This is a genomic window from Flavobacterium sp. NPDC079362 (assembly GCF_050267765.1).
Taxonomy (GTDB): domain Bacteria; phylum Bacteroidota; class Bacteroidia; order Flavobacteriales; family Flavobacteriaceae; genus Flavobacterium; species Flavobacterium azizsancarii.
Map to the genome: position 1 here is coordinate 1 of NZ_JBNNFM010000006.1, position 115,343 is coordinate 115,343.

Consider the following 115,343-nt stretch of genomic DNA (forward strand, 5'->3'; position numbering starts at 1 on the left):
TGTATCGTAAATTAAGAACCGCCTTGGTACGGATCCGTATGCCGGGTGGTGTGGAAGGTCGCCTAGGGAATTAATCCCTAGGCTCCTATCCGATTTATTTCTTCTTTCTCAATGAAATAATTGTTTGCAGAATGACTGAAATCATTACAAAAAACAATCCAAGATAAAATGAGGTACTCATTTCTTTTCCTTCATTAAAAAATAGAAAAGCTAAAATAATAGCATAAATTGGTTCCAGATTAAAAGTAAGGTTGGTTGTAAAAGCAGGTATCTTTTTTAATGCTTCTGCAAATAAAACATAAAGCCCCACGGTACAAAATAAAGAAAGTAATATCAGATAAAAGAAGTCACTTCCGCTTGGAATTAAACTTTTAGCAGGAAAGTAAATGAGGTATAATGGCATTAAGATTCCCAGGCAGATCGTGCCGCCAATCATTTGGTAATAATTGATGATTTTGCTATCATAAGTTTTTACCAATCTTTCGTTAAAGATCGTATAAAGTGCAGCAAATGCCGAAGAGATGCATCCCAGCAAAATTCCTGTTTGATAAGAACTGTCAAAATGAAAGATAAGACTTATCCCAAACAGTGTTATTATACTAAAGATCAATTGAGAAAAAACAAGTTTGTTTTTATTGAGCAGCGGTTCAAAAATTGCTGTAAAAAAACTGGTTAAGCAATAACAAACGACACCAATAGAAATGTTGGAATATTTGATACTGGCATAAAAAAAGACCCAATGTATGGCTATAAAAACACCAATTTTGACAATATTTAGTTTTTCGCGTATGTTGATTTGAGCTAATGTTCTCGTCAGTTTTATAAGGAAAAATAAAATTATTGCAGAAAAAAAGGTTCTGTACCAGACTAAAAGTCCTTCATTAAGAGAAATGAGCTTACCGAAAATGCCGGTAAAACCCGAAAGTAATACAGCTAAGTGTAACTTTAGATAGGATTTATTCATGAAAATGGTCTGTCCGATATCGGACAAGATTTAATTAATTACTAGTTAAATATGAAGTACGCAAAAAACAGTTGATGTAATATCAACTTGCAACTTCATCTAATTTTAGAAAGAAATTAAACTCTTGGCGGAGGAAGACAACCTTTTCTATTCATTGTTTTTGTTTTTTCAAATTTATGAAAATTTGATTAGTACTTAACGTTTGGCAGCGATTTTTTCTCTGCGATAATTATTAATGCAATATTGTTGCGATAATTTGAATAATTGCTAACTTTGACACAAGTTGTATGAACAACGCGCAGAAATAAATAAAAAATAACATGGCAGAATTCTGGGAAGATAATTTTGTAGAGAAACAAGAAATGTGGGGGCTTGATCCGGCAAAATCAGCGATATTGGCGAAGAATTTGTTTGTTGAAAATTCAGTTAAGAATGTTTTGATTCCTGGAATTGGCTATGGCAGAAATGCACAAGTTTTTAGGGAAAATGGAATAACGGTAACGGGAATCGAAATATCAAGAACAGCTATTGAACTTGCAAGGAAGCATTACGGAGCTGATTTGAAAATTTTCCACGGTTCTGTAACGGATATGCCATTTGATAATGATCAATATGATGGCATATTTTGTTATGCTTTAATACATTTATTGAATAGTGATGAAAGAAAAAAACTGATTCAGGATTGCTATAATCAATTATCGGAAGATGGTTTTATGGTTTTTACAGTTATTACCAAAGAAGCTCAGACTTATGGCAAAGGTAAATTTATTAGCAAAGATCGATACGAAATATTCGATGGTGTAAAAATGTTTTTTTATGATAAAGAATCAGTTCGCGAAGAATTTGGTAAATTTGGATTGTTTGAGATTATGGAGCTTGATGAGAGTTTTCCGTTTTTTATGATTAAATGTAAAAAGATATAATTGTAGGAAAATATGTTTATATTGCAGAAAAATTAGATGAAATGGAAAGTATTGTAATCAGAAGAGCGAAGAAAGAGGAGCTGGAATGGATAAATTCTAAATATTCTCAAATTGATTTTGTTCATTCTAATTTTGAAAAGGAAATTATTGCTATTTCGGAACATAAAGGTGAAAGATGTAGTTTAGGCAGAATTGTAATTATTGACCAAAATAATTGCGAGCTAGGAGGAATGTTTCGTCAATTCGGTATTCGTTGATGAATTGAGTAAAGTTTTTATTCAAATTGTCATTAATAAACTGAGATAGTAATTGAGGGCGAATATTTAATTCTTTTGCAAAAATTGATAAAGTGAGGTCAGGATTAGTGTAAATTTTTCTAGTTTCAAAAAGTATATTGATTTGTTCCTGAATTTCCTTTACTAACTTTTCATCTATCTTGTTTACGTATTTTTCTTTGTTAATCACTGAAATTGATGATTTGTTTTTTGCATAATAAATAAGAAGCAAGGAAATGTAAAAACTGAAGGAAAAAGTCAAAGCGCCTGAAATATATGAAGTATATTTAGCTAAAGAATACGAAAGCCATATTGCAAAAACGCCGAAAATAACTGAGAGTATCCAAGTTTCATGATAGCTAATTTGGTTGCGATTAGTGGCTAGTTTCTTAAAAATTTGTTTGGCCTCATAGATGGATAATACAATAAAAAAGAACCATTGAATATTTATAAAGTAATAAATTATTCCTCTCCATATTGCAGGGTGCTCTTTATGTGGAAAAAGAAAACCAAAAACGATTATAGTTGTAATTAATAAAGTAAGACTGTATTTTGCAAAAGAGTAATTAAGATTTTGCAGTATTGATCTAACATAAAAATATAGTAAAGGACCAATTAAAAAACAAGCAGACAAGCCTATTTGTAAATACGTTTTTGACAACAGCGGATTAAAATTGTAGAATACTGATTTTCCTATTCTTATACTTAATGACAATAATAAAAGTCCAAGAAATAAATCAGATTTAGTTTTGTTGCGTTTGAATGATAAAAAATAAGAACTCAAAACAACACTATTAAAAACACCCAGAGCACTTAAAAAATAATAATATTTAGTTGTTAATATTCATCAATTATAAAATATAATTTCTTTTTAGGATTGTTTGCAGTTAACTTAAAGATACCCGCTAAAAATGGTCAGGTAAGTTTTTTACAATACTACATAAAAATATCAATATGGTAAGTACGTTTTTATGTATGTAGAATATTATTTTTTCAAGCAAAAGAAGAATGAATTTATAATTCCAGTAAAATAGAAGTTTTTAGTAGTGAATTTAGAGTAGCGAATAAATATAGATTTCTTCTTATTCAGATTTTCTAAATTTCAACTTTTGCACCTGGTCCGATAATTTTAGAAAAAAATAAAGACATAAAAAAACTCCTTAATTTCTTAAGAAGTTTCTTGGTGGGCGATGAGGGGTTCGAACCCCCGACCCCCTCGGTGTAAACGAGGTGCTCTGAACCAGCTGAGCTAATCGCCCTATTTTACTAGGTTGCTATCGTTTGTGATTGCGAGTGCAAATATAAGCCACTTTTTCAGTTCTGCAAAGAAAACAAGCTAAAAATTTAAAGTTTTTTTAAAGTTTTTTCTATCTCGTTGTAATTGAATTTATTATAAAGGAATTTTTTTTGTCCTTTTTAGAATAATTTCAAGTTCTATTAGTTCAAAGGCAATTCGGCAACGACAAAAGTGCTTCCGCCAACATAAATAAAATCGTTTTGAGTTGCATTTTGTCTGGCAGCATCGAAAGCTTCTGACACAGAATTGTATTTCTCACCTAATAAACCATATTTTTTAGCCGCTTCTTTTAGAATTTCAGTATCTAAACCTCTTGACGAATCAGGTCTGCAAAAATAGTATTGTGCTTTTTTAGGAAAAAGCGGCAAGATAGAATCCAGGTCTTTGTCATTGACAACTCCCAGAACAATATGTAGAGTATCAAAAGTTTCTTTCTGAATCTGGTTCATTACAACCGCTAATCCGTGTTTATTATGTGCCGTATCACAAATAATTTTTGGGTTTTCGCCCAATTGCTGCCATCTTCCTTGTAAGCCGGTATTTTTTACAACATTCAATAAACCAGATTTTAGACTTTCGACTGAAACCTTAAATTCATTTTGAGAATTCAAAACTGCGATAGTTTGCTGAACCGTTTTTTTATTATGAAATTGATAATCCCCAATCAAATCAGAAGGAAAAACTTCTGAAATCAAATCCGATGCAAAATAAACAGGCGCATTGTTTTCTTGAGCTTTGGCTAAAAATACAGGCTGAGTTTCATCCGTATATTCACCAATTACAACAGGAACATTAGGTTTTATAATACCTGCTTTTTCGCCTGCAATAAGTGCGGGAGTATTACCTAAAAACTGAGTATGATCTAAATCGATGTTGGTAATAACAGCAACCAAAGGTGTAATAATATTTGTAGCATCTAATCTTCCGCCAAGACCAACTTCTATAATGGCAATATCTACTTTTTCAGCTGCAAAATAATCAAACGCAAGACCTACAGACATTTCGAAAAAACTCATGTCATTGGCCTCAAAAAAGTCTTTGTGTTTGGCGACAAATTCACACACAAAATCTTCTGAAATTTCTTGGCCATTGATTTTAATTCTTTCCCTGAAATCCTTTAAGTGGGGCGAAGTATACAACCCCACTTTATATCCCGCCTCTTGCAAAACCGAAGCCAACATATGCGAAGTTGATCCTTTGCCATTAGTTCCCGCAACATGAATGCATTTTAACTGGTTTTGCGGATTATCAAGATGTGCTGCCAATAGTTTAATATTGGTCAAATCTTCTTTATATGCCGAGGCGCCTTGAAGTTGATACATCGGGAGTTGATTGAACATCCAATTGGTAGTTTCCTGATAGTTCATGTATTTTATATAAAATAGTTGTTGATTGAAATAATTTTCGATTTTTTTAGTTTTATATTACAGCGAAAATTATCTTTATTGCAAATTTCAAATATTTTTTAGAATTAATTATTAAAAACAAGAATTAATATATGTTTAGTTTTATTCAATTACAAACAGATACAATTGCAAATGCCGCATCTAACGTAGTTATCGAAAAAATCGCACCAAATACTGAGATCTCGGTTTTAGGATTTATCTTAAAAGGAGGTTTTTTTCTGATCCCCATCGCTATATTATTATTCTACACTTTTTACGTTATTATAGAACGTTATCTATATATTAGTAAAGCTTCGAAAATTGATGCAAGATTAATGCAGGATGTAGGAGATAAACTGAACGACGGAAATATCGAATTGGCCAGAACTATTGTAGAAAGAAGCAATACTGCTGCCGCAAATATTCTGAAAGAAGGTGTTTTAGTGATCGGAAGACCAATTGCTGAGATTGAATCAAATATGGACCGTGCTGCCGATATTGAAATTGGTGAAATGGAACGACGCTTAGGTCACTTAGGTCTTATTGCCGGTATTGCGCCAACTCTGGGTTTTATTGGGACAATTTCCGGGGTAATTAAGATTTTTTACAGTATCTCAGTTACAGAGAATATTAGTATTGGAAACATTTCCGGAGGCTTATACGAAAAAATGATTAGTTCAGGATCAGGGCTTATTGTAGGTATTATCGCTTATAGTGCGTACCATTTACTAAACGGAAAAATTGATGATTTTGCTTTAAAAATTCAGAAACAAATATTAGAATTTGTCAATATAATTCAAAGATCATAAGGTATGTCTATTAAGAGAAAAAGAAGATTTCATGCCGAAGTGGCAACTTCATCCTTGAGTGATATTATGTTTTTCCTGCTGTTGTTTTTTCTTATTATCTCAACGCTTGCAAACCCTAATGTTATCAAAATGACTTTGCCTAAAGCGAAATCAAATGAAAAAACGAATAAACAACTGATCAGTTTGTCCGTTACCGAAGATAAAAAATTCTACATCGACAAAGAACCAGTTGACTTCGAAAATCTTGAAACTAGTTTAATGTCAAAAATAGGAGCAGACAAAGAGCAAACCGTTGTAGTTAGAATTCCGTTTAATTTGCAGGTACAGGATTTAGTTGATGTACTACAAATAGGAGTGAAGAATAACTTAAAGTTTGTGATTGCTACCAGTCCCAAGTAAAATGATCATTAGGGCGTGACCACAATAAAAAAATGGGCTAATCAGCATAACGTTGATTCGCTCATTTTTTTATTGCGGTCGGGCTATCCGGTCCGCCGCGGCGGATTCCTCCTATCCCTCACGCAAAAAGAAAGAGTATAGAATAAAGAGTATAGAATAAAGAGTATAGAATAAAGAGTATAGAATAAAGAGTATAGAATAAAGAGTATAGAGGAAAGAGTATAGAGGAAAGAGTATAGAAGAAAGAGTATAGAGGAAAGAGTATAGAGGAAAGAGTATAGAATAAAGAGTATAGAAGAAAGAGTAAAGAGAAGGGATTAAAGAAAAAGTAGCCATAGAGTATGTCATTTCGACCGGAGGGAGAAATCACACAAGAAACTCCGCAAAGAAAAGGTCAATCTTTGTCGATGAGTGCGATTTCTCCCTGCGGTTTAAATGACAAACTACACGAATAAAACATAAAAAAAAAGGCTTTCTGAAAATCATCAGAAAGCCTTTTTTTATGATTATCACAATTAGTGTGAATCAGTAAATTTGTGTTTTTAATCCAGGCTAAAATTATAAATAATCTTACCAACTTGTTTAGCAGGTGCATCAGCATCAGCGTCCCATTTGGTATTCATGGCCGCAATTTTTGCCTGATCCAGCAAACATCTTGCAGTGTTTGTCGTTCCTTTTATTCCAGGGGTTGCGCTGATTGTTTTTCCGTTTTGATCTACTGTAACTTCAACAACTACTTTTCCGGCTTCTTCACAAGTATATTTTGGTGCAGGTTTAGATAATGCTTTTCGTGTTCCTAGAGAGTATCCTGATCCGCCGCCAGAACCTCCGCCGCTTCCGGCTCCGTATCCGCTTCCTGTGCCAATGCCATTTCCGGTTCCGTTTCCGCCACCAGTTCCGCCACCGGAACCTCCGGTGCCATAATATCCGTTCGAGCTTAGACTTCCGCCTGCTTTTCCTTTATTTCCTGCTGCCTTATCATCTCCATCACCGCCTTTGTTAGATCCTTTTAAGATGCTTGATAAAGCATCGTTTGTAGAGTTCGAAACTTTAGGCTTTTCAGGAACAGGTTTAGCCTCAGGTTTTACGACAGGTGTTGCTTTTTTAGGTTTTTCTTTCGTCGGAATAACAACATCGTTATTATCGTCTGCTGTATTTTCCTGAGTTATAATAGCTTCGTCCGGAGTCGATTTTGCAGGAGCTTGTTTAGTTTCGTTTTTCACATTCAAAACTTCGCTTTTATAGTTTGCTCCAGAGCCTAAATCGCTGTCTCCAAAGTTTACCGTTACGCCACCACCGCCACCGCCAGAAGCAAGTGCAGCATTGTTTTCCGGATTATATGGAGGCCAAAAACGGATAAAAAATAAAAGCAATAATAAGACAGCATATATTGCTGTAGATATTAATAAAGATTTCTTTTTATCTGAAGAATCTGTAAAAGTCATTTTGATTCTGAGTTTTGTAATAGTATTTAATAAAAACGTTTAAAAGTAGTAAAAATTGTTTAGAAACAAAGAGGTAATTTAACCGCAAAGCCCGCAAAGAGTTTACGCAAGGGGCGCTAATTTATTTGTCGCAAAGCCGCGAAGTCGTAAAGTTTTCCTTTTTTAAGTTTTTCTTTGCGACTTCACGGCTTTTCGTGATTAAAAAAAAGCTTTGCGAACCTTGCGTAAACCCTTGCTTCCTTTGCGGTTAAACAAAAAAACGAGCCAAATAATTTAGCTCGTTTTAGAATAAAAGTATAAAGAAAATTATACTAATTGTTTCAATGCAATCTCAAAAGCTGTTGCACTGATATTTGTTTTTGATGGATTTAAAGCGTGAGCTTTTACAATCGCATTTTTTATAGTTTCTGACGTATCATTAAAAATAGCCTCATCGGTCATTTGAACTTTTTTCTCCATAAAATAAGCAAAAACCCTTGCCATTCCGCAATTTGAAATAAAATCCGGAATCAAACTTACCTTATGATCTACTTCTTCCATGATCGAACCAAAGAAAATTTCCTTGTCAGCAAAAGGAACATTCGCACCACAAGAAATTACTTCTAGTCCGTTTGCGATTAAACTATCGATTTGAGTTTGTTGTACCAATCTTGAAGCCGCACAAGGTGTGAAAATTTCAGCACCAATAGTCCATATTTTTGAGTTGATTTCTTCAAAAGGAATCATGTTATCGGCAACTAATTTGTTTCCGTCCTTATTAAGGAATAAAGTTTTAATTTCTTCAAAAGAAAAACCTTCTTCCTTGATTAATCCACCATCACGATCGATAATCCCGATCACTTTTGCACCCATTTCGGCTAAGTAAAAAGCAGCTGCAGAACCTACGTTTCCAAAACCTTGTACGATAGCTTTTTTACCTTTGATGTCACCGCCGTATGTTGCATAAAAATGACGAACCGCTTCGGCAACGCCATAACCGGTAATCATATCGGCAACAGTATATTTTCTGGTTACATCAGGAGAGAATTTAGGGTTTTCGATTACCTTGATAACACCTTGGCGTAACTGACCAATTCTATTGATTTTGTCTGCTTCAGTTGGTTTAAAGTGTCCGTTGAAAACACCTTCCTGCGGATGCCATACACCACATTCTTCTGTCATTGGAATAACTTCGTGAATTTCATCAACATTCAAATCCCCACCAGTTCCGTAGTAACTTTTTAATAATGGCGAAACCGCTTTGTACCAACGTTGTAAAACTCCTTTTTTACGAGGATCATTCGGATCAAAATTAATTCCGGATTTTGCACCTCCAATTGCAGGTCCCGAAACTGAAAATTTTACTTCCATAGTTTTGGCCAATGATAAAACTTCATTCATATCCAAGCCTTTTCTCATTCTTGTTCCTCCACCTGCAGCTCCTCCACGAAGTGAATTAATAACAGTCCAACCTTCAGCTTCTGTCTCAGAATCTTTCCAGTTAAAAACAATTTCAGGTGGTTTATTTTCAAATTGCTGTAATAAATCTTTCATTTTAATGAGATATGTTTAGTTTGTGTAAAAGTATGAAATAGAATAATGCGAATAATGTATTTCAGCTCAATTTTTATTAAACAAAAAAAGAAAGCCGAAAACAGTGCGTTTTCGGCTTTAAATATATTTTTTAAGACTGAGAATTTATATCCCCAGTAAATGTTTTTTCAAAGTTTCATCTACCGGTTTGTTGGAAAGCCAGATTCCGAATAATGCTTTTTTGAAATCAAATCCGGGAATTTTTCCTTTTAAAACTTCATTTTTATAAACATTGATAGTTTGATCAAGTGGATTGTATCCTAAAATAAACACATCTTTTTCTGTAATAGGATCGCTCAAAAATGTTTTAAACTCTTCTATTCTGGGTCTTAATTCCTGGAGATTGCTTCCTGCTGATTTTTCGAAACCACTATTCATTGCTTTGGTTAATTTATTTGATGAAACCATCGATGATGTGATTTCAATTCTAATCGCCATTTCGGTATCGCTATCAATAATAAATTCCGGATCCTGACTTAATTGAGATAAATATAATGCCTGCACATAAACTTCAAGCCACATTTTAGATCTTCCTCCGGCTCCGTTAAGCTGTAAAGTTTTGTTTTGAAATTCAATTTTTCTTGGAACTGTAACTCCGTTTACATCCAATTGGGTTTGGGCAAAAGTAGTAGAAAATTGCAAGCTTAAAAGTAGAGTGAGTAAAAGTGTAATTTTTTTCATGTTCTGTTAATTTTGTAATTTTTAGGTAAAAATAATAGTAAATTATCAATTTATCTTTCAAATTAAACATGTTTTTTTACTCTGTGCCTTGTTTTTTTAGAACGTATTGTATTAACAATCAATTTAGTAAGAGTTGGTTTACGTAGTTTTACCTGTTTTGCGATTTATTTACTTCTTTTTAGGCTACAGACCTGCTGTACTTTAAGTTTTGAGTCACTTTTACCTGTATTTATATTCTTAAATTTTACAGAAAACATTGCAAACTTATCGTCACTATTGCTAAATTTCATAATAATTACGAAAACGATATCGCAATTGTTGCTGATCCCTTAAAATTATATGCATGCATTGTTAATTTCACATTTAAAAATTATCTTTGAGAGCCTTTTTCAAGGAAATAAAAACAATTCAAAAAACAAAAACAACCATCGTCTAAACAGGAATATTCTGAAATTTGGTTTAGAGGAATAATTAAATAATATAACTATGGATTTCAATCTTACCGAAGAACATTTAATGATTCAACAAGCCGCGAGAGATTTTGCTCAAAACGAATTGTTACCAGGTGTTATTGAACGTGACGAAAAACAAATTTTTCCGACTGAGCAAGTAAAAAAAATGGGACAATTAGGTTTCATGGGAATGATGGTTGATCCTAAATACGGAGGTAGTGGTTTAGATGCGATTTCGTACGTAATTGCTATGGAAGAAATTTCTAAAGTAGATGCATCTGCTTCTGTAGTGATGTCTGTAAACAACTCATTAGTTTGTTGGGGTTTACAGGAATTTGGAACTGAAGAACAAAAACAAAAATATTTACCGGGTTTAGCCTCCGGTGAAATTCACGGAGCATTTTGCTTAAGTGAGCCGGAAGCAGGTAGTGATGCAACTTCTCAAAAAACTACTGCGGTAGACATGGGAGATCACTATATTGTAAACGGAACAAAAAACTGGATTACCAACGGAAATACAGCGTCAGTTTATTTGGTGATTGCTCAAACGCATCCGGAATTAAAGCATAAAGGAATCAATGCTTTGATCATGACCAAAGATATGCCGGGTTTTGCTATTGGACCAAAAGAGCAAAAAATGGGAATTCGTGGTTCTGATACGCACTCTTTAATGTTTAGTGATGTAAAGGTTCCTAAAGAAAACAGAATTGGAGAAGATGGTTTCGGATTCAAGTTTGCAATGAAAACACTTGCAGGCGGACGTATCGGGATTGCATCTCAGGCTTTAGGAATTGCTTCCGGAGCTTATGAGTTAGCTTTAAAATATTCAAAAGAGCGTAAATCTTTTGGAACTGAAATCTGTAACCATCAGGCGATTGCTTTTAAATTGGCTGATATGGCAGTAAATATCGAAGCAGCGCGTCATTTGTGTATGAAAGCGGCCTGGGATAAAGACCAACATAAAAACTATGATGTAAGTGGTGCAATGGCAAAATTGTTTGCTTCACAAGTAGCAATGGACACCTCTATTGAAGCGGTTCAGATTCATGGAGGAAATGGTTATGTAAAAGAATATCATGTAGAACGTTTTATGCGTGATGCAAAAATTACTCAGATCTACGAAGGAACTTCTGAAATTCAGAAAATAGTAATTTCCAGATCAGTTATTGCAGGATAAATTTCCTTACAAAATATATTTTTTAAACCCTTTCAGGCCTTTAGCTTTGAAAGGGTTTATTGTTTAGAGGCTAAAATTGCTACATTTACATATAGAAAATTTACTTTATGTACGAAGATTTAAAATACTGGTACTTGCGGGATCATAAATTGTTCAGAACTTTGAGTTATTCTCAGATCAAACAATTGTGCATTATTACAGGTTTTAAAAAAGCTTCGAAAGGTGAGATTATTTATTTCTCTACTTCAGATGTGCCTCGTATATTTTTACTTAAAAAAGGCAATATCAAGATTGTTGCAATTGATGATGATGGAAACGAAACCATAAAAGATATTATCCAGAAGGGAGATTTGTTTGGCGAACTAACTTTAGAATCTGACAATAAAAATGAAGAGTACGCAAAAGTACTTTCAGATGATGTTGCAATCTGTAGTTTTCTAATGTCTGATTTTGAAGATTTATTGCTTAGAAACCCAACTTTGGCGCTTTCGTATACCAAGTTTGTGGGTTTAAAAATGAAACGCATCAAAAACAGTTATGCTAACTTAATCTCTAAAGATGCCAAAACCAGACTCTGTCAATTTCTAAAAGATTGGGCAGAGCAAGAAGGTGTTCGAGATGGAAATGCAGTTACCATAGAAAACTATTTGACCCAAAATGATATTGCTCAAATTATTTGCACCTCAAGACAAACCGCTACGCAATTGTTGAATGAAATGGAAACTAAAAATCTTTTAAGCTATAACAGAAAAGAAATCATGATTCCGGATATTACCAAAATTTAATTATTTTGAGCTAAGTGTAACTTAGCCGACATTTTGCTTTTTCATAGTGCAATAATTTTACATCATCAAAAAGATGTAAAATATTAAATTATGAAAAAATTACTTTTTATTGTTTTAGCAGCAATAACTTCCGTTGCTAATTCTCAGAACGCGATTGCTAAATCTGCGACTGATATCGCTCCTTTATTGATAGGAGAGAAGATTCCAAGCCTTACTTTAAAATCATCTGAAAACACAGCTGTAAATATTTCAGATTTACTTAAAAAGAAAAAGACAGTTCTTGTTTTTTATCGTGGTGGCTGGTGTCCGTATTGTAATGCCCATTTGCAAGCTTTGGCCGAAGCCGAAAAAGAAATCCTTGATCTGGGATATCAAATTATTGGCATAAGTCCTGATGCTCCCGAGAACTTAAAAATTACAGGAGAAAAGGATAAGGTAAACTATACCTTGCTTTCTGACTCAAAAGGAGAATTAATAAAAGCTTTAGGTATTGCTTTTGAAGCCCCTGAAAACTATAAATCCGTAATTAACGTACATTCTAATGGAGTCAATACGAGTTTGTTACCTGTTCCTTCAGTTTTTGTAGTAAACCCTGAAAGTGAGATTTTATTCGAATATATTTCTCCTGATTTTAAGCATCGTATTACAAACGAATTACTTGTTTCTGTATTAAAAACCTTCAAATAAAATAAGATGAAAATGCTAGTATTATTTGTATTGATTTTGATTTCAGCTATTTCATTTGCCCAGAACGATGCAAAACGACTTGATCAATACAATCTGGAAAATAAAGTTGCAATTCAGTGTTATGACCCGGTTGGGTATTTTAACAAAGGAAAAGCAATTAAAGGAAAAAAAGATTTATCTACATCTTATCAAGGCGTGGTTTATAAATTTTCATCAAGCCAAAATAAAGAGACATTCTTAAAAAATCCTTCAAAATATGAACCTCAATACGGAGGATGGTGCGCTTATGCAATGGGAAGTGCAGGAGAAAAAGTCGAGATAAATCCGGAGACTTTCAAGATTATCGACGGTAAACTTTATCTGTTTTACAATGCTTATTTCAATAACACGCTAAAAAGCTGGAACAAAGACGAAACTAATTTGAAGTCTAAAGCGGATAATAACTGGAAAAAAACATATAAATAAAGGTGCCATGAAAACTGAAAAAATAGCATGGGTTTTAAGAATCACAGCTGCAGCAATTTTATTACAAACACTATTTTTTAAATTCAGCGGAGCACCGGAAAGTATTTATATTTTTTCGACTCTCGGGATAGAACCTTACGGAAGAATTGGTTCCGGAGTAGCCGAGCTTATTGCAGCGATTTTAATTTTGATTCCCAGAACAACCTGGATCGGTGCTTTGGGCGGATCCGGAATAATGACCGGAGCTATTTTATCGCATTTGTTTGTGTTAGGAATTCAGGTCAAAAATGACGGAGGACTTTTATTCTCCCTGGCGGTTATTACCTTATTATGCTGCTTAGGATTGCTTTACTTCAATAAAAATAAATTATTTAATCTTCTAAAATTCAAATAGCCATGTTACTAAAATCAATACGTTACAGTTTAGATGAATTAATTTATCTTCTGGATCAGTTGTCTGATAAAGAGTATTCGAAATCTTGCGAAGCTTTAAGCGGTGCAACGATTGGAGAGCACACAAGACATATTCTTGAAATGTTTCAATGTCTTGAAAACGGTTATGAAAATGGTATTTTAAATTATGATAATCGAGAAAGAAACATACAAATTCAAACAGAAACCGAGTTTGCAAAACAATGCATAATTCAAGTAAAAACGGGATTAAAAAGCGAAAACAAAACTATTTATTTAGAACAAATAATAGACGGACTTGCCATCAGGATTCAAAGTAGTTACTATAGAGAATTATTGTATAATCTGGAGCATTGCATTCATCATCAGGCTTTGATAAAAGTGGCCGTTTTGCAATTTGGCAATATTTCGATTAATGAGAATTTTGGCGTAGCGCGCTCTACAATAGAATATAGAAAACAATGTGTACAGTAAGTTATATCAATACTAATGCAGTTGTAATTATGACTTCAAACCGGGATGAAAAAGTAATTCGTCCGGCGGCAATTGCACCAAGAAATTATTATCTAAACGGTAAAAATATTACCTATCCCAAAGATCCAAAAGCAGGAGGAACCTGGTTTGCGATAGACGAGTTTGGAAATGCTCTGGTTCTTTTGAATGGTGGAATTGTAAAGCACAATCCGCAGTTTTCTTATCGAAAAAGTCGTGGGTTAATTGCTTTAGACATTATTTCGGATCCTTCGCCAAAAGATTTTTGGCAACAGATTAATTTAGATAACATTGAGCCTTTTACATTGGTTTTGTATCAAAAATTAAAATTGTATGAATTGATTTGGGATGGTTCCGAAAAAAGAACAACACAATTAGATGAAAGTAAAAACCATATTTGGTCATCAGTTACTTTATATTCAGAAAAAGTTCGAAAAGAAAGGGCTTCCTGGTTTGTTGATTTTTTGCAGGATCGAAATGAAGTTTCAGCTTTAGAAATGTTGAGTTTTCATCAGAACACCAAACAGGAAGATACTGAAAACGGTTTGGTTATTAATCGCGAAAATACATTAAAAACGTTAAGTGTCACACAGGTTATAATTGAACAAAATAAAGGAACAATGCAGTATTATGATTTGGTAAAGGCGCAAGATTTTTCGACCTCTTTTATTAGTATTTAAATAAAATTAAGATGAAACTACTTTTTCATAAAATCACCAATTGGGAGTATTGGCCGTTTCAGGTTTTGTATGTTCCTATTTATTTTCTTTGGGCGTATTATGCCTGCAAAGCGAGATCTGTTTTTTTCTTTAATGCATCTAATCCAAAAATTAAAAACGGAGGATTTCTTATGGAAAGTAAAAAACAGATTTATGATTTGCTTCCTAAAAAACATTATCCCAAAACTATTTTAATTAAAGAGAATACAGGTTTAAAAAAGATAGTAAATAGTATAATCGAAAATAATATTTATTTTCCCTTAATCGCAAAGCCGGATATTGGTTTACGTGGTTCCGGTGTGAAAAAAATTAAAACTGTTTCTGAATTAAAAGAGTACGCTAAAAAAGCAAACTTTGATTTTTTGATACAAGATCTAATACCGTTCAAAAAAGAAGTTGGTGTTTTTTATGTGCGTCATCCACTTGAGAAAGAAGGGAAAATCACAGGAATTGTTTCTAAAGAATTTCTAAATGTTATTGGTGACGGAATCTCGACTATTGAAGATTTAATCTATAAAACTCCCCGATTTCAGTTTCAGCTTGAGTCTTTAAAAGAAGAATACGGAGATCAATTGTATCAGATCTTAAGAAAAGGCGAAGTGGTAAATTTAGTTCCGTTTGGGAACCATGCCCGCGGTGCAAAATTTCTGGATGGCAGCGATTTGATAACACCAAAATTAACTGCAATGATCAATGAAATTGCAACTCAGATCCCTGAATTTTACTTTGGGCGTTTTGATATCATGTACAATTCTTTTGAAGAATTAGAACGTGGAGAAAATTTTCAAATCGTAGAACTTAACGGAGCCGCAAGTGAACCCACACATATTTATGATCCTAAACATTCTGTGTGGTTTGCCTGGAAAGAGTTGGCACGACACATTACTTATATGTATGAAATTAGTGTTCAAAATCATAAAATGGGCGTTCCGTATTTAAATTATAAAGTTGGAATGCGTGAATACAGATTGCATTTGGTTCAAAATAGTAAAATCGTCAATTTTTAAAAATGAAAAGAATAAAAAATATCTCTGTGGGATTTCTGGTAAGCTTTCTGGGATCAATTCCTCTAGGATATTTAAACTTAGTGGGGTTGGAAATCTATGCAAAATCAGGGCTTCATAATTTAATCTTCTTTTTATTTGGAGTTGTTTTTGTTGAAACTTTTGTAATCTACTTCACTTTGATTTTTGCTAAACGGCTGATACAAAGTAAGCGATTAATGAAGATAATTGATTTTTTTTCCATTGTTTTTATGTTTGGTTTGGCACTCTTTTTTTATTTTAATTTCAGGCAAACCACAAAATCAAATAATTATTTACAAGAGTATTTCATGTATTCGCCATTTGTAATTGGTGTGGTTTTAAATTGTTTTAATTTTTTGCAACTCCCTTTCTGGACCAGTTGGAATCTATATTTACTTAACGGAAAGTATATTGCAATAGAAAGAAAGTTAAAATATTATTATATTGCAGGAACTTTGATAGGTGTTTTTTTAGGGATGTTCAGTCTGATTGTTCTTTTGCAGACTCTTTTTCAAAAAACAAATCATTTTTCAAAGTATTTAATGCCTGTTTTTATTCCGTTAGTTTTTATTATTTTAGGAAGTTTTCAGGTATTTAAAGTATATAAAAAGTATTTTAAACCATCAGCTTTAGCCATTTAAGATCTGAAGTTGGACTAAAATTTCATTTATGAAAAAAATTCTCTTTCTACTTCCTTTTGTTTTGTTAGCTTGTAAATCGAATCCGTTAGCAGTTACTGAAAAAGATTCAAAAGCAATTTCAAAACCACTCGAAATCACCTATAAAGTAAATGAAACGGAGGTTTCGGATTTCTTGAAGTATCTTTCTTCAGATGAATTAGAAGGGCGTGAAACCGGAACGAAAGGAATTGAAAAAGCAGCGGTGTTTTTGGAGGATTTCTTTAAAAATAACAAAGTGAAGCCATATTTTACTTCGTATCGCGATACGTTGACTAATTTTAAATCGCCGGCATATAATATTGTTGGAGTTTTAGAGGGAACTGATCCTGTGCTGAAAAAAGAATTTGTGGTTTTAAGTGCGCATTACGATCATATTGGTGTGGAGAAAAAACAGCAGGCTGATATTATTAATAATGGCGCAAATGATGATGCATCCGGAGTTACGGCTGTTGCGCAAATAGCAAAATATTTTAGTGAGACTAAAGCAAATAAAAGAAGTATTCTTTTTGTGTTTTTTGCCGGAGAAGAAAAAGGTCTTTTAGGATCTAAAAGTTTGGTGCAAAAACTAAAAAAACAAAATTTCAATTTATATACACAGTTAAATATCGAAATGATTGGTGTGCCAATGAAACGTGATTATCTTGCCTATATTACAGGTTTTGACAAATCGAATATGGCTGAAAAAATAAATGAATATACAGGTAAAAAGACTATTGGGTTCTTGCCAAAAGAAGCAGAATATCAACTATTTTTCAGATCTGATAATTATCCGTTTTTTGAAGTTTTTGGAAAACCATGCCAATCTGTAAGTACTTTTGATTTTGAGAATTTTGATTTTTATCATCATGTTTCGGATGAATTTAAACTGATGGACATTCCGCATATGACTTCTTTTATTCAGGAATTTTTACCGGCTGTAACAAAAATTGCTGTTTCGCCAACACAAGAAATTACAATGAATAAATAATTTATCATTTTATTTGATTTGCTTATTTTTGCTTTATGAAAAATATTATTGTTACGGGAACCAGTAGGGGAATTGGTTACGAATTGGCTTTGCAATTTGCTAATGCCGGAAATCAGGTTTTAGCCATTTCCAGAAAAATACCTCAAACTCTTTTAGAGCATCCAAACGTCACTTGCCTTTCGGTTGATTTATCAGATGAAGCTGCTTTGACGGAAGTCGCTAATTTTTTATCTTCAACCTGGAAAAAAGTGGATGCTGTAGTGCATAATGCCGGTGCTTTATTATTAAAACCTTTTGCCGAAACCACTCAGGCTGATTTTGAAAGTATTTATAAAGTGAATGTTTTTGCTGTAGCAAATCTTACCAGAATTTGTTTGCCCTATCTTCAAAAAGGAAGTCATGTGGTAACGATCAGTTCAATTGGAGGCGTAAGAGGAAGTCTTAAATTTGCAGGATTGGCAGCTTATAGTTCAAGTAAAGGTGCTGTAATTACGTTAACCGAGTTATTAGCTGAAGAATACAAGGAGCAAGGAATTTCGTTTAATGTTTTAGCCCTTGGCTCAGTCCAAACAGAAATGTTACGAGAAGCTTTCCCGGGTTATCAGGCACCTATTTCTGCTGAAGGAATGGCTAATTATATTTATGATTTTACGCTTAACGGAAATAAATACTTTAATGGGAAGGTGTTGGAAGTTTCGTCAACAAATCCTTAGATTTTTTAAATTTCAAAAAATAAATTCCAAATTCCAATTTTAAAACTTTTGACATCTAACATATAACTTTTAACGTAAAAGAAATTGATCGAAACTTTAGCCAGATATATACCGGAACATGCCGTAAAGCCTGTCTTTGAATTGATTGTTGACAATCAGGTTCATCTTAAAATCGTCAATGAACGCCAAACGCGTCATGGAGATTATAGGAGAGGGCCGAGTGGTAAACATGAAATCACGGTGAACGCCAGTTTAAATAAATATCGTTTTTTGATTACGCTGATTCATGAGATTTCACATTTAGTGGCTTTTGAAAAATATGGACGTAATATAAAGCCACACGGAATTGAGTGGAAACTTACTTTTCAGCGCACGATGGTTCCTTATATTCGTCCGGAGATTTTCCCCGGGCAATTATTACCCTTGTTAGCGAGGCATTTTAAGAGCCCGTCTGCGAGTAGTGATACCGATACTACTTTGTCTTTGGCTTTAAAGCAATACGATGCGAAAAACGATAAAAACTATGTTTTTGAAATTCCTTACGGAAGCGTATTCAGAATTAAAAACGGAAAAGTATTCAAGAAATTAGCTGTTAGAACCAAACGATTCGAATGTATCGAAATAAGCTCTGGAAGAACTTATCTTTTTAATCCTAATGCTGAAGTGGAATTGATTAATTCGAATTAAAAAATAATGAAAATTCCAATAAAAAAATTCCAAATTCCAATTGCTCATCAGCTTTGGAATTTGGAATTTTTTTATTGAGTTTTATCCAGTTTTGGAATTTAAAAAAGGTTTTAACCTTTTAAATAAGCTTCTCTTACTTTTTTAAACAGGTTCGAAGAGTAAACAAACTTCACAATATCTTTATTGTCTGTTCTAAAAATTTCTTCTTTAGTTCCCTGCCACGCTTTTACTCCTTTTTTTAAGAAAACAATATTCTCGCCAATTTCCATTACCGAGTTCATATCGTGCGTATTGATTACGGTTGTGATATTGTATTCTTCTGTAATTTCCTTAATCAAGTTATCAATCAAAGTTGAGGTGTTCGGGTCTAAACCTGAGTTAGGTTCATCGCAAAACAAATATTTTGGATTATTTACAATCGCACGGGCAATCGCCACACGTTTTTGCATACCTCCGGAGATTTCAGAAGGTAGTTTTTTATGAGCATCAACAAGATTTACTCTTTCTAAGACGAAATCAACACGTTCTTTAATCTTAGCATTGTTGTCGTTAGTGAACATTTTTAATGGGAACGCTACATTTTCTTCAACAGTCATCGAATCAAATAAAGCACTTCCCTGAAAAACCATTCCAATTTCAGTTCTTAATTCTCTTTTTTCGTCCGGATTTAATTCAGAATACACTCTTCCGTCAAATTCAATTGTTCCTGAATCAGGGGTGTGAATCCCTAATAACGTTTTTAATAAAACCGTTTTTCCTGATCCACTTTGTCCAATAATCAAGTTGGTTTTTCCAGTTTCAAAAACCGTCGAAACGCCTTTTAAAACTTTACTGTCACCAAATGATTTTTCTATGTTTTTTACTTCGATCATTATCCTAATAATAATTGAGTTAATATATAATTAAAAAGAATAATACAAACAGATGTCCATACAAAGGATACCGTACTTGCTTTACCCACTTCTAATGCGCCACCTTTCATGTAATATCCGTGAAAAGATGGAATTGTAGCTAATAACATTGCAAAAATTAAAGTCTTAATGAACGCATATGTAATGTGAAAAGGGATAAATTCCATTTGAGCACCCTGAATAAAATCTTCACTAGTCGAAAATCCTCCATATGCACAAGCAAGCCATCCGCCAAAAATACCCAGGAACATACTAATTCCAATTACAAAAGGATACATTAAAAGGGCTACTATTTTTGGAAAAACAAGATAGTTTAATGAATTAACACCCATAACTTCAAGAGCATCAATTTGCTCTGTAACACGCATTGTACCAATACTGGAAGTGATGTAAGATCCCATTTTTCCGGCCATAATCACCGAAATAAAAGTAGGGGCAAACTCCAGAATTACAGATTGACGTGTAGCAAAACCAATTAAATATTTTGGAATTAAAGGATTAGTTAGATTTAGTGCAGTTTGAATGGCCACAACTCCTCCAATAAAAAAGGAGATAAAGCAAACAATGCCAAGAGAGTCGATTATTAAATCATCTATTTCTTTGAAAATCAATTTTTTCATAACAGGCCATTTGGTCTGTTTGTTAAAAATTTCTTTCAGCATTAAAAAATATCTTCCTATTTGAGATATATAACGAATTAGCATCATAAGTTTTGAAATATTGGCTAAGTTAAAAAGAAGTTATGAGTTTTGGGTTATGAGTGAAGCGATTTCGGTACTTTTCCGGATCAAATTAACTTTTGTTTCATTTTCTTAAATCTATAGTTTCTAATAAATTTAGCTTGTTCTGTGGTGACTAACAGTGGTGTTTTAGCTTTTTTAGCTTTCCAGAAACCTCTAATATAGTCAAAAAATAAAAAAGGTTTTTTCTTCATCATCGCCAGTTTTGCTGATGCAATTGCGGTAATCCAAAAACCGTATCCTAATGTGTAAAAAGCTTCTCCTTGTTTATAACGTGCTGTTTTATTGTAGTTTGCGCCTGTTGGTTTAAGGTGTTTTACGTGTAAAGAAGGATTAGTAACTATTTTCCAATCATAATATTTGCAAAGTAATTCATCTACGGTATCCCAACCCATAGCAGGTTTTAAGCCTCCAATTTGCTTAAAAGTTGCTGCACGATACGCTTTCAGTGCTCCGCGAATATGATCTTTATCGGTTAGGTTTTCTAAGATCCACTCGCCATTTTTTTCGATGTAACAAAATCCGCCTGCCATTCCAATTTTCGGGTCCGATTGAAAATGTTTGATGATAGTTTCAAAATAATTAGCTGGAAAAATTAAATCACCGTCTATTTTTACAATAATGTCATAATCGGAATCCAGTGTTTCAAAACCTTTCTGAAAAGCTTGAATTACTTTGCTTCCTGGCATATGAATGGCATCTGAAGTTTTGTTTACAACAGAAATAAACGGATGTTCCATTGCGAATCCCAAAACAATTTCTTCTGTTTTATCAGTCGAATTATCATTTACAACAACAACTTTTGATGGTAAAATAGTTTGAGAAACTAGAGATTGCAGCGTGAGACCAATAAGATCTTGTTCGTTGTGCGCAGGAATGACAATGTAATATTTCATAAATTTTAAATTAAATACCAATTTTCTAAAATTCCAAATTCCAATCTTACCGTTAAGGTTAAAATTGGAATTTGGAATTTGAATATTGGAATTTCTTTATTGTTTTATTTTCTCAGCCACAACAATATAATATCTGGGTGTAAAATATCTTAATAATGGTCTGAAACCAAACTTTTTTACCGGATGTGTAAATTTTTGACGATCCGTTATTTTCCAGCCTGCTTTTTCTAAAAGCCAATCTAACTGCCAATCTTCAAATTCATGATAATGTCTGTCCCACATATCCGTTTTAGAACGATATGCCGGAGAAAACCACAAACGTAACGGAATTGAAATCAGCAATTTGTCACATTTTACGTTTTGCAAAATTGTGTATGGATTTAGCAGGTGTTCGAAAATTTCAAATGCAGTAAAAACAGTATAGTCTTGGGTTTGTAAAGCAGTCTGATCGTTGTCCAGATCTTCGCCTTTTGTGTTTTTTACGGTAAAGCCATTTTCTTCCATTATCTTAGAGAATGGATTTGGTACACCAAAATCAAAAATAACTTCAGATGTTTTAACGTGTTTTTGTAAAAACTCTAAAGTAAGTTTGAATCTTTTATTCGGAAACGTTTTTTCGTACATAGTCGTTGCGAAGAACGAAACAATCTTTCGTTCTTGATTTATAATTAGGTCGCAAATATACTAAAAAGTCCGCATTTTAAAATGCGGACTTTTTTTTAAGTTTTCAGTCTCAGTTTACAGTCACAGTATTCAGAAGCTGAAAACTGTGACTGCGACTGTATACTAATTTTAGTATCTATAAACAAATGCATTAACATTCATTCCTGCTCCAACAGAAGCAAAAATAACAACATCGCCTTTGTTGATTTCATGATTTTCTAATTTGCCCTGAATTAATAAGTCATATAGAGTAGGAACTGTTGCAACACTTGAGTTTCCTAAATCATGAATACTCATTGGCATAATGTTTTCAGGTGGCGTTTTATCGTACAGTTTATAAAAACGGGCGATAATTGCTTCGTCCATTTTTTCATTAGCCTGGTGAATCAGGATTTTCTTTACGTCATCAATTGCGATTCCGCTTTTATCAAGACAGCTTTTCATTGCGCAAGGAACCTGGCTTAATGCAAATTCGTAAATCTTACGGCCATACATTTTAATGTATTTGATATCCGGATCTAAATCTGGATTGTATGATTTTCCAAAGTATAGATAATTAGCTTCATCATTTGCATAAGTAGCACTTTCGTAAGATAATAATCCAGCTTCGTCATCAGAAGCTTCTAAAATTGAAGCACCGGCACCATCAGAGTAAATCATTGAATCGCGATCGTGATCATCAACAACTCTTGATAAAGTTTCGGCCCCAATGACCAAAACGCGTTTTGCCATGCCTGATTTTATAAATGCATTGGCTTGCAAAACACCTTCTATCCAGCCCGGACATCCAAAAAGAATATCATAAGCGACACACTTAGGATTTTTAATGTCTAATTTGTTTTTTACGCGAGTAGCTAAACTTGGTAAAATATCAGATTGATTCGTTCCGGATTTTACATCGCCAAAATTGTGGGCGAAAATAATATAATCTAATGTTTCACGATCGATGTTAGCATTTGCAAGTGCTCTTTCGGCAGCGAAAAAAGCTAAATCAGATGAGGTATGTTGGTCTTCGGCATAACGGCGATTTTCGATTCCGGTAATACCTTTAAATTTTTTAATAACAACTTCGTTAGGATAAGCAAAAGGAGTTCCGTCTTCATTTAAAAAAACATGATCACCAAAGTCAGTGTTGCTTACTTCTTTATTTGGAATATAACTTCCTATACCTATTATTTTTATTTTCATTATTCCTTAATTAGCCAATAAATTTATGGCTAAATTATAAATAAATTTATGATAACTATCATAAAAAATACTATGCATGCATATAATTATGAAATAATAATTATTTGTGGGATTTATTGTTAATTTTCTAACGAATTTTAGGTTTTACCGAGATTTCAAACGTTTGAGTTTTGTTTTTTGATTTATTTTTTTTTGAAAAAATTGTAAAGTTTTTTTGTGTTTTGTTACAAATAAAACCGAAGTTTCAAAAAGTGTTAAAAAACAGAAAACTTTATAATTGTTTCAAGTTTCACGTTACGCTTGAACCTGAAACCTGAAACTTGAAAGAAAAAAACAAACCCGACAAGTTTTAAGACCTGTCGGGTTTGAATATTTATTAAAGAAAACTTATTTCTTAGTTCTCCATATAAGCTTCGATAGGAGCACAGCTGCAAACTAAGTTTCTGTCACCATAAGCATCATCTACACGACGAACTGATGGCCAGAATTTATTTTCAGCAATATACTCCAATGGATAAGCGGCTTTTTCTCTAGTATAAGGGAAACTCCAAGTATCTGTAGTTAACATTGCTAATGTGTGCGGTGCATTTTTTAATACATTGTTTTTATCATCTGCTGTTGCAGCTTCGATCTCTTTTCTGATTGAAATAAGAGCGTCACAAAAACGATCTAACTCTGCTAAATCTTCAGATTCAGTAGGTTCAATCATTAAAGTTCCTGCTACCGGGAAAGAAACCGTTGGAGCGTGGAAACCGTAATCCATCAAACGCTTCGCGATATCACCAACTTCAATTCCGTTTTCTTTAAACGAACGACAATCTAAAATCATTTCGTGAGCCGCTCTTCCGCATTCTCCTGTATAAAGAATTGGGTAGTGCCCTTCGAAACGGGATTTCATGTAGTTAGCATTCAGGATAGCATGTTCTGTAGCACTTTTTAATCCTTCGGCGCCCATCATTGTGATGTAACCGTAAGAAATTAAGCATACCAAAGCAGATCCGTAAGGTGCAGATGAAATTGCTGTAATAGCCTGCTCACCACCTACTTTTAAGATTGGGTTTGTTGGTAAAAAAGGAACCAGTTTTTCGTTTACACAAATTGGTCCAACACCAGGTCCGCCACCACCATGAGGAATAGCGAAAGTTTTGTGTAAGTTTAAGTGACAAACGTCAGCGCCAATTGTAGCAGGATTTGTTAATCCAACTTGCGCGTTCATGTTTGCACCATCCATATATACTAATCCGCCATTGTCGTGGATTAATTTAGTGATTTCAATAATCGAAGATTCAAAAACTCCGTGAGTAGAAGGATACGTTACCATTAAACAAGATAAATCATCTTTATGTTCAATCGCTTTTTCTCTTAAATCTTCTACGTCAATGTTTCCTTCAGGAGTAGTTTTAGTAACGATAATTTTCATTCCTGCCATAGCTGCAGAAGCAGGATTGGTTCCGTGAGCAGATGAAGGAATTAAACATACATTACGGTGACTTTCGTTTCTCGATAAATGGTAAGCACGAATAGCCATTAAACCGGCATATTCTCCCTGAGCTCCTGAGTTAGGCTGTAATGTAGTTCCGGCAAATCCCGTAATTACATTTAATTGCTGCTCTAATTTTTTAAGCATCGTGATATAACCTTCCGCTTGTTCTACTGGTGCAAAAGGGTGAATGCTGTTCCAGTTTGGCATTGATAAAGGCAACATTTCTGAAGCTGCGTTTAATTTCATTGTACAAGAACCTAATGAAATCATCGAATGATTCAACGATAAATCTTTACGCTCTAATTTTTTGATGTAACGCATGATCTGACTTTCTGAATGATGATTGTTGAATACATCATGCGTTAAGAAAGAAGATGTTCTTTCTAATGAAGCAGGTAATTGGCTTGTAGCAGCTAATTCAGCAACAGTAAAAGTTTCTTTTCCTAAAGCTTCAGCAAAAATGGCAATAATTTGGTTGATGTCAGTAATTGAAGTTGTTTCGTTGAACGAAATAGAAATCGTATCGGCATTAACATAGTAGAAGTTTACTTCGTTTTTCTCTGCTATAGCTTTTACTTTTTGAGCATCTGCTTTTACTAAAATAGTATCAAAGTAAGCCGTATTGGTTTGAAAAACGCCTAGTTTATTTAAAGCTTCAGAAGCAGTAACTGCCGATGCGTGAACTTTACCTGCAATATATTGTAATCCTTTTGGTCCGTGGTAAACTGCATACATTCCGGCCATAACCGCTAATAAAACCTGAGCGGTACAAATATTTGAAGTTGCTTTTTCACGTTTAATGTGCTGCTCACGAGTTCCTAACGCCATACGTAAAGCGCGATTACCGTTTACATCAATCGAAACTCCAATAATACGACCTGGCATAGATCGTTTATATTCATCTTTGGTAGCAAAAAAAGCAGCGTGAGGACCACCATAACCCATTGGTACACCAAAACGTTGTGAAGTTCCAACAACTACTGCCGCTCCCATTTCTCCCGGAGAAGTTAAGGCAACTAGTGATAAAATATCAGCAGCAAAAGCTACTTTAATTTCGTTTTCTTTTGCTTTAGCAACAAAAGCACTGTAATCGTTTACCTGACCATATTTTCCCGGATATTGTAAAATGGCTCCGAAGAACTCATTCGAAAAATCAAAGGTTTCATGGTTTCCAACAACTAACTCAATCCCGATAGGAGTTGAACGTGTTTGCAGGATTGATAAAGTTTGAGGTAAAATTTCTTCAGAAACGAAGAATTTATTGATGTTGTTTTTCTTTTGGTCACGTGTACGAACGTCAAATAATAACGCCATAGCTTCGGCAGCAGCAGTTCCTTCATCAAGCAAAGAAGCGTTTGCAATTTCCATTCCTGTCAGTTCAATAACAGTAGTCTGGAAATTTAAAATAGCTTCAAGACGACCTTGAGCAATTTCTGCCTGATAAGGTGTATACGCCGTATACCATCCGGGATTTTCGAAGATGTTTCTTTGAATTGGAGCCGGAACGATTGTGGGATGATACCCCAAACCAATATAGGATTTGAATACTTTATTTTTCTTTCCTAATTCCTGAATATGATTTGCAAATTCGTATTCCGTCATTGCAGGATCCAACTTCAAAGGTGCTTTTAAACGAATGTCATCCGGAAGGGTTTCGTAAACAAGTTGTTCGATCGATTCAACTCCAATAGTTTGTAACATGTGTTGAAGATCTGTTTCTCTTGGGCCAATGTGTCTTAAAGCAAAAGCATCTGTTTTCATTTGTAGCTATCTAATTTTTTAAGGGCAATGCAATTCGCGATGTATCTTCTTTGACGTAATCAGGTGTTACACAAGGTTTATTACATTTTATAGTAAATGTGTTGTTTTTTTGTCGCGCAAAATTAAGTATTATTAATAATTTAATAGGTATTTTTAACTTCAATTTTTATGAGATTTACAACTAAAGAGTTGATTTGTTAATAATTGATTAGATTTAAGAAATGAAACTACTAAAACAGATATTCGATTTTTACCTCAATAGCAGTATTCATGTGGCTTTATCTTGTTATGCATTGGTACGAATTACATTTCATGTGTTTCATATTCAATATGATGAACCCATGGCGTTGTTCGTTTTTTTTGGAACAATTGTGGGATATAATTTTGTTAAATATGATGCATTGGTTCGGGTTAAGAGGAAACCAGTGGGAAATCAATTGAAAATTATCGCCATTTTAAGTTTAGTTTCACTCGTTTTAGTAGGCTATTATTTTTTTCATCTCAAACGAATTACACAGATTGTTTCCGTTATAATTTTTGCCATAACCGCACTTTATACTTTGCCTTTTTTTCCTAATCGAAAGAATGCCAGAAATTGGGCTGGTGTAAAAATATATATCGTAGCACTTTGTTGGGTAGGAGCGACATTGGTTTTGCCTTATATCAATGCTGAAATTCCGTTTATACCTGACTTTTTTATCAAATGTATTCAACGATTTGTATTGGTTTTTGTACTAATTCTTGTTTTCGAGATTTTAGATTTGGCTAATGATGATCCGCATTTAAAGACTGTTCCTCAGACAATAGGAGTTAAGCGTACTAAAATTTTGGGATTTTCACTTTTAGTTCCTTTTTGGATTGTTGGGATATTGACTTTTAGTTTTCATGAACTTATTATAAATCTTATAATGGTGGTCATGTTAATGTTGTTTATTTTGTTTGCGAATCCCAATCGGTCAAAATATTATACTTCTTTTTGGGTCGAAAGCGTTCCGATATTTTGGTGGTTGATGATTGTATTTTTATAAAAATAAGCTTAATTATTTAGGCGTGTCATCTAGGTTAAGCTTTTTTAGAATTATGAATATTAGGATCAAGAGTTTAAATGTGCCGTTTGGCACTAAATATCGGTAGTAATTAAAATAGATTAGAAATACATTGGCGTGCCGTAGGTACGCAACAAAACGATAATTATTGCGTACCTACGGCACGCTACATTTATTCCGATTCCTATTAACTACTACCGATATTTAGTGCCTAACGGCACAAATTGTATGCTTTCAAATCTTAATGGGCATAAATAATAGGATTGTCGATTTTATGCTGTTTCAGACATCTGAAATCAAAATTCGTTAGTCAAAAACAGTAAATATTTTATCTTTTTTTCCTTAATTTAATGACATTGACCTCAATCCCTCACGCAAACCGTAAAATGAGAGATTTTATTCAAAAGAAAGTGAATGAAACAGTTTAATTATTGAATTGCCTCCAGCTTTAGCTGGGGAGAAAATGTTATAGAATATTTCCGGCTTTAGCCAAATGATAAAGTTTGGCTAAAGCCAGATTAGATAATCATCCTTATCTCTATTCAAAAAAAAAAGATATTTTAAAATCTGCCGAATCTGCCGAATCTGCTAAATCTGCGCGAAAAAATCCATCATATTTTCTGTCAACTTAAAAAAAAACTATTTTGTCTTTTGTTCTGCCAGTGCTTTATTCAAATCAGCTTTTGCCTCATCGAGTTTCTTTCTTTTCTTAGCAATTTTTTCTTTGCTTTCATTGTCTTTGATCGCTTTGTTCAGATCGTCTGTTTTTTCCTTAACCTTTTGTTGTTTTTCTTTTACTTTTTTGTTAAGATCAGTACTAACTGTTTCTGTCGTACAATTCTTTTTAGTTTTAGCTATGGCATCTTCAACGCCTTTAATCTGACTTTGACTGCCGGCTTTTTTTGCTGCAACTAATTTTGTGTTCAACTCACATAATTTTCTTTCGCAACCTTTTAAAGTAGCACAAGTACTTTGTGCAAATCCTATGAAAGAAATAGTAAAAAATGCTATCGATAAAATTTTAGTTTTTAAAGTCATAAGTTTATTTTTAGTGATTTACAATTGTTACAATATTTAAATAAAAGTAAGAAAAATATTTTAAGTCTGTTTTTCAGATACTTCTTTAAGTATTTTATTTCTTTCTAAAAGGAATTTAGTTAAATGTCTTTTTAAAAATAAAACATCAAACACTTTTCCAAATATTCCAAACGGAGTTTCATATTGCAATTTATCTTTCATGGTAGTAAGACCATTTTCTTCTTCAAAAAAATGTTCGTGCCTGAAGGATTGGAATTTGCCGCGCTCCATTTCATCTACAAAATAATCAAAAAAAGTCATTGCGGTGATTCGGCTTTTATGTGTGAGATAAAATCCGAAATGTTTTCCTCGCCAGGTTACCGTTTCGTCTAAATTTATTAATCCGGATGTTATTCCGGCAATTGCTTTTTCATTAGTTTTACTGGCAGATTGTTGGTGAATATCTATATTTCTTGAAGCGTCGAAAACGGTTTGTTTTGACGCTTTTATTTTTGTGGTAAGTTGAATTCTAGTCATGATTAGGGAGTTTATTTCAAATCCCGGAGGGATGTTATATTTATAGAATTATAATTATACAGTGTTTGAACCCCATTGGGGTGATATAAAATCATAATAAAAAATATGTCGCTCCGCCGGAGCTAATGAAAGAATGTATGGTATGTTTTCTATAAATATGTCGCTCCTCTGGAGCTTAATAGTAGGGTCTATTATTAATTTCTATAAATATCTCAATCCGCAGGAGCTTTGCAAAAGAATTTATTATGCATTTTCCTCTTCCTCTTTAAAATTCAACTTAAAAAAATAATCCAATCTGAATTTTGTGCTTTCATTTGTGTAATAAATCTTTAAAGGCCTCATCAATATTTCCAAACTTAAATGTAAATCCATTTTCTAAAAGCCTTTTGGGAATTACGTTTCTACTTTTCAACACTAATTCAGTTTCTGTTCGAATAAAGAAAGATCCGATTTCTAATAAAAATTTATTCACCGGAATCCCGAATGGGCAACCAACTGCTTTTCGAAGTTTTTTCATAAAATCATTATTACGAGCGGGTTTCGGAGAAACGACATTAATAACTCCTGTGATTTCTTTATCAATAACAAGACCAACTGCATTGGCAAAATCATCTTCATGAATCCAGCTTATAAACTGATTTCCTTTGCCTTGTTTTCCTCCAAAACCTATTTTTGCCAAAGTCTTTAAAGGAATAAAAGCGCCGCCATTTTTACCTAAAACGATCGAAGTTCGTAAGGCCGTTTTTAAAGTATTTGGAGTTTCGGTTTTAAAAAATGCTTTTTCCCAAGATAAAGCGACATTTATAGAAAAGTCATTCCCTATTTCACCATTAATTTCATCCATTTGTTTGTCTAAAGAAAAACGATATATGGTTGATGTTGATGAATTAAGCCAATGTTTTGGAGGATTCTGACAATTTAAAATCGCTTTATTTAAAACTTTAGTACTTTCAATTCTGGATAAAAGAATCTCTTTTTTGTTTTCTTTAGTATAACGGCAATCGACAGATTTTCCTGCCAGATTAATCAAAACGGTACTATTTTCCAATTCATTTTCCCAGCCTGAAAAAGTCTTTGCATTCCAGTTTACGTATTTTATTCCGTCAATTGTTTGAGATTTTCCTCGCGTAAGAATTACAATTTCGTCAAACTTATCTTTGAAATGATGGATTAAAGTTTGTCCTAAAAACCCTGTTCCGGCTGCGATTATGAGTTTCATGGTTTTGTTTTTTTGATTTTGTGAGTATTGAAACCTAACAGGTTTTTAAAGCCTGTTAGGTTTAGGCTGAAAATTAGGCGTTAAAAACCAATCGTTCTTCTTCCTGAGCTTCTTTTGCTTTTCTTTTCCCTCTAAAGAAGAAATATAAATTGAAGAATAGCATGATGCCAAGATAAATAGAAAAACCTCCAATTTTGTAACTCAGTCTTTCAATTAATTCCTGATAACTATTTTGCCCGATTTGCATTTTTAGGATCATTAGCGCAAAACCAATATTTAATAGATAAAATCCGGTTTCAAAAAGCTTATTTGTTGCTTCTGCAATATCTTCACGGCCTTTAAAAATGTCCAGCATAAATATTTTTCCGTTTTTGAAAAGAGTTTTAGAAACATAATAAGTAAGAAATAGGGCAATTGGTAAATAAACGCTGTAACCGATTAAGATTTTTGTAGTTTCCATGATATTTAATTTAAGGTGTTATTTAATTAATTTATGAATGTACTTGGTTAGAATTATAATGTTGAGGTAATGTAAAATAGAAATGATGAATATTATTATAGCTGTTTTGATTCCAATGGTTTCAATAAGTTGAGTTGATGACAGTATCTTTTGCCAGGAAATCAGAGTCATTGCACAATACCCAATATTTAAAAGATAGTAGCCTAAAAGTAAAACCTGATTGATTTTTTGACATATATCAGCATGATTGGGAATTAGTTCTGAGACATAAATATTTCCGTTTTTATAGCAGATTTTTCCAACTTTTAGAATGATCAAAATTGTAATGCTGAGGTAAATAAAATACCCTATAATATTTAGATTCATAATTGCCGATTTATAAATTAGTGATTGCGAATTTATTATGCCATTTCCTCTAATGCTTTTACAGATTCTAGTTTTCTTTTATTCTTGACTGTAATTTTTGAACCTTTTGCCAGAAAAACTGAAGTTGGTTTTATGTTTTGAAGAAATTCAAAATCACTTCCGTAAGTTTTATTAAAATCAATATCAACGTTATGATTTAAAACTTCTAACTGTTCCCATCTTGGATGCTGAACTTCATATTCGAAAGTTTTACCGGCATCAATTTTAGTATAACCAAAATAATGTTCTGTAATGAATTCAGCTTCAGAATCAACTTTAATTTCTAGTGGAGTTTTTTTTGTTTCTAATTGAATAGTATTCCACTTTTTATCATTTTTCCATTGATATATAAAAATGTTTGTGTTTTCATTTTCAATGATTTCATGTCGCATTTTCTGAGTTTCATAATGTTCCTGATACAAAGTATTTGCAATAAAAGTGATGGCACTTTTAGGAACAATTTCTTTGATGAAAACAACGCCGCGTTTCCATTCGCCATTTTCAAAACGTTTTACGTAGAATCTTAAATTCACTTCTTCAAAATCTACATGAAAAGGAACTTTAATTCCTAATACTTTTGTGTTTTTGAACATAAAACCAACCAGACTCACATAACATTTGTTGTTCCAGGTATCTATTTCAGTTCCGGCGGGAACATATTTTTCTAATATTCCGGCATCAACTTCATAATTGAAAAGTGCCAGGTTTTTCCATTCTGCTTTTAAGAAATTCATTGTTGTGCTTTTTTATAAGTTATAGTAGAGAAGTAGATTGCAAGAATTATTGGAATTGGAAACAAGATGAAGTAAATAAACTCAAAATGGAGTATTAGACCATTAACAAACCATAAAAGGAAAAAGAAAATGACGCCACTTATATAATGTTGAAGATCTTTATCTTCAGGTTCATCCAGCAGCATTTTGATCCCAAAAATTAATTGAAATAAACCGGTAACTATGGTTGATAAAACACCACAAAAAGCGAATTCTGCTCCATTATTAGGTATCACTGCTGCGATTAAAACTAGTAATATTGGCATACCAACAAAAAAATAATTAAGGTAATTTATGGCTTTCATAGTTATAGATTGTTTTAAACTTTCAGAAAAAAATGAAAGTTTTAATTAAATTTTTTTAGTTTGAAGATCTACTTCATGATTTTCATGACCAAACGTCCCAACCAGTTATCATTAAATTCAGTCATTTTGTCTAACATATTATCTGCTTTTAATACGAAATCATACAATTTAGAGGTCTGATCTACAAAGTGTTTTTCTTCTGCCGAATCTTTTGCTTCGATTGTAGAAACTTCTTTTAAGATTTTAAGAGCGGGTTTAATTTCTCTCTTACTTCTTTCTTTTGCAATTTTTACAGCCAACTCATCTAAATCTTTTTCGGCAGTAAAAAACTCTCTTCTTTCTCCGGCTTTGTATTCTTTATATACAATTCCCCAATCCATTAAAGCTTTTAGATTCATGCTCGTATTTCCACGGGAAATTTGCAATTCGTCCATAATGTCTTCCATCGAAACAGGTTCGTTCGAGATCATTAATAAAGCATGAATCTGTGCCATGGTTTTATTAATTCCCCATTGAGAACCTAATGCTCCCCAGGTTTGTACGAACTTATTTTTTGCTTCTTTGAATTCCATGAAACAAATGTAAGTAAAAGTTTTTAAACTTTCAAAAATAAATGAAAGTTTATTTTGAGTAAAAAAAGAACTGACAAAAATGGTTTCAAAAAATGATATTCTTACTTTCTTAAAACGATCGATATACCACTATTAAAAAAGGAGTCAGAATCGGATTTTGTCAGCTTGAAATCAAATGTGTATTTGCCATCTTTTGGAGCAGTAAATTTTTTGTTTTCAAGTTCAAATTCAAAATCTTTCTTGTGTATTATGGTGTCTTTTTCTTCAAAAGTCTTTTCAGTAATGATTTCAGAACTTGCCTTAGCATTTATTATGTGATTTGTTCCAGAAGAAAATCTAGTAATACTGTCAAATTCAACCGTTTTTTTGTTTTCTTGAATAAGATATTTAATAGTGTATTCAGGATATGGGGAATTGCTATTTATTTTCGTCCAGAATACAATGGTTTCTCCTTTTTTCAAACTAATCTCGCCTGAAGAGGTAATTTCATCTTTAGCTACGGGTACTTCAATTAAATCTTCGCCAGCAGAATGGCAACCGTAAAATGTTAGTAGGGCTATTAATGCAATGATTTTTAGTATAATTTTCATATTTATTTTTTTATGGCAGGAATTTCTAATGTCTTATTTTTTGAATAATAATTGAACATTTTAATGTAAAAGTCTCTTGTAAGATCTGAGATCTCATTTGTAGTCAAGTAAAAAATTTTCCCGTCATATTGTACTTTACAAATTAATTTTTCGAAAACACGATTATTATATCCTGAATCTGTAATTTTTAAATCTGTGACATTATCTATTTGGGAATAGCTATATTTATTTGCTAGTGAATATCTGTAACTAAAAAAAATCTTTTCAAAGTCTTTGCTGATTTTCTCCGGTATTTCGAAACTTTCTATTGTGTTTGTTTTTACAGCATTTAGAAAATTAAGATAAGTACGTTCTATCGCGTCATTTGCTCTGTAAAAGGTTACATAGTCGTAGTTTCCTTCTGATCTTGGCGAAACGTATTGATTAGGCTCTAAGAAAGCTTGTATTTCCTTATCTAATTTGTTAAAAATAGAACTGAACAAATTAATTTCAGCTTTAGGAGAATTCAAAACATATTCTTCCCAGGAGTTGAATGGAACTTTTATGAAATCCTTTTTTAATAAATTTTTACCATTTTTAAGCATGTGAAGAGCAAGATTTTCTTTTTCAGGAAATTTTGCAAAGTGATCGATTTCTCCATTGTAAATAATATAGCTTTTTGCGGCAGCATCGTACTCATAATGTATGACAGTAAAATTTTCGCCGTAAATAATACTATTAGAATCTTCAAAGTAAATATAATTTTCTTTTACAAGCTGTTTCTTGATTTCCGGGATGCTAATCAGGTTAGGGTTTTCTTCCTTGATGACATAAACGCTTTGTGAGCAAAGCCTTTCACGGGGAAACAAAGCGGTGGTTAACTCAATTGCTACTACATCTTTTCGATTTGCAAAATCTATTTTTCCAAACACCAAATCAATATTGCCTTCTTCATAGACTGTAACTTGATACATATAATTGTCCGGAATAGAAATGTTGTATTTACCTGCTTCAGATAAAGGAGTCAGGTTTACTTTTGAATTGAAAATCTTTTGAGCTTCTTGTTTGTTGATTTTTGTTTCTTGTGCAATTAATTCTGTATTGTCTTTATTTTCTTCGACATTATATCTTTTGCAACTTGATATTGATAAAAGCAATACCAGTAAATATATTATTTTGATATTTTTCATAAGGAGCATTTATTTGTTAATTAAACTTATCAATATTTACCGCTAAGTCTTCTTCGTTTTCAATGTCTGAGTACTCAACATAAAATGATTTATGCAAGACATAATAAAGAACATAATAAAGAATAAAAACGCCAAAGCTAGAGAGCCATAGAAAGGAGAAAATCTTGTCTTTGAAAAAAACGAGATAACCATCGGTAAAATCAAAAAAGAATTTTATGTGTTTAAAATATAAAAACAGAACTACTGCAAAAGGAACAATTTTGGTCATGATCTTATAATAGGCAACCAAAAGTATTGCTAGTATAAAAACGGGAATTTTTATGAGATCATTTATGGTTTTTACTTCATTTGTAAAATATTCATATACCAGAAAAGCGGTTAGTAAAAGGCAATAAATAGCTAAGTGAAGTTTTTTGTTTTTCTTTAGATTAAGAAAATATTGAGTTGCGTTTTCTGTTTTTTTTTGTTAGAAGTAAAACAAAAAAAGTAAAAATATTTAATATAGGAGCAAGTGCAAAAACATTTATAACTCCAAAATATTTTTTTAAGGAATAACCTCGAAACTGGATTAGATTGCCTAAAAATCTTCCTGAGTAGAGTAATAAAAAATAGCTTGATATTAACTTGCAGATTTCAGCAAAATCAAATTTTGAAGAAAAAATCGAAATTGTAAGTATTGATTGAGCCAGATCTAAAACTGTCAGAATCAAAATAAAAAAGCTGATTATAAATCCCCACTTGAAGAAATTTTTATCAATAAATTGCTCGTCTATAGGCTTGCGGATACTTTTAATTCCTCCAAATCTATTGGTAATGTAGAAGAAACCAATCAGACCAAATAAAATTTTAAACGTATTGATAAACTCAATAATCGTTATCAATATATCCTGCATATAAGGTTCGCTGAAATTTAAAAATGCAAAATTTCCAAATGTATCCCTGGCTTCTATATCAATAACAATGAGTAAAACTATAGAAATTAGTACCGGAAAGAACCATTTTGTTTTTTTTGAAATATTAAAGTTTTCCAGTGCAAAATAGTATTTAACAAAATAAAAAAAAGGAATTATAAGCGTCAAAAAACTGATGATTTTGTTGATATAGATGCTTTCATACCAAGTGAAATTATAAAGGTAGTGTGTGAAATTATAATCTAAAAAAAATGAAATGTCATTTTTGAAAAAATATGGCAGACTCAATAATTGCAGGATGATACCGGTTTTTATTTTATTGTTTTTATAAAAATACCATGAAAGAATTAATGTGTTGAAAAACCAAAAAAGTACACGCCAAAGCTGTGTAAATATAAAAGTGTTCGGTGTAAAAACTTCGATGTAATAGAGAATCATACTTAGAGAGAAAAGTATAATTCCGAAAACCCAAATTTTATTAATCACATTATTTTGAGTTTCGCTAAAAATTGATTTCATAATAGTGGTTTTAAGTAAAAGCGTACAAACATATTATTTTTAAAACGATATCAAAGTTTTTATTTAACATTTATATTCTTCATAATTATTAGCAATAGGTGTTTTTACGTGTCTGATTTTCTTGTAGCATTCTTTTATCTTGTTCATAACTAGTAATTTCCGTTTTATAACATTTTATTCATAATGCCTATGTATTTGATATAGTTTTGAAATAGAAATAAATTTTAATGTATTATTTAAGATGTTTTTTTAGATGTTAAATAACACAGTGAAGAAATCAAACATGTGGAGCAGAAACCACCTAAAAAAACGAGGCGTTCCCGAAAAGCCTTATGAGTAGGAAACCTAAATCAAAAAGTTATGTCAGATTTATTAGCAGGTGCTTATTTAGCGAAAGGCACAATTGGAAATGTTGGAATACCAGGTGCTCCAATAGCAACATTTAGTTTAGTAGTAGTACCATCACAAAATTCAGTGTCTGGTACGGTAGTAGTTACTCAGGCAATACAAGGTCCCGATAGCCATATTGTTGTTCAGGTTAAAGGAAGAATTCATTCGACCGGATTTGGAGAATTTACTAAAGTAGTTAGTCTGCACGGGCAATACATTCACTCTGTTCCTCCGCCGGCAATTGGTTCTTTTTTAGCTGATTTTGACGCTAACTTAGCGATCAATGATTCCTGGAATGGAACTGGAGGTTTTTCATACTACAAACATCAGATTGAAAAAGTGCCTGTAGCAGCAATAAAAAATCTAAAAGAAGAGTTAGTTTAGAAATTAATTTCTCCCCAAAAACAAATTCAACAGGATAATAAAAATTTCCTGACTCAATTAGAGTTTTGACTTAAAAAGATCGTCTGGTTAGGCGGTCTTTTTTGTTGGAAATATTCGTTACCTAAATAATTAAAAACTATAAAAAAGAAATAAACCATTTTTCAATTTACAAATCATCAATAAAGTGTGAAAATTTGATTCTTTGAGTTTATTGTTGAATAAAGTGTGAAATTTTAAGAATAATTCAAAGAGTTGTTTTTAGGAATTGTAAAGTTATGTTAATTTAGGAAATGAAATTTTGTATTAGATAATGGAAATATATTTTTGTAAAAATCACTTTTTATGGAATTATACTATACTTTTTCGGTACTAATTGTACTGGCCTCTTTCTTCGCTTATTTAAATTTAAGATTTTTAAAACTCCCGGGAACTATTGGGATCATGATTATTGCAATGTTGGTTTCAGTAGGTATTCGTCTGTTGGGTGATTCTTATTTTCCAGATACAACCAAACATTTTTTTGAATTGATTAAAGAATTTGACTTCAACGAAATCTTAATGGGAGCGATGTTAAATTTTCTTTTGTTCGCAGGTGCTCTGCATGTTAATATGTCTGATCTTAAAGAGCAAAAAGTTCCTATTATGATTTATTCTACGGTTAGTGTGGTGTTGTCAGCATTAATCATTTCTGTACTTCTTTATTATATAGCACCAATGATGGGAATAAAGATTCCTTATATATTCTGCTTGGTTTTTGGTACATTAATTTCTCCAACCGATCCTATTGTGGTGTTGGGTGTTTTGAAACAGGCAAAAGTTCCTAAAAGAATTGAAACCAAAATTGTTGGTGAATCCTTGTTTAATGATGGGGTTGCAGTAGTAATGTTTGCTGTTGTTTTAAAAATGGCTACAGATCCAACATTTGATATGACTTTTGGTTCTATCGCCTTGTTATTTGCAGAAGAAGGATTAGGCGGACTTTTATTAGGAGCTGTTTTAGGATATACTGCATCAAGGGTTATGAAGAAAATTGACGATTATAAAGTTTCTGTTCTAATAACGCTTTCTATCGTTATGGGAGGATTTCTGATTGCACAGAGTTTACATGTTTCAAGTCCGTTGGCAATGGTAGTTGCAGGATTGATTATAGGTAATTATGGCAAAAAAGTAGCGATGAGTGAAGTAACAAAAGATTATTTAGGTAAATTCTGGGAACTTATCGATGAGATATTAAATGCTATTTTATTCTTGTTTATCGGCTTTGAGTTGTTATTATTGCCAGATTTAAACAAACAATTGCTAACTGGTTTTGTGGCTATTTTTATAGTGTTGTTTGCAAGAATTGCGTCTATAGTTTTACCTTGGAAATTCTTCGATATATTTAAGATTTTCGGTATAAAATCTGCCTATAGCAAAGGTTCTTTGATGGTGTTGGTTTGGGGAGGAATTCGAGGAGGAGTTTCTATTGCATTAGTGCTTTCTATGCCAGAAGGAGAATATAAAAACCTGTTGCTGGAAGTAACTTATATTGTCGTACTATTTTCAATTGTGGTACAAGGACTGACCGTTGGGAAATTAGCGAAAAAGGTTTTAGAGAAAGAGTAGAAAATAGAATAAAAAGAATAGAATAAAGAGTGAAAAATGAAGATTTTTTATCTTTAAAATTATTTGACCGGAAGAAAAAAAGCCTGCAAAAATATTTTTGCAGGCTTTTTTTATCGTTTGTCTTCTTTAGAATAGTTAGAAGGACCGTTGATATCAATGGGAGTTCCTAAAAAACGAGGTTCTCTATTTCTTAAAACATCAAAGAACGATTTAAAAATAGAACCATATTCTCTAAAAGTAACATATTGGTATCCCAAATACTCACCCTTATTAGCAGAGTATCCGGCAGATTTTATTCCAAGTTTTTGCCCGATATAAATGGCTCGGTTTAAATGGTATTCCTGAGAGATTAATGTCGCTTTTTTGATGTTGAAAATATGTTTGGCGCGATACATGGTTGAATAGGTGTCGAATCCGGCATAATCAATAAAAATCTTTGTAGTATCAACTCCGTGTTTATAACAATAGTTTTTCATTACCGTTAGTTCATCATATTCATCACGGCCGTTATCTCCCGAAAGTAAAATTTTATTAATACGGTTTGCTTTGTATAAAGAAATACCAGCATCCAAACGGTCTTTTAAATATTTGCTTGGCTGATCTCCATTTATTCCGGCACCAAAAATAATTCCCACATCGTTTTTAGGGAATTTTTTCAGGGAATAATATATGTTTTTTTTGGTAGAAGACTTCACGTAATAGTTTACTGAAATAATTGCTAGTAATCCAAAAAGTGAAAGGCAAAGGAATATTTTAAGATATTTTTTCAAGATAGTGTAGGATTAATCTTTTATGTCAACTGCGTTTATTGTCTGAATTTTTCCATCAGCATAAACAACAATTTTTCCATTGATTTTCTTTTTATTTTCAATCATTTTCTTTGATGAAACTTTAAGACCTTCAATTATTTTATGTTGTAATTCTTTTATTTTATCTTTTGTCATGTTGTAAATTATTTATCTTATTAAATAAAGTTTCATCTATAATTATTGGTTCTTCATTAATTTCTTTTTCTAAGATAAGAACAGGTAACTTGTTTGAATTATCAAATAACATCACATTGTTACATTCGTTTAAATAAATTTTGAAAAAATTTTTAATTCCTCTGATATATCTTCTTTCAATCACATCCTCAGGAATATTATGACCACCTTCACTTACTCTTATTAGGACCCTTTGTTTTGCAAGTTCAATAGAGTTTAACCAAAAGAAAACCAATGTTACAAAATAACCCTGACTTTGAGCTTTTTTTACAATCGAAATATAACTTTTTGCAGAAAGAGTTGTTTCAAAAGCAAAATCAGCTTCTTTCTGTAATAATTCATCAATACGATGAAGCATTATTCTACCAGCTTCAAAACTTACTTTTTCAGGTTGAAAAGGTGATAGCCCTTTAGCAATTTCATCGGCATTTACGAACTCTTTACAGTCTAAAATTTCGGGTAGAATTGTATATGAAGCTGTTGTTTTACCAGCTCCATTACAACCTGCAATAATATATAGATTTTTATCTTTCAATAGATTTAAATATTAAACAAAGGTATCAAATAATTAAAGAAGTCCAGCTCTTTTCAATAAAGCCTCCGGTTTAGGTTCCTGGCCTCTAAAACGTTTGTATAAAATCATAGGATGTTCTGTTCCTCCTTTTGAAAGTACATTGTCTTTGAATTTTGTTGCCACTTCGTGATTGAAAATTCCCTTTTCCTGAAAATATTCAAAAGCATCAGCGTCCAGAACTTCAGCCCATTTGTAACTGTAATATCCGGAAGAATATCCGCCTTGAAAAATATGAGAAAAAGCCGTACTCATTGCATTTTCTTTTACATCAGGATACAATTGCGTATTGGCAAATTGTTCTGTTTCGAAAGTTTTTAGATCCGTAATATTTGTTGGATCTTGTCCGTGCCACGCCATATCTAATAATCCAAAACTCAACTGGCGCAAAGTGGCCAAACCTTCCTGGAAACTCGCACTTTCTTTAATTTTCTGAACATACTCAATTGGGATAATTTCTCCGGTTTCGTAATGATTCGCAAACAAAGCCAAAGCTTCAGGCTCGTAACACCAGTTTTCCATAATCTGACTTGGTAATTCTACGAAATCCCAAAATACTGAAGTTCCTGATAAACTTGGGTAAACCGTATTGGCTAACATACCGTGTAATCCGTGACCAAATTCGTGAAACAAAGTAGTTACTTCATTAAAAGTCAATAACGATGGTTTCGTTTCTGTTGGTTTGGTAAAATTACAAACGTTCGAAATGTGTGGTCTTTCGTTAACGCCGTCTTTTTTATATTGATGTTTGAATGAAGTCATCCAGGCGCCGTTTCTTTTTCCTTTTCTTGGGAAAAAATCTGCGTAGAAAACTGAAACTAGATTGTTCTCAGAATCTGTTACTTCATAAGTTGTTACTTCATCGTGGTATTTTTCGATATCAAAAACTTCAGTAAACGTTAATCCGTATAATTTTTTGGCCACTGTAAAAGCGCCATTTAATACTTTTTCTAATTGAAAATAAGGTTTCAGTTTTTCATCGTCTAAATTAAAAAGCTGTTGTTTTAGTTTTTCAGAATAATATGCACCATCCCATTTTTCTAATTGTTCGATTCCGTCTAGTTCTTTTGCGAAAGCAGTTAATTGGGCAAATTCTTTTTGAGCTGCCGGTTTTGCTTTTGCTAATAAATCATTCAGGAAAGAGAAAACTTTCTCCGGGCTTTCGGCCATTCTTTCTTCTAACACAAAATTTGCATGGGTTTTATATCCTAACAAGTTGGCTCTTTCGAAACGTAATTTGGCAATTTTCAAGACATTTTCCTGATTGTCGAATTCATTATTCTGAAACGATCTTGCTCCAAAAGCGATTGCCATCTTTTTACGCAATTCGCGATTATCGGCATAAGTCAAAAACGGAAGATAACTTGGATGATCTAAAGTAAAAATCCAACCTTCTTTTTCCTGGTTTTTAGCCAATAACCTTGCAGCTTCGATGGTTCCTTCCGGCAAACCTGCTAAATCTTTCTCGTCAGTCAAATGCAATTCGAAGGCATTGGTTTCTGCCAAAATATTCTCTTCAAATTGTAACTTTATCTTCGATAATTCCTTGTCTATTTCGCGTAATTTATCTTTTTTGTCTTCTGGTAAATTGGCACCATTTCGAGAGAAGCTTTTGTATTTTCTATCTAAAAGAGTAGTCTGCTCCGGATTTAGATTTAATGTTTCTTTTTGATCGTAAACAGTTTTTATTTTAGCAAATAAAGCAGCGTTTAGCGTAATATCATTCCCGAATTCTGATAATAAAGGCGAAACTTCCTGAGCGATCTTTTGCATTTCGTCACTTGTTTCTGCTGAATTCAAATTGAAGAAAACACTTGACAGACGATCTAAAACATCTCCTGAAAAATCCATAGCTACAACGGTATTTTCAAAAGTTGGTGCTTCAGGATTGTTTGCGATAGCATCGATTTCAGCTTTAGCCAAAGTAATTCCCTCCTGAAAAGCAGGAAGATAATCTTCGATTTTAATTTGAGAAAAAGGAGCAGTATTATGTTTGGTTGTGAATTTTGAAAGTAAAACGTTCATTATGATGTAATTTATTTTTATTAATTGAAGTCGATATTTTCGAATCCCAAAGATAGCAATTTATAAAAATCCAACGACCTAAACAAGGTTGGTTCTCAGTATTAAAACCTTCTTAAAATGTGTTATAGATATGTTATTTATTGGTGCAGGAGATTTAATAATCTTAAATTGTGAAAAACAGGATTACAACTGAAAGAAAACTAATCAAAAATAATTGTAAAATAAAAATAGGATGAACTACCAAGTTATAATAAAACGTATTGATACTGTGAATGAAGTTGAAGGATATTGGTCTGATGAAGATTTTGTTCAATTATTAGAAAAATTCAATTATCCTGACGGAGCAACAGCAGACAAATCGAGTTTACCGGAATTACTGGAAATGGCTATTTCTGATTATGAGCCTAATGAAGCTGCAGAAATCGTTTTGAAATATAAATTTGCTGATCGATTAGGCGATGGGCAAATAGAGCAAATAGCACACAATATGTTAATTGATAAGGTTTGCGAGGAATATCCTGAAATAGATATGCAGGGAACTTTGTTTCATATCAATCAATTGCTTTTTAAAGCATACAACGGAAAATTTCCAAACGCAAAAGCGTCTATCGTTCATTTTTCAATGACGCCAACAAATGGTGAGGTACAGAAGCTGTCAGCTGAAAACGTGCTAAAATTATTGAACAATGGCTTATCTGACAGAAATCTTATTAAGAGATTGTTTGAAAATCAGATTTCAGGAAATATTCCATTTCCTGAAGCCGAAGGAATTGTTTGGGAATTAACAACAAAAGATAATATAAATTATGATCTGGTTACTTCAGAAAACTGGATAAATAACGATGATATTACGGATTCTGAATTTGAAGCTGTTCTGGAGGATATCGAAGAGGAAGCGTAATTTTAAAAAGCTATAAAAACAAGAAAGGCTTCTGTAATGGGAAGCCTTTCTTGTTTTGTATTCTATTCAGTTGCAGCTTATACTGAAAACTGCGACTGAAAACTGAAAACTATTTCAAACTTTCTGCCGCTTTGTTGACCGCTGCTTTCAACTCTTCTTTATAAGAAATAATAGTATCTAGTACTTTTTTGTCATGGCTTCCGATGATTTGTGCGGCTAAAATACCCGCATTTTTCGCTCCGTTTAAAGCTACAGTGGCAACCGGAACTCCGCCTGGCATTTGCAGAATCGATAAAACTGAATCCCAGCCATCTATAGAATTACTTGATTTTACAGGAACTCCAATTACAGGAAGCGGTGACATCGACGCGACCATTCCAGGTAAATGTGCAGCGCCTCCGGCTCCGGCAATAATTACAGAAATACCGCGAGTATGTGCATTTTTACTGAAATCGAATAATTTTTCAGGTGTTCTGTGTGCCGAAACGATATCAACTTCGGTTTCGATATTAAATTGTTTTAGTATGTCGATGGCATCCTGCATGACTGGCATGTCTGAGATACTTCCCATTATAATGGCTACTTTGCTCATAGGTTTTTGTTTGTTTTTGTTTCAAGTTTGAGGTTTCAGGTTTTTGGTGAGACTGAAAACTGCGACTGTTTATTTTGTTTCAGGTTTTAAATTGTAACTGTGATTGCGACTGAAAACTATATACTAATCACTCTAATTGTATTCTTAACATCCTCAGCAATTCGTCTTGCTTCGGTCATGTCTTCATTAACAATCGTAACGTGACCCATTTTTCTAAACGGACGTGTTTGTTTTTTACCGTAAATATGTGGTGTAACACCGTTCCAGCCTAAAATGGTTTCGATATTTTCGTAAACAACATCTCCCGAGAATCCTTCGGCGCCTACTAAATTTACCATAACTCCGGCTGCTTTACTATCTGTATTTCCTAACGGAAGATCAAGAATAGCGCGTAAATGATTTTCGAATTGTGAGGTATAACTGGCTTCGATAGAATAATGACCAGAATTGTGTGGGCGAGGAGCGACTTCGTTTACCAAGATTTCATCTTCATGGGTTTGAAACATTTCAACGGCAAGAAGACCAACATGATTAAATTTTTCCGAAACATTCAAGGCAATAGCTCTGGCTTTTTCGGCAACTTTTTCATCGATTCTGGCTGGGCAAATTACGTATTCTACCTGATTGGCTTCAGGATGAAATTCCATTTCGACAACCGGATAAGTTTTAATCTCTCCTGAAGGGTTTCTTACTACAATAACGGCCAATTCATTCTTGAACGGAACCATTGTTTCAGCGATACATTCTACGTTTGGTAAATCATCCATGTCTGAAATCTGACGAATAACTTTTACGCCATTTCCGTCATAACCAAATTCGGTACATTTCCATACAAACGGAATGGTGATTTCATTATCTCCAACAGATTTTTGCAAATGTGCAGGACTGTCAAATCTTAAATAAGCGGCTGTTGGAATCTTACTTTCTGTATAAAAATCTTTCTGAACTCCTTTATTCTGAATTCCCTTTAGGGTTTTTGGAGAAGGATATACTTTTAGACCTTCTTTTTCAAGCTGCGTTAAAGCTTCAAGATTGACCAATTCGATTTCGAAAGTCAGAACGTCGACTTGTTTCCCAAAATTATAAACTGTTTCATAATCCATCAAATCGCCTTTGAAGAATTTATTGCATGCAATTTTACTGGGAGCTTCGTCGCTTGGATCTAAAACATAAGTTTGTATGTCAAATTTTCGAGTGTCAGACAATAGCATTTTGCCTAATTGTCCGCCACCTAATATTCCCAATTTAAAATCAGAAGAAAAATAGTTCATTGTAGATGTGTTTTTGCAAAGATACTTGATAAAATAGAAATGCCAATTTATTGTCTATTGAATTGCTATTTTTTCATATAAGTAAGGTTGAAAAAAAGGATTGATTCAAATGTTAAAATTTTTAAAATAACTAGTTTTAAAATTTTGTTTTGTGGATATGAATTGCGTAGGTTTGACCAGAATTTTAACATCCATACATTTTAATAAGGTACATGACCACAAACGATTGGGCAAAACATATTCAAAAGTTTCTTTTTCTGTTAAAAGATGACTTTTTCGAATTACCATACCTGTCTAATTCTCCTCAGGTGATGTTAGACAGTCTTATAAAAATCCCTATAATAAAACATAATGCTCTGAAGCAAGTAATTTCTTCAGACAATGCTTTTTGGAAAGGTAAAATGCGTTACAGAAAAATAGAGGAGGGTTTCTGGATTTTAGAAACGAACATTCATCTAAAAGAAAATGTTCTTGCAAAAGCAACTTATACAAAAGACCATCTAAGAGACTATTATATTTTATCGTTTTCAGTTTTTGAATATAAATTTCCTTTTAAGGATTCTGAACCTATTACTTTACTAAGTACATGTTGGACTTTTTATAAACCGGATACTGAAGTCGCTACTTATTTTTATAAAGGAACTGAGGGCAAATTTTTTAATATCGCCATAAATAAGGAATGGGTAGATCAAAATATTAAGTCTGGTAAATTCTGTGGGAAAGGAGTGTTGGAAAGTTTTTTTAATGCTCAAAAAGGATTTTATACCTGGCTGGATATTGCTCCAAATGCACATGCTTTATCTAAAAAAATATCAAAAATATTAGAAGCTGAAGATGATATTCAGTTTAATACTTTGGAGTTAAAAAAAAACTGCGTGAAATTGATTACGGAATTTTTCAATAACTCTTTTGAAGACAGTCGTATTACAGATAATATTTCGTTGAGTAATTTAGATTACTATAATGTAGCCAAAGCAGAGAAAATGATTCTGCACAATCTCCAGTCTTCTTTTTTAGGTATAGATCAAATCGCGTATGAGGTAAATACATCGCCAACAAAATTAAAGACTAATTTTAAAATTGTATTTGGCTTCTCGATGCTGCAATACCATAAAGAAAAAAATATGCTTCTTGCCAAACAATTACTTCAAAACTCTGAAGTCGAAATTCAGATTATTGCGGCAATTACAGGTTATGAAAGTGCCAGTAAATTTACTGCTGCCTTTAAGAAACGATTTGCTTTATTACCTTCTGTTTTTAGGGAGAATTAAATTGAAGCAGCATAGTATGAATATAGGTAGGTGGATTGATTTTATAAAAGGAAATAGTACCTTTTATAAAGATGGTTTTTTCGAATTGCCTTATTTGTACAATTCTCCTCAGATAGTCGTGCAAAGTATCGTGAACTCTCCTTCTGCTAAACATGTCGAAGAAGAACAGGCTGTTTATATCAATAATCCTTTTTCTAATGGAGTTATGCGATATCGTGAAATCGAAGAAGGTTTCTGGATTGTTGCTACAAGTATCACTTTTAAGAAAAATGTTATGCTTAAAGCTATTTATGATCGGGAATTTCCACTTGACTATTATATGCTTACATATTCGGTTTTTGAAAGCAACGTAAAACTTCAAAATACATTTGCCAATAAAAGTCCTTTTTTAAGTAAATATTGGGGTTTCAAAAGACCGGGAACAGAACTTGGTGCTTATTTTTATAAAGGTTCTGTGTGCGAATTTTATTTGTACGGATTTAGTAAAGAATGGGCAGAACGCAATTTTTCTTTTGAAAGCTTACCGGTAGAGAATCAGATTAAAAAGGTTCTTACCTCTGATGAAGGTTTTATTACTTATCAGGATATTGTGCCTAATGCAGCGGAATTATCTAAAGAAATTTTGATTAATTTAGAAAAGAACAATCACGATTTGTTGAGTAAAGCAATTTTAAAAACGCAGACTTTTCAATTGATTTCTACCTTTTTTAAAAATGCTTACATAGAGCAACCTATTGGTAATTATACTCCAAAAGAAACTCCTGATTATAAAAAAATAGCTGAAGCCGAAAAGTTGCTTTTGGATACAGTAACAAATCCTTTTTTAGGAGTAGACTATATTGCCAAAAAGGTAGATATGTCTCCAACAAAACTCAAACTAACTTTTAAATTGGTTCACGGTATTTCGATGATGCAATACCATAAAGAGAAAAAATTACTTCTCGCCATGCAGCTGCTTCAAAATACCGATATGCAGATAAAAAATATTGCCTTGGCAACCGGTTATAAAAGTTCCAGCAAGTTTACGGCGAATTTCAAAAAACGTTTTGGAAAAATGCCTTCTGAAATTCGATTGTAATCAGTGTAAAATTCTTTCTTTTCAGCTGTTTAAGTTTTCTTTTTTGTGTTTTTTTTATGTTTTTATTAACACCGTGTTTATACCTGTTTTTGTTTTTAACTTGTTGTTTTTTAGTTTTTTAATCGTGTTGTTCTTCAAGTTTTAAACATTGTTTTTTGCATAGTAAATTGTATTGGTCGTTTCGGGCTATAGATGTGTCCGAATGGGCTATTCGACGTTTGGATTTCGATATAATTTTGTTTGGTAATTCTAAACCAGCCAAATGATAACAAAACTACTTTACTTCGCGAATGTGTTTCGCAATTTTCAAAAAACTCTTTATTGCCAATTTGCATATTAAATGATGCGAATAATTATTTCAGCAGTTTTTAATTTTCCTTTTAGTACATAATTTATCTCCTGATGAATAAAGATTCCATTGTTTTTAACAATTTGGAATAAATAAATATTGCTGTTTATCAAAAGTTTGAAATAAAGTGATAATAATTAATTAACCAAACAATTAATGAAAAAAAAGACAACTTATTGGTCAAAGATTTCTATAGAACATTTACCGATAAAAAAATATTTGATACTTACGATGTTAGCGCTGCTATTTCCGTTAATATCTTTTTCGCAAACCGTTTATACATTTACGGCTGCTGGGGCGTCCGGAATTGCAGGACCTACTCAATCACAAATAAATACGTCCTATGCTTCAACTAATTTAAACGGAAGTGTAACAGTGACCGGAGGAATTCAGTCCTGGATCGTACCGGTGACGGGTAATTACCGTATCAATGCTTCCGGCGCAAGAGGAGGGAATTCATCCGCCAATACTTATGTTGGTGGATTTGGTGCCAACATGACCGGGGAGTTTACATTAACAGCAGGGGATGTAATTAAAGTATTGGTGGGACAAGCTGGTATTACTGGCGGCAGCGACGATGGCTATTATCTTGGCGGCGGCGGCGGTGGTGGCTCTTATATTACTTTAAATTCTGCACTTCTTATGGCAGCCGGCGGCGGCGGCGGTGCGGGTGTAGGCGAGAGTAATTTGAACGGATTTAATGGTAATCCAGCATTATCAGGAACAAGTGGGAACACGGCCAATGGGACTAATGGTAGGCCCAACGGTACTCCAGGGAGTGGCGGAAATGGCGGAACAGCCTCCGCTTATTATGGCGGTGGCGGTGGCGCAGGCTGGTTATCAAACGGTGGTAATATGACAAGTGGAATGACTTGTTTAGGAGGATTGAGTTTTTCAAATAATGGTACTGGAGGGACAGGCGGGACCTTTAACTCTAATGCCGGTGGAAACGGTGGCTTTGGCGGCGGCGGCGGCGGCGGCTTTGGCGGTGCTGGCGGTGGCGGCTATTCCGGTGGCGCAGCGGGAACACATGGCGCAGCAAACAATGCTACGGCCGGCGGCGGCGGCGGTTCATACAACTCTGGAAGAAATCAAACCAATGTTGCTGGTGTTAATTCAGGAAATGGATCTGTTATAATAACAAATCTATACTCCGCATCTATATCTCAAACTGCAAATGTTGTATGCAGTGGTGATTTAACAGGGGCACTTTCTGTTGCTGTAAATGGAGGTACTGTTCCTTATACATATGCGTGGTCACCAAATGTTAGTACCAGTGCAACTGCGTCTAATCTTGGGAAAGGAACTTATAGTGTAATAGTAACCGATGGAAATAGTTTAACAACGACTGCATCTTTTACCATTGTTCCTTCAGATAATACGGCTCCAGTTATTACTACAAACGGAGATAAAAATGTAAATACAAGCCCAGGCGTTTGTGATGCAACTGTAACAGTTTCTGCAACAGCTACGGATAATTGTAGTGTTGGAACTCCAGTGGGATTACGAAGTGATGCAAAATTACTTTCAGATGCTTATCCTTTGGGAACCACAACAATCACTTGGAATGTAACAGATACTAATGGAAATGCTGCAGTTGCGGTAAATCAAACAGTAACCGTAGTAGATAATGTAAAGCCAACTGCAATCTCGAAAAACATTACAGTGCAATTGAACGCAAGTGGAAGTGTAACTGTAAATGCGAGTCAGCTAAGTAATGGAAGTACCGATAATTGCGGAATTAATAATTACAAATTCTCTGCCGGAAGTGTAGGCACAGTTTGTAATGTTGCCGGTGAAGGAACTTTTTTAAGACTTAATGCACCTGCGGGAAGTGTTTTTAAAAATATAGTTTATGCTAATTATGGAAACTCTACAGGAACTTGTGGGAATTTTGTTAATGGTAGTTGTAGTGCATCAAATAGTTTAAGTTTAGTAACAGCTGCTTTCCTTAATAACAATAGCGGAATTATTTATTCTAGCAATGATACTTTTGGAGACCCTTGCAATGGAACACAAAAGCGACTAGCCGTAGAAGCTAACTATGCTCCGGCAACGGCAGAAACGACTTCAATAACATACTCTTGTGCTGATGTAGGCGTAAAAAATGTTGTATTATTTGTTACTGATAATAGTGGAAATGTTTCGTTAGTAAATGCAACAATAACAATTCAGGACAATATTGTCCCTGTAATCACTTCGAACGGAAATAAAAGTGTAAATGCAGATTCAGGAGTTTGTGGGGCTAACATAACAGTTTCGGCATCTGCAACAGATAATTGTTCAGTAGGAACTCCAACGGGAGTAAGAAGTGATGCGAAAGCACTTACGGCTATTTATCCTGTAGGAACAACAACAATTACGTGGAACGTAAGTGATGTTAACGGAAATGCAGCAACTGCAGTAACTCAAACTGTAACAGTCACAGATAATCAAATTCCTGTAATTGCTTCAAATGGAAATAAAACTATAAATGTTAGTGCAAATAGTTGTGGCGCAACCGTTGCTGTTTCAGCAACAGCAACGGATAATTGTACAGTTGGAACTCCAAGTGGAGTCAGAAGTGATGCAAAATTGCTTACGGCTCCTTATCCGGTAGGAACTACAACAATTACGTGGAACGTAAGTGATGTTAACGGAAATGCAGCAACTGCAGTAACTCAAACTGTAACAGTCACAGATAATCAAATCCCAGTAATTGCTTCAAACGGAGACCAAACAGTAAATTCTGATTTAGGTATTTGTGGCGCAGTTGTTTCAGTTTCAGCAACGGCTACTGATAATTGTACAGTTGCAACTCCAACAGGAGTACGAAGCGATGCAAAATTGCTTACAGATGTTTATCCTGTAGGAGCAACAACCATAACATGGGATGTAAACGATGCTAATGGAAATGCTGCAGTTACAGTAACTCAAACCGTAACCGTAACAGATAATGAAATTCCAGTAATTGCTTTAAACGGAGATCATAATGTAAATACAGATTCAGGAGTTTGTGGTGCAAACGTAACCGTTTCTGCAACAGCTACAGATAATTGTACAGTTGGAACTCTAACAGGAGTAAGAAGCGATGCCCAATTGCTTATAGATGTTTATCCAATAGGAGTTACAACCATAACGTGGAATGTAAGTGATGCAAGCGGAAATGCAGCAGTTGCTGTAACTCAAACCGTAACCGTAACAGATAATGAAATTCCTGTAATTGCTTCAAACGGAGACCAAACAGTAAATTCTGATTTAGGTATTTGTGGCGCAGTTGTTTCAGTTTCAGCAACGGCTACTGATAATTGTACAGTTGGAACTCCAAGTGGAGTAAGAAGTGATGCAAAATTGCTTACAGATGTTTATCCTGTAGGAGCAACAACCATAACATGGGATGTAAACGATGCTAATGGAAATGCAGCAGTTGCTGTAACTCAAACCGTAACCGTAACCGATAATGAAATTCCAGTAATTGCTTCAAACGGAGATCAAACAGTAAATTCTGATTCAGGAGTTTGTGGTGCAAACGTAACCGTTTCTGCAACAGCTACAGATAATTGTTCAGTAGGAACTCCAACGGGAGTAAGAAGTGATGCGAAAGCACTTACAGCTCTTTATCCTGTAGGAACAACAACAATAACTTGGGATGTAAACGATGCTAATGGAAATGCTGCAGTTACAGTAACTCAAACTGTAACAGTAACAGATAATGAAATTCCAGTAATTGCTTCAAACGGAGATCAAACAGTAAATTCTGATTCAGGTATTTGTGGCGCAGTTGTTTCAGTTTCAGCAACGGCTACTGATAATTGTACAGTTGGAACTCCAACAGGAATAAGAAGTGATGCAAAATTATTGACAGATGTTTATCCTTTAGGAGCAACAACCATAACATGGGATGTAAACGATGCTAATGGAAATGCTGCAGTTACAGTAACTCAAACTGTAACAGTAACAGATAATGAAATTCCTGTAATTGCTTCAAACGGAGATCAAACAGTAAATTCTGATTCAGGTATTTGTGGCGCAGTTGTTTCAGTTTCAGCAACGGCTACTGATAATTGTACAGTTGCAAATCCAACAGGAGTACGAAGCGATGCAAAATTGCTTACAGATGTTTATCCTGTAGGAACTACAACAATCACTTGGAATGTAGTAGATGTGAATAGAAATGCTGCTGCTGAAGTTATTCAAACAGTAGCAGTTGTAGATAACCAAATTCCGGTAATTGCTTCAAATGGTGATCAAAACGTAAATGTTGATGCCGCTACTTGTGGTGCAAACATAACGGTTTCGGCAACAGCAACGGATAATTGTACAGTTGGAACACCAACAGGAGTAAGAAATGATGGAAAATTACTTTCAGATGTTTATCCAGTTGGAAGTACAGAAATCAAATGGAATGTAAAAGACGTAAATAGTAATGATGCTGTTGAGGTAATTCAAACCGTAACAGTAATCGATAACCAAATTCCGGTAATTACTGCAAATGGAAATCAAAATGTAAATGCCGACACAGATGTCTGTGGTGCAAACGTAACAGTTTCGGCAACGGCTACAGATAATTGCACAGTTGGAACTCCAATAGGAGTGAGAAATGACGCAAAATTACTTACAGATGTTTATCCTGTAGGAATTACAGAAATCAAATGGAATGTAAAAGATGTTAACGGAAATGATGCAGTTGAGGTAATTCAAACAGTAGCAGTTGTAGATAATATTGTACCAACAGTAATTACAAAAAACATAACAGTGCAACTTGATGCAACAGGAAATGCTATAATTCACGCTTCTGAAGTTGATAATAATTCATCTGATAATTGTACAATCGATACAATCGAAATTGATAAAACATCATTTACTTGTACTAATATTGGATCAAATATTGTAAAACTTACGGTAACAGATAAGAACGGGAATTTTGATACTAAGGAGGCAACTGTAATAGTTGAAGACAATATCAAACCAATCGTAATTACAAAAAATATCACCATTCTTCTTGATGCTTCTGGTGTTGCTACAATCCAGGCTTCTGATGTTGATGATAATTCAACTGATAATTGCGAAATCGCAGTAAGAGAGTTAGATAAGACAGAATTTACTTGTGCTAATATCGGACCTAATACGGTTAAACTAAAAGTTACAGACAAAAACGGAAACTTTGATGTTAAAGAAGCTATTATAACTGTAGAAAACAAAATTGTACCAAAAGTATTAACAAAGAATATTACACGACAACTTACTACATTAGGAAATGTATCTATTGTTGCATCTGATATTGATAATGGATCAATATATGCTTGTGGAACTCCAACTTTGGTAGTTTTTCCAAATGTCTTTACCTGTGCTAATATTGGGATCAATAATGTCACGTTGACTGCTACAGATGCCTACGGTAATGTTTCAGTAAAAGCGGCAACAGTAACCATTGAAGATAAAGTTGCGGCGACTGTACTTACTAAAGATGTAACCGTTCAGCTGGATGCTTCCGGGAATGCGTCAATCACCGCAGCCCAAATCGATAACGGAAGTTTTGATTTTTGCGGAATTGCTTCACTTACAGTTAGTCCAAATAGTTTTAGTTGTAATGCTATCGGAGAAAATGAAGTAACGCTTACGGTTACCGATGTGCACGGAAATATTTCTACAGAAATCGCAATCGTGACGGTTCAGGATCATGTTCTCCCAACAGCTAAAACTAAAGATCTCACAGTAGAACTTGATGCGTCAGGCAATGCATCAATTACAGTAAATCAAATCAATAACGGAAGTTCTGATAATTGTGGTGTGGTATCAGTAAGTCTTGATAAGCTTTCTTTTGATTGTACCAATGTTGGTATCAACACGGTTCTTCTGACTGTAAAAGACAAAGCTGGAAATACGGCAACAGCTACTGCGAAAGTTACAGTTGTAAATAAATTTGGAGATAATGATAATGACGGAATTTTAGACAATTGTGACGATGATGATGACAATGATGGAATCAAAGATTGGTTAGACAACTGTCCAATTACTGCTAATCCTTATCAGGAAGATCGCAATAATAATGGTATTGGTGATGCCTGCGATAAAGACCAGATGAATATTTCTGAAGCTTTTACTCCAAACGGAGATGGTATCAATGATACATGGGTTATTTCGAATATCGAAAATCATCCTAATTCAATTGTACGTGTTTTTAATCGTTGGGGAACAGAAGTGTTTGTTGCTAAAAATTACCAAAATGATTGGGATGGACATTACAAAGGAAGTTCCAGTTCTCTGCCAGAGTCAAGTTCATATTACTATCAAATTGATTTAGATGGTGATGGTACTATCGAAAGACAAGGATGGATCTACATTAACAGGTAATTGAAATAAAATAAAATTTTAGAAATGAAAATAATTAAAAATATATTGGCGGGAGCATTACTACTTTTTAGTAGTATGCTTTTTGCCCAGCAAGAAAGCCTTTTTACAACGTATCGTTACCATATGAATGTTGTAAATCCAGCTTATGCAGGTGTTGATGGAGAAACTGTTTTAATGAGCACAATTCGCCAGCAATGGACAGGGATTAAAGATGCACCGCAAACGCAAGCAGTCTCTTTTGGTACATCGGTAGGGAATCATTTGGGATTAGGGGTTTCTATGGTTTATGATAAAACTTTTATCGAAAAACAAACACAATTAGGAATTGACTTTTCATACAAAATTCAGGTTGGGGCTCTTACTGATTTGTATTTAGGAATAAAAGCGGGAGGTAATTTCTACAATGTAAATACCTCTGGACTTGAGACTTATTCGCCTCAATCAGATCCATCTTTGATTACAATAAATCATTTTAATCCAAACGTAGGTATTGGAGCTTTATTGAAAAATGATAAATTTTTTGTATCCCTTTCTGTTCCAAGAATGTTAAATACGGAGCGTGCAAAAAACAAAGACGGTTATACTTCTGTTGCAACAGACAGAGCACATGTTTATTTGAGTAGTGGTTATGATTATGATTTTAATACAGCTACAGAATTGGTGCTAAAACCATCATTTATGATGCGTTATGTAAATGGTTCACCACTTTCAGTAGATGTTAATTTGATGCTTCAGATAGAGAAATTTTTGGAAATAGGGGCAAGTTACAGAGTTGATAACGCTTATGCCGCAATAGCAGGTTTAACAATTAGTGACCATCTGACAATTGGTTATGCTTACGAAACCAGTACGGGTAAAGTAATGGCAAGTGCTAAACAATCAAACGAGTTTTTTCTTCGCTTTAAATTTTAATAAAAGGAAAATACAATAATTGAAACAACGTTTTTTTTATTTTTTTGAGTAGTAAAAAAGAGGACATCTATCTGCAGATGTCCTCTTTTGATTTTATATAAATCATTTAAGGCCTTTCTATTTTTCTTAAAACTTCTTTTGCGACAGCTTTATAAGCTGCAGAATGATCTGCATAATCTTTGTTCAGGATAATTTGCAATTCGGGATGAATCCAATCGTAGTGATTTCCTAATATATATAAAGTTCTGATCGAATAGGCTTTTGTCGCCACTTTTACATCATTAATTAGCCAGTCAAAAGAAGCTTCAATACAATCTTGCAGGTTTTCTTCTGAAAGTAAAATGCTGTTTTCGTTTTTCTTATAATGTGATTTTACCAGAAGCTGAACCACTTTTGCAATTGGCCTGATAGAACTTTCATCTTTTAAAACCTTCAGACTAGAACAGAAAAAATTAAGATAAGGTTGCAGCCAGATTAATTCTTCGTAAGATATAAATTCTAAAATCCAGCATGCTTTATGATTGTTTTTATCTAAGGGAGAAAAACAAATTTGAACCAATTCATCAAATAAATGTTGATTTTCTAAAATGTACTGAGCTCCCATTAGCCGGTTTTCTCGGTAAGCATTTACATAATCCAGTTTTAGATGAAGTTCGGACGACATTTTTTTACATTTAATACACATCTAAAATAAATAATTTAATGCAATAGTTCCGTAATAATTTATTGGAAGTCCGGGATAATAATATCTTGGACTTGCGTTTCCAACCGCAACGGCATTAGGCAAAATCATAGAGGCATATTTTTCGTCAGTGACATTATTAATGCCAAAAGCCAGGTTTGTGTTTAGATTAGGAAGAATTTGAAAACGATAACCTGTTTTTAAATTAATAATACGATAAGAATCTGAATAAAGAGAATTAGCATCATTTAAGGGGATTTTATCTGTAAACTGAAAATCAGCAGAAAAATATAAACCCAAAACCATATTTAAAATTATTCCTGCATTTACTTTATTTGCGGCGACCCCGATTAATTTATTTCCTGAATAATCATTTCCGTTATCGACAAAATCGTTAAACTCATATTTCCCCAGGGAAGCAGTGATGTAAGAGTTTAAATTGAAAAACCGATTAATAGGCCAATTGTGTTTTGCTAAAATTTCGATTCCTTCATGAAATGTTTTACCGGCATTTATACCTTCATACTGGTCATCACCAATTCTTTTTGCCACTAATAAATCTTTTATTTCCATTCGATAAACAGCAAATTCTGTATAGAGATTTTTATTGAAGAAATAGAATTTTCCACCCGCTTCAAAATTATAACCGCTTTCAGGTTTTATATCCGGATTAATATTGCCTGAACTTGTAAGTGTTTCTTCGGTGGCCGGCAATGAAAATCCCCGACTTATCGAAAAGTACAAAGTTTTTTGCTCATTGGGTTTAAAGAGAAAAGACAATTGTGGCGAAAAGATTCCGTCATAACTGTATTTTTCAGTTGAAGAAGTATTGTTAGGAAGAGAATTCGTTAGCTCAAAATGAGTTTCATTATAATTCAATCCGGCTTGTAATTCGAATTTATCCGAAAGCAAAGTTCTGATTTGAGAAAAAATATTATAAAAATGTCTTTTTTGGTCTGTTTCAGTAAGTTGATTGCCTTGTAAACTTCCTTGACCATTATTGGTTTTGTATAGATTTTCAAAAGTGTTTCCGTTATAATTATCTGTGAAATATTCAATTCCGGCAATAAATTGATTCTCGATTTTACTAATTTTAAAATCTCCCGAAAATTGCGTTCTTCCGCCAGTTCCAAAAGTATATTGACGTAAAATATCAAAAGGACGAGGTTCATTACTATCCTTATAATTAATAAAAACCGAAGTTGAATTGCGCAGATGATCATTAATTTTAAAATCATAAGCCAATCCACCTAAAGTCGATTTGTATTCCTTATATCCTTTTGAAGCTACCCATGTTGGAGCACCTAGTTTTGGATTATTATCAAAAACTTCTTTACTAATCGAACTTGGAATGAAAGCTTTCAAATATGTGTAATTCGAAAAATAGGTCAACTTGCTATTTTTCTTTTTAAATAATTCTCCGGCGAGCGTTATACCTTCCCGATTATACGAACTGTTTTCTCGCCATCCGTCCGTTTTAAGATTATGATAACTGATATTCAAACTAGAACTTTTCTCATTCAGGCTGTAATTCAAGCTGTTTTTGAGTAATCCAAACGAACCAAAGACACTGCTGACACCGGCATTTTCTCCATTTGACTTTGAAAGTTGAGGTGAGATCAAAATTGCACCGCCCAAACCGGCTCCGTAAATACTAGAAAGCGGACCTTTGATAACTTCAATTTGTCCGATGTTTTCCAGATCAATATCATCAATAACCGTTTCGCTATTTCCGGAAGTCAGGGGAATACTGCCATAAAAAGCCCTGATTTTATTAGTTCCATAAGGAGATCTTGCGCCAATACCCCGAATCGAAATTCGGGTTGTAGTAAAATTAGAAGATTGCATAAAAACTCCTGGAATTGTATTGATGACTGTGCTAATATCTGTGGCATTATTTTGCAAAAGGTCTTTTTTAGATAAAATTCCAATAGAAGCAGGAGTGTTTTGCAATCGATCATTAACATGAAGTGAACTAATGACAACTTCATCCAGTTTTTGGGTTTTTAAAGAATCAATAGTTTTGTTTTCTCTTTTTTGTGCCTCGATGTTATGGAAACATAAAAACACAAGAAGAAGAAGAAAACAATATTTTTTTAAAATCATAAAAGAGTTTGTTGAGCAGTTTCTGGATGAAAAAAAAATTAACCGCAAAGAACGTTAAGATTTATACCCTATGTTAACTTTATAAAACACAAAGTTCGCAAAGCTAGTTCGATACAAAGCTTTGCGAACTTTTCATTTTATAAAACTACAAAAAAACTTAGCGTTCTTTACGGTAAAATTAATTATGTTTCTAAGAAACCTAATTTGGAATTTATTTTTTAGCCGTTACCTTCCAAATTGTATTTCCGCTATCATCATTAACCAAAAGAGACCCGTCTTGCATAACAGTTACCGCAACCGGACGTCCGTAAACTTCAGCTTTGTCAGCATTAGAAATAAAACCAGTTAAGAAATCTTCCGGTTTCCCGGAAGGTTTTCCGTTTGAAAAAGGAACGAAAACAACTTTATATCCTGATATTTTAGCACGATTCCAGGAACCATGTTGTCCTACGAAAGCCCCGTTTCTATATTTTTCAGGAAAAGCAGTTTTGTTATAAAATGCCAATCCCAAAGATGCTGTATGAGCGCCAACCGGAACGTCAGGAACAATAGATTTGGCCGCAAGATCTTTGCGCTCACCTTTCATTCTTGGATCAAGATTGTTTCCGTAATAAGAATATGGCCAGCCATAAAAAGCATCTCGTTTTACACTTGTAATATAATCAGGAACTAAGTCATCACCCAATTCATCACGTTCGTTAACCGCAGTCCAAAGTTCCTTATTTACAGGATTCCAATCCATTCCAACAGGATTTCTAAGACCGGCAGCATAGATTTTTTCACCGGTTCCGTCAGGATTAATTTCTAAGATATCAGCACGGCGCACCTCTTTGTCCATTCCGTTTTCACCAACATTACTTCCGGAACCTACCGAAACGTAAATTTTTGTTCCCTCAGGATTAGCAATTATATTTCTTGTCCAGTGATTGTTGTAGCCTCCGGCAGGAAGTTCAAGAATTTTGGTTCCTTTTGTTTCTAATTTTAAAGGAGCATTTTTATAAGGATAACGATATAAGCCGTCAGTATTGGCAACATAAAAAAAGTCTTTAAGAACTAACATTCCAAATGGTCTGTTGAGGTCTTTTAGAAAAACTTCACGAGTTTCAAATTTTCCGTCCTTGTCTTTATCGCGAAGAATTATAATTTGATTTTTACTTGTTCTCGTGCCGCTTTCCACAACAAAAATATCGTTGTTTGGTGCAATGTAGGTCCAACGTGGATTCTCAAAACCATCAGCAAATTTCGTAACTGTAAAACCTTCCGGTGCAATTGGTGTTTTGCCTTCCGGCCAGCCAATCACTTTGCTATTATTCGTTTTCGATTCGGTTGCGTACGGTGGAGGTAAAGTGAGGTCGCCAATAGCAGTTTTTACAATAATATCAGGTTGTTTTGCCAGAGCTTCTTTTTCTTCTTTTTTTACCTGCCCGTTGCAGGCTGTCATTATTGCCAATAGGGATATCGAAAATATTTGTGCAGTAGTTCTCATTTCGGTTTAGGGTTAAATGTTTATAGAACAACAATTTAGTAAAATTAAAAATAGTTGCAAGAAAATATTTGTAAATATTATGTGATATTTAACATTCTTAAAAAAATATGTGTCCAGCTTATTTTGATACTTACAGTTTGGTTGTAATTCTGTATCTTTGCGCATTATTTTAAACATAAAAATAATGATACAACTTCACGATAAACAATTTGTTCCGTTTATTTCGGCCAAAGAAATTGATTTTGCTTTAACTAAAATAGTTGCTCAGGTAGAAGATGATTTTGGAGACGATACCCCAATTTTTATTGGTGTCTTAAATGGTGCATTCATGGTTGTTGCCGATTTTCTGAAAAAATACAAAAGTCCTTGCGAGGTTTCATTTATAAAAATGGCATCTTATGAAGGAACTGAAACTACTAATGCTGTAAAAGAATTAATAGGGATTAATCAGGATTTGACAGGTAGAACCGTGATTATCATCGAAGATATTATCGATACCGGAAATACAATCGAAGAATTGAAACGCATATTTAAAGAACAAAATGTAAAACATTTTAAAATTGCAACTTTGTTTTTTAAACCGGATGCCTATAAAAAAGATATTAAAATAGATTATATCGGAATCAGGATTCCAAATAAATTTATCGTTGGTTACGGTTTGGACTACGATGGTTTGGGACGAAATTTAGCCGAAGTATATAAATTGGCAGAATAATTACAAACACACACAACTATATATTCATTTAAAACTTCTTGTAAAAACAGAAGTAACAACACTCACTCATATTATGATTAACATTGTTTTATTTGGAAAGCCGGGAGCAGGAAAAGGAACTCAGGCAGAATTTTTAAAAGAAAAATACAAATTAACACACCTTTCAACAGGAGATATTTTTCGTTTTAATTTAAAAAATGATACAGATTTAGGTAAAAAAGCAAGGGTTTTTATGGACAATGGAGAATTGGTTCCTTGCGAAGTTACAACTGCAATGTTAATAGATGAGGTAAATAAAAACCCTAATACACAAGGATTTTTGTTTGATGGTTATCCAAGAACTTTAGATCAGGCAGAAGCCCTGGATAAATTCTTGCCAACTATTGGGACAAGTGTTACGGCTACAATCGCATTAGAAGCTGATGATGAAATTCTTGTAGCGCGTTTGTTAGAAAGAGGAAAAACAAGTGGAAGAGTAGACGATCAGGACGAAGAAAAAATTCGTGTAAGATATCAGGAATACAATGAGAAAACTGCTCCGCTAATTGGATATTACAAAGAACAAAATAAGTTTCATGCTGTAAATGGTATCGGAACTATCGAAGAAATTACAGAACGATTAACGTCAGTTATAGATAATTTGTAGAAGCTTTTCCAGCTGCCGTTTCAAGTCCAAAACTAAAAAAACTATTTTTCTATCCTAAGGTTTCGGGATAAAACAAAACTTCTTCTGATGCTTTTAGGAGTCAATTGTTTTAAGAAATGAAAAATTAGTTTTTTTAGCTCCGGACTTTTTTCTTCTCCCAATGGGATTGGTATGAAATATTAAGAACAAATTGCATTAACGAACTATTAAATAACGAATAACCCTCAAATTGGAAATACTAATAATATTTTTTCTAATACTATTAAATGGAGTTTTCTCTATGTCTGAAATTGCACTTATTTCAGCAAGAAAAAACAGACTTGAAACTGCTGCAAAAAAAGGAAATAAAAGTGCCAAAATTGCACTTGATTTGGCTAATTCGCCAAATAAGTTTTTGTCTACGGTACAGATCGGAATTACTTTGATCGGGATTTTGACAGGTATTTACAGTGGGGATAAAATCACAATAGATGTAGAGGCATTTGTTAACGGATTTGCGATTTTCAGACCCTATGCACATTCAGTTGCAGTTGGGATTGTCGTAGTAGTTTTGACATTTTTCTCATTAGTTTTAGGAGAGCTATTACCAAAACGAATTGGTTTGAATTATCCAGAATCGATTGCAAAAATGGTAGCATTGCCAATGAAGATTGTTTCGATTATTACAGCGCCGTTTATATGGCTGCTTACCACTTCGACTGATTTTTTATTGAATGTTTTGCAAATCAAACCTTCGGCTGACGGTAAAGTAACCGAGGAAGAAATTAAAGCCATAATAAAAGAAGGAACTGAAGGCGGAGAAGTTCAGGAAATTGAACAAGATATCGTAGAGCGTGTTTTTCATATTGGAGACAGAAAAGTAAGTTCGTTAATGACACACCGCAAATCGGTAGATATGTTGCCTTTTAATGCAGACAAAGCAAAAATAAAAGAATTGGTTTTAATGGATTTACATACCATTTACCCGGTTTACAGAGATAATTATGACGATATAGTAGGGATTGTAACCTTAAAAAATATATTTGCGAATATCGAAAATGATCATTTCGATCTAGGAGCAATAATGATAGATGCTCCCTATTTAATGGAGCAGACAACAGCTTATAAAGCACTTGAAAATTTTAAAAGAACAGGCGTTCATTACGCCTTAGTATCTGATGAGTATGGTGTTTTTCAAGGGATAATTACATTAAATGACATTCTCGAAGCTCTGGTTGGAGATGCATCTGATTTTTATAAAGATGAATTTAAATTAGTAGAACGAGAAGATGGTTCGTGGTTGGTTGACGGACATTATTCATTACATGATTTTCTAACGTATTTTGAGTTAGACGAATTAACAAATGATTACGAAGTTAACACAGTAAGCGGAATGATTATGACTGAGCTTTCTCATATTCCGAAAGAAGGCGAAAAATTAATCTGGCAAAAATTTGTGTTAGAAGTCATCGATATGGATGGCGTAAAGATTGATAAAGTGCTGGTAAAAGCACTAAAAGAGTAAAAATAAAATAGTTTTCAGTTTCTGTTTTTAGTTGCAGTATGCATTAAAAACTGATACTGCGGCTGAGAATAAAAATTTGTTTCAGGTTTTATTCTGTTTCAGGTTTCAAGTTAAGTGTGTTGCGCCAACTTGAAATCTCAAACTTTAAACTTTAAACTATACATAAACAAAAAAAGAAAATGACAGAAGGAAATTTTGTAGATTATGTTAAGATATATGTTTCTTCCGGAAAGGGAGGAAAAGGATCTACGCATTTACATAGAGAGAAATTTATTGAAAAAGGAGGCCCGGACGGAGGTGATGGTGGTCGAGGCGGACACGTATATTTAGTTGGAAATAAAGGGCTTTGGACACTTTTTCATTTAAAATTTGCTCGTCATATTAAAGCTGGTCACGGTGGTGATGGAGGAGGAGATCGTAGTACAGGTGCTGATGGAGATGATAAATTTATCGAAGTGCCTTTAGGTACTGTTGTAAAAGATAAAGAAACCGGAGAAACCTTATTCGAAATTACCGAAGATGGTGAAAAACAGATTCTTTCAAGAGGTGGAAAGGGTGGATTAGGAAACTGGCATTTTAGAAGTTCAACGAATCAGACACCAAGATATGCTCAACCTGGTTTACCGGGTGTAGAGATGGATGTGATTCTTGAATTGAAAGTTTTGGCAGACGTTGGTTTAGTAGGTTTTCCTAATGCAGGAAAATCAACTTTATTATCTGTGTTGACTTCTGCAAAACCAAAAATTGCTGATTATCCTTTTACAACTCTAAAACCAAACTTAGGAATTGTAGCTTACAGAGATTTTCAATCTTTTGTAATCGCTGATATTCCTGGTATTATTGAAGGAGCTGCTGAAGGAAAAGGTTTAGGACATTATTTCCTGCGTCATATTGAGCGTAACTCAACATTGTTGTTTTTAGTTCCTGTTGATACGCCGGACATTAAAGGAGAATATGATATATTGGTAAATGAACTTACTAAATACAATCCTGAAATGCTTGATAAAGAACGTTTATTAGTAATCTCAAAATGTGATATGCTCGATGACGAACTAAAAGCAGAACTGAAAGTTGAATTGGATGTCGCTTTCAAGGATATTCCTTATATGTTTATTTCGTCTGTTGCTCAACAAGGATTAACGGAGCTCAAGGATAAGCTTTGGAAAATGTTAAATGAATAATAAAATACTAGTTGTATACCAAAAGGTGTTCTTTAAATAGAGCACCTTTTTTTTGTTTTTCAAAATGTTAAATTCGTAATGAAATGCTAAAAATTCGGGATCATATTTATTTTTGATTATGATTAGAATGGTATAATTATGAAAATGAGTTATATTCGCAGAACTTAAACAAAATAACATGAAAAAAATAGTTTTATTCTTAACCATGTGCTTAATGGCTTTTCCTGTAAAAGCTGATGAAGGAATGTGGTTTTTGATGTTTATCGAAAGATTGAACCATAGAGATATGGAAAAAATGGGCTTACAATTAACGTCCGAAGAAATTTACAGCATTAATCATCATAGTTTAAAAGATGCGATTGTACAATTTAATGGAGGTTGTACGGCAGAAATTGTTTCTAAAAATGGTTTAGTTTTAACAAATCACCACTGTGGATATGATGCTATTGCAGAACTTTCTTCGGCAGAACGAAATTATCTGAAAGATGGTTTCTGGGCAAAAGAGAAAAGTGCTGAGATGAAACCAAAATCATTATATGTTCGTTTCTTCGTTCGTATGGATGATGTTTCTAAAAGAATTTTATCTAAAGTAAATGATAAAATGACTGAGACTGAAAGAAACAAAATCATTCAGCAAGAAATAAGCCTGATCGAAAAAGAAAATAATGAAGGTGGAAAATATACTGTCTCCGTTCGTCCTTTCTTTCAGGGAAATGAATATTATTATTTCGTTTATCAGGATTATACCGACGTTCGTTTAGTGGGAACACCGCCGGAAAGTGTTGGTAAATTTGGTGGAGACACTGATAACTGGGAATGGCCACGTCAAACCGGTGATTTTTCTATGTTTAGAGTATATGCTGATAAAGACGGAAATCCAGCAGCTTATTCTAAAGACAATGTGCCTTTGCAGCCTAAACATTACTTGCCTGTAAGTATTAAAGGTGTAAAAGAAAATGATTTTGCTATGATTTTAGGATATCCGGGTAGAACAAACCGTTGGATGCCAGCTGGCGGAATCGAACAAAACATTAAATATGCATATCCTGCATGGGTTGAAGGTGCTAAAGCCGGAATGGATGTAATGAAAAAGTACATGGACAAAGATGCAACAGTTCGTTTGCAATATGCGTCTAAATATGCTTCGACAGCAAACTATTGGAAAAACCGTCAGGGTATGATTGATGCTTTAACAAAAGCAGGAACAGTTGATGTTAAGACGGCACAAGAAGATAAATTCTATGAGTGGGCAACTAAACCGGCCAATAAAGAGAAGTACGAAAATGTAATTCCAACTATTAATGATTATTACAGATCAACAAATCTAAAAGCGACTCACGATAATTACTTAATGCAACTTTTGCGTACTTCAGGTTATGCTGCAGGACCGGCAAATTTAGGAAATGCATTGATAGCTTATTATAATGAGAATGATGCTAAAAAAGCTGAGATGCTTCCTAAGATTAACACATTGATCGATAATATTTACGGTGAATTTTATGCCCCGCTTGAAAAAGATATATTCGCAGCACAATTGAATTTATATACTTCAAAAGGTGCAGAATATGGTTTAGGTACGCAAATTACCAAAATGAAATCAGAGAATAATGGTAATTTTGCTGCTGATGTAGCAAAGGCAACTGAGATCAGTTACTTTACGACTAAAGAAAAAGTATTAGCATTTATGGCTGATCCAAAACCATTGGCAATTGTACACGATCCTTTGTATATTATTTCTAATGATTTAATGACAAAATACCGTTCTAAAACTGATGATCAGTCAAAAGCTGATGACGGATTTGCAACTGCTTACCGCGAATTGGTTGAAGGTTTAAGAGAGTCAAAATTAAATACGATTCAATATCCGGATGCAAACTCTACTTTGAGACTGACTTACGGAAAAGTTCGTGCTTTGCCTGCTGACCCTCGCAACGATGCGAAAATAAACAATTATACAACCATGGAAAGTATGGTAAAAAAGTATAAAGCAGGAGATCAGGAATTTGATTTGCCAAAACGTTTGTTAGAATTAAATAAGAAAAAAGATTACGGGCAATATGCTGACAAAGAAGGATATATGCCGGTAAATTTCCTTACAGACAATGATATTACAGGAGGGAATTCTGGTTCACCGGTTCTAAACGGAAAAGGAGAATTAATAGGTATTGCTTTTGACGGAAACATCGAAGCTATGGCCGGAGATGTTATTTTTGATCCTAAATTACAAAGAACGATTAACGTAGATATTCGTTACGTACTTTGGATTATTGACAAATACGCAGGAGCTAAGAATATTATTGATGAGTTGACTATTGTAAAATAATCTCAATTTATTTATAAAAGTAAACCCGATAGATTTTAGATCTCTCGGGTTTTTTTGTGCCTAAAAAATAGGATATTCTCAACGTATGTGATTTCTCCTTGCGTCGAAATGAACAAAACGAAACGAAATAATGGTTCATTTTTGAATTTTATATACTGTTTTTAATTCACCTTTACCCGAATTCCTTTTGTATGACTTGCAAATTCTGGCGCATACATACTTTCAATAGTTGTAATTCCGTTTGAGAATTCACCACTGTTGTTTACCCTAATGACATATTCGATAACATAAGTTCCTTTGTTGACAGTATCAAAAAAGAAATGAGTTGCGGCATCTTTGGTACTCATATAATAACCCAGTCGATCTTTGTATTGATATTCTGAAAGTACATTGACAGGTTCAAAACACGAAGCTCTCATATCTTTCAGATGAACAAACTCCATATCTTCTTTAGATTTTATAATTAATCTTACCGTAACTAAATCTCCAATTTTCAAAGGATTTTTAGTTGTTATTCTTTCTAATTCATTCCCTTTTAAAGTATTCATTTTAAGATATAATTCTTTTGAAACCGATAAAACTGCTCCCGAATTGGTTTTGATTTTATCCAAATCTTCAAAATACTGCCAATAAACTCCACCAAAACCAGGAACTTTCGATTTATTCTGAATGCTCACAGAGGCCATTTCTTTTTTGATTTCATCCGCTTTCCAGTTCAGTTTAATATAACCTGTTTCAGCTTCTTTTTCGTTTTCGGCTAACTTTTTGGTTAGGATTTTTTCGTTTCCAATTTTAATGATAGTATTGTCTTTTACGGATAACCAATCATTTCCTTGCATCAATAAAGCATAAATAGCTTCAGTCGTAGATTTTGTGGTTGGCCAGTTTTTGCTTTGCTTGTTTTTTAATAACCAGACTTTCATTGCCTCTACAGATTTTGTGTCGTGATTCACTTCGGCGAAAGCCTCAATCAATAAAGCCTGAGTTTCTATAGGCGCTTGATACCAATACCAGCCTGCTTTGTTGGCAATCCAGTACATGCCCCAATCTTCGTTGTTTGAAGAGGTTTCTTTTAGGCTTTCTATTATTTTTTTAGCCGTTTCAATTTCTCCAAAACGGTTTAAAGTCAAAGCAGCCAATCCTTTTTCGTAAAGAGAATACTTTAACCAATCTTTTTTGGCTGTTTCCAAATACAATTTAGTTGCTTTTTTCAAAGTATCTGATAACGGATATTTTTCTAAATAAAAACTTCTGGTATATAAAAAATGCAAATCAGAATAAGGATTATTCCAAATTAGTTTATCTGTTGTTTTTAAGTTTTTTGTCTGACCTTTATAGTATTCTAAGAATTTATTGTCCAGAAACGGAATTCCGGTTTTAGCAATTGCATCAATTTTATCCTCATTGTCTTTTGTTTTATTCAATTTCGATAGATGACCTAAACCAGCCAGAATATGTCTGGTAATATATTCGCTTTCATAGTTTCCTCCAAACCACGAAAAACCTCCTGATGGTAGTTGTTTTTGTTTCAGTTTTTCGAAAGTAGCTTCTTGAGAAGTTTTCATTTTTTCTAAATCAAATAAAAGTGCGAGATTATTTTTCTTTTCATCTTCGCTTTGAGCGTCATTTAACCAGGGAGTTTCTGCCAGAATGATCGATTTTAATTCTTCGTTCTCTTCTAATTTTGAATTTGGTTTTCCGTTCTTTCTCCAGTCTTCAAAAACAGTTGCAATCTTCGGATTACTTGAAATGATTTCTGAAGCTACAGCATTGGCATAAAAACGCGCAAAAGTCTGTTCGGCACATTCGTGTTCATATTCCATTAAATAAGGCAAAGACTGAATTGCAATCCATGAAGGATTTGAAGTATATTCAAATGTTAGCTGATGATTTTTTAAAGTAGTAGAAGTGTTATTTTTTAAATTCTCAAACGTATATTCTTTAGTAGAATTTTCACGAACCCAGATTGGGATACTTTCTGTAATCAATATATTATTGGTAAGTACAGGAAGTATATTTTCTTCTCCGTCAGAAAAATTACCTGATTTAGCCAGAATTTTATATTGCACACCTTGTAAACCATCAGGGATAGAGATTGTCCAAGTTGCTGTTGTATTTCCAAAAGCTCCAACAGTAAAGTTTCTAACGTTTTTTGTGTTCAGGATTTTGGTATCAATAGGTTGCATTGTTACAGCATCAAAAAACTGTAAAATCGCAATTCCTGTTTTTGCCTGATCAGTGATATTCGAAATTTTAGCAGAGATTGCAATTGTATCTTTTTCTCTAAAGAAACGTGGGAAATTCGGCAAAAGCATTAACTCTTTTTGAGTCACAACACTTTTCTCTAAAAGACCGGAAACAGCCTTTTTATTATGCGCGAATAAACGAAGTTTCCAAGAAGTTAAAGCTTCCGGAGAAGTAAAATTGAAACTTACTTTTCCAGTTGCATCTGTTCTTAAATTAGGATAAAAGAAGGCAGTTTCTGAAAGATTTTTTCTTGCTTTGACTTGTGTTAAGACTTCTAGGGCTTTTTTGGTTGTAATGATTATTACCCCGTTTGAGCCTTTGCTCCCGTACAATGCTTTGCCTTTATCTCCAGTTAGAAACTCTATGTCTAAAAGATCATCAGGATTTATTTTTTTGAAATTACTTTCAGAAGAGATTTCTCCATCAATTATATATAAAGTTGATTCATTGACAACCATTGAGGTTAAGCCGCTGACGATTTTTTTTCCAGGTATAAATTTGATTTTATTTGTTTGAAAATAGTATTCAGCATCATTTGTAGTTTCTGAAGCTTTGGCTACCACAGGTTTTACAAATCGAACACTGTCTACTTTGGGTATTGCCGCGGTATTATAGACTTGATTATCTTCCTGAACTACCATAGCGGCAGCCCCAGCACCAACAGGAGAATCAACTGTTAAAACAGCATCAGGATCTCCTTTGATAGTTTCAGAACCTACTTTTTTGTCTTTAATTTCAGTTATAGAGTAATTAAGAGAATCACCATATCTACTATTGTAAAAGTCAAAACCAAACCAGTTTAATTTTGTTTCTTCTTTATAGAATTTATCTATAGACAGATCTTCATCTAAGTTTTCTAAAGAAGCGTTTATACTTTCAAAACCTAAACCAGATTTAAAATTGGAGGAGTTGTAATGGTAATTATTTATGTTTAAAATATTCCAATCTCTTATTGTAAACTGATCGAGAGAACTGTCATACATAGATGCCAACACTTCTGCTTCGGTTTTGGCATTGATTGATTTTAGTTTAAATGACCACTTTTCAGTACTTCCGGGTTCGATTTTATTTCTAAAACTCTCCACAGTGAATTCTAGTTTAGATTCTTCTGTTTTTAGTGGAACGTTTATTTCATCTTCAAAAATTTCGTTCTCAAAAATGCTTTGAAAACCCAAACGCATTGAATTTTCAAATTCATTTTTTAACGGAATTTTGATTGTGACTTCATTGTTTTGTAAATGATATGTGTTTTCAAAATAGGTTTGATTGCCATAATTTCCGTTTGTAATGATATAAAGATCCGGAATTACAGAAGATAGTTTGACTTCGACAAAACCATCTTTTTTAGGATTGCTATTAATTTGTTCTGCCGTAAATAATTTACTGGGATTAAACTTGTCTTTGCTTTGTTTGATTTCAAAAGTCGAAACAGATTCTATCGGAGTATTAAAAGTGTCTTTTGCTGAAAAAACAATTTTATAATTTCCGGATTTATAATTTGAAATAAAATCCAGCGCTATTTTTTTATCTTTTTCGGTATCTATTTTCTTTGAGAATAATAAAGTTTTGCTAGGTTTTTCGGTTTTAATTTCACGGATTTCATAAGGAAACAATCTTTCAAAATCAGCTGTCGAAATGGTTTCGATTTCTGGTTTTGGCCAAACTTGTTCTTTGAATTTATTAGAAAATGGGCGTACGAAATATAATTTAATTTCGCCTTTTGCTGCTAAAAACTCTCCGTTTAAATTGGTACTTGTAAGGGTGATTTCATTTTTGTTTTTAGTTTCAATACGACTTGGAATGCTTGCATTGATAATCAAATCATGATAACCTACTTTTATGATGGTTTCTGAGGTGTGAGTTTCTCCATTGATATCTATAACATCAGCCGTTATTCTGTAATTAAAGATGGGTAATTGTTCTTTGATTGCATTTTTCGAAGGTTCGGCTTTAAATTCAATTACAAATTTCCCTGAAGCATCTGTTTTGGTTTCACCAGTTGCTATAGTTTCATTTTGTTCCTGACCGTAATAATTTCTAAAATAACTTGTAAATCGATTCACAATATAAGTCACTTTTGCATCAGAAATATTGCTGCCTGCAAATGCTTTTGCAATTCCGTTTAGCTTAATAGACTGATTTACCTGAAAACTTTCTTTTTTAGGATCAAAATCTACTTTGAATTTTGGACGTTTGTATTCTTCAACTCTAAAATTAATTCCTGCGCTTTCAAGTATTACCGCTTTCCAGAAAGATTCATTTGGACTGTTTTTTATATCAAATTTTCCGTTTGTAGAATCTTCAGGTCTTACAGCATAAATATTATAATTACCAGTTAAACCGCTTTTTGGCAAAACAAATTCGCCTGAAAATGAGCCAAATTCATTTGTAGTAACTTCAAATTCTTTAAAATTCTGATAGTTAACATCTTTAATCATAATTTTAAAAGAAGTATTAGCAACGATGCTCGTTTTGTTTTCTTGCTTTTGAATTGCAATTCCTTTGTAGTAAACAGTTTGCCCGGGACGGTAAATAGAACGATCCAAATAAAATTCGACTTTTGCTTTTAAAGTCTTGTATTCGTTTGTATTGTATCGCTCTGTATATCGAATATAATTTTGGAGTGGCAAAATGGTATCGTTCTCTAATGAAAACTCAGTATGATCATTATAAGAATGATTGATACGTCCAACATAGGATGCAAGGCCGTTTGTATCTGTTTTAAGTGTATAATAGGACGATTTTATAGACACATTTTCCAGAGGCTTTCCTGTTTTTCGATCCAAAACCTGAAAGTTTTCTTTACTATCTCCTTGAGATGCCAGAATACTTAAGTTTGAAACCGTTATAGTTTCAAACGTAGAAGCTTTTTTGTCTTTTAATCCGGAATCGCTTTCGAAATAAACTAAATAACTTCCTGTTTCTAATTGCGGCAATAGAACTTCTGTGCTATAGTCAAAATAGTCATTTTTGTTTTGAAGTTTGTACTCGTTAGAGGCAATTGCACTTTGATTTTTTATAATTATCTCAGTTAAACTATCTTGTTTGTAGAAAACTTGTGAGTCTGAGAATTTTTTTAGGGTTTTTTGATCTATTTTATAGAATGATATTTTTAAGTTATCAATATTTTTATAGTTGATAAAAGCTCTGGTATTCTCTTTTATATAACTGTATTTTTTAAGTCGAATGTCCAATGATTTAGAAATAACATTTTGTTTTTGCTGTAAGGCGGTTTGGGATTCATTCGTTTTATCATTGATCATTATAATATCGTCATACATTTTGACAGCGTCAATTTTATAATTCGGATGTAATTCTTTTGAAGCTTGGGAAAGTAGAAGTTCGGCCTTTTTTAGCAGAATTTTTTGAGTAAGAATTTTGTCTTTTGTCTGTTGTTGAAGATCATTTAAATACTTCGTTAAAGCTTCCGTAGATTCTGGTATGAAATCACTACAGAATGTAACTCGGTTAAATTGATTTTCTAAAGAAGGATTGCTTGATTCTAACTTTTGATATAAAGCAATAACTTTTCTTAGGTTTTCATCTTTTATAAAACTTAAATCAAGTTTCAAAAATGCTTCCGAATTTCCTAAAAGTTCGTTTTTATGTAGTGCTATTTCACTATTTTGAATTTGCCATCTTTGTATTTTTTCAGTAAAAAAACCGATGTTTTCTTTAACTAGATAATCATATAAGTTTTCCGTTTTTAATTTTTCTAAAGACAAAAAATCAAAAATAGCCTGATAATTTAAGAGTGGAGTATTTTTTAGAATTGATTCGTTTTCAAGTGTTTTTTCCATAACAGCAATAACTTCCTTTTCAGATGTAAATTCTGTTGATGGACTTTGATAATCCTCAGATGAAGGAACTTCAACACTATCTGCTGCGGCATATGCTGCTTCGTCTACAACTGCGGCAGCACTATCAACAACTGTGACAGCATCATCATAATTAGAATAATTATTTAAGCATTTTGCATACACCAAATTCAAAATTGCTTTAGACGGTATTGAAACCCTATTAATATCGGTTTTAAGATTGCTTAAGATTTTAGTTTTTGTATTTTCATCAACTACCTGTAAATATTTAGAGTGATAAAAAAAACATTTTATCATTTGTACTTCATCTTTATTCGAAACAGCTTTTTTGTAGATTTTATATACTATCTCGTTAGCAGATTTTATTTTGCCTTCGTTTTCATAGGCAATAACCTTATCCCATTTCTTATCATTTTGTTGTGCAAATAATGCTGTTGAAAGCAAAAGGAAAACAAATAAAACATTTTTCATAAATCAATTTTAATATATAGAGTGTTATTTTTTGATAAAGGTTGGGAAGCTTTAAAAATAAATTTCGTACAAATTACTAATTTATCTCTAAAACCAAATGAGACATTTTATATTTCCTTATTTTTGAAAAATAATTAGCGGGTTTTATTAGTTATTTGCTATTTCGATTAACCAATTAAACAGTTTAACGATCAAACATTTTAAATGAGAACACATTTCATCGCAATAGGCGGAAGTGCCATGCACAATTTAGCATTAGCATTACATAATAAAGGATATAAGGTAACGGGTAGTGATGATGCTATTTTTGAACCATCAAAATCAAGATTGGATAAAAAAGGAATTTTGCCTGTTGAATTAGGTTGGTTTCCTGAAAAAATAACTGCTGATATTGATGCAATAATTTTAGGAATGCACGCAAAAGCAGATAATCCTGAATTGTTGAAGGCGCAGGAATTGGGTTTGAAGATTTACTCTTATCCTGAATTTTTATACGAACAGTCTAAAAATAAAACACGCGTTGTAATTGGAGGTTCTCACGGAAAAACAACAATTACTTCGATGATTTTGCATGTTATGCATTATCATAATATCGAAGTCGATTATATGGTAGGAGCACAGCTGGAAGGTTTTGACACCATGGTACATCTTACCGAAGACAATGATTTTATGGTTTTGGAAGGCGATGAGTATTTGTCTTCTCCGATAGACAGACGTCCTAAATTTCATTTGTACCAACCTAATATTGCGTTGATTTCCGGAATTGCGTGGGACCATATTAATGTGTTTCCAACATATGAGAATTATGTAGAACAATTTGAAATTTTCATTGCTAAAATTACAAATGGTGGAATCCTAGTTTATAACGAAGAAGATCTTGAAGTAAAACGTGTTGCTGAAGCTGCTACAAACCCAATTCGTAAATTGGCTTATACAACTCCAAAATATACTGTAAGTGATGGCGTAACTTTATTAGAAACTCCGGAAGGCGATATGCCAATCGAAGTTTTTGGTGCGCATAATTTAAATAATCTTGCCGGAGCAAAATGGATTTGCCAAAATATGGGGGTTGACGAAGCTGATTTCTACGAAGCGATTGCCAGTTTTAAAGGAGCCTCTAAACGACTAGAAAAAATAGCAGAAGGAAAAGGCAAAGTAGCTTATAAAGATTTCGCTCATTCGCCAAGTAAAGTAGCTGCAACAACAAAAGCAGTAAAAGAACAATACCCAAACAGAACATTAGTAGCTTGTTTAGAGTTGCATACTTATAGTAGCTTAAATGCTGAGTTCCTCAAAGAATATGAAGGAGCATTAGAATATGCAGATGTTGCGGTCGTCTTTTATTCTCCGGATGCCGTAAAAATTAAACAATTAGAAGAAGTTACATACGATCAGATTGCAACGGCTTTTAATCGTAAAGATTTAATTATTTACACCAATCCAACTGAATTCAAGGAGTATTTATTCAATTTAAATCTTGATAATTCGGCTTTGTTATTAATGAGTTCCGGAAATTACGGTGGACTTAATTTTGATGAAGTTAAAGAATTAGTTCTTTAGAAAATTTGATAATTAGAAAATTTCTGAAAATGCCAATTACAGTTTTGTGGTTGGCATTTTTTTTGAAATACTATTTTATTATTTATGAGTGATTTTTCTTGTTTTTAAATATATTAGTCTTTTAGATTATAGAAAGATGAATTCAAAAATAAAAGTTGTAAAAACAACGAGCGAAAGCTATAACAATTATTGCTGCCTTAGAATTAGGCCGCAGAAGAAGGACAGAGGATGCTTCGAAATTAGTAAAAATTACTTCCAGTAAAATGGTTTTGGAAATGATGCAGCCTATTAATGGCGAATTATCTCATGAGGAATTTTGGACGCTTTTTCTTAATAATTCGAATAAAGTGATTTAAAAAGCACAATTAAGCAAGGGTGGTATCACAGGCACAATTGTCGATGTGCGTCATGTTTATAAATGGCTTGAAATTGGCGCTACAAGCTTGATTTTGTGCCATAATCACCCTTCAGGTACATTGCAGCCAAGTGATGCTGACAAACTAATAACAAAGAAATTAAAAGCAGCGGGACATAGTTTAGATGTTAAAGTTTTAGATCATTTGATTATTACTGAAACAAAATATTATAGTTTTGTAGATGAAGGAATTTTTTAGCTTATGAATACCACTATTACCGACGTTTTTTTTGATTTGGATCACACACTTTGGGATTTTGATAAAAACTCTGAGATGGCTTTTGACCGAATTTTTAAAAGTAGGTTCCCCGAAATTAAAATAGAAGACTTTATTGCAAAGTACGCTCCAATAAATCAGGAGTGCTGGAAATTGTATCAACATGATAAAATCACGCATGTTGAACTGCGTTACAATAGATTGAAGTTTTCTTTTGATGCTTTAAATATTGAAATTTCTGATGAAGATATCAATCAGATTGCAATTGATTATATTGAGTTTTTGACAGATAATAATCATCTCTTTGATGGTGCTATAGAAGTTTTAGAATATTTAAAACCAAAATATAAATTACATATCATCACAAATGGTTTTGCAAACGCTCAGGATAAGAAAATTAATAACGCTGCACTTTCAGGTTATTTTGATACAATAACAAATTCTGAATTAGCAGGCGTAAAAAAGCCAAATAGTATTATCTTTGATTACGCTGTAAACTTAGCCAAGGCTTCAAAAGAGAATAGTATAATGATTGGCGATTGTCTTGATGCCGATATAAACGGTGCATTAAACGCTGGTTTGGATGCTATTTTTTTTAATGATAAAAAAGTTGAAGCTCCGGAAAATATTAAACAAATAAACCATTTATTAGAACTTAAAAAATATTTATAATTATGAGAATAAAATTTTTATTGATTGCGCTTCTTACTTCTATTATTGGATTCTCGCAATCTGTTAATGATTACAAAGCCGTTATTGTACCTTTAAAGTACGATTTTCTTAAGTCGGAAAATCAATATAGAACGGCAACAATGACTAAAGCAAATTTAGTAAAAGCGGGTTTTCAGGCTTTTTATGGTAATGAAGAAATTCCGGCAGGTTTGGGTGATCGTTGTGAATTTTTATACGTTGATGTAAAAAAAGACAATGGTTTTTTAGTTACTAAACTTTTCGTGGAATTTAAAGATTGCTACGGTAAAGTAATTTATACTTCAGATATAGGAAAAAGTAAAGAAAAAGAATATGAAGTAGCTTATAGAGAATGTCTTGATTTGGCATTTGCTTCTATCAACGCTTTGCATTATAAATATAATGGTAAAACTGTAAATTCTACAAAAGCACCAACCACTTCGATTCCGGCAGCTCAGATTGTACCTGCTACGGCAATTTCGACTCCAACTGCTGATTTGAAAGATCCTAACTTATTGTTTGCTCAGCCAACAGAAAATGGATATCAGTTAATCGATAAAACGCCAAAAGTGGTGATGAAATTGTTAAAAACATCACGTCCGGATTCGTTTATTGCTATAAAAGATGGTATTCAGGGATCATTAAATGCAAAAGACAATCAATGGTTTTTTGAGTATTATAAAAATGATCAATTAGTTTCTGAAAAAGTTTCAGTAAAATTCTAAAAATAAAATATGGTTTTAATAACCATATTTATCTTTCCAACGGTTCTTTAAAAATTCGCGGTTGCTGTTCTCTCGAGAGTTGCTTCCCGGATTATAAAGAACCGTTTCTTTTACAGCTTCAGGTAAAAATTCTTGCTCTGCAAAATTATTGGCATAATCGTGCGAATATTTGTATTCATCTCCATAACCTAATTCTTTCATCAGTTTGGTTGGTGCATTTCTTAAATGAATAGGAACAGGCAGATCGCCCGTTTGCTTTACCAGTTGCTGTGCATTACCAATCGCCATATAAGAAGCATTGCTTTTAGGAGAAGTCGCCAGATAAATAGCACATTGACTTAATATGATACGGCTTTCCGGATATCCAATAGTGGCCACAGCCTGAAACGTGTTATTAGCCATTATAAAAGCTGTTGGATTTGCATTTCCGATATCTTCACTGGATAGAATAAGCATTCTTCGGGCGATAAATTTTACATCTTCACCACCTTCAATCATTCTTGCTAACCAATAAACAGCTCCATTAGGATCGCTGCCTCGAATTGATTTTATAAATGCCGAAACGATATCATAATGTTGTTCGCCACTTTTGTCATACAAAACAGTATTTTGTTGCACCAATTCAAAAACACGATCGTTTGTAATGATGATTTCGTCTCCATCGGAAGCATTTATTACAAGTTCAAAAATATTCAATAATTTTCTGCCGTCTCCACCAGAAAGTCGGAGTAAAGCTTCCGTTTCCTTTAGGGTAATGTTTTTTGAAGCTAAATAGCTGTCCTTTTTCATAGCACGATGTAGCAAAGCTTCTAAGTCTGATTTTGTAAAAGCATTTAGAATGTAAACCTGGCAACGTGACAATAATGCAGGAATAACTTCAAAACTGGGATTTTCTGTTGTTGCTCCAATAAGAGTAATCCAGCCTTTTTCGACCGCTGCCAAAAGCGAATCTTGTTGCGATTTGCTAAAGCGATGAATCTCATCAATAAATAAAATAGGATTTTTGGCAGTAAACAATCCGCCGCTTTGCTTTGCTTTTTCAATTACATCACGTATGTCCTTAACGCCTGAATTTATGGCACTCAATATATAAAACGGACGTTTAGATTCCTGGGCAATAATTTGGGCCAGGGTTGTTTTTCCTGTTCCCGGCGGTCCCCAAAAGATCAATGAAGGAATAAGTCCTTTCGAAATTTGTTGGGTCAACGAACCGTTTGGTCCAACTAAATGGCTTTGACTAATGTAGTCTTCTAATTGCTGTGGGCGAATACGCTCGGCTAAAGGTGCTTCCATTTTGTAAAATTACTATTTTCAATTTTAAATCTATATTTTTAGAGTTAATTCGTGCTACCTGCTATGTTTTTTGTTGCTATTGATAACAATTCAGAGTGACTAAGAAAGATATTCCTTGCATCATTGTTAGAGTCGTATTGTGTAGTTTTTTCTTTTAGCTGACAAATTATCAGTAAATTGTAATTGGATAGTTTTTTGATAACTTCAAATAACTTATTTATAGCATTATGAACGACAACCACTTTAAATTTTCGAATACCGTTATTGGTCTTCCTGTCTTTTTTGTTCTTTTTTTGTGGATTGTTTATTGGGTACAAATCCGTTTCGATTACGACTTTTATCAATATGGAATTTATCCTCGTGATTTCTCAGGTTTACAAGGTGTTTTATTTAGTCCTTTTATTCATGAAAATTTAAGCCATTTATATAATAACTCCATTCCGCTTTTAGTATTATTGGCAGCGATGCAATTTTTTTATCCAAAGCAATCTTTGTCTGTGATTGTCTTCGGAATTTTGTTTTCAGGATTAATAACCTGGACTATTGGCCGCTCAAATTATCATATAGGTGCAAGTGGACTAATTTATGTGTTGGTGAGCTTTATTTTTTTTAAAGGAATTCAAACCAGGTATTATCGTTTGGTTGCACTTTCATTATCGGTTATTTTGCTATACGGAGGAATGATTTGGTATGTTTTTCCGGACGTTGACAAAACCATCTCTTGGGAAGGTCATTTGGCTGGTTTTATAACTGGACTTGTAATGTCTTTCTTTTATAAAACACCCGAATATGCTAAACCTATTGTTTATGAATGGCAGAAACCAGATTTTAATCCGGAGGAAGATGCGTTTATGAAACATTTTGATGAAGATGGAAACTTTGTAAACACAGAAATTGAAGATGAAGAATTTGTGACTGTTCCCACTTATTATAATTCAAATGTTTCTGTTAATTATACTGTAAGAAGAACAGAATCTGAAGACACGTTATAAACCTGTAAATTTCGATTTGATAATAATTGACTATTTTTGTTTGAACACCTTAATTTTAATTTGTTTGTTATGAAAAAGATAAGTTTGATAATCCTGCTTTTTATGTTTTTGTTTAATTCAAAAGCAATGGGACAATGTGATGTCAAAAATAAAATCCAGGCTGATGGATCTATGGTGTACTATTTTGATCCTGCTGTTTTTTATACAACAAAATCTAAATCTTTAAAAATTAATATAGTTACTGATAAAGAACATTATTTTGTTTCGTTGCAGCCAACACCGTTCCCGTCTAAAAAAGATGGAAAAAAGATTAAGAATGATTTAATAATCCATCTTGCGGATAATAAAGTTTATAAGTTGGCACATTATGATACGCAATACATGCGTAACGATTCCGTAATGCAAGTTTTATATTTAATAGATGCGAAAGATCTTGCTTCATTTTCTAAATTTGAAGCTTTATTGGCTGAAATCAGTTTAGAAGAAACTGATTTTGTGCATAACTACACTTTCAAGCTGCATAAAGACGCTATCGTAAAACAGCTGGCTTGTTTTATGGAAAAGGAAGGTAAATAGTTGTTAATCCTCTTTAGTCGGTTCACTTTTATGTAATAATTTTTTATTTATATTTTTAAAAAGATTATTAAAAGTTACAGTCAATGATGCGGCATTTACAATTTGATTTTCCTCATCTCTTGGGAGGTATTCATTTGCATAAGTTAATTCAATCTGTATGTCGTCAGTATATAAGTAACCAGCTCCAATGTTTAGTCTGTTTCGGTCAAAAAAGCTTAGGCCAGTTACTTTAGTTCCAGATTTAAAAAAAAGCTCATCTGAAGCGACCCCGTAAACTACACCTTCTCTTAGAACTTTACTGTTTATAGGTTGTAAGTATTTTATTTGTTGCCTATATCGTAATACATTGTCATAGGTTCCGTCTTCACTTCGCATATGTCTTAGCTCCATTCTCATTCTGGTGCTTAAAGTATATCCTGTTTTATGAAAGTAGTAGATTCCCTGTAAAGCAAAACGAATTTCGGGAGATTTAAATTGTCCAATTTCAGGAACGTCCTTATTGAAATTGTAGGCTAAGAATGAAGAGAATTTCCAACGGGGAGAGTAGTAGTAATGTCCCCATAATCGTGCAGACCTTTGTATGTTTTGTTGAAAAATATTAGAGGAGAATTCCGTGCTGCTGTATGCAGCTGCTAAATCCAATTCAGTCGACCACTTTTCATTAATGGTTCGTGTGAACTGAACTTCATTCCAAAATTGATTATAAGTAGTAGTTTGTCCGTAGCTAATACTTGTAATCAAAAAAATTACAAGTATTAAACCAGGCTTTTTAAGAGATATGTTATGAGTAGGGTTTAAAGACATCAATTGTTATATTAATTTGTCATCCTAATTCCTCAATACTATTTAACTTCTTTGTCTAACGGTTTCGTATAAAAATGCTCCGCAAGCTACAGAAACGTTTAATGATCCTATTGATCCAAACATTGGCAATTTTGCTTTTTCATCAACGATTTTAAGTACAGAAGGGTTTATTCCTCTTTCTTCAGATCCCATGATAATGGCTAACGGTTCGTTTAGTGCGACGTCATAAATGTTTTGATCTGTTTTTTCAGTTGCAGCTACAGTTTTAATTCCTGATCCCTGAAGATAAAAAATTGCATCTTTAATATGTTCAACTTTACAAATAGGGACATTAAATACAGCTCCTGCAGAGGTCTTAACAGTATCTCCGTTTACAGGGGCAGAACCTGATTTCTGTACAATGATTCCGTTTACACCAGTACATTCTGCAGTTCTGATAATAGCTCCAAAATTACGGGCATCAGAAATCTGATCTAATATTAAGAATAATGGTTTTGTTCCGGAAGCAATAGTTGATTCAACTAAATGTTCCAGCTCTATAAATCCAATAGGGGATATAGTTGCAACTGCTCCCTGATGGTTGTTTGGTGTTAATCGATTTAATTTTTCTACAGGTACGTACGAGAAATTAATGTTAGCGCGTTTCATCACTTTCATTAAGTCTTTCATTAATTCTCCCGAAATCTCTTTTTGTATAAATACTTTATCAACTTCTTTACCTGCTTGAATTGCTTCTATAATGGCTCTAATTCCAAATATTTGATGTTCTTTTTCCATGGCACAAATATAGGAATAATGTTTCCAAAAAAAAACCACACTGAATGAACAGAGTGGTTTAGCATTTGTTTTATATCTTAATAAATAAGTTTGTTAAGTTTGCTAATTGTAAAAAGGGCACTTATCGTGAGATAAGTGCCCTTTTTTAAGTTATTTGGAATTAGGAATACTATTATCTAGTACCTCCAGCCCACCAAACTTTTTCTTTATATACATAAGTACCGTCTCCGAATAGTTCTTTGATGTTAGCATTTGTACTAACGTCAGATAAACCGTAAGCGAATCTTTGTGGGAACAATTCAGGTTTTGGGTTTACCATAGGGATAAGGTCTCCATTACCCATTGCTTGTAAACGTCTGATGTCGTTATAAGATTCAATACCTTCATTTTCGAAGAAAGAAATATGTTTCTCTACCATTATTTTTTTCAATAATGCGTTACCAGTTAAGGTTGGTATAGTAGCAATATATGCATCTGCCTGAGCAGATGTAAATGTAACTGCTTGTTTTTTAGCGTAAGCCGCTTTTATTGCAGCATTCATAGTTGTTTGCGCCTCAGGTAAACCTAATCTAGCTTGTGCCTCAGCTTTCAGGAATAATAATTCGTGGTAGCTTAACAAATAGATAGGGTTTGACGAACTCATAATAGCTGAGATAGAATATCTACCTTGTGCTTCTACGTCTGCTTTTGAATTGTCAAAAGGAAAAACAACGCCATTTATTTTTGTGAAAAATGCAGCAGTACGAGCGTCAGCAGCACCATTAGCTACCATAGTATCGTAAAAACTTTTAGCTACACTTATTGCAGCTCTGTCCAATTGAAATCTTGCGAAAGGATTTGGAACGCTACCGTTTACAAGTTTTAGTTCGTCGTCGACACTAGCAAAAGAAGCATTTACGGCATTAATTACACCTTGATAATCAGCTTTTCTAAGAGATAATCTCATAGTGTATCTTGCTAATAAACCATTGGCTGCTTTTATCCATTTTGCAGAATTTCCGCCATAAATAACATCCTGAGTTCCCAAAGTTGGAAAAGTTGATGTTTTGTTCAGATTGGCAATACCTTCATTTAATCTTTTGAAGATGTCAACATAAATAATCTCTTGTTTGTCTACTTTTGGCTGGTAGATTACACCTGGTTTTCCAGCTTCTGTGTAAGGAACATCTCCATAAAGATCTGTAAGAACCGCTAAATTATAAGCTGTTAAGATTTGAGCGATACCTAAAGTCTGGTAGTTTCCTTTTTCTTCACCTGTAGAACATTTGTCTATAATTATTCCTAATGTTCTTAGTTGTTCGTAAAGATTATCCCATCCATTACTATAAGTTGATGCTAATGCTGGATCATTACGTCTAATCTGCGCGCTATACATTTGGTTGTGACTTCCTGCATTTAATTCAGAGTAGATTCCTCCATAAAAAGAGGCGTCAGAACCTGTTACAGTGAAAGAAGAGTTTACCATTACATCTGTAATAATTAGTCGACTAACTATATCCGCAGGATTGTTTACATTCTTATTTATATCATCCATCTTGTCTTCAGAACAAGATTGGAATAAGAATAGAGCCATTAAAGCTGTTATTGTTATTTTTATATTCTTCATTTGATTTTTTTTTAATTAAAATGTAAAGTTCAATCCAAAACCAATGCTCTTAGTTTGTGGCATTGACCATTGTTCGAATCCACCAGAAAAGTTATTATTTCCTTGTGATGCTTCTGGATCTAGGTTAGGCATTTTAGACCATAATAAAATGTTTCTTGCGAAAACTGAAGCTCTAAGGTCTACAGTGTTGTTTAGTAATTTAGGAAATTGGTATCCTAAGGTAACTTCTCTTAATTTTACAAAACTTGCATCAAAAACAGAAGCCTCAGCAATTCCATTTAATACTGCCTGTAAATCTTGTTGAACTGCATTTGAACCTCCAATTACAATGTCATTTTTAGTTCCGTCTTCTTTAACACCTGGGTATACAAATTCAGAAGTTCTGTCTGCTGTTCTGGCATCTACGCCGTAGAAAGCCATTAAGTTATTTGAACCACTGTACATTTTACCACCATTTTTCCAATCAACAACAGCTCCTAATGAAACTCTTTTGTATGTTAATTGAGTAGAACCTCCTAAAGTAAATTTAGGTGCAACTTCTCCTAATGCTTTTAATTCACCAGCCATAGGAAGACCATCTGAGTCTACTATAATGTTGTTTTTGTCATCTCTGGCAAAGCTTGTGCCGTAAATTACAGGGAAACGATCTCCAACACTAGCTCTAAGTTGTGGCGTTGTAAAACCACCTAAAAAGATATTGTCTACGCCCTCTTTTAATGCTAGTACTGTAGCGTCGATTTGAGAGAAGTTCACATTGAATGTCCAGTTAAAATCTGCAGTACGTACAGGATTAACACTTAAAGTTAATTCGTGTACTTTGTTAAGCATTTTTCCACCATTTGTCTTGTATAAAGCTGATCCTGTAGAACCTGCTAATGGAACGTCGAAAATCTGATCTGTTGAATTTTGTTCAGAGTAAGTATAATCAATTCCAACTCTGTTATTCAAAAATTTCAAATCAACCCCAACCTCATACGATTTTGTATTTTGTGGTTTTAAATTTGGGTCATACAATAAGTTGTTAGGGATAAATGAGCTTGTTCCTCCTGCTAATGGATAGTTTATAGGAGATCCAGACCAAAATCCACCAACGTAAGAAGGTGTTGTGTAATAATTACCTACGTAGTCACCCGCTTGTCCAACTTCAGCAATCGATCCTCTAACTTTAGCATAAGAAAGAAAAGATTTTCCTTTTAGTCCTTCTAATTCTGTTACCACAAAACCTAAAGAGGCTGATGGGTAAACGAAATCTCTATTTCCTCTTGGCATGTTAGATGCAATATCTTTACGGATAGTACCACCTAAGAAAATCATGTTTTTGTATGAGAATTCAACGTTACTGAAAAAACCAACAGTACGTGTTTGTCTGCGGTACTCTTCTGACGTTACTGTTCTTGCGTTGGCAATTGTAGGCCATCCTCCAATGTTGAAAGCAGTTCCACGATCATCATATTCTTTAGTGTTTTGATGATTGTATTCATTTCCAACTAAAACATTTACATTAAAATCATCAGTAATATTTAAGTTGTAGTTGATAGTAAATAATGAGTTGATTACATCATTTGTTGTACCATAAAGGTGTGCGCTACTACTTTGTCCTGATAAGTCAAGTTTGTTTCCAAACTCAAAGATATCTCTGTAGCTAGTTGTCCATGAGTCAACACCAGCCTGGTATTTAACAGTTAGTTTCTGTCTTCCGCTTTCGCTTATGATAGGAGAGTACTGAATGTATCCATTTCCGTAAAAACGATTGGTTTTCTCGCTAAATTCATTGTGTTTAGCAGCCCAGTAAGGGTTGTTGAAGTTAGTATCTCTAAAATAAATTTGGTCGTAATCATTAAACGGATTAGAGTAACCATTTCCTTTTAAGTCGTAACTTCTTGGGGCAGCAAATACACCTATAATAGCAGCGTCGTTTCCAGCTGTACTTTTGTCAATTTTAGTTTGTACATAGTTTACAGAGAAACCAGTTTTCCACTCATTGTTTAATTTTGTGTCTACAACTGCTTTTGCAGTATATCTGTTCATACCTGTTGAAGGAATGATACCATCTTGTTTTGAATTTCCTATACCGAAAGAGTAATTTGTTTTTTCAGTTGCTTGTGCAATATTCAAGGAATTGTTGATCGTGATTCCAGTATTGAAAAAGTCATCAATATTGTTATGAGCCTCAGGAGTTACCCATGGGTCTAGACCAGCTTTTACTCTTTGTGGTACAAAATATTTACCGGGTCTTAATACTCCGCCATTGTTTGCATTGGCAACATTTCCACCGTACTTAGGATCGTTTGGTAATTCTGAGATTTTTGGTCCCCAGCTCATTGAAGAGTTTGGAATGAAATCTCCATAAGAACCTTGCGCATACTCATTTTGAGTTTGTGGCTTTTTTGAAATTGTTTCAAAACTTGTAGAAGTGTTGAAAGTAATAACCGGCTTGCCGCTTTGAGCTAAGTTTTTTCCGCTTTTCGTTGTAATTAAAATTACACCATTAGAAGCTCTTAAACCGTATAACGCAGATGCAGCTTGTCCTTTTAAAACGTTGATTGACTCAATTTCGTTCGGGTCAATATCGACAGCTCTGTTAGCAATGTCAGATCCGGTAACACCATTTTGTGTGCTGAAATCTGGTTGTGATGCAACAGGCATTCCATCAATGACATACAAAGGAGTATTGTTTCCTGAAAAAGAACGAGCACCACGAATTACGATCTGAGAAGAAGCTCCTGGAGCACCACTAGAAGGAGTGATTGATACCCCTGCTAACTTACCTTGCAAAGCACCAGAAAGACTGTTGTTGTTTGCTCTTGTAATGTCCGCTGCTTTTACTTCTTGTGTCGCGTATCCAAGTGCACGTGTACTTTTCTTAACACCTAATGCTGTAACTACAACACTTTCCAGTTCTACTGAATCGTTTTTTAGTTTTGCATTAACACTAGCTGAACTAGCTGGAAGCTCCTGGGCTTTCATCCCAATGTAGCTAAATATTAATATTTGATTTGGTGCTGCTTTGATAGAATATTTTCCGTCAAAATCAGTTTGTGTTCCTGTTTTTGTTCCTTTAACTAATACACTAACACCCGGTAAAGGCATTCCTGTATTGTCAGAAACTGTTCCAGAAACAGCTCTTTCTTGCGCGAAAGTAAGTTGCGCAACTAGTACTAACAATAGCACTAAGAATCCATTAAACTTTAGTTTCATTTTTAAATATTTTGAATTAGTGTGACAAAACTCTTAATTATTCGTTAACTTTCCTAATGGATTTGATGCTTTTTTTGATGATAGTTTAAACTTTAACATTATTCTCGTTATAATGTTAGTTGCAAATTTTTCTGGATTTGGCAGTGTTTTTAACGTGGTTTTTAAGTTTTTCTGGTTTTTTTTTTGCTCTTTAAGTTTTTGAATTTGAGAGTTTTAATATCTGTGATTTATGTGTTTTTTTAGCGGGATATTTTGTTTTTTTTTTGAGGTAAGATTCGAGTGTTTTTAAGATTTATAACATTTTGCCACTTAATTGTTAATTAATTAAAAATTAGCAATTTCTTATCTTTTTTAACAAAAACAATTGTTAACGAGGTGGGTGTTGTTATGTGTAAATTGGTTAAAAAATAAAAAATCACGTAAGTTTTAGTTCTTTTTTATATTTTAAATGGCGTTTAAAAATGTGGTAATTTAAAAGATGAGTTAAGAATAAAATACTTAATTAATTGTTCTCTTTGAATGTGAGTATTTTTTAAGTTGGTTATTGTTTTGTTTACTACCGTATTAATACTTTATCGGGGATGTTTTGTCTTCTTTATTGAGCTAAATGTTTAGCGATTTTGCTTTTACTCATCTTAAAAAAAAACTATAGTCGATTCGGCTTCTCTTGGTCTTTTCTTATGTTTGTTAATTGTTTGTTTTTCTTTCTAAGTTTTTTATAATAATGCGCTAAAGTAATTGTAGTTTCTGGAAAATTTAAATGCGCTTTTGTTTTGTAATATTATTTATGCAATAAAAAAACCATCCCAAATAAATGGGATGGTTTAGTAAATGTTGAGCTTTAAATCTCTTTTGCTTAATTAGATTTTACTAAATCAAAATTTAAGGCTGATTGACCAAATCCTGGAAAATTTAATTTTAAGTTAATGTCTCCAGTACATGAGCCTACAGTTCCTGTTCCGGTTACAGGTGTTGTGTCACCTCCGTAATCGAAATCTATATTTGATTTTACTGTAACGGCATTAGTTGCAGGATTTATAGTAACTAATAAATATGCGGTTGTTGGATTATCTATAGCTGGGTTTTTGGTTTCTAAAATTCTAAATGTGTATGTTCCGTCTGTCCCATTGTACACTACAGGAATTATAGTCCCTGGTTTATAGTCCTCCCAATCATCAGCAATAACTTCGTAATTGCCATTAAATAGAGACGCGTCGTCTAAAGGGCAAAGAGCAGTGTAGGTTTGTGAAACTTTCCATATCGTTGAATTTGCGATATCGGCACCATAATTTGGTGTTCCGTCATCATTAAATATTTTAATTACGGTACCATTTGTAAGTGTTAGGTCGGCGCTAATTGTTAGTTTGTCATTAAGTCCGAAACTTGTAAAAGTGGGAAAGACTTTAACTAAATCAGCAGTTTTGTAGTTTAACTTTGCAGGGAAGGAAGATACATTTGATTGTATTACTGCTTTTGTGACTACCCCATTTTGGGTAAAATAACCTAAAATGTTCATTGATTTAACCTGTCCTGTTGCTACTTTTAAATTTAGGCCTATATTTATGTCTTCGTTATTTTGAAGTGCAATAATATTTATTCCTTGATCTGTTGTGGGTTCTTTTCGGAAATCTGGGGTAGCTCCTTCAATTACATCAATAACCGAAGTTCCTCCATCGTTATCACAGGATGCTGCTATTAGTATAAATAGCAATGAAGTGAATAATATTTTTATGTTTTTCATTTTATCAGTTTTAATTATTAATTATCCCAAAAGATTTTATAGGTCGCTGGGTTTTTTTGTGCTGGCGCATTTTTATTAGCGTTCAATTCGTTTTGTGGCCAGAACATTGATATTTGAAAAGGATTTGTTAGTACCGTTTGGGAATCATTTAAAGGAAAGGCATCGCCGTTATTTAATTGATATTCTTTAGTGGTGCTATTTGGATTTGCTAGTACAGGGTATCCTGTTCTTCTGTAGTCAGTGTACTGATCTGTTGGGTCTCCAAAAGTACCAACCCATTTTTGAGTCATAATAATTTCTAATTTTTTCTCTGGACTCGCACTGTTGAATTCTGCCGCTAATTTTGTCATAAAAGTATTTACGCCAGGTGAGCCAATTAGTGTTGGAATTCCTATTTGTTGTGATTTATTGTTGGCGACAACCTGATCAACTTTAGCGAAACTGGCTCTTACGGCTTCATCTAGTTTGGCAGCAGCGCTTCCTGCTAATTTACCTACTTGAATTAATTCTGCCTGAATGTATAAAAATTCATCATAGGTTAATATACGTTTGGGCGAAATACCTGTGCCTGAGGCTAAGGATAAAGTGGATAAATCTGCACCTTCTCCATCGTCATAACGCCCTCCTGATGGGAAAATCCCTGGGTATGTGTATGATGTTTCTGTGCTCTTGTCTCGGTCTGGGCCAGTACTTCCGAATCTTATACTGAAGAATCCAGTTGATTCGTCCCAATAGTCTGCAAGTGGATTTTGTGTTGTGGTATTACCATCCTTAGGAAATTCGCCAGCTTTTAATTGATTAAAATAGTAAAATTTCATTCTGGGATCTGGATTTCCGTTGTGAATTAGAGGGTTTACACCTTTTAAAATTTCATACATCCATGGACTTTGATAAGTTCCAAATTGGGTGCTTTCATAAGATTCTCTAAACAATCTGTTTTTTTCATTTGTAGGAGAGATGTTATTGAATCTGTCCAGTTGAAAATCATCTGCATTTGATGTGAAGAAATTGTTTTCGTTGATTAATGCATTAAAACCTGTTTGGTCAAAATCTGAGGTAAGTCTGGTTTGATTATAAAGTTTTAACTTCAACGTATTTGCAAATCGAATCCATTTGCTGATGTTACCTTTGTAGATAAGGTCATCAGTTCCTGGTTTTTGTGTTCCGGTGTTAAGTTTTAGATTGACTTTTGCTTTATCAATCAATTCGAAAACACTCGCGTAAATAGCTTTTTGATTGTCGAATTTTGGTGCAATTACACCTGTTGCTAATTGTGTTGCTTCTGTATATGGCACATCTCCCCACATGTCAACAGCATATGCCATAACATAAGCTTTTTGTAATTGACCAATGCCTGCGTAAGCTAAATCGCCACTTTCGAGTGCTTGTTTGATTAATGTTTCAATATCTGTTAAAGATAAATAAATAGAAGTCCAATCATTGTTTAGAGCTATGTTGTCTACTTTTACTCCATACTGATCCTGTTCTTCCCTCGAAGTCATTTGGTGAGTATAGGTGGCGTATATGCTGCCTGTACCTGTGTTAAAGTCGCCTATTTCTGCAATGTTAGTTTCGATATTGGTTAATAGGTAGTTCAAAGGGGCGATAGTAGGATCATCAGTATCTTTATCGACATCCAGGTAATTGCTGCAACTACTGAAAATGGTAGTTAGGGATAATAAAACTAATACGGTTTTATTATTTTTTATGTTGTTGTATAGTTTCATGTCTTTTGTGTTAAAATGTTAAATTGATCTTGAATCCCCATCTTTTTGCTGTTGGTGCAGCAGATGTTTCGATACCTTGTAATGTAGATTTTCCATAACTTGTTGTTTCAGGATCAAAGTTGGTATATTTAGGAACGTTAGGTGCGTAATACCATAAGTTGCTTCCTAAAAGGCTAAAGCTAATTTTTCCAAATGGTGTTTTTTCTAAAATTTTAGAAGGAACGTCGTATGTTAAATTTACCTCTCTTAATCTAAAAGTTGTACCGTCATAAACAGAAGCTTCGTTAACTCCGTTTATTGCGAAAGTACTTCCTGCCCCAGATGGTGAGAAATACATTTCAAACATTGATATTTGAGTACTATTTGGGATTTGGTTTCCGCTTGCGTCCAAAATTGGCGTTCCGTCTGCGTTGTTTCCATAATATCCTGGAATAATAAAAGTTTTTTCTCTGTCTTCAGTGTCTCTGGTTACTCCTCTACCTAATAATTGTTGAATTGTAGAAGATGAAATGTCTCCACCTTGCTTCCAATCAAATTGGGTTCTTAAGCTCCATGCTTTATAGATAAAAGTATTTGCAAAACTTAGCTTGAACTTTGCATTAGGGTCTCCAATTATGCCTGGTGAAGGGTCTATAATTACGGCTCCATTTGGTTTGTTTATTAGGTAGTTACCATTGGCATCTCGTGCAAACCTTGTTCCGTAAAACACGCCAAAAGGTTGTCCCGGAATAGCATGGGCAATTGAGTTAGGGTCCAATTGAAGTCTTTCTTGACCAGCATTTAAGCTTAGTACCTCATTTTCATTTTTTGTAAATTGAGTTAATAAAGTCCATTTGAAATTATTAGTTTTTACTGGAACTATTGTTAGTCCAAGCTCTATACCTTTGTTTCTAATTGAACCTGCATTTGTGTTAAATTCAGTAAAACCTGATGAAGCAGGTGTGTTTGCAGGGGTAATCAAATCCTTAGTTTTTTTGTTGTATAAACTTAAGTCTACAATTACACGTTTGTTGAAGAATTCTAAATCTGTACCTACTTCAAATTCTTCAGAGAATTCTGGTTTTACATTTTGATCTCCTAGAAAGGTGTTGTTTCCTATACGTGGATTCCCATTGTAGGGTTGCTCTTGAAAGAAAGATATTTTTAGGAATTCTGCCGGGACATCTCTACCTACTTTTGCAAAACTGGCTCTTAGTTTTGCAAATGTTAATACATCGTTTTTAATGTTGAAAGCCTCTGTTATGATTGCGGAAGCACTCACTGATGGATAGAAATACGAGTTGTTGGCTTTTGGTAAAGAAGAACTCCAGTCGTTTCTAGCTGTAGCATTTAAAAATAAATAGTCTTTGTATGATAAAGTTACATCGGCAAAAACACCTACATTTCTTTTTATTGCTCTTTGATCTATTAGGTTAGAGATGTTTTTAACGTTGTGGAATGTGAAAATATCAGGTACGATAAATTCTTTTCCTTCATTTTGAATTTGTGTGTATTCATTTTGTAGAACGTTATTACCTAAGATGGCAACTAAATTAAAGTCATCATTTAAATTGTAGTTAAAGTTCAGTAAAAAAGTAGATTCTATATCTTGGTTTGTATAGTTGTCACTTAATAAATCTCCTAAACCATTATTTGCTCTTGAATTAAGATCACGAATTTGAATTCTATTTAATGAATATTTATTTAGACCTGCTCTGTAAGATGCTGAAATGTTATCGTTGAAAGCGTAATTTAAATTGATACCTGTCACAATTCTTTCTGTATTGGTGATAATCTGATCATGTTGCCAAGACCAAAGCGGGTGATCGAATTGTGTTCCGTTTGGAGTAACTGAAGCACCAGTAACTGGATTTACATATGGTAAATTTAAATCCCAGTTTCTTGCCAGAAATAAAGTCCTCGCAAATGAAGAAGAAGCTCCGTCGAATTGATTTTCTCCAAAAAATGCTCCAACTTGTTTTGTTTTTGAGTAGGATAAATTTGCGCCTACTGTGAATTTTTTACTCAATTTAAAATTTCCTCCTGCAGACATTGATGTTCTGTCGTATGTGTTGTAAGGAATGTAGCCGTCTTGACGCAGGTCTGAAACAGTGGCATTAAAAGTACCGTCTGGTCCAGCGTAATTAAAACCAATAGTTTTGTCAAGTACAGTTCCTGTTCTAAAAAGATCTTTTACATTGTTTGGTTTTGCAACATAAGGAACAGTTGCGCCAAATTGATCAGGAAAAGCTGCTAAAAGTGTCGGCCAGGTTGGAATTGTTTGTATAGTGCCGAAACGTGGTCCCCAAGAACCATTTGCATTTGAGTATTCAAAGTTTGATCCTGCTCCATAAGAGTTTTGGTAATCTGGTAAATTCGCAATGGTTTCAAAATAGGTTCCGATACCAACATTTACGCTGAGCTTTTCTGCTCGAGATGTTTTTGAAGATCCTGATTTTGTGGTTACCACAATAACACCATTCATCGCTCTGGAGCCATAAAGTGCAGCGGCAGCAGTACTTTTAAGTACGCTGATGTTGGCAATGTCATTTGGATCTAATGAAGATAATGCTGATTCGTAACCACCACCACCAGTTATTTGGCTTGTACTAGTTACTGATACATTGCTGTAGGCAATACCGTCAACAATAATCAAAGGATCTGTTTCTCCTGTTAAGGAATTTACACCCCTAATTGTAATTTGATTGGCAGCTCCTGCTACACCTGTTGATGTATTAATGTTTACCCCTGCAACTTTACCAGCTAGGGCTCTTGATAAATCTGGCTCAGAATTTTGTGTGATTTCTTCTGCTTTTATGGTGCTTACAGAATATCCTAGTTTTTTAGGATTTCTTTTAATTCCAAATGCAGTAGTTACAACAACGGCATCTAGTTCTTGTGCGCCTGAATCTAGTAATTTTACATTCAGTTTTGCGGTACTTGCTTGTATTTCTTGGGTTTTCATCCCGATGTAGCTAAATACCAAAACTTGTGTTGAAGATGCTTTGATGGAGAATTTACCGTCAAAATCTGTTTGTGTTCCGGTTTTTGTTCCTTTGACTAACACGCTAACGCCTGGTAGGGGCATTCCGCTATTGTCGGAAACTGTTCCTGAAACAACTCTTTCTTGCGCAAAGGTTACTTGCGCAACTAGTACTAATACTAGTACTAAGAATTCATTGAACTTTAGTTTCATTTTTAAATATTTTGAATTAGTCCAACAAAAATCTTAATAAATTGTTAATATACCTAATAAGTAGAGTATTTTTTTTAGTTAAATTATGTTTTTTGTGTGTGATATATTATGTTTATTGTTAAATATGTTGGTAAATTTAGTTAATTTGTGTTTTTGGTATCCATTATTCGTTTTTTTATATTTCTCACTTTTTATGATATAATTATGAATATAGTTTATTTTTGTTAAATTTTTTAATAGCTAAATTATGAATAATTGCTTTTTTATGAGGTTTTTTCTTTACTTGGTAATTAGTTAAATAGTTCTTTTTGTTTTTAATTTTTCTAGACGAAAAGTGTTAATATATTACTTCTGAATATCTTTTTTTTGTTCTGTCTTTTTAATAATTGAATGTTAATTTCTGCGTAATTGGTGTAGGTATGTCAAAATTATTGGAATGACCAGTGTTTCAATGTTTAAGTTTAGGGGTTCTATTTATGATCGGGTTCTTTGAAATTGAATTTTTTTTATGTTTTCTTGTTGTTGATTTTTAAAGTTTTCTCTGGAAAGGATCTTTAAGTTGTTGTAAGGGCATAAAAAACATTGGTCCCTGTTCTTAATTATTTTGAGGTAGCAGTACGTGTGCTGGTTGAAGATGATTAGTTTGTTGCGTTTATGGATAGAGTTTTATATTTAATAGTACATGATAGAATTAAAATATTTTTGTAGGTATTATTTCTTTTTATTTTTTACGTCTGCTTGAATTTAGTCTTTCAAATCGAAATGGTTTATTTTGAAATATAACTTCTACTATTTAAATACAGATTCTGGGAATTAATAAAAGAGTGTTTTTTTTTTAACTTATGCATAAAAAAACCACTCTTTTTTACGGAGTGGTTTTCTGTTAAATTATGTTAGGATTAACGTTTTATTTGTCCCAAAATATTTTGGTGCTTAATTTGTCGCCTCCAATTGAAGTAGAAGCAGCATTATAATTTGTAGCATTTAGTGTTTGCTCTCTTATAGGATATGCCATTCTTGATGGCACTTGTCCTTCGGCAGCCGGATCTGCATTTGATGGAGCTACCAATACAGGGAAGTTTAATCTTCTGGTAGATGTCCATCCTTCGAAACCTCTATTGAATAAAGCATACCATGCTTGTTCTCCAACTTTTTGCTGCCAGGTTCCTGGTGCTGTAGCATATGCTACACTAGGTTGAAGTAAGTATGTGTCAATTTTTGCTGTCGCTACGCCCCAGTCCTCCATAGATGCTCTGATTCCCGCTTCGTAATGTGAAGCAATAGATCCTACGGCAACGCCTCTTCCGGCAGCTTCTGCTAATAAAAATTCCACTTCGGCATAATCTAATATAGTTCCGCTGAAATCCGGAGCTTTAATTTTATCGCTCATGTGGGTGAATCTCGCGTAAATGTTTTTTGCTCCAACCGGCGCGCCAAGATATCCTGTAACTATTGTTGTCGCTCCGGTTACTGGGTCAACAGCTCTGTAAGTTGGGAAAAAATAAGCTTCTTTTCGTGGGTCGTTTAAGGCTACTAATGCATCAACAATTGGTTTTGTGGCAACGAAATCATTTCGACCTGAGAATACCATATCTACATAAAGAGGGTTGGTATTTGGTAGGTTTAGCATGTATGGTAGTTTGGCATTGTCACTATTAGATGTAAATCCTCCTGCTGCACCAGATATAATTGCGGCGTCAGCGATTGCGCTTTCTAAACCAGATGCTTTTAAATTTACGCCTAATTTAAGTTTAATGCTATTGGCGAATTTAACCCAGGCGTTTAAGTCGTCTTTATATATAACTTCTGCGGTTCCAAATCCAGGATATGAAGTGTCGATTCCTGCAATATCTGCATTTAAACGAACAATAAGGTCTTTGTAGATGTCGATTGCTTTGTCGTATTTTGGAAGATAATTCGCTGATCCTTTTAGAGCATCACTATAAGGAACATCTCCGTAGGTGTCAACTAATATCTGATAGGTATAAACTGTTAAGATGTCAATTAGTATTAATTGGTTTTTCTTAGTGATAGTTTTTTGGGTGAATTCTACATCAGTAGGTGATATTACTTCTTTCTCAATAAATTTCTTGGCATCCGTTAAACTGGCTAATGGTCCTGCGTAAAGTCTATCCCAATGATTGTCTGAAATTTTACGGGATACCCATTGATAGAAAGATTCGTCAGGATAAGTTGTCTCAGTCCATTGCTGATTTACCAGTCTGAATATGTTTTTGTTTACGTCCGTATTAATGAGTTGTTCCGTAAGGTCTTTTTCAGCATTAGTAAATAATGTGCTTGCAGGAACTACAGAGGGATTTTTTTCGTCGACGTTTAAATCTGTTAGGCTATTATCGTCACAAGAAACTGTGAGGATGAAGATTCCTAAAACGTATATTAATTTTTTCATTTTCTTTTGTATTAAAATTTGAAAGTTAAGTTAAATCCAATATCTCTTGTGGTTGGAAGAGATCCTACAGAATAACCTCTTGAGCTGTTTCCTGAAGATAATCCACTTTCAGGATCTGCGTAAGGGAGGTTTTTACTGATTATCCATAGATTGGAACCTAAGATACTTAGTGAAGCTGCATTGATGAATGTATTTTCGAACATGCTTTTAGGGAAATTATATGTTATGGAAACTTCTCTTAATTTTACAAAAGAGGCATCATAAACAAAAGCTTTGTTAGGGGCAGCTTTGTATCCAAAACTGTTTTCAGTATTTCCTCCTCCTGTTTTTACAGTATTTGGGGTTCCGTCTGGAGCAACTCCAGGGTTTAAGACTCCATTCTCTCTAATATCGCCTACTGCTGTCTCTTTGTATAATCCTGTAGAAAGTCCGTAATACATATCTAATGAGAAAATATCTCCTCCTTTTTGAGTGTCAATTAAAAATCCTAAAGAGATGTTTTTGTAATTGAATTTATTTCTAAGTCCACCAATCCAATCCGGAGTAACATTTCCGATTGTGTTAGTTGCAGAAGTAGTTATCATATACTTTCCGGTAGCCTGGTCGATTGTTGGCTGGCCATTTGTGTAAACGTAATCTGTTCCTTTAAGCGCTCCGTATGCCTCACCAGGTGCTGCATTTACAGTTACTCCTCCTTGGAATGAACCTAATTGAAGGTTGTCTAGTCCATTTGGTAAAGAGATAACTTTGCTTTTATTATTTGACCAGTTTACGATAATTTCCCAGCTGAAGTCTTTTGTTTTTATTGGTGTTCCGTATAATTGAATCTCTAGACCTCTGTTTTCGATATCTCCACCATTTACAACTCCATTAGTGTATCCGGATGCGGAAGAAACTGCGGCCGAAACAATTTGGTCAACGGAGTTTGTTTTATAGTAAGTAACATCAAACCCTAAGCGTCTGTCAAGTAAACTTGCTTCCAGACCTACTTCGAATGATTTAGTTCTTTCTGGTTTAAGGTCTGGATTTTTGTTGATACTGCGGAATGGGTTAAGTAATGCATTCGTGTATAAAGGTTGTCCTTGAAAGTTTGAAGCTCTTGTGTAAGTATTGTTGAGTTGTAAGGCATCAGCGTCATTTCCAACTTCAGCGTAATTGATTCTGAATTTTCCTAAATTTAACCAACTGGCTTTAACTAGGTTTGAGAATAAGAAAGATCCTGAAACCGCTGGATAAACGTAAGAGTTATTGTCTGATGGTAATGTCGATGAAACGTCTCTTCTAACAGAGGCATCTAGAAAATAAGTGTCTAGGTAGCCAATTGATCCCTGAGCATATAAACCGTTAACGCCGGAAGATATTTTGGCTTCTTTAGGAAAAGGTAAATCTAAACGAGAGTTTGATAATGCATATATTCCAGGAACTACTAAACCACCTACTGTAGAGGATAGAACATTGTCCCTGTCATTTCTTCTTATGTTCATACCAACGACTCCGTTTAAGCTGATGTCATCTCCAAATTTTTTGTTGAAATTCAACATTACATCATAGTTGATTTCTTGAAAGTTGATGTCATTTCTTTGGTAGCCTGATGCTTCGTTTACTGGTGAAAGACCAAATCCGGTTGCAACAGATCCTATTGCTCTTCGTTCTTCCTGAAGTTGTTTGTAAGTATCTAGGGAGACTCTTCCCAAGGCGCTTAACCAAGGAGTGATTTCATAGTTTAAGGAGGCGTAGCTAAATAGACGTGTTCTGTCATCTGAGGAATAATTTTGATAACGTGTAAAGTATGGATTGTCCCAATATGCTGGTACAAGGCCTTCGGGGGTTGTTGGGTCAGTCCAGTTCCATGTTATGTTTTGACCGCCCGAAGCGAAATAAACGTCTTTCTGGGCTTGGACGTCAGTATTGGTTTGCCACCATTGTCTAAAATTACCAAGTACATTGTCGTTATATCCGGTAGAGTTTCGGCCTATTGTGCTTTGTAGAGTAACGGAAGCATACGCGTTTGCTGTTAATTTGTCATTTACTTTTTGGCTAAATCTTGCGCTTATCTGATTTTTCTTCAATTGGCTATTTGGTAAAATACCAGTTTGATCTGTATTTACATACGTCATGGAAAGGCTAGATCTGTCTGTAGATTTTTCTAAAGAGATGCTGTTGATAAATGTATTGGCGTGATTAAAGAATGTAATTGGGCCATTTTTAGCCGCTGTCCAAGGCGTTGCTTTGTTGAAATTTGGAGAATAGGGAGTAAAAGCGTCCCATTGGTAAACTAATTGGTTGTCAAATATATCTCCATTTGATGCGTCATTTGAGGTATCTACAGTATCAGGTGTTCCGGTTCCTAAAAATGAAGATCCAAATCCATATCCTGAACCGTATCGATTTTGATATTCTGGAAAAGTTGATTTATCGACAGTTCCATTAGTGTAGCCACTTGAGAAAGAAAATCCTATTTTATTATCTGATTTACCCTTTTTTGTAGTTACCATTACAACACCATTTGCTGCTCTAGATCCGTATAATGCGGTTGCAGCTGCCCCCTTTAAGATGTTGATGCTTTCAATATCTTCTTGGTTGATATCTGATGCATTGTTACCATAATCGTAACCGCCGCGCCCAACTTGTTGAGAAGAGGTGTTTGAGTTTGAATTGTCTATTGGTACCCCGTCAATTACCCATAGCGCCTGATTGTTTCCTGTAAGAGATTTGCTTCCTCTGATTACAACATTTGTAGATCCTCCAAAATTGGTATTTCTTGAAACTTCGACCCCCGCAGCTTTACCAGATAATAGATTAGCAACGTTTGTGTTTCCGGCACCACCGTTTAAATCTTTACCTGCGATTTGTTGTGAAGCATATCCGAGAGATTTTTTTTCTCTTTTGATGCCCATTGCAGTTGTTACCACAACGCCTTCGAGTTGTTGTGCATCTCCTGATAATTTAGTATTCACTTGAGAGGAGCTCGCGGCGCTTTCTTGGGATCTCATTCCAATGTAGCTAAAAACTAAAATTTGACTAGGTGCTGCTTTAATGGAGTATTTACCATCAAAATCAGTTTGAGTTCCAGTTTTTGTCCCCTTAATTAATACACTTACGCCTGGTAGTGGCAGACCTGCATCATCGGTAACTGTACCCGAAACGACTCTTTCCTGCGCAAAGGTTAGTTGCGCGAATAGTACTATTAATAGCACTAAAAATCCATTGAACTTTGGTTTCATTTTCTCAATTATTTTGAATTAGTATTACAATATTCATAATAATAAGTTAATAAACCTAGGGTTGTGTTAATGAATTTTGATAAATAGTTAAAATTTAACATTTTAACATAAATTTAAAAAACTGTTATAAAAATCTATTTTCTCTTTGTTTATGCGCCCTGTTGGGGGTGATTATTCTAAAAAAACTACTTTTATTAAGTGGTTTTAATCTTTCATTTTTTGCGAGTTAAATTTTTTATTTTTTATTATTATTGTTCGAATTGGTTTATTATTTGGTTAGTTTTATAAACAGGTATTTCAGTGGGGATCTTTTTTTTATGTTGATTTTTTGACATATTAAAATCATTTGCGCTATAAGAGGAATTTGTTAATATGGTATTTGAATGCTTGTGTTCGTATTTTTTTATTGTGGCTTTTTTTTTGGGAATTCTAATATGATTTATTGAGAAAAATGTTTTTTTTAATAGTTTTTTTGCGATTACTTAATTCAAAGTTTTATTCGTCCGTTTTTTTTGTGGTGATGGTTTGAAGTTTTCTTGTGCATCATTCTTTTCATTGAGTTAATTTGACTTAGAATAATTGAATTTATGGCGCCTTTTTTTTCGAATTTAAAATGTAAGGCAGTTTAAAATACTATATTCTTTCTTTTTGTATTGTCAAATTATGTTTTATTTAGAGCGGGTATTGTTGTTTGAATTTGTGATGCTTTGATTTAAAGTACTATTGTATCACGGAAAAAGGTGTGATTGTAATTTGTTTTTATTTCAGGCAGATAGTAAAGAAAGGATTATTTTCTACCTATATATGTATACCTCTTTTTATGTTCTTTTTTTTGTTTGGAGTAGCGGGTATTTTTTTTTTTTTTTTTTAATTTCTAAGTTTTTGGTTTAAAAGTTAAGTTGTTTGTCTTTGAGAAGTTCGTTTTCTTGTTTTATATATATAACAATTTGGTGGTTTGGCAAATTATCGCGTGTAATTGTTTGATTATTGATTTTATTTGAATGTTGTTTTGAATAGATGTGCTTTAGGTATGAGGAAGTGACTGGGTTAAAATGAATTGATACAAAATTGTTTTAAAACTGATCGTTTGCCTTTTAAAGTGTTGGAAATGTTAATTGTTTGTTTGTAAAATGATAAGCTTAAATAATGTTATTGAAAATTAATGAATTAACGTTTGTATAGTGAAAATTATTTTATACATTTGCAACCCCGTAAAAAGCGGGAATTTAATATACATAATAAATTTTTAGTATTAATTATGCCAACAATTCAACAATTAGTAAGAACAGGAAGAACTCAGATAACTAAGAAGAGTAAATCGGTTGCTTTAGATTCTTGTCCTCAAAGAAGAGGGGTTTGTACGCGTGTTTACACTACTACACCAAAAAAACCAAACTCTGCAATGCGTAAAGTAGCGCGTGTACGTTTGACAAATGGTAATGAGGTGAATGCTTACATCCCTGGAGAAGGACACAATCTACAAGAGCACTCGATAGTATTAGTTAGAGGTGGAAGGGTAAAAGATTTACCAGGTGTTAGATATCATATCGTTCGTGGAGCGCTTGACACGTCAGGAGTTGCAGGAAGAACGCAAAGAAGATCTAAGTACGGTGCTAAACGCCCAAAAGAAGCAAAAAAGTAATTTAAAACGTTAAGAGTTGGAGGTTAGGAGTTAAGGGTTGGAAATTTAAAGCGTAAGCTGAAAAAAGATAACACATAACATTTAACGGATAACCTATAACTTTTTATTAAAAAAAAGACATGAGAAAAAGAGCGGCAAAGAAAAGACCACTTTTACCAGATCCAAGGTTTAATGATCAATTGGTAACACGTTTTGTGAACAACTTAATGTGGGATGGTAAGAAGTCTACAGCTTTCAAAGTATTTTATGATGCAATTGACATCATTGAGTCTAAAAAGCAAGATTCAGAGAAATCTTCATTAGAAATTTGGAAAGATGCTTTAACGAACGTTATGCCTCACGTAGAAGTACGTAGTCGTAGAGTTGGTGGAGCTACATTTCAAATTCCAATGCAAATTAGACCAGACAGAAAAATTTCTATGGCAATGAAGTGGTTGATACTTTATTCTAGAAGAAGAAATGAAAAATCTATGGCACAACGTTTAGCGTCAGAATGTTTAGCTGCTGCTAAAGAAGAAGGTGCTGCGGTTAAGAAAAGAATGGATACTCACAAGATGGCAGAGGCTAATAAAGCTTTCTCTCACTTTAGATTTTAATTCGTAAGAAATGGCTAGAGATTTAAAATATACAAGAAATATTGGAATTGCTGCTCATATTGATGCTGGTAAAACAACAACAACAGAGCGTATTCTTTTTTATACTGGTAAAACTCATAAAATTGGAGAGGTGCATAATGGTGCTTCTACAATGGACTGGATGGAGCAGGAAGCGGAAAGAGGTATTACAATTACTTCTGCAGCGACTACTTGTGAGTGGAATTTTCCAACTCAGCAAGGTAAAATTTTACCAGAGACATTGCCTTATCACTTTAATATTATTGATACTCCTGGACACGTTGATTTTACTGTAGAGGTAAATCGTTCTTTGCGTGTACTTGATGGATTGGTTTTCTTGTTTAGTGCGGTTGATGGTGTTGAGCCTCAGTCTGAAACTAACTGGAGACTTGCTGATCAATATAGAGTTCCTCGTATGGGATTCGTTAATAAAATGGACAGACAAGGTTCTAACTTTTTGAACGTATGTCAGCAAGTTAGAGATATGTTGAAATCTAATGCAGTTGCAATTACTTTGCCAATTGGTGAAGAAAATGATTTCAAAGGTGTAGTTGATTTAGTGAAAAATCAAGCTATTATATGGCATGATGAAACTTTAGGGGCTACTTTTGATATTGTGGCTATTCCTGAGGATATGCTTGCAGAGGTAAAAGAATATAGATCTATCCTTATTGAGGCGGTTGCTGATTATGATGAGAATCTTTTGGAGAAATTCATGGAAGATGAAAATTCTATTACAGAAGAGGAAATAAATAAAGCTTTAAGAGCTGCTACTATAGATATGGCAATTATTCCAATGCTTGCTGGTTCTTCTTTCAAAAACAAAGGAGTTCAGTTTATGTTGGATGCTGTATGTAAGTATTTGCCATCTCCGATGGATAAAGAAGGTATTGAAGGGATTCATCCTGATGATGCTGAATTATTAGAGGAGGATCAAACTAAAATCTTGCGTAAGCCAGATGTAAAAGAGCCGTTCGCTGCTTTGGCATTTAAAATTGCTACTGATCCATTCGTGGGTCGTTTAGCTTTCTTCCGTGCTTACTCTGGTCGTTTAGATGCTGGTTCTTATGTTTTGAACACTCGTTCAGGAAATAAAGAAAGAATTTCTCGTATCTACCAAATGCACGCAAACAAACAAAATCCAATCGAATTTATTGAGGCTGGAGATATTGGAGCTGCTGTTGGATTTAAAGATATTAAAACTGGGGATACATTGTGTGATGAAAAACACCCAATCATTCTTGAGTCTATGAAATTCCCTGCACCGGTAATTGGTATTGCAATTGAGCCTAAAACTAAAGCTGACGTGGATAAAATGGGTATGGCTTTGGCTAAATTAGCTGAAGAAGATCCTACGTTTACAGTTAGAACAGATGAGGCTTCAGGGCAAACGATTATCTCTGGTATGGGTGAGCTTCACTTAGATATCTTGGTAGATCGTATGAAACGTGAATTTAAAGTTGAAGTGAACCAAGGTGAGCCTCAAGTTGAATATAAAGAAGCGTTTACTAGAAGTGCAACGCATAGAGAGACTTATAAGAAACAATCAGGAGGTCGTGGTAAATTCGGTGATATCGTATTTACACTTGAGCCAGCTGACGAAGTTGATGGTAAAGTGCCTGTAGGATTGCAGTTTGTTAATGCTGTAAAAGGTGGTAACGTTCCTAAGGAATATATTCCATCTGTAGAAAAAGGTTTCCGTGAAGCTATGAAAACTGGTCCTTTAGCAGGATACCAGGTAGATAGTTTGAAAGTAACTTTAACTGACGGATCTTTCCACCCTGTCGATTCTGATGCTCTTTCTTTTGAATTAGCTGCAAGAATGGGGTATAGAGAAGTTGCTAAAGCTGCTGGAGCGGTAATTCTTGAGCCTATCATGAAAATGGAGGTTATTACTCCTGAAGAAAACATGGGGGATATCGTAGGTGATATCAACCGTCGTAGAGGTCAGGTTAATGACATGGGTGACAGAAATGGTGCTAAAACTATTAAAGCTGATGTGCCATTATCAGAAATGTTTGGATATGTAACAACATTAAGAACATTATCTTCTGGTAGAGCTACTTCAACAATGGAGTTTTCTCACTATGCAGAAACACCTTCTAATATTTCAGAAGCTGTAATTAAAAAAGCAAAAGGTAACGCTTAATTCTTAAGAAAATGAGTCAAAAAATCAGAATAAAACTAAAATCTTACGATCACATGTTGGTAGATAAGTCTGCTGAAAAGATCGTAAAAACAGTAAAAACTACTGGAGCAGTTGTAACAGGTCCAATTCCGTTACCAACTCACAAAAAACTTTTCACTGTGTTGCGTTCTCCGCACGTTAACAAAAAAGCGAGAGAGCAATTTGAAGTAATGTCATACAAGAGATTGATTGATATTTATTCATCTTCATCTAAAACTATTGACGCTTTAATGAAACTTGAATTGCCAAGTGGGGTTGAAGTAGAAATAAAAGTATAATTTTTTTATTATATTTATATATATAAAGCGAGGCATTTTTGTCTCGCTTTTTTTGTGGTTAAAAGTTTTTGGTTTTTAATTTTTTTTGAAGATGTTTAATGTTGTGATTGTTTTTTGATTTGAGTAAGTAGTCTCTTGTTTAGGTTGTTATGTAAATTTTTCTTTAATTGAATTAAGTAAATGTTAAGGTGTTTGTTGTTGCGGGTTAAAATGATGCAATTGGTTTTTTTGAAGAAATGTGTTGTTGGTGGTGGTGATATTGATGCTTTGATTTTGATAATGAGCTATTTAATTTTTCTAACTGTTTGGTATATTCAATTTTAATGTATACTTTTGCACTCCCTGTTTGGAAATTTTTGTTATTTTCAAATTGAAGGGAATTTTAGTAATTAATAATTAATATTTATGTCTGGGTTAATTGGTAAAAAAATCGGCATGACTAGTATTTTCGACGAAAACGGGAAAAACATTCCTTGTACAGTAATCGAGGCTGGGCCGTGTGTTGTTACCCAAGTCAGAACCAAAGGTGTTGACGGGTACGAAGCGTTGCAACTTGGTTTCGATGACAAAAACGAGAAACATTCCACTAAAGCGGCTTTAGGTCACTTTAAGAAAGCTGGAACTGTAGCTAAGAAAAAAGTCGTTGAATTTCAAGATTTTGCAACTGAACAAAAATTAGGGGATCTTATTGATGTTTCTATTTTTGCTGAAGGAGAATTTGTAGATGTGCAAGGTGTGTCTAAAGGTAAAGGTTTTCAAGGAGTTGTTAAGCGTCACGGATTTGGTGGTGTTGGACAGGCAACTCACGGTCAACACAACCGTTTAAGAGCGCCAGGTTCTGTGGGAGCTTCTTCTTATCCATCTAGAGTATTCAAAGGAATGCGTATGGCTGGAAGAATGGGAGGAGACAATGTAAAAGTTCAAAACCTTAGAGTTTTAAAAGTGGTTGCTGAAAAGAACCTACTTGTTATTAAAGGATGTGTTCCTGGACATAAAAACTCTTATGTAATCATTCAGAAGTAATGGAAGTAAAAGTATTAGATTTCAACGGAAAAGATACTGGAAGAAAAGTTCAACTTTCTGATTCAGTATTCGCAATTGAACCAAACAATCACGCTGTATACCTTGATGTAAAGCAATATCTTGCTAATCAAAGACAAGGAACTCACAAGGCTAAAGAAAGAGCTGAAGTGACAGGAAGTACACGTAAGATTAAAAAACAAAAAGGAACTGGTACGGCTCGTGCGGGAAGTATCAAAAATCCATTGTTTAAAGGTGGTGGAACAATTTTCGGACCAAGACCAAGAAGCTATTCATTTAAATTGAATAAAGCTGTAAAGAGATTGGCAAGAAAATCAGCTTTCTCTATCAAAGCAAAAGAGGCGAATATCATCGTTCTTGAAGACTTTGGTTTTGAAGCGCCAAACACTAAAAATTTCATTAACGTTTTGAAAGCTTTAGGGTTAGAAAATAAAAAATCTCTATTTGTGTTGGGAGAGTCGAATAAAAATGTATATTTGTCCTCACGCAATTTAAAGGCTTCTAATGTCGTAACTAGCTCAGAATTAAGCACTTACGCTATTTTAAACACTAATAATTTAGTGCTTTTAGAAGGTTCTTTGGAGTTAATCGAAGAAAATTTAAGCAAATAATAGGAATATGAGTATCATAATTAGACCTATAGTAACAGAAAAAGTAACCAAAGAAAGTGAAGTTTTAAACCGCTTCGGATTCGTTGTTGACAAAAAAGCAAACAAAGTTCAAATTAAGAAAGCTATTGAAGCTGCTTATGGAGTAACTATCGTTTCAGTTAACACGATGAACGTAAGACCGGATAGAACTACAAAATACACTAAAAGTGGTTTGATCAGTGGAAAGACAAATGCAATTAAGAAAGCGATTGTTCAAGTACAAGAAGGAGAAACAATTGATTTTTACAACAATATCTAAGATAGAAAAATGTCAGTAAGAAAATTAAAACCTATTACCCCAGGTCAGCGATTTAGAGTTGTGAATGGTTATGACGCCATTACAACTGATAAGCCGGAACGCTCTTTGATAGCGCCGATAAAAAACTCTGGAGGTAGAAATAGTCAAGGAAAGATGACCATGCGTTATACGGGTGGTGGTCACAAGCAGAGATATCGTATCATTGATTTCAAAAGAACTAAAGACGGAATTCCGGCTACTGTGAAATCAATTGAATATGATCCAAATCGTACTGCGTTTATCGCTTTATTAGCTTATGCTGATGGAGAGAAAACATACGTTATTGCTCAGAACGGATTGAAAGTTGGTCAGAAATTAGTTTCTGGTCCAGAATCTCAACCTGAAATTGGTAATACATTGCCTTTAAGCAGAATTCCTTTAGGAACTGTAATCTCTTGTATTGAGTTACGTCCAGGTCAAGGAGCGGTAATCGCTCGTTCAGCTGGTACATTTGCTCAGTTAATGGCAAGAGATGGAAAATATGCTACAATTAAAATGCCATCTGGTGAAACAAGATTGATCTTGTTAACTTGTTCGGCTACAATTGGAGCTGTTTCTAATTCAGACCACCAATTAGTTGTATCTGGTAAAGCAGGTAGAACAAGATGGTTAGGAAGAAGACCTAGAACAAGACCTGTTGCAATGAACCCTGTTGATCACCCAATGGGTGGTGGAGAAGGACGTTCTTCTGGTGGACATCCACGTTCAAGAAATGGAATACCAGCAAAAGGTTATAGAACTCGTTCTAAGAAAAACCCGAGTAACAAGTATATCGTAGAACGTAGAAAGAAATAATAAGATATGGCACGTTCATTAAAAAAAGGACCTTTCGTTCATTATAAGTTAGACAAGAAAGTTCAGGAAAACATTGAAAATGGTAATAAAGGAGTAGTAAAGACTTGGTCTAGAGCTTCTATGATTACTCCAGACTTTGTTGGACAAACTATCGCAGTTCATAACGGTCGTCAATTTGTACCAGTTTACGTAACAGAAAACATGGTAGGTCACAAATTAGGAGAGTTTTCACCAACTAGATCTTTTAGAGGTCATGCTGGAGCAAAAAATAAAGGTAAAAAATAAGAAGCAATGGGAGTTCGTAAAAGAGAAACAGCAGATGCGAGAAAAGAGGCTAATAAGTCTATTGCTTTCGCAAAATTGAATAACTGCCCTACTTCACCTAGAAAAATGCGCTTAGTAGCGGACTTGGTAAGAGGTCAGAAGGTAGAAAGAGCACTTAACATCTTAAGATTTAGTTCTAAAGAAGCTTCAAGAAAATTAGAGAAACTATTATTATCTGCAATCAACAACTGGGAGCAAAAAAATAGTGAAGGTAATTTAGAAGAAGCTGGATTATTTGTTAAGGAGATCAGAGTAGATGGTGGAATGATGTTGAAAAGACTTCGTCCAGCTCCACAAGGTCGTGCACACAGAATAAGAAAACGTTCTAATCACGTTACAATCGTGCTTGGAGCTATCAATAACACACAAAGCAATTCTTAAGCAGCATGGGACAAAAGACAAATCCAATTGGAAATAGACTTGGTATCATCAGAGGGTGGGACTCAAACTGGTATGGTGGAAATGATTACGGTGATAAACTTGCCGAAGATCACAAAATCAGAAAGTATATCCACGCTCGTTTATCAAAAGCTAGTGTATCTAAAGTAATCATCGAGAGAACTTTGAAACTTGTAACCGTTACTATCACTACTGCTAGACCTGGTATCATTATCGGAAAAGGTGGACAAGAGGTAGACAAGTTGAAAGAAGAACTTAAGAAAGTTACTGACAAAGAGGTTCAAATTAACATCTTTGAAATCAAAAGACCTGAATTAGATGCTTATCTTGTGGCGACAAGCATCGCTCGTCAAATCGAAAGCCGTATTTCTTACAGACGTGCAATCAAAATGGCTATTGCTGCTTCTATGCGTATGAACGCTGAGGGTATCAAAGTTTTGATTTCTGGTCGTTTGAATGGTGCTGAGATGGCGCGTTCAGAAGGTTTCAAAGAAGGTAGAATTCCTCTATCAACTTTCAGAGCTGATATTGATTATGCTTTGGCTGAAGCTCACACTACTTACGGTAGAATGGGTATCAAAGTATGGATCATGAAAGGTGAAGTTTATGGAAAGAGAGATCTTTCTCCACTTGCAGGAATGGATAAAAAACAATCTGGAACTGGTGGTGGTAAAGGTGGCGATTCTCCTAGAGGAGATAGAAAGCCTTTTAATAAAGGTGGAAAACCAGACGCTCGTAAACGAAAGTAAATTTTTAAACTAAAGAAAAATGTTACAGCCTAAAAGAACAAAATACCGTAAGGTACAAAAAGGTAAAATGAAAGGTAACTCTCAAAGAGGGCATGAACTTTCTAATGGAATGTTTGGTATTAAATCTGTACATGAAGATGGAATGTTCTTAACGTCTCGTCAAATCGAAGCTGCGCGTATTGCTGCAACTCGTTTTATGAAGAGAGAGGGACAATTATGGATCAAAATATTTCCAGACAAACCAATTACTAAGAAGCCTCTTGAGGTACGTATGGGTAAAGGTAAAGGTGCCGTTGAATATTGGGCTGCCGTTGTTAAACCCGGAAGAATTATGTTTGAAGTTGGAGGAGTTCCTTTATCAGTTGCAAAAGAGGCGTTACGTCTTGCAGCTCAAAAGCTTCCAGTAAAAACTAAATTCGTCGTTGCTAGAGATTTCGAAGCATAATTAAATTTATATTATGAAACAATCAGAAATAAAAGATCTTTCTGCAGCGGAGTTGCAAGAAAAACTTAGTCAAACTAAGAAAATATATGCTGACCTAAAAATGGCTCACGCTATTTCTCCAATTGAGAACCCACTTCAAATTAGAAGTGTAAGAAGAACAGTTGCAAGATTGGCTACAGAGTTAACTAAAAGAGAGTTACAATAATTGTATTCTGCTGAAAGATGGAAGAAAAAAGAAATTTAAGAAAAGAAAGAATAGGTGTTGTTACTTCAAATAAAATGGATAAGTCTATTGTTATTGCTGAAGTAAGAAAAGTAAAACACCCGTTATACGGTAAGTTCGTGTTGAAAACAAAGAAATACGTTGCACACGACGAAACAAACGACTGTAACATTGGAGATACTGTAAGAATTAGCGAAACGCGTCCTTTAAGTAAAACAAAATGTTGGAGATTAGTTGAAATCTTAGAAAGAGCTAAATAATTATGGTACAACAGGAATCAAGACTAAAAGTAGCAGATAACACGGGAGCAAAAGAAGTTTTAACTATCCGTGTTTTAGGAGGTACCAAAAGAAGGTATGCCTCTGTTGGTGACAAGATTGTAGTATCTATTAAAGATGCAACTCCTAACGGTAACGTTAAAAAAGGAGCTGTTTCAACTGCAGTTGTTGTACGTACCAAAAAAGAAGTGAGAAGAGCTGATGGTTCTTATATCCGTTTCGATGATAATGCATGTGTTCTTTTGAACGCTGCAGGGGAAATGAGAGGAACTCGTGTTTTTGGTCCGGTAGCAAGAGAACTTCGTGAAAAACAATTCATGAAAATTGTATCATTAGCACCAGAAGTGCTTTAATTCGTTTTTAAGATGATAAAGCTAAAAATAAAATCAGGAGATATCGTAAGAGTTATTGCTGGAGACCATAAAGGTGCTGAAGGTAAAGTTCTACGTGTTTACCGTGAGAAAAATAAAGCGATAGTTGAAGGTGTAAACATGGTTTCGAAACATACAAAACCAAGTGCTAAAAACCCTCAAGGTGGTATCGTTAAGAAAGAAGCTTCTATACAAATATCTAACATTTCACTAATTGATCCTAAAACTAAGGAAACAACTAGAGTTGGTATTAGAGTAGAAGGAGATAAGAAAGTAAGATTTTCAAAAAAATCTAATCAAGTACTATAGTAATGGCATATACACCTAGACTAAAAGAAGAATATAAGAGTAGAGTAATCTCTGCTCTTAAAGAGGAATTCGGATATACAAACGTAATGCAAGTTCCAAAACTTGAAAAAATCGTTTTGAGCCGTGGAGTTGGTGCAGCTGTATCTGATAAAAAACTTATTGACTATGCAGTTGATGAGTTGACAAAGATCACTGGACAAAAAGCAGTATCTACAATTTCAAAGAAAGACGTTGCGTCATTCAAATTGAGAAAAGGGATGCCTATTGGAGCAAAAGTTACTTTACGTGGTGAAAGAATGTATGAGTTTTTAGATAGACTTATTACTTCTGCTTTACCACGCGTTAGAGATTTTAGTGGTATCAAAGCTACTGGTTTCGACGGAAGAGGTAATTACAACCTTGGAGTTTTAGAGCAAATCATTTTCCCAGAAATTGATATTGACAAAGTAAACAAAATTTCAGGAATGGATATTACATTTGTTACTACTGCTCAAACAGACAAGGAAGCAAAGTCATTATTGGCTGAATTAGGATTACCTTTTAAAAAGAATTAAGACATGGCTAAAGAATCAATGAAAGCCCGTGAGGTGAAAAGAGAGAAAACGGTAGCTAAGTATGCTGAGAAAAGAAAAGCTTTGAAAGAAGCTGGAGATTTTGAAGGTTTACAAAAATTACCTAAAAATGCTTCACCAGTTCGTTTGCACAATCGTTGTAAATTAACAGGTAGACCAAGAGGTTATATTCGTCAGTTTGGTATTTCACGTGTAACTTTCCGTGAGATGGCTAATAATGGATTAATTCCTGGAGTTAAAAAGGCGTCTTGGTAATCTCGCAATAAGTTACTACTTTTGCAAACCAAAAAATAATTTTAATTGATTAAAGGTTCGGGAGGCGAGTGCCTCCCGAAAACCATAGTCGCAATCAAATACATATGTATACAGATCCTATTGCAGATTATTTGACTAGAGTTCGTAACGCTGTGGCTGCAAACCACAAAGTTGTTGAAATTCCAGCTTCTAATCTAAAAAAAGAAATAACTAAGATCTTATTTGATCAAGGTTATATCTTGAGTTACAAATTTGAAGACAACTCTGTACAGGGTTCGATCAAAATTGCTTTGAAGTATGATAAAGATACTAAAGAGCCTGTAATTAAAGATATCCAAAGAATTAGTAAACCTGGTTTACGTAAATATGCAGGTGCTGCCAAATTACCAAGAATCCTTAACGGATTAGGAATTGCTATTGTTTCAACTTCAAAAGGTCTTATGACTGGAAAGCAAGCGAAACAATTAAATGTAGGTGGTGAAGTAATTTGTTACGTATACTAATTTTAAAGACTAAATAAGATGTCAAGAATAGGTAAAAGCCCAGTTGTAATCGTTGCGGGAGTAACTGTTGAAGTTAAGGACGGTATCGTTACAGTAAAAGGAAAAAAAGGTCAACTAACTCAGGAGTTTTCGGACATTACTGTAAAAGTTGAAGGCGATCAGGTTTTATTAGAGAGATCGTCTGATCATAAAGACCAAAGAGCAAAACACGGATTATACAGATCATTAATCAATAACATGATTATTGGTGTATCTGAAGGTTTTACTAAAGAACTTGAATTAGTTGGAGTTGGTTATAGAGCTTCAAACCAAGGTCAAAAGCTAGATTTAGCTCTTGGATATTCTCACAATATTGTTTTGGAAATTGCTCCGGAAGTAGCTTTAGAAACAATATCTGAAAAAGGTAAAAACCCTATCGTAAAATTAACATCATTTGACAAACAACTTTTAGGACAGGTTGCTGCGAAAATCAGAGGTTTCCGTAAGCCTGAGCCATACAAAGGAAAAGGTGTTAAATTTGTGGGTGAAGTATTAAGAAGAAAAGCAGGTAAATCAGCTTAAAAAATAAGATTATGTCATTAACAAAATCTGATAGAAGACAGAGAATTAGATTCAGAATTAGAAAATCGATTAGTGGTACTGCTACTAACCCAAGACTATCTGTATTTAGAAGTAACAAAGAAATTTACGCTCAAATTATTGATGACGTGAATGGAGTTACTTTATTAGCTGCATCTTCAAGAGAAAAAGAAATAGGAAAAGGTACTAACGTTGAAGTAGCTGCTGCTGTTGGAAAATTAGTTGCAGAGAAAGCGTTAAAAGCCGGGATTGATACCATCACTTTTGATAGAGGTGGATATTTGTATCACGGTCGTATTAAATCATTAGCAGAAGGCGCAAGAGCGGCTGGACTTAAATTCTAATATATTATGTCTAAATACAAAAATGTAGAATTGGTAAAACCAAGTGGTCTTGAACTTAAAGATCGTCTGGTAAGTGTTAATCGTGTTACTAAGGTTACAAAAGGTGGTAGAGCTTTCGGTTTTTCTGCTATTGTAGTTGTAGGTGATGAAAATGGAGTAGTTGGTCATGGATTAGGAAAATCTAAAGACGTTTCTGAAGCAATTGCGAAAGCAGTAGAAGATGCTAAGAAAAATTTAGTAAAAATTCCTTTGAACGGACAATCTGTTCCTCACGAACAAAAAGGTAAATTTGGTGGTGCACGTGTATACTTAATTCCTGCCTCTCATGGTACAGGAGTTATTGCTGGTGGAGCTGTTCGTTCAGTTCTTGAGTCAGTAGGTATTCATGATGTATTATCTAAATCTCAAGGATCATCAAATCCTCATAACGTGGTAAAAGCAACTTTTGATGCTTTATTACAAATGAGAAGCGCTTACACTGTTGCAAAACAAAGAGGTGTTTCTTTAGAAAAAGTTTTTAAAGGTTAATTCAAGGAAATTATGGCTAAATTATTAGTAAAACAAGTAAGAAGCAAAATCAACTGTCCTCTTTCTCAAAAGAGAGGTTTGGAAGCTTTAGGTCTACGTAAAATGGGACAAGTTGTAGAGCATGATTCAAATCCTGCTATCCTTGGGATGATAAACAAAGTTAAACACTTAGTTTCTGTCGAAGAAGCTAAATAACAAATACTGTTATGAATTTAAGTAACTTACAACCAGCTGAAGGGTCAACACACAATCAAAATAAAAGATTAGGTAGAGGAGAAGGTTCTGGAAAAGGTGGTACTTCTGCAAGAGGTCACAAAGGAGCAAAATCTCGTTCTGGTTATTCTAAAAAGATTGGTTTTGAGGGAGGGCAAATGCCACTTCAAAGACGTGTGCCTAAGTTTGGTTTCACAAACATCAATCGTAAAGAATACGAAGGTGTTAATTTAGATACGCTTCAATTACTAGTAGACAATGGTGTGATTACTGATTCTGTTTCTATGACAGATTACGTAGCAAATCGTCTAGCTACCAAAAATGAAATCGTTAAGATTTTAGGTAGAGGAGAATTGAAAGCAAAATTAAAAGTAACTGCCCACAAATTTACCGCTACTGCAAAAGCTGCTATTGAAGCTGCTGGTGGAGAAGCTGTAACTATATAACTTATCTACTAAGATGAAGAAATTTATTGAATCAATAAGTAATGTTTGGAAAATCGAAGAACTGAAAAACAGAATCTTAATTACATTAGGATTGCTTTTAGTATATCGTTTTGGTGCACACGTAACGCTACCTGGAATTGACGCAACTCAATTAACAGGTTTAGCGGGACAAACTAAACAAGGTTTAGGATCAATCCTGGACATGTTTACAGGAGGTGCTTTCTCTAAAGCTTCAGTTTTTGCTTTAGGTATTATGCCTTATATTTCTGCATCTATTGTTGTTCAGTTAATGGGAATTGCTATTCCTTATTTGCAAAAACTTCAAAACGATGGAGAGAGTGGTAGAAAAAAGATTAATCAAATCACTCGTTGGTTGACTATAGCTATTACACTGGTTCAAGGTCCAACTTATATTTATAATTTATACAGAACGTTACCTGGAAGTGCATTCTTACTAGGCTTTAATTCACCTGAATTTTTGTTTTCGTCTGTTATCATCTTGGTTACTGGTACTATTTTTGCTATGTGGCTTGGGGAAAAAATTACAGATAAAGGTATTGGAAATGGAATTTCATTATTGATTATGGTTGGTATTTTGGCGCGTTTACCGCAAGCTTTTATTCAAGAGTTTACAACCAGAGTTACCAATAACAATGGTGGTCCAATGTTGTTAGTTATTGAAATTATTGTTTGGTTATTAGTAATCATTTCTTGTGTATTGCTTACAATGGCAGTACGTAGAATTCCTGTTCAATACGCTCGTCGTACAACAAGTGGGGATTATGAACAAGATTTGGCAGGTGGTAATAGACAGTGGATTCCTCTTAAGCTTAATGCTTCTGGGGTTATGCCAATCATTTTTGCTCAGGCAATTATGTTTATACCTGCAGCTGTAGCTGGATTGTCTAAATCAGACACATCACAATCTATTGTTGGCGCGTTTAGTAATATGTTCGGATTTTGGTATAACTTTGTATTTGCAACTTTAATTATTGTATTTACATTTTTCTATACTGCGATCACTGTACCTACTAACAAAATGGCCGATGATTTGAAAAGAAGTGGTGGTTTTATTCCTGGCGTTCGTCCGGGAGCTGAAACTTCTGAATTTCTTGATAAAGTGATGTCTTTAATAACTTTCCCAGGATCTTTATTCCTTGCTTTGATTGCTGTGTTCCCAGCTATTGTTGTAAGTATTATGGATGTACAACAATCTTGGGCAATGTTTTTTGGAGGTACCTCGTTAATAATTATGGTTGGAGTTGCAATAGATACTATTCAACAAATCAATTCATACTTGTTAAACAAACATTATGATGGTTTAATGAAGACTGGTAAAAATAGAAAAGCAGTAGCTTAATTTTTATATGGCAAAACAATCAGCAATAGAACAAGACGGATCAATCATCGAAGCATTATCAAATGCGATGTTCCGTGTGGAGTTAGAAAATGGACATATCGTAATTGCTCATATTTCTGGAAAAATGCGTATGCATTACATCAAGTTATTACCTGGTGATAAAGTGAAACTAGAAATGAGTCCTTATGATTTGTCAAAAGCAAGAATTACTTATCGATATTAAAGGATATTCACTATGAAAGTTAGAGCATCAGTAAAAAAGAGAAGTCCCGAGTGCATCATTGTGCGTAGAAAAGGGAGATTGTACGTAATAAACAAAAAGAATCCTAGATTTAAACAAAGACAAGGATAATTATGGCAAGAATAGCAGGGGTAGATATCCCAAAAAATAAAAGAGGTGTTATAGCACTTACCTATATCTTTGGATTAGGAAGAAGTAGAGCTATTGAGATTTTAGAAAAAGCTCAAGTTAGCCAAGACAAAAAAGTTCAAGATTGGAATGATGACGAGATCGGAGCAATTCGTGAAGCTGTTGGAGCATTCAAAATTGAAGGAGAATTACGTTCTGAAGTTTCTTTAAACATCAAACGTTTAATGGATATTGGTTGTTACAGAGGTATCCGTCATAGATCTGGTCTTCCGTTAAGAGGGCAAAGAACTAAAAACAACTCTAGAACAAGAAAAGGTAAAAGAAAAACTGTTGCTAACAAGAAAAAAGCAACTAAATAATAAGTAATATGGCTAAAGCAACTGCAAAAAAACGTAAAGTTATCGTTGAATCAACGGGAGAAGCTCATATTTCTGCTACCTTCAATAACATCATCATTTCTTTGACTAACAAAAAAGGTGAAGTTATTTCTTGGTCTTCAGCTGGTAAAATGGGTTTTAGAGGTTCTAAAAAGAATACTCCATACGCAGCCCAAATGGCAGCAGAAGATTGTAGTAAAGTAGCTCTTGAAGCTGGACTTAAAAAAGTGAAAGTTTATGTAAAAGGACCAGGAAACGGACGTGAGTCTGCTATCCGTTCTATTCATAACGGTGGAATTGAAGTTACAGAGATTATCGATGTTACTCCAATGCCTCACAACGGATGTCGTCCTCCAAAAAGACGTAGAGTTTAATTTATTTATTATAGTATAACAAGGTAGAATATAGATTATCGAAGGATTTGACCTGAATTCATAATCTCTACCTTAAATTTAAATTTTTTTAGAAATGGCAAGATATACTGGTCCAAAAACTAGAATTGCTCGTAAATTTGGCGAAGCAATCTTCGGAGATGATAAATCTTTCGAAAAAAGAAATTACCCACCTGGACAACACGGGATGGCTAAAAAAAGAGGTAAAAAATCTGAGTACGCTGTTCAGTTAATGGAAAAGCAAAAAGCTAAATATTCTTACGGAATTTTAGAAAAACAATTCAGAAATTTATTCAAAAAAGCATCAGCTACTAAAGGTGTTACTGGTGAAGTTCTTTTACAATTATGTGAAGCAAGATTAGATAACGTTGTTTTTAGAATGGGTATCGCTCCTTCTAGAAGAGGTGCTAGACAATTAGTTTCTCACAGACACGTTACTGTTAATGGTGAAGTTGTAAATATCGCTTCTTACCACCTTAAGCCTGGTGATAAAGTTGCAGTTCGTGAAAAATCTAAATCTTTAGAAGCTATCGAACGTTCTTTATCAAATTCAAGTCATGTTTATGAATGGATTACATGGAACAATGATCTTAAAGAAGGAACTTTCGTTTCTGTACCTGCAAGACTTCAAATTCCAGAAAACATTAAAGAACAATTAATCGTAGAGTTGTACAACAAATAATAATTGACTTAGTCGAAATTTATGGCAATATTTAATTTTCAAAAGCCCGATAAAGTTATCATGATCGATTCAACCGATTTTGAAGGTAAATTCGAATTTAGACCTTTAGAACCTGGTTATGGATTGACAGTTGGTAATGCACTTAGAAGAGTTTTGCTTTCAGCATTAGAAGGTTATGCAATTACATCTGTTCGTATCGAAGGTGTAGATCATGAGTTTTCTACTATTTCAGGTGTTGTTGAAGATGTTACCGAAATTATCCTTAATCTAAAACAAGTACGTTTCAAACGTCAAATTGAAGATATCGATAATGAAGCAGTTACAATTTCTGTTTCTGGTAAAGATCAATTAACAGCAGGTGATTTTCAGAAATTTATTTCAGGTTTCCAAGTTCTGAATCCAGACTTAGTTATCTGTAATTTAGATTCTAAAATCAAATTGAACTTCGATTTAACAATCGAAAAAGGTAGAGGATATGTTCCTGCTGAGGAGAACAAAAAACAGAACGCTGCAATTGGTACCATTTTTACAGACTCTATTTTTACTCCGGTAAAAAATGTAAAATATGCAATTGAAAACTTCCGTGTTGAGCAAAAAACAGATTATGAGAAATTAGTTTTTGAAATCAAAACTGATGGATCTATTAATCCAAAAGATGCTCTTACTGAAGCTGCTAAAGTTTTAATTCACCACTTCATGTTATTTTCTGACGAAAGAATTACACTCGAGGCTGACGAAATTGCACAAACAGAATCGTATGATGAAGAGTCATTGCATATGAGACAATTGCTTAAAACTAAGCTTGTTGATATGGATTTATCTGTGAGAGCATTAAATTGCTTGAAAGCGGCTGAAGTTGATACACTTGGTGATTTAGTATCGTTCAATAAAAATGACCTAATGAAATTCCGTAATTTTGGTAAAAAATCTTTAACTGAGCTAGATGAACTTGTAGCGGTTAAGAATTTA

107 protein-coding genes, 1 tRNA gene and 1 pseudogene (1 of these 109 running past the window's edge) are annotated in these 115,343 nt (G+C 33.9%); 65 read left to right on the top strand and 44 right to left on the bottom strand.

Translation table 11 applies throughout. From position 1 onward, the window contains the following. Positions 1-94: 94 nt before the first annotated feature. Positions 95-991 (bottom strand): DMT family transporter, encoded by an 897-nt coding sequence (locus tag ACQKCJ_RS07650; protein ID WP_427401703.1) that lies wholly within the window; start codon positions 989-991, stop codon positions 95-97. A 293-nt stretch (positions 992-1,284) separates the two neighbouring features. Here ACQKCJ_RS07650 and ACQKCJ_RS07655 point away from each other — a divergent pair, with 293 nt between their 5' ends. After that, positions 1,285-1,887 carry a class I SAM-dependent methyltransferase gene (locus ACQKCJ_RS07655; RefSeq protein WP_271338719.1) on the top strand — a complete coding sequence of 201 codons (603 nt, stop codon included), beginning with the start codon at positions 1,285-1,287 and terminating at the stop codon, positions 1,885-1,887. Between the two features lie 198 nt (positions 1,888-2,085). Here the strand turns inward: ACQKCJ_RS07655 and ACQKCJ_RS07660 are convergent, their stop codons facing one another. The 3 genes from ACQKCJ_RS07660 to ACQKCJ_RS07670 form a co-directional block, all read right to left on the bottom strand. Next, complete coding sequence (locus ACQKCJ_RS07660; protein ID WP_427401704.1) at positions 2,086-2,946, bottom strand: hypothetical protein; 861 nt, start codon at positions 2,944-2,946, stop codon at positions 2,086-2,088. Positions 2,947-3,343: 397 nt separating this feature from the next. Continuing rightward, positions 3,344-3,421: transfer RNA gene (locus tag ACQKCJ_RS07665), tRNA-Val, on the bottom strand. Positions 3,422-3,599: 178 nt separating this feature from the next. Then, complete coding sequence (locus tag ACQKCJ_RS07670) at positions 3,600-4,826, bottom strand: bifunctional folylpolyglutamate synthase/dihydrofolate synthase (RefSeq protein WP_271338721.1); 1,227 nt, start codon at positions 4,824-4,826, stop codon at positions 3,600-3,602. 131 nt (positions 4,827-4,957) lie between these two features. Here ACQKCJ_RS07670 and ACQKCJ_RS07675 point away from each other — a divergent pair, with 131 nt between their 5' ends. Both ACQKCJ_RS07675 and ACQKCJ_RS07680 read left to right on the top strand, forming a co-directional pair. Continuing rightward, positions 4,958-5,653, top strand: coding sequence for a MotA/TolQ/ExbB proton channel family protein (locus tag ACQKCJ_RS07675; RefSeq protein WP_271338722.1), 696 nt, complete (start codon positions 4,958-4,960; stop codon positions 5,651-5,653). Between the two features lie 3 nt (positions 5,654-5,656). Next, a complete protein-coding gene (locus ACQKCJ_RS07680; protein ID WP_026983008.1) occupies positions 5,657-6,052 on the top strand; it encodes an ExbD/TolR family protein in 396 nt (131 codons plus the stop codon). A gap of 542 nt (positions 6,053-6,594) precedes the next feature. Here the strand turns inward: ACQKCJ_RS07680 and ACQKCJ_RS07685 are convergent. From ACQKCJ_RS07685 to ACQKCJ_RS07695, 3 genes are all read right to left on the bottom strand, one after another. Further along, on the bottom strand, positions 6,595-7,497 hold the full coding sequence (locus ACQKCJ_RS07685; RefSeq protein ID WP_271334544.1) for an energy transducer TonB: 903 nt from the start codon (positions 7,495-7,497) through the stop codon (positions 6,595-6,597). A 306-nt stretch (positions 7,498-7,803) separates the two neighbouring features. Next, complete coding sequence (locus ACQKCJ_RS07690) at positions 7,804-9,030, bottom strand: Glu/Leu/Phe/Val dehydrogenase dimerization domain-containing protein (protein WP_271334545.1); 1,227 nt, start codon at positions 9,028-9,030, stop codon at positions 7,804-7,806. A 144-nt stretch (positions 9,031-9,174) separates the two neighbouring features. After that, positions 9,175-9,750 (bottom strand): chalcone isomerase family protein, encoded by a 576-nt coding sequence (locus tag ACQKCJ_RS07695; RefSeq protein ID WP_271334546.1) that lies wholly within the window; start codon positions 9,748-9,750, stop codon positions 9,175-9,177. 486 nt (positions 9,751-10,236) lie between these two features. On the opposite strand from ACQKCJ_RS07695, the gene ACQKCJ_RS07700 reads away from it, so the two are divergent. From ACQKCJ_RS07700 to ACQKCJ_RS07755, 12 genes are all read left to right on the top strand, one after another. Then, complete coding sequence (locus ACQKCJ_RS07700) at positions 10,237-11,379, top strand: acyl-CoA dehydrogenase (RefSeq protein ID WP_271334547.1); 1,143 nt, start codon at positions 10,237-10,239, stop codon at positions 11,377-11,379. A gap of 107 nt (positions 11,380-11,486) precedes the next feature. Continuing rightward, a complete protein-coding gene (locus tag ACQKCJ_RS07705; protein ID WP_271334548.1) occupies positions 11,487-12,164 on the top strand; it encodes a Crp/Fnr family transcriptional regulator in 678 nt (225 codons plus the stop codon). 90 nt (positions 12,165-12,254) lie between these two features. Next, entirely contained in the window at positions 12,255-12,851 is a 597-nt protein-coding gene (locus ACQKCJ_RS07710) for a peroxiredoxin-like family protein (RefSeq protein WP_271334549.1), read from the top strand. Between the two features lie 12 nt (positions 12,852-12,863). Then, a complete protein-coding gene (locus tag ACQKCJ_RS07715) occupies positions 12,864-13,316 on the top strand; it encodes a YHS domain-containing (seleno)protein (RefSeq protein ID WP_427401705.1) in 453 nt (150 codons plus the stop codon). Between the two features lie 7 nt (positions 13,317-13,323). Further along, positions 13,324-13,710 carry a DoxX family protein gene (locus ACQKCJ_RS07720; protein ID WP_427401706.1) on the top strand — a complete coding sequence of 129 codons (387 nt, stop codon included), beginning with the start codon at positions 13,324-13,326 and terminating at the stop codon, positions 13,708-13,710. Positions 13,711-13,712: 2 nt separating this feature from the next. Next, the gene (locus tag ACQKCJ_RS07725; RefSeq protein ID WP_271334552.1) at positions 13,713-14,201 is read left to right on the top strand and encodes a DinB family protein; all 489 of its coding nucleotides are present in this window, start codon (positions 13,713-13,715) and stop codon (positions 14,199-14,201) included. Beyond that, complete coding sequence (locus tag ACQKCJ_RS07730; protein ID WP_427401707.1) at positions 14,189-14,899, top strand: NRDE family protein; 711 nt, start codon at positions 14,189-14,191, stop codon at positions 14,897-14,899. The genes ACQKCJ_RS07725 and ACQKCJ_RS07730 overlap by 13 nt, the downstream gene beginning before the upstream one ends. An 11-nt stretch (positions 14,900-14,910) precedes the next feature. Then, entirely contained in the window at positions 14,911-15,945 is a 1,035-nt protein-coding gene (locus tag ACQKCJ_RS07735) for a D-alanine--D-alanine ligase (RefSeq protein WP_427401708.1), read from the top strand. Between the two features lie 2 nt (positions 15,946-15,947). After that, a complete protein-coding gene (locus tag ACQKCJ_RS07740) occupies positions 15,948-16,604 on the top strand; it encodes a hypothetical protein (RefSeq protein ID WP_427401709.1) in 657 nt (218 codons plus the stop codon). 28 nt (positions 16,605-16,632) lie between these two features. Then, positions 16,633-17,610, top strand: coding sequence for a M20/M25/M40 family metallo-hydrolase (locus ACQKCJ_RS07745; protein ID WP_271334556.1), 978 nt, complete (start codon positions 16,633-16,635; stop codon positions 17,608-17,610). Between the two features lie 35 nt (positions 17,611-17,645). Further along, positions 17,646-18,323 (top strand): SDR family NAD(P)-dependent oxidoreductase, encoded by a 678-nt coding sequence (locus ACQKCJ_RS07750; RefSeq protein WP_271334557.1) that lies wholly within the window; start codon positions 17,646-17,648, stop codon positions 18,321-18,323. A gap of 84 nt (positions 18,324-18,407) precedes the next feature. After that, positions 18,408-19,010, top strand: coding sequence for a SprT-like domain-containing protein (locus ACQKCJ_RS07755; protein ID WP_271334558.1), 603 nt, complete (start codon positions 18,408-18,410; stop codon positions 19,008-19,010). Between the two features lie 110 nt (positions 19,011-19,120). Here ACQKCJ_RS07755 and ACQKCJ_RS07760 read toward each other — a convergent pair whose 3' ends face one another. The 6 genes from ACQKCJ_RS07760 to gcvP form a co-directional block, all read right to left on the bottom strand. Then, the gene (locus tag ACQKCJ_RS07760) at positions 19,121-19,882 is read right to left on the bottom strand and encodes an ABC transporter ATP-binding protein (RefSeq protein WP_271334559.1); all 762 of its coding nucleotides are present in this window, start codon (positions 19,880-19,882) and stop codon (positions 19,121-19,123) included. After that, entirely contained in the window at positions 19,882-20,628 is a 747-nt protein-coding gene (locus tag ACQKCJ_RS07765; protein WP_089478327.1) for an MlaE family ABC transporter permease, read from the bottom strand. Before ACQKCJ_RS07765 ends, ACQKCJ_RS07760 begins: the two co-directional genes overlap by 1 nt. Before the next feature lie 80 nt (positions 20,629-20,708). Beyond that, positions 20,709-21,557 carry a glycosyltransferase gene (locus ACQKCJ_RS07770; protein WP_271334560.1) on the bottom strand — a complete coding sequence of 283 codons (849 nt, stop codon included), beginning with the start codon at positions 21,555-21,557 and terminating at the stop codon, positions 20,709-20,711. A 96-nt stretch (positions 21,558-21,653) separates the two neighbouring features. Further along, the gene (locus tag ACQKCJ_RS07775; RefSeq protein ID WP_271334561.1) at positions 21,654-22,181 is read right to left on the bottom strand and encodes a methyltransferase; all 528 of its coding nucleotides are present in this window, start codon (positions 22,179-22,181) and stop codon (positions 21,654-21,656) included. 168 nt (positions 22,182-22,349) lie between these two features. Next, on the bottom strand, positions 22,350-23,408 hold the full coding sequence (locus ACQKCJ_RS07780) for a 3-oxoacyl-ACP synthase III family protein (RefSeq protein ID WP_271334562.1): 1,059 nt from the start codon (positions 23,406-23,408) through the stop codon (positions 22,350-22,352). A gap of 394 nt (positions 23,409-23,802) precedes the next feature. Further along, a complete protein-coding gene (gcvP, locus tag ACQKCJ_RS07785) occupies positions 23,803-26,652 on the bottom strand; it encodes an aminomethyl-transferring glycine dehydrogenase (RefSeq protein ID WP_427401710.1) in 2,850 nt (949 codons plus the stop codon). Between the two features lie 221 nt (positions 26,653-26,873). On the opposite strand from gcvP, the gene ACQKCJ_RS07790 reads away from it, so the two are divergent. After that, positions 26,874-27,680, top strand: a complete 807-nt coding sequence (locus ACQKCJ_RS07790; protein ID WP_427401711.1) for a hypothetical protein — start codon at positions 26,874-26,876, stop codon at positions 27,678-27,680. A 657-nt stretch (positions 27,681-28,337) separates the two neighbouring features. Here the strand turns inward: ACQKCJ_RS07790 and ACQKCJ_RS07795 are convergent. The 11 genes from ACQKCJ_RS07795 to ACQKCJ_RS07845 all read right to left on the bottom strand — a co-directional run bounded on the left by ACQKCJ_RS07795 (position 28,338) and on the right by ACQKCJ_RS07845 (position 36,175). Then, positions 28,338-28,736, bottom strand: a complete 399-nt coding sequence (locus tag ACQKCJ_RS07795; protein ID WP_427401712.1) for a DUF1090 family protein — start codon at positions 28,734-28,736, stop codon at positions 28,338-28,340. 60 nt (positions 28,737-28,796) lie between these two features. After that, positions 28,797-29,252, bottom strand: a complete 456-nt coding sequence (locus ACQKCJ_RS07800; RefSeq protein WP_427401713.1) for an SRPBCC family protein — start codon at positions 29,250-29,252, stop codon at positions 28,797-28,799. A gap of 310 nt (positions 29,253-29,562) precedes the next feature. Further along, positions 29,563-30,471, bottom strand: a complete 909-nt coding sequence (locus ACQKCJ_RS07805; protein WP_427401714.1) for a TIGR01777 family oxidoreductase — start codon at positions 30,469-30,471, stop codon at positions 29,563-29,565. 73 nt (positions 30,472-30,544) lie between these two features. Beyond that, positions 30,545-30,931: a hypothetical protein gene (locus tag ACQKCJ_RS07810; protein WP_271334568.1), complete on the bottom strand. Its 387-nt coding sequence runs from the start codon at positions 30,929-30,931 to the stop codon at positions 30,545-30,547. 18 nt (positions 30,932-30,949) lie between these two features. Beyond that, a complete protein-coding gene (locus ACQKCJ_RS07815) occupies positions 30,950-31,297 on the bottom strand; it encodes a hypothetical protein (RefSeq protein ID WP_427401715.1) in 348 nt (115 codons plus the stop codon). Positions 31,298-31,332: 35 nt separating this feature from the next. Beyond that, the gene (locus tag ACQKCJ_RS07820) at positions 31,333-32,070 is read right to left on the bottom strand and encodes a YqjF family protein (protein WP_427401716.1); all 738 of its coding nucleotides are present in this window, start codon (positions 32,068-32,070) and stop codon (positions 31,333-31,335) included. Next, positions 32,067-32,414: a hypothetical protein gene (locus ACQKCJ_RS07825; RefSeq protein ID WP_427401717.1), complete on the bottom strand. Its 348-nt coding sequence runs from the start codon at positions 32,412-32,414 to the stop codon at positions 32,067-32,069. Before ACQKCJ_RS07825 ends, ACQKCJ_RS07820 begins: the two co-directional genes overlap by 4 nt. Positions 32,415-32,482: 68 nt before the next feature. Then, positions 32,483-32,986, bottom strand: coding sequence for a GbsR/MarR family transcriptional regulator (locus ACQKCJ_RS07830; protein WP_271334571.1), 504 nt, complete (start codon positions 32,984-32,986; stop codon positions 32,483-32,485). Positions 32,987-33,087: 101 nt separating this feature from the next. After that, entirely contained in the window at positions 33,088-33,576 is a 489-nt protein-coding gene (locus ACQKCJ_RS07835) for a hypothetical protein (protein WP_427401718.1), read from the bottom strand. A 2-nt stretch (positions 33,577-33,578) separates the two neighbouring features. After that, complete coding sequence (locus ACQKCJ_RS07840) at positions 33,579-34,745, bottom strand: hypothetical protein (protein ID WP_427401719.1); 1,167 nt, start codon at positions 34,743-34,745, stop codon at positions 33,579-33,581. A gap of 428 nt (positions 34,746-35,173) precedes the next feature. Then, the gene (locus tag ACQKCJ_RS07845) at positions 35,174-36,175 is read right to left on the bottom strand and encodes a hypothetical protein (protein WP_427401720.1); all 1,002 of its coding nucleotides are present in this window, start codon (positions 36,173-36,175) and stop codon (positions 35,174-35,176) included. 360 nt (positions 36,176-36,535) lie between these two features. Here ACQKCJ_RS07845 and ACQKCJ_RS07850 point away from each other — a divergent pair, with 360 nt between their 5' ends. Together ACQKCJ_RS07850 and ACQKCJ_RS07855 are read left to right on the top strand one after the other, a co-directional pair. Continuing rightward, positions 36,536-36,949: a DUF1842 domain-containing protein gene (locus ACQKCJ_RS07850; protein ID WP_427401721.1), complete on the top strand. Its 414-nt coding sequence runs from the start codon at positions 36,536-36,538 to the stop codon at positions 36,947-36,949. A 342-nt stretch (positions 36,950-37,291) separates the two neighbouring features. Then, positions 37,292-38,554 (top strand): cation:proton antiporter, encoded by a 1,263-nt coding sequence (locus tag ACQKCJ_RS07855; RefSeq protein ID WP_427401722.1) that lies wholly within the window; start codon positions 37,292-37,294, stop codon positions 38,552-38,554. Between the two features lie 110 nt (positions 38,555-38,664). Here ACQKCJ_RS07855 and ACQKCJ_RS07860 read toward each other — a convergent pair whose 3' ends face one another. Genes ACQKCJ_RS07860 through ACQKCJ_RS07875 form a run of 4 tightly spaced genes read right to left on the bottom strand, consistent with a single transcriptional unit; the run spans position 38,665 to position 42,133 of the window. Then, positions 38,665-39,324 (bottom strand): SanA/YdcF family protein, encoded by a 660-nt coding sequence (locus tag ACQKCJ_RS07860; protein ID WP_427401723.1) that lies wholly within the window; start codon positions 39,322-39,324, stop codon positions 38,665-38,667. Positions 39,325-39,336: 12 nt separating this feature from the next. Next, a complete protein-coding gene (locus ACQKCJ_RS07865; protein ID WP_427401724.1) occupies positions 39,337-39,498 on the bottom strand; it encodes a hypothetical protein in 162 nt (53 codons plus the stop codon). Continuing rightward, positions 39,485-40,072 (bottom strand): zeta toxin family protein, encoded by a 588-nt coding sequence (locus ACQKCJ_RS07870; RefSeq protein ID WP_427401725.1) that lies wholly within the window; start codon positions 40,070-40,072, stop codon positions 39,485-39,487. The genes ACQKCJ_RS07865 and ACQKCJ_RS07870 overlap by 14 nt, the downstream gene beginning before the upstream one ends. Before the next feature lie 33 nt (positions 40,073-40,105). Next, entirely contained in the window at positions 40,106-42,133 is a 2,028-nt protein-coding gene (locus tag ACQKCJ_RS07875) for a M3 family metallopeptidase (RefSeq protein ID WP_427401726.1), read from the bottom strand. 232 nt (positions 42,134-42,365) lie between these two features. Here ACQKCJ_RS07875 and ACQKCJ_RS07880 point away from each other — a divergent pair, with 232 nt between their 5' ends. Continuing rightward, the gene (locus tag ACQKCJ_RS07880) at positions 42,366-43,034 is read left to right on the top strand and encodes a hypothetical protein (RefSeq protein WP_427401727.1); all 669 of its coding nucleotides are present in this window, start codon (positions 42,366-42,368) and stop codon (positions 43,032-43,034) included. A gap of 109 nt (positions 43,035-43,143) precedes the next feature. On the opposite strand, the gene purE is transcribed toward ACQKCJ_RS07880, so the two are convergent. Together purE and ACQKCJ_RS07890 are read right to left on the bottom strand one after the other, a co-directional pair. Continuing rightward, on the bottom strand, positions 43,144-43,626 hold the full coding sequence (purE, locus tag ACQKCJ_RS07885; protein ID WP_427401728.1) for a 5-(carboxyamino)imidazole ribonucleotide mutase: 483 nt from the start codon (positions 43,624-43,626) through the stop codon (positions 43,144-43,146). A 116-nt stretch (positions 43,627-43,742) separates the two neighbouring features. Continuing rightward, positions 43,743-44,897, bottom strand: a complete 1,155-nt coding sequence (locus ACQKCJ_RS07890) for a 5-(carboxyamino)imidazole ribonucleotide synthase (RefSeq protein ID WP_427401729.1) — start codon at positions 44,895-44,897, stop codon at positions 43,743-43,745. A gap of 212 nt (positions 44,898-45,109) precedes the next feature. Here ACQKCJ_RS07890 and ACQKCJ_RS07895 point away from each other — a divergent pair, with 212 nt between their 5' ends. The 4 genes from ACQKCJ_RS07895 (at position 45,110) to ACQKCJ_RS07910 (ending at position 54,840) form a co-directional block, all read left to right on the top strand. Beyond that, the gene (locus ACQKCJ_RS07895; RefSeq protein WP_427401730.1) at positions 45,110-46,168 is read left to right on the top strand and encodes a helix-turn-helix domain-containing protein; all 1,059 of its coding nucleotides are present in this window, start codon (positions 45,110-45,112) and stop codon (positions 46,166-46,168) included. A 16-nt stretch (positions 46,169-46,184) separates the two neighbouring features. Further along, entirely contained in the window at positions 46,185-47,246 is a 1,062-nt protein-coding gene (locus ACQKCJ_RS07900; RefSeq protein ID WP_427401731.1) for a helix-turn-helix domain-containing protein, read from the top strand. A gap of 505 nt (positions 47,247-47,751) precedes the next feature. Continuing rightward, the gene (locus ACQKCJ_RS07905; RefSeq protein ID WP_427401732.1) at positions 47,752-53,928 is read left to right on the top strand and encodes a gliding motility-associated C-terminal domain-containing protein; all 6,177 of its coding nucleotides are present in this window, start codon (positions 47,752-47,754) and stop codon (positions 53,926-53,928) included. 24 nt (positions 53,929-53,952) lie between these two features. Then, entirely contained in the window at positions 53,953-54,840 is an 888-nt protein-coding gene (locus tag ACQKCJ_RS07910) for a PorP/SprF family type IX secretion system membrane protein (protein WP_427401733.1), read from the top strand. Between the two features lie 106 nt (positions 54,841-54,946). On the opposite strand, the gene ACQKCJ_RS07915 is transcribed toward ACQKCJ_RS07910, so the two are convergent. From ACQKCJ_RS07915 to ACQKCJ_RS07925, 3 genes are all read right to left on the bottom strand, one after another. Beyond that, entirely contained in the window at positions 54,947-55,504 is a 558-nt protein-coding gene (locus ACQKCJ_RS07915; RefSeq protein ID WP_427401734.1) for a hypothetical protein, read from the bottom strand. A 21-nt stretch (positions 55,505-55,525) separates the two neighbouring features. Further along, positions 55,526-57,628, bottom strand: a complete 2,103-nt coding sequence (locus tag ACQKCJ_RS07920; protein WP_427401735.1) for a TonB-dependent receptor — start codon at positions 57,626-57,628, stop codon at positions 55,526-55,528. A gap of 211 nt (positions 57,629-57,839) precedes the next feature. Then, positions 57,840-59,114: a PQQ-dependent sugar dehydrogenase gene (locus ACQKCJ_RS07925; RefSeq protein WP_427401736.1), complete on the bottom strand. Its 1,275-nt coding sequence runs from the start codon at positions 59,112-59,114 to the stop codon at positions 57,840-57,842. 184 nt (positions 59,115-59,298) lie between these two features. Between ACQKCJ_RS07925 and hpt the strand changes: the two genes are divergently transcribed. From hpt to ACQKCJ_RS07950, 5 genes are all read left to right on the top strand, one after another. Continuing rightward, positions 59,299-59,829 carry a hypoxanthine phosphoribosyltransferase gene (gene hpt, locus ACQKCJ_RS07930; protein ID WP_271334589.1) on the top strand — a complete coding sequence of 177 codons (531 nt, stop codon included), beginning with the start codon at positions 59,299-59,301 and terminating at the stop codon, positions 59,827-59,829. Positions 59,830-59,902: 73 nt separating this feature from the next. Next, positions 59,903-60,475 carry an adenylate kinase gene (locus tag ACQKCJ_RS07935; RefSeq protein WP_271334590.1) on the top strand — a complete coding sequence of 191 codons (573 nt, stop codon included), beginning with the start codon at positions 59,903-59,905 and terminating at the stop codon, positions 60,473-60,475. A 229-nt stretch (positions 60,476-60,704) separates the two neighbouring features. Further along, on the top strand, positions 60,705-61,979 hold the full coding sequence (locus tag ACQKCJ_RS07940) for a hemolysin family protein (protein WP_271334591.1): 1,275 nt from the start codon (positions 60,705-60,707) through the stop codon (positions 61,977-61,979). 179 nt (positions 61,980-62,158) lie between these two features. Continuing rightward, a complete protein-coding gene (obgE, locus tag ACQKCJ_RS07945; protein WP_271334592.1) occupies positions 62,159-63,160 on the top strand; it encodes a GTPase ObgE in 1,002 nt (333 codons plus the stop codon). Positions 63,161-63,338: 178 nt separating this feature from the next. Further along, on the top strand, positions 63,339-65,483 hold the full coding sequence (locus ACQKCJ_RS07950) for a S46 family peptidase (protein WP_271334593.1): 2,145 nt from the start codon (positions 63,339-63,341) through the stop codon (positions 65,481-65,483). 161 nt (positions 65,484-65,644) lie between these two features. Here the strand turns inward: ACQKCJ_RS07950 and ACQKCJ_RS07955 are convergent, their stop codons facing one another. Then, positions 65,645-72,019: an alpha-2-macroglobulin family protein gene (locus ACQKCJ_RS07955; RefSeq protein WP_427401737.1), complete on the bottom strand. Its 6,375-nt coding sequence runs from the start codon at positions 72,017-72,019 to the stop codon at positions 65,645-65,647. 204 nt (positions 72,020-72,223) lie between these two features. On the opposite strand from ACQKCJ_RS07955, the gene ACQKCJ_RS07960 reads away from it, so the two are divergent. The 4 genes and pseudogenes from ACQKCJ_RS07960 (at position 72,224) to ACQKCJ_RS07975 (ending at position 75,626) form a co-directional block, all read left to right on the top strand. After that, positions 72,224-73,579 carry a UDP-N-acetylmuramate--L-alanine ligase gene (locus ACQKCJ_RS07960; RefSeq protein WP_427401738.1) on the top strand — a complete coding sequence of 452 codons (1,356 nt, stop codon included), beginning with the start codon at positions 72,224-72,226 and terminating at the stop codon, positions 73,577-73,579. 170 nt (positions 73,580-73,749) lie between these two features. Beyond that, positions 73,750-74,193: pseudogene (locus ACQKCJ_RS07965) on the top strand (JAB domain-containing protein); the annotation flags it as partial. Between the two features lie 3 nt (positions 74,194-74,196). Further along, positions 74,197-74,883 (top strand): YjjG family noncanonical pyrimidine nucleotidase, encoded by a 687-nt coding sequence (locus ACQKCJ_RS07970; protein ID WP_427401739.1) that lies wholly within the window; start codon positions 74,197-74,199, stop codon positions 74,881-74,883. Between the two features lie 2 nt (positions 74,884-74,885). Next, entirely contained in the window at positions 74,886-75,626 is a 741-nt protein-coding gene (locus ACQKCJ_RS07975; RefSeq protein WP_271334597.1) for a hypothetical protein, read from the top strand. Between the two features lie 15 nt (positions 75,627-75,641). Here ACQKCJ_RS07975 and ACQKCJ_RS07980 read toward each other — a convergent pair whose 3' ends face one another. Continuing rightward, positions 75,642-76,919, bottom strand: a complete 1,278-nt coding sequence (locus ACQKCJ_RS07980) for a replication-associated recombination protein A (RefSeq protein ID WP_271334598.1) — start codon at positions 76,917-76,919, stop codon at positions 75,642-75,644. A 227-nt stretch (positions 76,920-77,146) separates the two neighbouring features. Between ACQKCJ_RS07980 and ACQKCJ_RS07985 the strand changes: the two genes are divergently transcribed. Both ACQKCJ_RS07985 and ACQKCJ_RS07990 read left to right on the top strand, forming a co-directional pair. Beyond that, positions 77,147-77,911 (top strand): rhomboid family intramembrane serine protease, encoded by a 765-nt coding sequence (locus ACQKCJ_RS07985; protein ID WP_427401740.1) that lies wholly within the window; start codon positions 77,147-77,149, stop codon positions 77,909-77,911. 69 nt (positions 77,912-77,980) lie between these two features. Continuing rightward, positions 77,981-78,487: a hypothetical protein gene (locus tag ACQKCJ_RS07990; RefSeq protein WP_427401741.1), complete on the top strand. Its 507-nt coding sequence runs from the start codon at positions 77,981-77,983 to the stop codon at positions 78,485-78,487. A 3-nt stretch (positions 78,488-78,490) separates the two neighbouring features. Here the strand turns inward: ACQKCJ_RS07990 and ACQKCJ_RS07995 are convergent, their stop codons facing one another. The 9 genes from ACQKCJ_RS07995 to ACQKCJ_RS08035 all read right to left on the bottom strand — a co-directional run bounded on the left by ACQKCJ_RS07995 (position 78,491) and on the right by ACQKCJ_RS08035 (position 97,149). Beyond that, positions 78,491-79,228: a DUF2490 domain-containing protein gene (locus tag ACQKCJ_RS07995; RefSeq protein WP_427401742.1), complete on the bottom strand. Its 738-nt coding sequence runs from the start codon at positions 79,226-79,228 to the stop codon at positions 78,491-78,493. Between the two features lie 105 nt (positions 79,229-79,333). Then, entirely contained in the window at positions 79,334-80,068 is a 735-nt protein-coding gene (gene rlmB / locus ACQKCJ_RS08000) for a 23S rRNA (guanosine(2251)-2'-O)-methyltransferase RlmB (RefSeq protein ID WP_271334602.1), read from the bottom strand. A 172-nt stretch (positions 80,069-80,240) separates the two neighbouring features. Next, positions 80,241-81,674 (bottom strand): SusD/RagB family nutrient-binding outer membrane lipoprotein, encoded by a 1,434-nt coding sequence (locus ACQKCJ_RS08005; RefSeq protein WP_427401743.1) that lies wholly within the window; start codon positions 81,672-81,674, stop codon positions 80,241-80,243. Positions 81,675-81,689: 15 nt separating this feature from the next. Further along, the gene (locus ACQKCJ_RS08010) at positions 81,690-84,872 is read right to left on the bottom strand and encodes a SusC/RagA family TonB-linked outer membrane protein (RefSeq protein ID WP_427401744.1); all 3,183 of its coding nucleotides are present in this window, start codon (positions 84,870-84,872) and stop codon (positions 81,690-81,692) included. An 856-nt stretch (positions 84,873-85,728) separates the two neighbouring features. Next, positions 85,729-86,613, bottom strand: a complete 885-nt coding sequence (locus ACQKCJ_RS08015; protein ID WP_427401745.1) for a hypothetical protein — start codon at positions 86,611-86,613, stop codon at positions 85,729-85,731. A gap of 17 nt (positions 86,614-86,630) precedes the next feature. Beyond that, a complete protein-coding gene (locus tag ACQKCJ_RS08020; protein WP_427401746.1) occupies positions 86,631-88,340 on the bottom strand; it encodes a SusD/RagB family nutrient-binding outer membrane lipoprotein in 1,710 nt (569 codons plus the stop codon). A 10-nt stretch (positions 88,341-88,350) separates the two neighbouring features. Further along, positions 88,351-91,515 (bottom strand): SusC/RagA family TonB-linked outer membrane protein, encoded by a 3,165-nt coding sequence (locus ACQKCJ_RS08025; protein ID WP_427401747.1) that lies wholly within the window; start codon positions 91,513-91,515, stop codon positions 88,351-88,353. A gap of 907 nt (positions 91,516-92,422) precedes the next feature. Then, positions 92,423-93,925, bottom strand: a complete 1,503-nt coding sequence (locus ACQKCJ_RS08030; RefSeq protein ID WP_271334608.1) for a SusD/RagB family nutrient-binding outer membrane lipoprotein — start codon at positions 93,923-93,925, stop codon at positions 92,423-92,425. Between the two features lie 11 nt (positions 93,926-93,936). After that, positions 93,937-97,149 (bottom strand): SusC/RagA family TonB-linked outer membrane protein, encoded by a 3,213-nt coding sequence (locus tag ACQKCJ_RS08035; protein ID WP_427401748.1) that lies wholly within the window; start codon positions 97,147-97,149, stop codon positions 93,937-93,939. A gap of 1,258 nt (positions 97,150-98,407) precedes the next feature. On the opposite strand from ACQKCJ_RS08035, the gene rpsL reads away from it, so the two are divergent. From rpsL to ACQKCJ_RS08190, 31 genes are all read left to right on the top strand, one after another. Then, the gene (gene rpsL, locus ACQKCJ_RS08040) at positions 98,408-98,791 is read left to right on the top strand and encodes a 30S ribosomal protein S12 (RefSeq protein ID WP_007136570.1); all 384 of its coding nucleotides are present in this window, start codon (positions 98,408-98,410) and stop codon (positions 98,789-98,791) included. 119 nt (positions 98,792-98,910) lie between these two features. After that, positions 98,911-99,387, top strand: coding sequence for a 30S ribosomal protein S7 (rpsG, locus tag ACQKCJ_RS08045; protein WP_007803600.1), 477 nt, complete (start codon positions 98,911-98,913; stop codon positions 99,385-99,387). Positions 99,388-99,397: 10 nt separating this feature from the next. After that, the gene (fusA, locus tag ACQKCJ_RS08050) at positions 99,398-101,554 is read left to right on the top strand and encodes an elongation factor G (protein WP_427401749.1); all 2,157 of its coding nucleotides are present in this window, start codon (positions 99,398-99,400) and stop codon (positions 101,552-101,554) included. Positions 101,555-101,565: 11 nt separating this feature from the next. Further along, a complete protein-coding gene (gene rpsJ / locus ACQKCJ_RS08055; protein WP_007803605.1) occupies positions 101,566-101,871 on the top strand; it encodes a 30S ribosomal protein S10 in 306 nt (101 codons plus the stop codon). A gap of 405 nt (positions 101,872-102,276) precedes the next feature. Continuing rightward, the gene (rplC, locus tag ACQKCJ_RS08060) at positions 102,277-102,894 is read left to right on the top strand and encodes a 50S ribosomal protein L3 (RefSeq protein WP_007803612.1); all 618 of its coding nucleotides are present in this window, start codon (positions 102,277-102,279) and stop codon (positions 102,892-102,894) included. Continuing rightward, on the top strand, positions 102,894-103,523 hold the full coding sequence (rplD, locus tag ACQKCJ_RS08065) for a 50S ribosomal protein L4 (protein ID WP_271334611.1): 630 nt from the start codon (positions 102,894-102,896) through the stop codon (positions 103,521-103,523). Before rplC ends, rplD begins: the two co-directional genes overlap by 1 nt. Before the next feature lie 7 nt (positions 103,524-103,530). Beyond that, positions 103,531-103,821 carry a 50S ribosomal protein L23 gene (gene rplW, locus ACQKCJ_RS08070; protein ID WP_007803621.1) on the top strand — a complete coding sequence of 97 codons (291 nt, stop codon included), beginning with the start codon at positions 103,531-103,533 and terminating at the stop codon, positions 103,819-103,821. Between the two features lie 9 nt (positions 103,822-103,830). Further along, positions 103,831-104,655 (top strand): 50S ribosomal protein L2, encoded by an 825-nt coding sequence (rplB, locus tag ACQKCJ_RS08075; protein ID WP_007803623.1) that lies wholly within the window; start codon positions 103,831-103,833, stop codon positions 104,653-104,655. 6 nt (positions 104,656-104,661) lie between these two features. Then, positions 104,662-104,940, top strand: coding sequence for a 30S ribosomal protein S19 (rpsS, locus tag ACQKCJ_RS08080; RefSeq protein ID WP_007803626.1), 279 nt, complete (start codon positions 104,662-104,664; stop codon positions 104,938-104,940). Positions 104,941-104,946: 6 nt separating this feature from the next. Further along, on the top strand, positions 104,947-105,360 hold the full coding sequence (rplV, locus tag ACQKCJ_RS08085) for a 50S ribosomal protein L22 (RefSeq protein WP_007803631.1): 414 nt from the start codon (positions 104,947-104,949) through the stop codon (positions 105,358-105,360). A 5-nt stretch (positions 105,361-105,365) separates the two neighbouring features. Further along, positions 105,366-106,127, top strand: coding sequence for a 30S ribosomal protein S3 (gene rpsC, locus ACQKCJ_RS08090; protein WP_007803635.1), 762 nt, complete (start codon positions 105,366-105,368; stop codon positions 106,125-106,127). 19 nt (positions 106,128-106,146) lie between these two features. Continuing rightward, a complete protein-coding gene (gene rplP, locus ACQKCJ_RS08095) occupies positions 106,147-106,572 on the top strand; it encodes a 50S ribosomal protein L16 (protein WP_007803637.1) in 426 nt (141 codons plus the stop codon). 13 nt (positions 106,573-106,585) lie between these two features. After that, entirely contained in the window at positions 106,586-106,777 is a 192-nt protein-coding gene (gene rpmC / locus ACQKCJ_RS08100; protein ID WP_007803639.1) for a 50S ribosomal protein L29, read from the top strand. Positions 106,778-106,794: 17 nt separating this feature from the next. Continuing rightward, positions 106,795-107,055, top strand: coding sequence for a 30S ribosomal protein S17 (rpsQ, locus tag ACQKCJ_RS08105; protein ID WP_007803646.1), 261 nt, complete (start codon positions 106,795-106,797; stop codon positions 107,053-107,055). A gap of 2 nt (positions 107,056-107,057) precedes the next feature. After that, positions 107,058-107,426, top strand: coding sequence for a 50S ribosomal protein L14 (gene rplN / locus ACQKCJ_RS08110; RefSeq protein ID WP_007803649.1), 369 nt, complete (start codon positions 107,058-107,060; stop codon positions 107,424-107,426). A gap of 12 nt (positions 107,427-107,438) precedes the next feature. Then, complete coding sequence (gene rplX, locus ACQKCJ_RS08115; protein WP_007803650.1) at positions 107,439-107,753, top strand: 50S ribosomal protein L24; 315 nt, start codon at positions 107,439-107,441, stop codon at positions 107,751-107,753. 2 nt (positions 107,754-107,755) lie between these two features. Then, the gene (gene rplE / locus ACQKCJ_RS08120; RefSeq protein ID WP_035619635.1) at positions 107,756-108,307 is read left to right on the top strand and encodes a 50S ribosomal protein L5; all 552 of its coding nucleotides are present in this window, start codon (positions 107,756-107,758) and stop codon (positions 108,305-108,307) included. A gap of 3 nt (positions 108,308-108,310) precedes the next feature. Continuing rightward, on the top strand, positions 108,311-108,580 hold the full coding sequence (gene rpsN / locus ACQKCJ_RS08125) for a 30S ribosomal protein S14 (protein WP_007803655.1): 270 nt from the start codon (positions 108,311-108,313) through the stop codon (positions 108,578-108,580). Between the two features lie 104 nt (positions 108,581-108,684). After that, on the top strand, positions 108,685-109,083 hold the full coding sequence (gene rpsH, locus ACQKCJ_RS08130) for a 30S ribosomal protein S8 (RefSeq protein ID WP_017495014.1): 399 nt from the start codon (positions 108,685-108,687) through the stop codon (positions 109,081-109,083). 18 nt (positions 109,084-109,101) lie between these two features. Continuing rightward, the gene (gene rplF / locus ACQKCJ_RS08135) at positions 109,102-109,644 is read left to right on the top strand and encodes a 50S ribosomal protein L6 (RefSeq protein ID WP_213300745.1); all 543 of its coding nucleotides are present in this window, start codon (positions 109,102-109,104) and stop codon (positions 109,642-109,644) included. Positions 109,645-109,655: 11 nt separating this feature from the next. Beyond that, positions 109,656-110,006, top strand: a complete 351-nt coding sequence (rplR, locus tag ACQKCJ_RS08140; protein ID WP_271334612.1) for a 50S ribosomal protein L18 — start codon at positions 109,656-109,658, stop codon at positions 110,004-110,006. 3 nt (positions 110,007-110,009) lie between these two features. Next, positions 110,010-110,534, top strand: a complete 525-nt coding sequence (gene rpsE, locus ACQKCJ_RS08145) for a 30S ribosomal protein S5 (RefSeq protein ID WP_140507259.1) — start codon at positions 110,010-110,012, stop codon at positions 110,532-110,534. 12 nt (positions 110,535-110,546) lie between these two features. Beyond that, the gene (gene rpmD / locus ACQKCJ_RS08150; protein ID WP_017495010.1) at positions 110,547-110,729 is read left to right on the top strand and encodes a 50S ribosomal protein L30; all 183 of its coding nucleotides are present in this window, start codon (positions 110,547-110,549) and stop codon (positions 110,727-110,729) included. An 11-nt stretch (positions 110,730-110,740) separates the two neighbouring features. Beyond that, positions 110,741-111,193 (top strand): 50S ribosomal protein L15, encoded by a 453-nt coding sequence (gene rplO, locus ACQKCJ_RS08155; protein ID WP_007803667.1) that lies wholly within the window; start codon positions 110,741-110,743, stop codon positions 111,191-111,193. 13 nt (positions 111,194-111,206) lie between these two features. Continuing rightward, positions 111,207-112,553 (top strand): preprotein translocase subunit SecY, encoded by a 1,347-nt coding sequence (gene secY / locus ACQKCJ_RS08160; RefSeq protein WP_072960632.1) that lies wholly within the window; start codon positions 111,207-111,209, stop codon positions 112,551-112,553. Between the two features lie 7 nt (positions 112,554-112,560). Beyond that, complete coding sequence (gene infA / locus ACQKCJ_RS08165; protein WP_007136545.1) at positions 112,561-112,776, top strand: translation initiation factor IF-1; 216 nt, start codon at positions 112,561-112,563, stop codon at positions 112,774-112,776. A gap of 12 nt (positions 112,777-112,788) precedes the next feature. Then, positions 112,789-112,905, top strand: coding sequence for a type B 50S ribosomal protein L36 (ykgO, locus tag ACQKCJ_RS08170; protein WP_072945378.1), 117 nt, complete (start codon positions 112,789-112,791; stop codon positions 112,903-112,905). 2 nt (positions 112,906-112,907) lie between these two features. Further along, positions 112,908-113,282: a 30S ribosomal protein S13 gene (rpsM, locus tag ACQKCJ_RS08175; RefSeq protein WP_056245953.1), complete on the top strand. Its 375-nt coding sequence runs from the start codon at positions 112,908-112,910 to the stop codon at positions 113,280-113,282. An 8-nt stretch (positions 113,283-113,290) separates the two neighbouring features. Then, on the top strand, positions 113,291-113,674 hold the full coding sequence (rpsK, locus tag ACQKCJ_RS08180; protein ID WP_007803677.1) for a 30S ribosomal protein S11: 384 nt from the start codon (positions 113,291-113,293) through the stop codon (positions 113,672-113,674). Between the two features lie 94 nt (positions 113,675-113,768). After that, positions 113,769-114,374: a 30S ribosomal protein S4 gene (rpsD, locus tag ACQKCJ_RS08185; RefSeq protein ID WP_026982953.1), complete on the top strand. Its 606-nt coding sequence runs from the start codon at positions 113,769-113,771 to the stop codon at positions 114,372-114,374. A gap of 21 nt (positions 114,375-114,395) precedes the next feature. Further along, a protein-coding gene (locus ACQKCJ_RS08190) for a DNA-directed RNA polymerase subunit alpha (protein WP_026109818.1) crosses the window boundary here: on the top strand, positions 114,396-115,343 show its 5' portion. The gene runs 45 nt beyond the window's last position; only the first 948 of its 993 coding nucleotides appear in the window; it begins with the start codon at positions 114,396-114,398; the stop codon falls past the right edge of the window.

What these genes read in the sequence shown, in the direction of transcription:
- ACQKCJ_RS07655 (WP_271338719.1), top strand. Translation starts at nt 1,285, where the DNA reads ATGGCAGAATTCTGGGAAGATAATTTTGTAGAGAAACAAGAAATGTGG.
- ACQKCJ_RS07670 (WP_271338721.1), bottom strand. Translation starts at nt 4,826, where the DNA reads ATGAACTATCAGGAAACTACCAATTGGATGTTCAATCAACTCCCGATG.
- ACQKCJ_RS07675 (WP_271338722.1), top strand. Translation starts at nt 4,958, where the DNA reads ATGTTTAGTTTTATTCAATTACAAACAGATACAATTGCAAATGCCGCA.
- ACQKCJ_RS07680 (WP_026983008.1), top strand. Translation starts at nt 5,657, where the DNA reads ATGTCTATTAAGAGAAAAAGAAGATTTCATGCCGAAGTGGCAACTTCA.
- ACQKCJ_RS07685 (WP_271334544.1), bottom strand. Translation starts at nt 7,497, where the DNA reads ATGACTTTTACAGATTCTTCAGATAAAAAGAAATCTTTATTAATATCT.
- ACQKCJ_RS07690 (WP_271334545.1), bottom strand. Translation starts at nt 9,030, where the DNA reads ATGAAAGATTTATTACAGCAATTTGAAAATAAACCACCTGAAATTGTT.
- ACQKCJ_RS07695 (WP_271334546.1), bottom strand. Translation starts at nt 9,750, where the DNA reads ATGAAAAAAATTACACTTTTACTCACTCTACTTTTAAGCTTGCAATTT.
- ACQKCJ_RS07700 (WP_271334547.1), top strand. Translation starts at nt 10,237, where the DNA reads ATGGATTTCAATCTTACCGAAGAACATTTAATGATTCAACAAGCCGCG.
- ACQKCJ_RS07705 (WP_271334548.1), top strand. Translation starts at nt 11,487, where the DNA reads ATGTACGAAGATTTAAAATACTGGTACTTGCGGGATCATAAATTGTTC.
- ACQKCJ_RS07710 (WP_271334549.1), top strand. Translation starts at nt 12,255, where the DNA reads ATGAAAAAATTACTTTTTATTGTTTTAGCAGCAATAACTTCCGTTGCT.
- ACQKCJ_RS07715 (WP_427401705.1), top strand. Translation starts at nt 12,864, where the DNA reads ATGCTAGTATTATTTGTATTGATTTTGATTTCAGCTATTTCATTTGCC.
- ACQKCJ_RS07720 (WP_427401706.1), top strand. Translation starts at nt 13,324, where the DNA reads ATGAAAACTGAAAAAATAGCATGGGTTTTAAGAATCACAGCTGCAGCA.
- ACQKCJ_RS07725 (WP_271334552.1), top strand. Translation starts at nt 13,713, where the DNA reads ATGTTACTAAAATCAATACGTTACAGTTTAGATGAATTAATTTATCTT.
- ACQKCJ_RS07730 (WP_427401707.1), top strand. Translation starts at nt 14,189, where the DNA reads ATGTGTACAGTAAGTTATATCAATACTAATGCAGTTGTAATTATGACT.
- ACQKCJ_RS07735 (WP_427401708.1), top strand. Translation starts at nt 14,911, where the DNA reads ATGAAACTACTTTTTCATAAAATCACCAATTGGGAGTATTGGCCGTTT.
- ACQKCJ_RS07740 (WP_427401709.1), top strand. Translation starts at nt 15,948, where the DNA reads ATGAAAAGAATAAAAAATATCTCTGTGGGATTTCTGGTAAGCTTTCTG.
- ACQKCJ_RS07745 (WP_271334556.1), top strand. Translation starts at nt 16,633, where the DNA reads ATGAAAAAAATTCTCTTTCTACTTCCTTTTGTTTTGTTAGCTTGTAAA.
- ACQKCJ_RS07750 (WP_271334557.1), top strand. Translation starts at nt 17,646, where the DNA reads ATGAAAAATATTATTGTTACGGGAACCAGTAGGGGAATTGGTTACGAA.
- ACQKCJ_RS07760 (WP_271334559.1), bottom strand. Translation starts at nt 19,882, where the DNA reads ATGATCGAAGTAAAAAACATAGAAAAATCATTTGGTGACAGTAAAGTT.
- ACQKCJ_RS07765 (WP_089478327.1), bottom strand. Translation starts at nt 20,628, where the DNA reads ATGATGCTAATTCGTTATATATCTCAAATAGGAAGATATTTTTTAATG.
- ACQKCJ_RS07770 (WP_271334560.1), bottom strand. Translation starts at nt 21,557, where the DNA reads ATGAAATATTACATTGTCATTCCTGCGCACAACGAACAAGATCTTATT.
- ACQKCJ_RS07775 (WP_271334561.1), bottom strand. Translation starts at nt 22,181, where the DNA reads ATGTACGAAAAAACGTTTCCGAATAAAAGATTCAAACTTACTTTAGAG.
- ACQKCJ_RS07780 (WP_271334562.1), bottom strand. Translation starts at nt 23,408, where the DNA reads ATGAAAATAAAAATAATAGGTATAGGAAGTTATATTCCAAATAAAGAA.
- gcvP (WP_427401710.1), bottom strand. Translation starts at nt 26,652, where the DNA reads ATGAAAACAGATGCTTTTGCTTTAAGACACATTGGCCCAAGAGAAACA.
- ACQKCJ_RS07790 (WP_427401711.1), top strand. Translation starts at nt 26,874, where the DNA reads ATGAAACTACTAAAACAGATATTCGATTTTTACCTCAATAGCAGTATT.
- ACQKCJ_RS07795 (WP_427401712.1), bottom strand. Translation starts at nt 28,736, where the DNA reads ATGACTTTAAAAACTAAAATTTTATCGATAGCATTTTTTACTATTTCT.
- ACQKCJ_RS07800 (WP_427401713.1), bottom strand. Translation starts at nt 29,252, where the DNA reads ATGACTAGAATTCAACTTACCACAAAAATAAAAGCGTCAAAACAAACC.
- ACQKCJ_RS07805 (WP_427401714.1), bottom strand. Translation starts at nt 30,471, where the DNA reads ATGAAACTCATAATCGCAGCCGGAACAGGGTTTTTAGGACAAACTTTA.
- ACQKCJ_RS07810 (WP_271334568.1), bottom strand. Translation starts at nt 30,931, where the DNA reads ATGGAAACTACAAAAATCTTAATCGGTTACAGCGTTTATTTACCAATT.
- ACQKCJ_RS07815 (WP_427401715.1), bottom strand. Translation starts at nt 31,297, where the DNA reads ATGAATCTAAATATTATAGGGTATTTTATTTACCTCAGCATTACAATT.
- ACQKCJ_RS07820 (WP_427401716.1), bottom strand. Translation starts at nt 32,070, where the DNA reads ATGAATTTCTTAAAAGCAGAATGGAAAAACCTGGCACTTTTCAATTAT.
- ACQKCJ_RS07825 (WP_427401717.1), bottom strand. Translation starts at nt 32,414, where the DNA reads ATGAAAGCCATAAATTACCTTAATTATTTTTTTGTTGGTATGCCAATA.
- ACQKCJ_RS07830 (WP_271334571.1), bottom strand. Translation starts at nt 32,986, where the DNA reads ATGGAATTCAAAGAAGCAAAAAATAAGTTCGTACAAACCTGGGGAGCA.
- ACQKCJ_RS07835 (WP_427401718.1), bottom strand. Translation starts at nt 33,576, where the DNA reads ATGAAAATTATACTAAAAATCATTGCATTAATAGCCCTACTAACATTT.
- ACQKCJ_RS07840 (WP_427401719.1), bottom strand. Translation starts at nt 34,745, where the DNA reads ATGAAAAATATCAAAATAATATATTTACTGGTATTGCTTTTATCAATA.
- ACQKCJ_RS07845 (WP_427401720.1), bottom strand. Translation starts at nt 36,175, where the DNA reads ATGAAATCAATTTTTAGCGAAACTCAAAATAATGTGATTAATAAAATT.
- ACQKCJ_RS07850 (WP_427401721.1), top strand. Translation starts at nt 36,536, where the DNA reads ATGTCAGATTTATTAGCAGGTGCTTATTTAGCGAAAGGCACAATTGGA.
- ACQKCJ_RS07855 (WP_427401722.1), top strand. Translation starts at nt 37,292, where the DNA reads ATGGAATTATACTATACTTTTTCGGTACTAATTGTACTGGCCTCTTTC.
- ACQKCJ_RS07865 (WP_427401724.1), bottom strand. Translation starts at nt 39,498, where the DNA reads ATGACAAAAGATAAAATAAAAGAATTACAACATAAAATAATTGAAGGT.
- ACQKCJ_RS07875 (WP_427401726.1), bottom strand. Translation starts at nt 42,133, where the DNA reads ATGAACGTTTTACTTTCAAAATTCACAACCAAACATAATACTGCTCCT.
- ACQKCJ_RS07880 (WP_427401727.1), top strand. Translation starts at nt 42,366, where the DNA reads ATGAACTACCAAGTTATAATAAAACGTATTGATACTGTGAATGAAGTT.
- purE (WP_427401728.1), bottom strand. Translation starts at nt 43,626, where the DNA reads ATGAGCAAAGTAGCCATTATAATGGGAAGTATCTCAGACATGCCAGTC.
- ACQKCJ_RS07890 (WP_427401729.1), bottom strand. Translation starts at nt 44,897, where the DNA reads ATGAACTATTTTTCTTCTGATTTTAAATTGGGAATATTAGGTGGCGGA.
- ACQKCJ_RS07895 (WP_427401730.1), top strand. Translation starts at nt 45,110, where the DNA reads ATGACCACAAACGATTGGGCAAAACATATTCAAAAGTTTCTTTTTCTG.
- ACQKCJ_RS07900 (WP_427401731.1), top strand. Translation starts at nt 46,185, where the DNA reads ATGAATATAGGTAGGTGGATTGATTTTATAAAAGGAAATAGTACCTTT.
- ACQKCJ_RS07905 (WP_427401732.1), top strand. Translation starts at nt 47,752, where the DNA reads ATGAAAAAAAAGACAACTTATTGGTCAAAGATTTCTATAGAACATTTA.
- ACQKCJ_RS07910 (WP_427401733.1), top strand. Translation starts at nt 53,953, where the DNA reads ATGAAAATAATTAAAAATATATTGGCGGGAGCATTACTACTTTTTAGT.
- ACQKCJ_RS07915 (WP_427401734.1), bottom strand. Translation starts at nt 55,504, where the DNA reads ATGTCGTCCGAACTTCATCTAAAACTGGATTATGTAAATGCTTACCGA.
- ACQKCJ_RS07920 (WP_427401735.1), bottom strand. Translation starts at nt 57,628, where the DNA reads ATGATTTTAAAAAAATATTGTTTTCTTCTTCTTCTTGTGTTTTTATGT.
- ACQKCJ_RS07925 (WP_427401736.1), bottom strand. Translation starts at nt 59,114, where the DNA reads ATGAGAACTACTGCACAAATATTTTCGATATCCCTATTGGCAATAATG.
- hpt (WP_271334589.1), top strand. Translation starts at nt 59,299, where the DNA reads ATGATACAACTTCACGATAAACAATTTGTTCCGTTTATTTCGGCCAAA.
- ACQKCJ_RS07935 (WP_271334590.1), top strand. Translation starts at nt 59,903, where the DNA reads ATGATTAACATTGTTTTATTTGGAAAGCCGGGAGCAGGAAAAGGAACT.
- obgE (WP_271334592.1), top strand. Translation starts at nt 62,159, where the DNA reads ATGACAGAAGGAAATTTTGTAGATTATGTTAAGATATATGTTTCTTCC.
- ACQKCJ_RS07950 (WP_271334593.1), top strand. Translation starts at nt 63,339, where the DNA reads ATGAAAAAAATAGTTTTATTCTTAACCATGTGCTTAATGGCTTTTCCT.
- ACQKCJ_RS07955 (WP_427401737.1), bottom strand. Translation starts at nt 72,019, where the DNA reads ATGAAAAATGTTTTATTTGTTTTCCTTTTGCTTTCAACAGCATTATTT.
- ACQKCJ_RS07960 (WP_427401738.1), top strand. Translation starts at nt 72,224, where the DNA reads ATGAGAACACATTTCATCGCAATAGGCGGAAGTGCCATGCACAATTTA.
- ACQKCJ_RS07970 (WP_427401739.1), top strand. Translation starts at nt 74,197, where the DNA reads ATGAATACCACTATTACCGACGTTTTTTTTGATTTGGATCACACACTT.
- ACQKCJ_RS07975 (WP_271334597.1), top strand. Translation starts at nt 74,886, where the DNA reads ATGAGAATAAAATTTTTATTGATTGCGCTTCTTACTTCTATTATTGGA.
- ACQKCJ_RS07980 (WP_271334598.1), bottom strand. Translation starts at nt 76,919, where the DNA reads ATGGAAGCACCTTTAGCCGAGCGTATTCGCCCACAGCAATTAGAAGAC.
- ACQKCJ_RS07985 (WP_427401740.1), top strand. Translation starts at nt 77,147, where the DNA reads ATGAACGACAACCACTTTAAATTTTCGAATACCGTTATTGGTCTTCCT.
- ACQKCJ_RS07990 (WP_427401741.1), top strand. Translation starts at nt 77,981, where the DNA reads ATGAAAAAGATAAGTTTGATAATCCTGCTTTTTATGTTTTTGTTTAAT.
- rlmB (WP_271334602.1), bottom strand. Translation starts at nt 80,068, where the DNA reads ATGGAAAAAGAACATCAAATATTTGGAATTAGAGCCATTATAGAAGCA.
- ACQKCJ_RS08005 (WP_427401743.1), bottom strand. Translation starts at nt 81,674, where the DNA reads ATGAAGAATATAAAAATAACAATAACAGCTTTAATGGCTCTATTCTTA.
- ACQKCJ_RS08010 (WP_427401744.1), bottom strand. Translation starts at nt 84,872, where the DNA reads ATGAAACTAAAGTTTAATGGATTCTTAGTGCTATTGTTAGTACTAGTT.
- ACQKCJ_RS08015 (WP_427401745.1), bottom strand. Translation starts at nt 86,613, where the DNA reads ATGAAAAACATAAAAATATTATTCACTTCATTGCTATTTATACTAATA.
- ACQKCJ_RS08020 (WP_427401746.1), bottom strand. Translation starts at nt 88,340, where the DNA reads ATGAAACTATACAACAACATAAAAAATAATAAAACCGTATTAGTTTTA.
- ACQKCJ_RS08025 (WP_427401747.1), bottom strand. Translation starts at nt 91,515, where the DNA reads ATGAAACTAAAGTTCAATGAATTCTTAGTACTAGTATTAGTACTAGTT.
- ACQKCJ_RS08030 (WP_271334608.1), bottom strand. Translation starts at nt 93,925, where the DNA reads ATGAAAAAATTAATATACGTTTTAGGAATCTTCATCCTCACAGTTTCT.
- ACQKCJ_RS08035 (WP_427401748.1), bottom strand. Translation starts at nt 97,149, where the DNA reads ATGAAACCAAAGTTCAATGGATTTTTAGTGCTATTAATAGTACTATTC.
- rpsL (WP_007136570.1), top strand. Translation starts at nt 98,408, where the DNA reads ATGCCAACAATTCAACAATTAGTAAGAACAGGAAGAACTCAGATAACT.
- rpsG (WP_007803600.1), top strand. Translation starts at nt 98,911, where the DNA reads ATGAGAAAAAGAGCGGCAAAGAAAAGACCACTTTTACCAGATCCAAGG.
- fusA (WP_427401749.1), top strand. Translation starts at nt 99,398, where the DNA reads ATGGCTAGAGATTTAAAATATACAAGAAATATTGGAATTGCTGCTCAT.
- rpsJ (WP_007803605.1), top strand. Translation starts at nt 101,566, where the DNA reads ATGAGTCAAAAAATCAGAATAAAACTAAAATCTTACGATCACATGTTG.
- rplC (WP_007803612.1), top strand. Translation starts at nt 102,277, where the DNA reads ATGTCTGGGTTAATTGGTAAAAAAATCGGCATGACTAGTATTTTCGAC.
- rplD (WP_271334611.1), top strand. Translation starts at nt 102,894, where the DNA reads ATGGAAGTAAAAGTATTAGATTTCAACGGAAAAGATACTGGAAGAAAA.
- rplW (WP_007803621.1), top strand. Translation starts at nt 103,531, where the DNA reads ATGAGTATCATAATTAGACCTATAGTAACAGAAAAAGTAACCAAAGAA.
- rplB (WP_007803623.1), top strand. Translation starts at nt 103,831, where the DNA reads ATGTCAGTAAGAAAATTAAAACCTATTACCCCAGGTCAGCGATTTAGA.
- rpsS (WP_007803626.1), top strand. Translation starts at nt 104,662, where the DNA reads ATGGCACGTTCATTAAAAAAAGGACCTTTCGTTCATTATAAGTTAGAC.
- rplV (WP_007803631.1), top strand. Translation starts at nt 104,947, where the DNA reads ATGGGAGTTCGTAAAAGAGAAACAGCAGATGCGAGAAAAGAGGCTAAT.
- rpsC (WP_007803635.1), top strand. Translation starts at nt 105,366, where the DNA reads ATGGGACAAAAGACAAATCCAATTGGAAATAGACTTGGTATCATCAGA.
- rplP (WP_007803637.1), top strand. Translation starts at nt 106,147, where the DNA reads ATGTTACAGCCTAAAAGAACAAAATACCGTAAGGTACAAAAAGGTAAA.
- rpmC (WP_007803639.1), top strand. Translation starts at nt 106,586, where the DNA reads ATGAAACAATCAGAAATAAAAGATCTTTCTGCAGCGGAGTTGCAAGAA.
- rpsQ (WP_007803646.1), top strand. Translation starts at nt 106,795, where the DNA reads ATGGAAGAAAAAAGAAATTTAAGAAAAGAAAGAATAGGTGTTGTTACT.
- rplN (WP_007803649.1), top strand. Translation starts at nt 107,058, where the DNA reads ATGGTACAACAGGAATCAAGACTAAAAGTAGCAGATAACACGGGAGCA.
- rplX (WP_007803650.1), top strand. Translation starts at nt 107,439, where the DNA reads ATGATAAAGCTAAAAATAAAATCAGGAGATATCGTAAGAGTTATTGCT.
- rplE (WP_035619635.1), top strand. Translation starts at nt 107,756, where the DNA reads ATGGCATATACACCTAGACTAAAAGAAGAATATAAGAGTAGAGTAATC.
- rpsN (WP_007803655.1), top strand. Translation starts at nt 108,311, where the DNA reads ATGGCTAAAGAATCAATGAAAGCCCGTGAGGTGAAAAGAGAGAAAACG.
- rpsH (WP_017495014.1), top strand. Translation starts at nt 108,685, where the DNA reads ATGTATACAGATCCTATTGCAGATTATTTGACTAGAGTTCGTAACGCT.
- rplF (WP_213300745.1), top strand. Translation starts at nt 109,102, where the DNA reads ATGTCAAGAATAGGTAAAAGCCCAGTTGTAATCGTTGCGGGAGTAACT.
- rplR (WP_271334612.1), top strand. Translation starts at nt 109,656, where the DNA reads ATGTCATTAACAAAATCTGATAGAAGACAGAGAATTAGATTCAGAATT.
- rpmD (WP_017495010.1), top strand. Translation starts at nt 110,547, where the DNA reads ATGGCTAAATTATTAGTAAAACAAGTAAGAAGCAAAATCAACTGTCCT.
- rplO (WP_007803667.1), top strand. Translation starts at nt 110,741, where the DNA reads ATGAATTTAAGTAACTTACAACCAGCTGAAGGGTCAACACACAATCAA.
- secY (WP_072960632.1), top strand. Translation starts at nt 111,207, where the DNA reads ATGAAGAAATTTATTGAATCAATAAGTAATGTTTGGAAAATCGAAGAA.
- infA (WP_007136545.1), top strand. Translation starts at nt 112,561, where the DNA reads ATGGCAAAACAATCAGCAATAGAACAAGACGGATCAATCATCGAAGCA.
- ykgO (WP_072945378.1), top strand. Translation starts at nt 112,789, where the DNA reads ATGAAAGTTAGAGCATCAGTAAAAAAGAGAAGTCCCGAGTGCATCATT.
- rpsM (WP_056245953.1), top strand. Translation starts at nt 112,908, where the DNA reads ATGGCAAGAATAGCAGGGGTAGATATCCCAAAAAATAAAAGAGGTGTT.
- rpsK (WP_007803677.1), top strand. Translation starts at nt 113,291, where the DNA reads ATGGCTAAAGCAACTGCAAAAAAACGTAAAGTTATCGTTGAATCAACG.
- rpsD (WP_026982953.1), top strand. Translation starts at nt 113,769, where the DNA reads ATGGCAAGATATACTGGTCCAAAAACTAGAATTGCTCGTAAATTTGGC.